99 protein-coding genes, 1 tRNA gene and 3 pseudogenes (1 of these 103 running past the window's edge) are annotated in these 115343 nt (G+C 39.8%); 47 read left to right on the top strand and 56 right to left on the bottom strand.

What is annotated here, in order from left to right:
- The 9 genes in view from N0B29_RS11735 to N0B29_RS11695 are tightly spaced (at most 57 nt apart) and all read right to left on the bottom strand, a layout consistent with a single transcriptional unit that may run on beyond the window.
- Positions 1-549, bottom strand: the 5' portion of a protein-coding gene (locus tag N0B29_RS11735; RefSeq protein ID WP_263833923.1) for a protein-glutamate methylesterase/protein-glutamine glutaminase. 480 nt of this gene lie to the left of the window's left edge; only the first 549 of its 1029 coding nucleotides appear in the window; it begins with the start codon at positions 547-549; the stop codon falls past the left edge of the window.
- Positions 546-1013: a chemotaxis protein CheD gene (locus N0B29_RS11730; protein ID WP_263833922.1), complete on the bottom strand. Its 468-nt coding sequence runs from the start codon at positions 1011-1013 to the stop codon at positions 546-548. Before N0B29_RS11730 ends, N0B29_RS11735 begins: the two co-directional genes overlap by 4 nt.
- Positions 1013-1924 carry a sensor histidine kinase gene (locus N0B29_RS11725; protein ID WP_263833921.1) on the bottom strand — a complete coding sequence of 304 codons (912 nt, stop codon included), beginning with the start codon at positions 1922-1924 and terminating at the stop codon, positions 1013-1015. Before N0B29_RS11725 ends, N0B29_RS11730 begins: the two co-directional genes overlap by 1 nt.
- 1 nt (position 1925) lies before the next feature.
- Positions 1926-2753 (bottom strand): CheR family methyltransferase, encoded by an 828-nt coding sequence (locus tag N0B29_RS11720; RefSeq protein WP_263833920.1) that lies wholly within the window; start codon positions 2751-2753, stop codon positions 1926-1928.
- A complete protein-coding gene (locus N0B29_RS11715) occupies positions 2753-4789 on the bottom strand; it encodes a chemotaxis protein CheA (protein ID WP_263833919.1) in 2037 nt (678 codons plus the stop codon). The genes N0B29_RS11720 and N0B29_RS11715 overlap by 1 nt, the downstream gene beginning before the upstream one ends.
- A complete protein-coding gene (locus N0B29_RS11710) occupies positions 4782-5051 on the bottom strand; it encodes a hypothetical protein (RefSeq protein WP_263833918.1) in 270 nt (89 codons plus the stop codon). Before N0B29_RS11710 ends, N0B29_RS11715 begins: the two co-directional genes overlap by 8 nt.
- Positions 5052-5108: 57 nt before the next feature.
- The gene (locus N0B29_RS11705) at positions 5109-7088 is read right to left on the bottom strand and encodes a methyl-accepting chemotaxis protein (protein ID WP_263833917.1); all 1980 of its coding nucleotides are present in this window, start codon (positions 7086-7088) and stop codon (positions 5109-5111) included.
- Positions 7088-7633 carry a chemotaxis protein CheW gene (locus N0B29_RS11700; protein ID WP_263833916.1) on the bottom strand — a complete coding sequence of 182 codons (546 nt, stop codon included), beginning with the start codon at positions 7631-7633 and terminating at the stop codon, positions 7088-7090. Before N0B29_RS11700 ends, N0B29_RS11705 begins: the two co-directional genes overlap by 1 nt.
- Positions 7599-7985 (bottom strand): response regulator, encoded by a 387-nt coding sequence (locus tag N0B29_RS11695; RefSeq protein ID WP_263833915.1) that lies wholly within the window; start codon positions 7983-7985, stop codon positions 7599-7601. The genes N0B29_RS11700 and N0B29_RS11695 overlap by 35 nt, the downstream gene beginning before the upstream one ends.
- Before the next feature lie 185 nt (positions 7986-8170).
- On the opposite strand from N0B29_RS11695, the gene N0B29_RS11690 reads away from it, so the two are divergent.
- Both N0B29_RS11690 and N0B29_RS11685 read left to right on the top strand, forming a co-directional pair.
- Positions 8171-8698 carry a J domain-containing protein gene (locus N0B29_RS11690; protein ID WP_263833914.1) on the top strand — a complete coding sequence of 176 codons (528 nt, stop codon included), beginning with the start codon at positions 8171-8173 and terminating at the stop codon, positions 8696-8698.
- Between the two features lie 46 nt (positions 8699-8744).
- Positions 8745-8820: transfer RNA gene (locus tag N0B29_RS11685), tRNA-Ala, on the top strand.
- 158 nt (positions 8821-8978) lie between these two features.
- On the opposite strand, the gene N0B29_RS11680 is transcribed toward N0B29_RS11685, so the two are convergent.
- Positions 8979-9896 carry an aspartate/glutamate racemase family protein gene (locus N0B29_RS11680; protein ID WP_263833913.1) on the bottom strand — a complete coding sequence of 306 codons (918 nt, stop codon included), beginning with the start codon at positions 9894-9896 and terminating at the stop codon, positions 8979-8981.
- A gap of 250 nt (positions 9897-10146) precedes the next feature.
- Here N0B29_RS11680 and N0B29_RS11675 point away from each other — a divergent pair, with 250 nt between their 5' ends.
- Complete coding sequence (locus N0B29_RS11675) at positions 10147-10905, top strand: N-acyl amino acid synthase FeeM domain-containing protein (RefSeq protein ID WP_263833912.1); 759 nt, start codon at positions 10147-10149, stop codon at positions 10903-10905.
- Here the strand turns inward: N0B29_RS11675 and N0B29_RS11670 are convergent.
- From N0B29_RS11670 to N0B29_RS11655, 4 genes are all read right to left on the bottom strand, one after another.
- The gene (locus N0B29_RS11670; RefSeq protein WP_263833911.1) at positions 10883-11605 is read right to left on the bottom strand and encodes a response regulator; all 723 of its coding nucleotides are present in this window, start codon (positions 11603-11605) and stop codon (positions 10883-10885) included. The genes N0B29_RS11675 and N0B29_RS11670 overlap by 23 nt on opposite strands.
- Complete coding sequence (locus tag N0B29_RS11665) at positions 11598-13442, bottom strand: 7TM diverse intracellular signaling domain-containing protein (RefSeq protein WP_263833910.1); 1845 nt, start codon at positions 13440-13442, stop codon at positions 11598-11600. Before N0B29_RS11665 ends, N0B29_RS11670 begins: the two co-directional genes overlap by 8 nt.
- 300 nt (positions 13443-13742) lie before the next feature.
- On the bottom strand, positions 13743-14867 hold the full coding sequence (locus N0B29_RS11660; protein ID WP_263833909.1) for an Opr family porin: 1125 nt from the start codon (positions 14865-14867) through the stop codon (positions 13743-13745).
- Between the two features lie 14 nt (positions 14868-14881).
- Positions 14882-15187: a DUF2325 domain-containing protein gene (locus N0B29_RS11655; RefSeq protein ID WP_263833908.1), complete on the bottom strand. Its 306-nt coding sequence runs from the start codon at positions 15185-15187 to the stop codon at positions 14882-14884.
- A gap of 161 nt (positions 15188-15348) precedes the next feature.
- On the opposite strand from N0B29_RS11655, the gene N0B29_RS11650 reads away from it, so the two are divergent.
- The 3 genes from N0B29_RS11650 to N0B29_RS11640 are packed head-to-tail and all read left to right on the top strand — an operon-like array spanning position 15349 to position 18036.
- Positions 15349-16095, top strand: coding sequence for a nickel/cobalt transporter (locus tag N0B29_RS11650; RefSeq protein ID WP_263833907.1), 747 nt, complete (start codon positions 15349-15351; stop codon positions 16093-16095).
- 3 nt (positions 16096-16098) lie between these two features.
- Positions 16099-17511: a nickel/cobalt transporter gene (locus N0B29_RS11645; RefSeq protein ID WP_263833906.1), complete on the top strand. Its 1413-nt coding sequence runs from the start codon at positions 16099-16101 to the stop codon at positions 17509-17511.
- Between the two features lie 9 nt (positions 17512-17520).
- The gene (locus N0B29_RS11640; RefSeq protein WP_263833905.1) at positions 17521-18036 is read left to right on the top strand and encodes a DUF1007 family protein; all 516 of its coding nucleotides are present in this window, start codon (positions 17521-17523) and stop codon (positions 18034-18036) included.
- A 165-nt stretch (positions 18037-18201) separates the two neighbouring features.
- Here N0B29_RS11640 and N0B29_RS11635 read toward each other — a convergent pair whose 3' ends face one another.
- Positions 18202-18708 carry a flavodoxin gene (locus N0B29_RS11635; protein WP_263833904.1) on the bottom strand — a complete coding sequence of 169 codons (507 nt, stop codon included), beginning with the start codon at positions 18706-18708 and terminating at the stop codon, positions 18202-18204.
- Between the two features lie 22 nt (positions 18709-18730).
- A complete protein-coding gene (locus tag N0B29_RS11630; RefSeq protein ID WP_263833903.1) occupies positions 18731-19177 on the bottom strand; it encodes a hypothetical protein in 447 nt (148 codons plus the stop codon).
- A 106-nt stretch (positions 19178-19283) separates the two neighbouring features.
- Between N0B29_RS11630 and N0B29_RS11625 the strand changes: the two genes are divergently transcribed.
- Complete coding sequence (locus tag N0B29_RS11625; protein WP_263833902.1) at positions 19284-19910, top strand: LysE family translocator; 627 nt, start codon at positions 19284-19286, stop codon at positions 19908-19910.
- On the opposite strand, the gene N0B29_RS11620 is transcribed toward N0B29_RS11625, so the two are convergent.
- From N0B29_RS11620 to N0B29_RS11595, 6 genes are read right to left on the bottom strand one after another with little or no spacing between them, the layout of a single operon-like run.
- Positions 19907-20725: a TIGR01777 family oxidoreductase gene (locus tag N0B29_RS11620; RefSeq protein ID WP_263833901.1), complete on the bottom strand. Its 819-nt coding sequence runs from the start codon at positions 20723-20725 to the stop codon at positions 19907-19909. The two genes, N0B29_RS11625 and N0B29_RS11620, sit on opposite strands and share 4 nt — an antisense overlap.
- A 1-nt stretch (position 20726) precedes the next feature.
- On the bottom strand, positions 20727-21233 hold the full coding sequence (locus N0B29_RS11615) for a hypothetical protein (protein WP_263833900.1): 507 nt from the start codon (positions 21231-21233) through the stop codon (positions 20727-20729).
- Positions 21230-22192 (bottom strand): hypothetical protein, encoded by a 963-nt coding sequence (locus N0B29_RS11610; protein ID WP_263833899.1) that lies wholly within the window; start codon positions 22190-22192, stop codon positions 21230-21232. The genes N0B29_RS11615 and N0B29_RS11610 overlap by 4 nt, the downstream gene beginning before the upstream one ends.
- Positions 22189-22857, bottom strand: a complete 669-nt coding sequence (locus tag N0B29_RS11605; protein ID WP_263833898.1) for an ABC transporter ATP-binding protein — start codon at positions 22855-22857, stop codon at positions 22189-22191. The genes N0B29_RS11610 and N0B29_RS11605 overlap by 4 nt, the downstream gene beginning before the upstream one ends.
- Complete coding sequence (locus N0B29_RS11600; RefSeq protein WP_263833897.1) at positions 22854-24041, bottom strand: ABC transporter permease; 1188 nt, start codon at positions 24039-24041, stop codon at positions 22854-22856. The genes N0B29_RS11605 and N0B29_RS11600 overlap by 4 nt, the downstream gene beginning before the upstream one ends.
- Positions 24031-24342 carry a hypothetical protein gene (locus N0B29_RS11595; RefSeq protein WP_263833896.1) on the bottom strand — a complete coding sequence of 104 codons (312 nt, stop codon included), beginning with the start codon at positions 24340-24342 and terminating at the stop codon, positions 24031-24033. Before N0B29_RS11595 ends, N0B29_RS11600 begins: the two co-directional genes overlap by 11 nt.
- 271 nt (positions 24343-24613) lie before the next feature.
- Here N0B29_RS11595 and N0B29_RS11590 point away from each other — a divergent pair, with 271 nt between their 5' ends.
- Positions 24614-25237: a LysE family transporter gene (locus N0B29_RS11590; protein WP_263833895.1), complete on the top strand. Its 624-nt coding sequence runs from the start codon at positions 24614-24616 to the stop codon at positions 25235-25237.
- Here the strand turns inward: N0B29_RS11590 and N0B29_RS11585 are convergent.
- Both N0B29_RS11585 and N0B29_RS11580 read right to left on the bottom strand, forming a co-directional pair.
- A complete protein-coding gene (locus N0B29_RS11585) occupies positions 25234-25575 on the bottom strand; it encodes an arsenate reductase family protein (protein WP_263833894.1) in 342 nt (113 codons plus the stop codon). The two genes, N0B29_RS11590 and N0B29_RS11585, sit on opposite strands and share 4 nt — an antisense overlap.
- Entirely contained in the window at positions 25572-27695 is a 2124-nt protein-coding gene (locus tag N0B29_RS11580) for a diguanylate cyclase domain-containing protein (RefSeq protein WP_263833893.1), read from the bottom strand. The genes N0B29_RS11585 and N0B29_RS11580 overlap by 4 nt, the downstream gene beginning before the upstream one ends.
- A gap of 137 nt (positions 27696-27832) precedes the next feature.
- Here N0B29_RS11580 and rarD point away from each other — a divergent pair, with 137 nt between their 5' ends.
- The 6 genes from rarD (at position 27833) to N0B29_RS11550 (ending at position 34222) form a co-directional block, all read left to right on the top strand.
- Positions 27833-28729 carry an EamA family transporter RarD gene (rarD, locus tag N0B29_RS11575; protein WP_263833892.1) on the top strand — a complete coding sequence of 299 codons (897 nt, stop codon included), beginning with the start codon at positions 27833-27835 and terminating at the stop codon, positions 28727-28729.
- Positions 28730-29404 (top strand): response regulator transcription factor, encoded by a 675-nt coding sequence (locus N0B29_RS11570; RefSeq protein WP_263833891.1) that lies wholly within the window; start codon positions 28730-28732, stop codon positions 29402-29404.
- Entirely contained in the window at positions 29391-30788 is a 1398-nt protein-coding gene (locus N0B29_RS11565; RefSeq protein ID WP_263833890.1) for a sensor histidine kinase, read from the top strand. The genes N0B29_RS11570 and N0B29_RS11565 overlap by 14 nt, the downstream gene beginning before the upstream one ends.
- Positions 30789-30850: 62 nt before the next feature.
- Positions 30851-32407, top strand: coding sequence for a phosphoethanolamine transferase (locus tag N0B29_RS11560; protein ID WP_263833889.1), 1557 nt, complete (start codon positions 30851-30853; stop codon positions 32405-32407).
- A 44-nt stretch (positions 32408-32451) separates the two neighbouring features.
- Positions 32452-32925, top strand: coding sequence for a DNA-deoxyinosine glycosylase (locus tag N0B29_RS11555; RefSeq protein WP_263833888.1), 474 nt, complete (start codon positions 32452-32454; stop codon positions 32923-32925).
- A gap of 109 nt (positions 32926-33034) precedes the next feature.
- Positions 33035-34222, top strand: a complete 1188-nt coding sequence (locus tag N0B29_RS11550; protein ID WP_263833887.1) for an EAL domain-containing protein — start codon at positions 33035-33037, stop codon at positions 34220-34222.
- A gap of 3 nt (positions 34223-34225) precedes the next feature.
- Here N0B29_RS11550 and N0B29_RS11545 read toward each other — a convergent pair whose 3' ends face one another.
- The 8 genes and pseudogenes from N0B29_RS11545 to N0B29_RS11515 form a co-directional block, all read right to left on the bottom strand.
- Positions 34226-35068 (bottom strand): FAD:protein FMN transferase, encoded by an 843-nt coding sequence (locus tag N0B29_RS11545; RefSeq protein WP_263833886.1) that lies wholly within the window; start codon positions 35066-35068, stop codon positions 34226-34228.
- An 11-nt stretch (positions 35069-35079) separates the two neighbouring features.
- Positions 35080-35547, bottom strand: a complete 468-nt coding sequence (locus N0B29_RS11540) for an EF-hand domain-containing protein (RefSeq protein ID WP_263833885.1) — start codon at positions 35545-35547, stop codon at positions 35080-35082.
- An 86-nt stretch (positions 35548-35633) separates the two neighbouring features.
- Complete coding sequence (locus tag N0B29_RS11535) at positions 35634-37160, bottom strand: PAS domain-containing sensor histidine kinase (protein WP_263833884.1); 1527 nt, start codon at positions 37158-37160, stop codon at positions 35634-35636.
- Positions 37150-38841 carry a PAS domain-containing sensor histidine kinase gene (locus N0B29_RS11530; protein ID WP_263833883.1) on the bottom strand — a complete coding sequence of 564 codons (1692 nt, stop codon included), beginning with the start codon at positions 38839-38841 and terminating at the stop codon, positions 37150-37152. The genes N0B29_RS11535 and N0B29_RS11530 overlap by 11 nt, the downstream gene beginning before the upstream one ends.
- Positions 38842-38849: 8 nt before the next feature.
- Positions 38850-39218 (bottom strand): response regulator, encoded by a 369-nt coding sequence (locus N0B29_RS11525; RefSeq protein ID WP_263833882.1) that lies wholly within the window; start codon positions 39216-39218, stop codon positions 38850-38852.
- Between the two features lie 3 nt (positions 39219-39221).
- Positions 39222-39656 carry a CZB domain-containing protein gene (locus N0B29_RS13070; RefSeq protein WP_438874166.1) on the bottom strand — a complete coding sequence of 145 codons (435 nt, stop codon included), beginning with the start codon at positions 39654-39656 and terminating at the stop codon, positions 39222-39224.
- A pseudogene (locus N0B29_RS13065) lies at positions 39648-39974 on the bottom strand (methyl-accepting chemotaxis protein); the annotation flags it as partial. The gene N0B29_RS13070 and the pseudogene N0B29_RS13065, both read right to left, overlap by 9 nt.
- A gap of 708 nt (positions 39975-40682) precedes the next feature.
- Complete coding sequence (locus tag N0B29_RS11515) at positions 40683-41447, bottom strand: undecaprenyl-diphosphate phosphatase (RefSeq protein ID WP_263833880.1); 765 nt, start codon at positions 41445-41447, stop codon at positions 40683-40685.
- A 96-nt stretch (positions 41448-41543) separates the two neighbouring features.
- On the opposite strand from N0B29_RS11515, the gene N0B29_RS11510 reads away from it, so the two are divergent.
- The 3 genes from N0B29_RS11510 (at position 41544) to N0B29_RS11500 (ending at position 44382) form a co-directional block, all read left to right on the top strand.
- On the top strand, positions 41544-42116 hold the full coding sequence (locus N0B29_RS11510; RefSeq protein ID WP_263833879.1) for a flavin reductase family protein: 573 nt from the start codon (positions 41544-41546) through the stop codon (positions 42114-42116).
- A gap of 188 nt (positions 42117-42304) precedes the next feature.
- Positions 42305-43624 carry a double-cubane-cluster-containing anaerobic reductase gene (locus N0B29_RS11505; protein WP_263833878.1) on the top strand — a complete coding sequence of 440 codons (1320 nt, stop codon included), beginning with the start codon at positions 42305-42307 and terminating at the stop codon, positions 43622-43624.
- Positions 43624-44382 carry an acyl-CoA dehydratase activase gene (locus N0B29_RS11500; RefSeq protein WP_263833877.1) on the top strand — a complete coding sequence of 253 codons (759 nt, stop codon included), beginning with the start codon at positions 43624-43626 and terminating at the stop codon, positions 44380-44382. The genes N0B29_RS11505 and N0B29_RS11500 overlap by 1 nt, the downstream gene beginning before the upstream one ends.
- A gap of 52 nt (positions 44383-44434) precedes the next feature.
- Here N0B29_RS11500 and N0B29_RS11495 read toward each other — a convergent pair whose 3' ends face one another.
- The 9 genes from N0B29_RS11495 to N0B29_RS11455 form a co-directional block, all read right to left on the bottom strand.
- Positions 44435-45706: an HlyD family type I secretion periplasmic adaptor subunit gene (locus N0B29_RS11495; protein ID WP_263833876.1), complete on the bottom strand. Its 1272-nt coding sequence runs from the start codon at positions 45704-45706 to the stop codon at positions 44435-44437.
- The gene (locus N0B29_RS11490; protein ID WP_263833875.1) at positions 45703-47817 is read right to left on the bottom strand and encodes an ATP-binding cassette domain-containing protein; all 2115 of its coding nucleotides are present in this window, start codon (positions 47815-47817) and stop codon (positions 45703-45705) included. Before N0B29_RS11490 ends, N0B29_RS11495 begins: the two co-directional genes overlap by 4 nt.
- A 7-nt stretch (positions 47818-47824) precedes the next feature.
- Positions 47825-61189, bottom strand: a complete 13365-nt coding sequence (locus tag N0B29_RS11485) for a beta strand repeat-containing protein (RefSeq protein WP_263833874.1) — start codon at positions 61187-61189, stop codon at positions 47825-47827.
- Positions 61190-61235: 46 nt separating this feature from the next.
- Positions 61236-62201: a hypothetical protein gene (locus N0B29_RS11480; RefSeq protein WP_263833873.1), complete on the bottom strand. Its 966-nt coding sequence runs from the start codon at positions 62199-62201 to the stop codon at positions 61236-61238.
- A gap of 87 nt (positions 62202-62288) precedes the next feature.
- The gene (locus tag N0B29_RS11475; protein WP_263833872.1) at positions 62289-64076 is read right to left on the bottom strand and encodes a tetratricopeptide repeat protein; all 1788 of its coding nucleotides are present in this window, start codon (positions 64074-64076) and stop codon (positions 62289-62291) included.
- Positions 64073-64330 (bottom strand): hypothetical protein, encoded by a 258-nt coding sequence (locus N0B29_RS11470; protein WP_263833871.1) that lies wholly within the window; start codon positions 64328-64330, stop codon positions 64073-64075. The genes N0B29_RS11475 and N0B29_RS11470 overlap by 4 nt, the downstream gene beginning before the upstream one ends.
- A gap of 28 nt (positions 64331-64358) precedes the next feature.
- A complete protein-coding gene (locus tag N0B29_RS11465) occupies positions 64359-65732 on the bottom strand; it encodes a TolC family protein (RefSeq protein ID WP_263833870.1) in 1374 nt (457 codons plus the stop codon).
- Positions 65733-65741: 9 nt separating this feature from the next.
- Positions 65742-66374, bottom strand: a complete 633-nt coding sequence (locus N0B29_RS11460) for a hypothetical protein (RefSeq protein WP_263833869.1) — start codon at positions 66372-66374, stop codon at positions 65742-65744.
- Positions 66375-66391: 17 nt separating this feature from the next.
- Positions 66392-68593, bottom strand: a complete 2202-nt coding sequence (locus N0B29_RS11455; protein WP_263833868.1) for a MotA/TolQ/ExbB proton channel family protein — start codon at positions 68591-68593, stop codon at positions 66392-66394.
- Between the two features lie 245 nt (positions 68594-68838).
- Here N0B29_RS11455 and aspA (N0B29_RS11450) point away from each other — a divergent pair, with 245 nt between their 5' ends.
- The 6 genes from aspA (N0B29_RS11450) to N0B29_RS11425 all read left to right on the top strand — a co-directional run bounded on the left by aspA (N0B29_RS11450) (position 68839) and on the right by N0B29_RS11425 (position 77076).
- Entirely contained in the window at positions 68839-70269 is a 1431-nt protein-coding gene (gene aspA / locus N0B29_RS11450) for an aspartate ammonia-lyase (protein WP_263833867.1), read from the top strand.
- Between the two features lie 172 nt (positions 70270-70441).
- Complete coding sequence (gene aspA / locus N0B29_RS11445; RefSeq protein WP_263833866.1) at positions 70442-71848, top strand: aspartate ammonia-lyase; 1407 nt, start codon at positions 70442-70444, stop codon at positions 71846-71848.
- Between the two features lie 220 nt (positions 71849-72068).
- Positions 72069-73370, top strand: a complete 1302-nt coding sequence (locus N0B29_RS11440; protein WP_263833865.1) for an anaerobic C4-dicarboxylate transporter — start codon at positions 72069-72071, stop codon at positions 73368-73370.
- A gap of 75 nt (positions 73371-73445) precedes the next feature.
- Entirely contained in the window at positions 73446-74498 is a 1053-nt protein-coding gene (locus tag N0B29_RS11435; protein ID WP_263833864.1) for a type II asparaginase, read from the top strand.
- An 83-nt stretch (positions 74499-74581) separates the two neighbouring features.
- On the top strand, positions 74582-76432 hold the full coding sequence (locus tag N0B29_RS11430) for a sensor histidine kinase (protein WP_263833863.1): 1851 nt from the start codon (positions 74582-74584) through the stop codon (positions 76430-76432).
- Entirely contained in the window at positions 76429-77076 is a 648-nt protein-coding gene (locus tag N0B29_RS11425) for a response regulator transcription factor (RefSeq protein WP_263833862.1), read from the top strand. The genes N0B29_RS11430 and N0B29_RS11425 overlap by 4 nt, the downstream gene beginning before the upstream one ends.
- Here N0B29_RS11425 and N0B29_RS11420 read toward each other — a convergent pair.
- Positions 77071-77706: a lytic transglycosylase domain-containing protein gene (locus tag N0B29_RS11420; RefSeq protein ID WP_263833861.1), complete on the bottom strand. Its 636-nt coding sequence runs from the start codon at positions 77704-77706 to the stop codon at positions 77071-77073. The genes N0B29_RS11425 and N0B29_RS11420 overlap by 6 nt on opposite strands.
- 379 nt (positions 77707-78085) lie before the next feature.
- Between N0B29_RS11420 and N0B29_RS11415 the strand changes: the two genes are divergently transcribed.
- The 6 genes from N0B29_RS11415 (at position 78086) to N0B29_RS11390 (ending at position 82184) form a co-directional block, all read left to right on the top strand.
- Positions 78086-79321, top strand: coding sequence for a tyrosine-type recombinase/integrase (locus tag N0B29_RS11415; RefSeq protein ID WP_263833860.1), 1236 nt, complete (start codon positions 78086-78088; stop codon positions 79319-79321).
- A gap of 1 nt (position 79322) precedes the next feature.
- Positions 79323-80144: a hypothetical protein gene (locus tag N0B29_RS11410; protein WP_263833859.1), complete on the top strand. Its 822-nt coding sequence runs from the start codon at positions 79323-79325 to the stop codon at positions 80142-80144.
- A gap of 181 nt (positions 80145-80325) precedes the next feature.
- Positions 80326-80526, top strand: a complete 201-nt coding sequence (locus tag N0B29_RS11405; protein ID WP_263833858.1) for a helix-turn-helix transcriptional regulator — start codon at positions 80326-80328, stop codon at positions 80524-80526.
- Positions 80523-80810 (top strand): hypothetical protein, encoded by a 288-nt coding sequence (locus N0B29_RS11400; protein WP_263833857.1) that lies wholly within the window; start codon positions 80523-80525, stop codon positions 80808-80810. Before N0B29_RS11405 ends, N0B29_RS11400 begins: the two co-directional genes overlap by 4 nt.
- A 174-nt stretch (positions 80811-80984) precedes the next feature.
- Entirely contained in the window at positions 80985-81245 is a 261-nt protein-coding gene (locus N0B29_RS11395) for a hypothetical protein (RefSeq protein ID WP_263833856.1), read from the top strand.
- A gap of 15 nt (positions 81246-81260) precedes the next feature.
- Positions 81261-82184 (top strand): hypothetical protein, encoded by a 924-nt coding sequence (locus N0B29_RS11390; RefSeq protein WP_263833855.1) that lies wholly within the window; start codon positions 81261-81263, stop codon positions 82182-82184.
- Positions 82185-83209: 1025 nt separating this feature from the next.
- Here the strand turns inward: N0B29_RS11390 and N0B29_RS11385 are convergent.
- Complete coding sequence (locus tag N0B29_RS11385; protein WP_263833854.1) at positions 83210-83674, bottom strand: hypothetical protein; 465 nt, start codon at positions 83672-83674, stop codon at positions 83210-83212.
- A 241-nt stretch (positions 83675-83915) separates the two neighbouring features.
- Here N0B29_RS11385 and N0B29_RS13040 point away from each other — a divergent pair.
- The 7 genes and pseudogenes from N0B29_RS13040 to N0B29_RS11355 form a co-directional block, all read left to right on the top strand.
- A pseudogene (locus N0B29_RS13040) lies at positions 83916-84083 on the top strand (DUF6538 domain-containing protein); the annotation flags it as partial.
- Positions 84084-84089: 6 nt separating this feature from the next.
- Positions 84090-85193: a site-specific integrase gene (locus N0B29_RS11380; RefSeq protein ID WP_263833853.1), complete on the top strand. Its 1104-nt coding sequence runs from the start codon at positions 84090-84092 to the stop codon at positions 85191-85193.
- Positions 85194-85306: 113 nt separating this feature from the next.
- On the top strand, positions 85307-85519 hold the full coding sequence (locus tag N0B29_RS11375) for a hypothetical protein (RefSeq protein WP_263833852.1): 213 nt from the start codon (positions 85307-85309) through the stop codon (positions 85517-85519).
- A 116-nt stretch (positions 85520-85635) separates the two neighbouring features.
- Complete coding sequence (locus N0B29_RS11370) at positions 85636-86538, top strand: TIR domain-containing protein (protein WP_263833851.1); 903 nt, start codon at positions 85636-85638, stop codon at positions 86536-86538.
- Between the two features lie 202 nt (positions 86539-86740).
- Positions 86741-87331 (top strand): hypothetical protein, encoded by a 591-nt coding sequence (locus tag N0B29_RS11365; protein WP_263833850.1) that lies wholly within the window; start codon positions 86741-86743, stop codon positions 87329-87331.
- A gap of 402 nt (positions 87332-87733) precedes the next feature.
- On the top strand, positions 87734-88813 hold the full coding sequence (locus N0B29_RS11360) for a Fic family protein (protein ID WP_263833849.1): 1080 nt from the start codon (positions 87734-87736) through the stop codon (positions 88811-88813).
- Positions 88814-88824: 11 nt separating this feature from the next.
- Positions 88825-89415 (top strand): hypothetical protein, encoded by a 591-nt coding sequence (locus N0B29_RS11355; protein ID WP_263833848.1) that lies wholly within the window; start codon positions 88825-88827, stop codon positions 89413-89415.
- A gap of 51 nt (positions 89416-89466) precedes the next feature.
- Here N0B29_RS11355 and N0B29_RS11350 read toward each other — a convergent pair whose 3' ends face one another.
- Positions 89467-90768, bottom strand: a complete 1302-nt coding sequence (locus tag N0B29_RS11350) for a DNA polymerase Y family protein (RefSeq protein WP_263833847.1) — start codon at positions 90766-90768, stop codon at positions 89467-89469.
- 158 nt (positions 90769-90926) lie between these two features.
- On the opposite strand from N0B29_RS11350, the gene mgtA (N0B29_RS11345) reads away from it, so the two are divergent.
- The 7 genes from mgtA (N0B29_RS11345) (at position 90927) to N0B29_RS11315 (ending at position 100463) form a co-directional block, all read left to right on the top strand.
- Positions 90927-93638, top strand: a complete 2712-nt coding sequence (mgtA, locus tag N0B29_RS11345; protein WP_263833846.1) for a magnesium-translocating P-type ATPase — start codon at positions 90927-90929, stop codon at positions 93636-93638.
- 236 nt (positions 93639-93874) lie between these two features.
- A complete protein-coding gene (gene mgtA / locus N0B29_RS11340; protein WP_263833845.1) occupies positions 93875-96568 on the top strand; it encodes a magnesium-translocating P-type ATPase in 2694 nt (897 codons plus the stop codon).
- 25 nt (positions 96569-96593) lie between these two features.
- The gene (locus tag N0B29_RS11335; protein WP_263833844.1) at positions 96594-97508 is read left to right on the top strand and encodes a cation diffusion facilitator family transporter; all 915 of its coding nucleotides are present in this window, start codon (positions 96594-96596) and stop codon (positions 97506-97508) included.
- Positions 97509-97777: 269 nt separating this feature from the next.
- Positions 97778-98239 (top strand): YccF domain-containing protein, encoded by a 462-nt coding sequence (locus N0B29_RS11330; protein WP_263833843.1) that lies wholly within the window; start codon positions 97778-97780, stop codon positions 98237-98239.
- A 9-nt stretch (positions 98240-98248) separates the two neighbouring features.
- Positions 98249-98839: a DedA family protein gene (locus N0B29_RS11325; RefSeq protein ID WP_263833842.1), complete on the top strand. Its 591-nt coding sequence runs from the start codon at positions 98249-98251 to the stop codon at positions 98837-98839.
- 63 nt (positions 98840-98902) lie between these two features.
- Positions 98903-99481 carry a DUF4337 domain-containing protein gene (locus N0B29_RS11320; RefSeq protein ID WP_263833841.1) on the top strand — a complete coding sequence of 193 codons (579 nt, stop codon included), beginning with the start codon at positions 98903-98905 and terminating at the stop codon, positions 99479-99481.
- Complete coding sequence (locus N0B29_RS11315) at positions 99471-100463, top strand: Ppx/GppA phosphatase family protein (protein WP_263833840.1); 993 nt, start codon at positions 99471-99473, stop codon at positions 100461-100463. The genes N0B29_RS11320 and N0B29_RS11315 overlap by 11 nt, the downstream gene beginning before the upstream one ends.
- Before the next feature lie 14 nt (positions 100464-100477).
- Here N0B29_RS11315 and N0B29_RS11310 read toward each other — a convergent pair whose 3' ends face one another.
- Positions 100478-100825, bottom strand: coding sequence for a hypothetical protein (locus N0B29_RS11310; protein WP_263833839.1), 348 nt, complete (start codon positions 100823-100825; stop codon positions 100478-100480).
- Positions 100826-100979: 154 nt separating this feature from the next.
- Between N0B29_RS11310 and N0B29_RS11305 the strand changes: the two genes are divergently transcribed.
- Positions 100980-101168 carry a hypothetical protein gene (locus N0B29_RS11305; RefSeq protein WP_263833838.1) on the top strand — a complete coding sequence of 63 codons (189 nt, stop codon included), beginning with the start codon at positions 100980-100982 and terminating at the stop codon, positions 101166-101168.
- Positions 101169-101207: 39 nt separating this feature from the next.
- Here the strand turns inward: N0B29_RS11305 and selD are convergent, their stop codons facing one another.
- From selD to N0B29_RS11280, 5 genes are all read right to left on the bottom strand, one after another.
- A complete protein-coding gene (selD, locus tag N0B29_RS11300; protein ID WP_263833837.1) occupies positions 101208-102239 on the bottom strand; it encodes a selenide, water dikinase SelD in 1032 nt (343 codons plus the stop codon).
- Between the two features lie 116 nt (positions 102240-102355).
- The gene (gene yedF, locus N0B29_RS11295; protein ID WP_263833836.1) at positions 102356-102946 is read right to left on the bottom strand and encodes a sulfurtransferase-like selenium metabolism protein YedF; all 591 of its coding nucleotides are present in this window, start codon (positions 102944-102946) and stop codon (positions 102356-102358) included.
- A 77-nt stretch (positions 102947-103023) separates the two neighbouring features.
- Positions 103024-103212, bottom strand: coding sequence for a sodium-dependent tyrosine transporter (locus N0B29_RS11290; RefSeq protein WP_263833835.1), 189 nt, complete (start codon positions 103210-103212; stop codon positions 103024-103026).
- Positions 103213-103267: 55 nt separating this feature from the next.
- On the bottom strand, positions 103268-105259 hold the full coding sequence (locus tag N0B29_RS11285) for a putative bifunctional diguanylate cyclase/phosphodiesterase (protein ID WP_263833834.1): 1992 nt from the start codon (positions 105257-105259) through the stop codon (positions 103268-103270).
- On the bottom strand, positions 105256-106743 hold the full coding sequence (locus N0B29_RS11280) for an extracellular solute-binding protein (protein WP_263833833.1): 1488 nt from the start codon (positions 106741-106743) through the stop codon (positions 105256-105258). The genes N0B29_RS11285 and N0B29_RS11280 overlap by 4 nt, the downstream gene beginning before the upstream one ends.
- 133 nt (positions 106744-106876) lie before the next feature.
- Here N0B29_RS11280 and N0B29_RS11275 point away from each other — a divergent pair, with 133 nt between their 5' ends.
- From N0B29_RS11275 to N0B29_RS11265, 3 genes are read left to right on the top strand one after another with little or no spacing between them, the layout of a single operon-like run.
- The gene (locus N0B29_RS11275) at positions 106877-107659 is read left to right on the top strand and encodes a substrate-binding periplasmic protein (protein ID WP_263833832.1); all 783 of its coding nucleotides are present in this window, start codon (positions 106877-106879) and stop codon (positions 107657-107659) included.
- 6 nt (positions 107660-107665) lie between these two features.
- On the top strand, positions 107666-109915 hold the full coding sequence (locus N0B29_RS11270) for a diguanylate cyclase domain-containing protein (RefSeq protein WP_263833831.1): 2250 nt from the start codon (positions 107666-107668) through the stop codon (positions 109913-109915).
- A gap of 25 nt (positions 109916-109940) precedes the next feature.
- Entirely contained in the window at positions 109941-110567 is a 627-nt protein-coding gene (locus N0B29_RS11265) for a hypothetical protein (RefSeq protein WP_263833830.1), read from the top strand.
- Between the two features lie 45 nt (positions 110568-110612).
- Here the strand turns inward: N0B29_RS11265 and N0B29_RS11260 are convergent, their stop codons facing one another.
- The 6 genes and pseudogenes from N0B29_RS11260 to N0B29_RS11235 form a co-directional block, all read right to left on the bottom strand.
- A complete protein-coding gene (locus N0B29_RS11260) occupies positions 110613-111380 on the bottom strand; it encodes an ABC transporter permease (RefSeq protein ID WP_263833829.1) in 768 nt (255 codons plus the stop codon).
- On the bottom strand, positions 111377-112360 hold the full coding sequence (locus tag N0B29_RS11255) for an ABC transporter ATP-binding protein (protein ID WP_263833828.1): 984 nt from the start codon (positions 112358-112360) through the stop codon (positions 111377-111379). The genes N0B29_RS11260 and N0B29_RS11255 overlap by 4 nt, the downstream gene beginning before the upstream one ends.
- Positions 112357-113307, bottom strand: a complete 951-nt coding sequence (wtpA, locus tag N0B29_RS11250; protein WP_263833827.1) for a tungstate ABC transporter substrate-binding protein WtpA — start codon at positions 113305-113307, stop codon at positions 112357-112359. The genes N0B29_RS11255 and wtpA overlap by 4 nt, the downstream gene beginning before the upstream one ends.
- A gap of 122 nt (positions 113308-113429) precedes the next feature.
- Entirely contained in the window at positions 113430-114158 is a 729-nt protein-coding gene (locus tag N0B29_RS11245; protein WP_438874165.1) for a winged helix-turn-helix domain-containing protein, read from the bottom strand.
- A gap of 12 nt (positions 114159-114170) precedes the next feature.
- Entirely contained in the window at positions 114171-114959 is a 789-nt protein-coding gene (gene fdhD / locus N0B29_RS11240) for a formate dehydrogenase accessory sulfurtransferase FdhD (RefSeq protein WP_263833825.1), read from the bottom strand.
- 198 nt (positions 114960-115157) lie between these two features.
- Positions 115158-115343 (bottom strand): annotated as a pseudogene (locus N0B29_RS11235) (formate dehydrogenase subunit gamma); the annotation flags it as partial.

Genomic DNA, 115343 nt, shown 5'->3' with positions numbered 1-115343 from the left:
TATGGCAGGAGCGTTTTTGGGAAGTCCTCCAAGCACAACCTTGAGTGCTTCCGTTCCACCCGTGCTAGAACCGATAGCAATCACTTTATGGGTTGTCTCTGCAAGACTTGTAAAATAGCTCTTCTTCTGAGCCATAGGGATTTTTTTTTGCACTCTCGCATAAGAGGCATTAATCACCTTCTGGATCAACTCATCTTTCAGCATCTCCTTGCCATCGTAAATGTGTGAATGCGGCTTTGCCACATAGTCCACAGCACCTGCTTCAAGTGCATCTAGCGTAATGCGGGCACTGGCGCGTGTCAAAGAAGAAACCATCACAACCGGTGTAGGATAATGCAACATCAACTTCTGCAAAAAAGTGACTCCATCCATACGTGGCATCTCGACATCCAAACAGATAACATCTGGCTTTAGCTCTACAATCATATCACGTGCAATGTAAGCATCAGCCGCCAAACCGATCACTTCAAGTCTTGCATCACTCTCTAAGATTTCTCTTAAAATATGCCGTGCCGTGGCGCTATCATCCACAATTAAAACGCGAATCATTCCATAATCTCGTTCTGAACGTATTTGAGAATGATACGATTGGCATCACTGATCATCATAATGCGTCTACCATTATTGCCACCCGTATCTTCCGCTTTAATGGGAATACTCCACTGTCTTAAAATCTCTTTTGCAATCAAGATATTTTTCTGTCCAATAAGCTGTCCCTCTGAGTTTGATCGATGAATATTGGCACCCCCAAAAATCTTTGCTTCCATATTGCATCTAAGACACCCAATATTTTCCATGTTTTCAATCAATTTTGGAATCGCAATATTGCCATATTTTGGGCTTTCCAACCCATTTCCGTTCCATAATGGCAACAAGTAATGATTCATGCCTCCGATCATTTCCACCTTATCATACAAGCATACACCTACGCAGGAGCCAAGCACAGTGATAATCTCGGTCGGTTTAATGCCAACAAAAATCTCTCCAACATGGATAAATTTGCGAGGCAGCATCAAAACTCTTTCATCTCTTGCGTGTCGTCAAACATAAATTCATTGGCACTCTCACTCATCAGTGCTTCAGCTTTTTTTTGATCTTGAAGTTTCATGCGAAGGGTAAACACAGTCTCGCTCTCGGATGAGTCATAATCCACTTCTCCATCTAACGACTCTACCAAAGAGCCCACAATACTAAGTCCCAATCCTAAACCATCAACACCTTCTCGCGCTTTACTGTATCGTCCTCTTACTTTTTTAAAACGACTAAAGATCTCTTTTTTGTCCTTTTTTTCAATAATATCGCCCACATTGCCAATACTTATCACTAATATTTCATTATATATTCTTGCATGAATCGCAACCTTATTACCTCGGAACGAATACTCACACGCATTGGAAATAAGATTAGAAAAGATAGTATTCAACTTCTTCGCATCACTGACAATCAAATGGTCTAGTGAAATATCGACATCAAAACGAAGCTCTTTCTCTTCAATGAGATAGTTAAATGATTCCTTGACCTCATCGATAAGCAGGCGTAAATCGACTTCACTCCAATAATTAGCAATCTCTCCTGCTTCGATCTCCGCGGCAGTAAAAATATTATTGAGCTGAAAATCTAATTTGCGTAACTCCATATCCAAAAGAATTTTCATTTGCTGCGTTTTGGGAGTATCTTGATTTTTACGCATCATCGAAGAGAGGTTGAGCAAGGAGCTAAGGGGATTATTGAAAACGTTTTTAATCAGCGATAAAAACTCACCCTTGATTGAGTCATGCTCTTTGAGTTTTTCATTGAGAAGATAGAGTTTTTTGGTTAAAAATTCCATCTCTTCAAGCGTACTGTTTTTTTGATCGAATCTACGTTTTACCTCTTCCAGTAAAATAGCATCACTGACATTATCAAAGTTTCTATTCTCGCTCATATTACGCCTTTTGATAGATTGAAGCACTTTTAGATTTAAACTCTTTTTTCATATCGGTGAGTGCTTCTGAACTTCCGATAAAAAGATGCCCTTCTTTTGCCAAGATGGCATGAAACCGATCGACTAATTTGTTTTGAGTTGGTCTATCAAAATAGATCATGACATTGCGACAAAAGATGATGTCAAACGCTTTTTGCGCAAACAGATCATAATCTCCTGTCACAAGGTTAAACTCTCTAAAAATAATCTGTTTTTTAAGCATGTCACTGATTTGATAATATGCCTCATTTTCCACCAGTACAGGTGAAAAATACTTTCGTAAATACTCATCGCTTAAAGACATACACGCTTTTTGACTATACATTCCTGACATTGCAATCTTGAGCACTTTTGGCGAAACATCCGTTGCTAAAATCTTTATATCATATTGCGTCATATTGGGAAGATGTTCAGCTAAAAACATCGCAATGCTATAAGGCTCTTCCCCACTCGAACACGCCGCTGACCAGATGCGTAACCGTCCACCCGAACGCTCTAAAATAGAAGCAAGATGGCTTTTTAAAAACTCCCACTGTTTGTGCTCTCGAAAAAAAGAGGTAACGTTGGTTGAAATAAGTGAAGAGAGGTATTCAAGCTCGCCACCCTTTCTATCTGCCACTAAAAAATCGTAATACTCTCCAAAACTCTCAAGCCCTAATTGTTTAACCCTCTTAGCAAGCCTTGCTTGCACCAGATAGATTTTATGATCGCCTAAAGAAATACCAATATTTTTATAAATAAATGCTTGAAAAAGGGAAAATTCTTTACGCCTTAAGACAAGCCGCTGCATCAGTACAACTCTTCAACGTTTAAGATCAGAGCTATTTCGCCATTGCCCATAACAGCTCCTCCACTTACTCCTTCGGTTTTTGCCAAGAACCCGCCTAATGTCTTTATGACCACCTGTTGCCGTCCAACAAGTTCATCCACAAGAAGCGCAAATTTACCTCTTACATTTTCAATGCAAACGAGTGTGGATTCCCACGGATTTGGCATACATTCATCCAGTTCTAAAACACGTCCAAGTCGCACAATCGGTAAAAGCTCAGAGCGTAACTGCACAAACTCTTCTTGCCCCCTAGCACTATGAACACTCTCTTGTTGTGGTCTAAAAGACTCGGTAATACAAAGTGTTGGAATAATAAAAATCTTCTCATTAGATCGTACAATCATGCCATCAATAATGGCTAAAGTCAGTGGTAACACGATGCAAAATGTTGTGCCTTTGCCTTCTTCGGAACTAATATCAATTTTACCGCGTACGGCTTCAATAGCTGTTTTTACAACATCAAGCCCAACACCTCGTCCTGAGATATCACTTACCACATCAGCCGTCGAGAAACCGGGTTGCATAATAAGTCCATAGACTTGGGATTCACTCAGCTCCTCATCTTTTGCTACAATCCCTTTTTCTAACGCTTTTTGGTAAACTTTTACTTTATCAATTCCACGTCCATCATCTCTTACTTCAATGATAATATTCCCACCACGATGGTAGGCTTTTAGCGTTACTTGCCCTTCTTCACTTTTACCCGCTTTTAGGCGCTCTTCCACGCTGCTCTCAATGCCATGGTCAATCGCATTGCGAATGATATGAACCAAAGGATCAGAGAGTGCTTCGACCATTGTTTTATCGATTTCTGTCTCTTCGCCTTCTAAGGCAAGGTGGATTGGCTTGTTCACTTTTTTAGATGAGTCGCGTGCCACTCTCTTCATTTTCTCAAACGTATCACGAATAGGGATCATACGCAACGACATGACGCGATTTTGAATAAGACGTGTAATTTTGGAGAGATTTTCAATCGTTTTAGTCACTTCTGAATCTTGAATTGCTTTGATTTTGGTATTTTCGCCTAAGTAATTTTGTGCGATTACAAGCTCTCCAATGGAATCAAAGAGTTCGTCTAATTTAAGTGCATCAATTTTGAGAAAGTTTTTAGGCACAACACTGCTTTTCTTGGCATCTTCCTTCTCTTCCACAGTAGCACTTTTTTGCGCCTCGACAATATTTGGTGTTATCTCATCAATAGGGTTGACACCTTTCACTTCATGGATGGAAAACTCTGTTTCATCCAAAAAAGCAAAGACATCAGCAATGCTCTCACGATCTTTACGACTTGCAAGATAAATGTTGACCTCTTTAATGGCATTGCGTTCGACATCAAATGGCTCTTCGTCTAAATGCTCAGGAAAACTCCAAAAGGATGCTAAAATTTTTCCTACATGTAAAAGATTTTTGAAAAATAAGAAGTGGTCAAATCCACGCAGATAAATATCTTCATCAAGCGTTAGCGTAATTTTAAAGAGTGTTTCATCTGTTTGTAACTCATTTAAAAACGCCTCTTCATTACACACAGTCGTTGGTGTTTTGCAAAAAGTATCGTTACCAAACTCCAAAGAGAGATCGTTGGTAGAACTTTCTGCTGGTTCTTTCAAATCGTTTACATGTAAAAGAATTTTTTGGATTTTTTCTAAACATACCGCATAACTGCTAGGTAACTCAGTACTACCCTCTACTTCACAAAAAAGTGTCTCTTTAATGACATTGACACTCTCTAAAAAAAGATCGACATCATGACTATGAGGAATGGCATCACTGCTTCTAAAGTAGTCTAAGACATCTTCAAAATGGTGAACAAACTCACCAAGATGCGAAAAGTTAAAAGCATTAGCACTGCCTTTGAGCGTATGGACACCTCTAAAAATTTCATTGAGCAGGGCTTTATCACTTGGAGATTCTTCATAATTGAAGATATCAATATCCATCTTCTCGATAATCTCATTCGCCTCTTCGATAAAAATTTGTCTTAGTTTTTCTCTACTCATGCGCTATCCAGTTCATCATGCCATACGATTCAAGATTAAGATTCATCGTCTCAATAAAATCAATCTTGATCGTAGGTTTTTTGTGTTTAATCCAAAAAAGCAGTGAAAAGAGTGCTGATGTTGAGGGAGTGCCGTCTTTGGAACGCAATAAAACAATCTCCTCAACATAATCCAAGCGATCTTTAATGAAAACTTGAAGCGCTTTTACCTCTTCTAAGTCCATCTCAATATCGAGTTCGAGCACATCTCCATCTATACACATTGCTTACCCTTAGTCAAAAGATTTTTCACACTACGCTTTACATGTAAAAGCAAATCATTAAAACTCTTTTAAATCATCTTCATCTAAAGGGAATACTTCTTCATTGCTTCGTTTGGTTGCTGTTGAAAAGCTTGGTTTTGCTTTTTTCGGAGCCATGACCAAACGCTTAGGAGGCATACTTAAACTCGAACTTGACACTCGTTTTATTGAAAAGGCTTTAGCACTCTCTTTTCCCATATCATACCCAGCAAGAGCAGCGATCTCAGCAACACTCTCAAGCATAGAAATGGCTTGTGCATTAAGCTCTTCAGCCGCCGCAGCTGTCTCTTCTGAAGCAGACGCATTTTGTTGGGTTATCTGATCAACAGATCCCATTGCCGTAGCAATTTGATTCATGCCCTCAGCTTGTTCTTTGGCTGAAATGGCAATCTCACCAATAAGATCAGAAGTCTTTTTAATACTAAGAAGTATCTCACCAAAAGACTCTTTCGTACGATTGGCAACTTCAGTTCCCATCTTCACTTGATCAATACTTGCTTCAATGATACCCGTAATCTCTTTTGCAGCCCCAGCACTACGTTCTGCAAGATTTTTCACCTCTTCGGCTACAACAGCAAAACCAAGACCATGCTCACCAGCACGCGCTGCTTCCACTGCGGCATTAAGCGCTAAAAGGTTAGTTTGGAATGCAATTTCATCAATCGTTTTAATGATTTTGGCAATTTTTTGAGATGAATCGGTAATTTTTTCCATAGCAATCATAAGGTCGCCGACTTGTTGGTTACCCAGTCTTGCCGCGTCATTTGAGTGTTGCGCTAACAGATTAGCTTCGCGACTATTATCTGCATTTTGATTGTTACTAGCGGTTGCTTGCTCGATGGTCGCACTCACCTCTTCCACGCTGCTCGCTTGAGAACTTGCACCTTCTGCGAGCGAAACAGAAGCAGAGCTGATTTGCTCACTCGCACTGACCACTTGGGCTGTACCTTCAGAGAGTGATTTGACAGAATCAACAACAACTTTGACAATGCTTTTGATCAAGAAGAAAGCGATGACAACGCTGATAACTAATCCTAAAAGAACACCAATAATCATACCCCATGAAGCTCGATCAAGGGTATTGCTCGATTCATTGGAGATTTCACTAATCGTACTAAAGCCATCATCAATAATGGCATCAATAGCACTATTAAGCTCTGTACCGATTTTCATACGTGTTTTTTGCTCATCCGCAGTCTCTTGCATAACGCTTACAAAACCCCTGAGAGAAGTTTCATAGACTTTTGCAGCGGCTTCAATTCCATTGAGCTGTGCCATATTTGTCGTATCATCCGTATGTGTTTTTAGCGTTGCAATGACTTTATAAAGGGCATCAAACTTTTGGATTGCACCATCTAATACCGAAGCATCACGTACGACTTGAGCACGCTGTCCATAAACCCTAGAATAGGTTGCGATATCAAGAATATCACTCAAATTATCTAATTTGTCATAACGTGCTTTTAAAACAGAAGGGGCTGCTTTATCAGTGATCTCTTTTAAAAATTTATCTTCTTGTGACTGACGATACTCACCTGTACTTTTGAGAAAAAGAGCCGCATTGCTTACCATTGCAGCATCAAGCGTTTTCTTTCTAGTCAGTGTTTTTTCACTACGCTCAACCGAAGCCATATAATCAACCAAAGCCTTAGCCGCAATTTTTTCATGCTCTAAGAGCTTTTTGAGTGAGTACTTTTTACCTAACTCTTCGGCTTTTTGTAAGTTCGTTTGCAACTCAGCAAAGTTTTTCTTTGCTTTCACCAAAGCCGTTTCATCATCAAGGTCAGAAAACGCCAAAATATAGTATCTACCTTGACTTACATTTTGTAAAATATCGTTAGCAATGCTTACTTCAGGAACATAAATCTGTGATAAACGTGAAGAATCAGAAGAAGCTGTGCGCATATTAATAATACCTGTAAGCCCTATCATTAAAACGATTGCTATTAAAACCCCAAATCCTAATGAGATTCTAAACCCTAATGTTGCGTGTTTCATCACTTCTCCTTTGCTTTATCACTGACTGTTTTACTGAGATTTTGTACCATGTTCAACTCTTCTTCACCAAAAAGGGCCAAAAGATCTAAGATCATCACCACTTTTTGCTTATGTTGCGCTATGTTTTTGATAAATTTTGTATCGATATGTCCACCAAATTCAGGAGGAAGACTGAGATGATTGTCATCCACATTGATAACCTCTTCAACCTTATCCACGATAAAACCGATGAGTTTCTCATCTAGTTTAATGATAACAATCGCCGTGTACATGTGTTGAGGAAAGGAAGGCATATCAAATTTAAGACGCATATCAACCACAGGGATAATGTTACCTCTTAAATTCATGACACCATTGATAAACTTTGGCGTCTTAGGGACAGGTGTGGTTTTCATCATTGCAATGATCTCTTTAACATCAGAGATATGCACACCATACATTTCGTCTTCTAAATAGAAAGTCAAAAAACGATTATTCGCTTTTTCTGCTCGTTTGGTTGGCTCCATCTGTTTATAACCCCAGTACCATGTTAATCGCTTTGACAAGCTTGTCATCGCTAAAAGGTTTTACCATCCATCCTGTCACACCGATAGCTTTACCGCGTGCTTTCATTTCAGGTGAACTCTCCGTTGTGAGAATTAAAATAGGTCGGTTTTTAAATTTTTCATGTCCCTTGAGTTCAGCAGAAAGATCAAGTCCACTCATCTGCGCCATATTAATGTCGCTAATCAGTAAATCATAATCTTCACTACCGCTTAAAAGAGCGTCACGTAATTCGGCAGGATTAAGGTAAGTAGCAAACTGGATGATCCCTTTGTTGACCATCTCTTCAAGAGCCATTTGTGCTGTTGCGAGAATTGTTTTAGAGTCATCGACTAGAATTACTCGTTTACTCACATCATCTCCTTCATTAAAATTTCTAAAGGCGTCTCCCTATCGTTACAATAGTCACAGTCAGGTCATATTCGCTTTACTTGTAAATATAACTTAAAAAATATTAAAAAAGTGTTAACAACAACGAAAAAAAGGCTTTTCCCCGCAAGGAATCAATTTTGCTTTTACATCTTAAGTAAGGAGAAAACATGAAACTTCATCTCTCGCCTGATTGCATTACCATTTATGTTGCAGAAACCTCTTCACATTATTTACATGTAAGCCATGTTTTGACTCATTTGGTGGGACGTTCATTTTGGGTCAATGAAACGCTGATCAACTTTGACACACCAGAGCATAACCAAAGGCGAAAAGCTTTTTTGAATTCCTTGTATAATACATGTGCTTTTGCTTCCAAAACGCATAACGCCTCTTTTTTGCAAAAGCTTCTTTTATCTTCTCAAAAGCCTATCAAACTGGTGAAAAAAAAGTTCAAGCAACGCTTACATCACATCCCAACAACACATCATGATCCCTACCGCTTACTCAATGCTCATAAAACAGAAAGTTTAGAAAGTATTCGTCAAAAATATCTTATTCTTGCAAAGATGTTTCATCCCGATAGTATCGTATCTAAAGATGAAAGCAGCCTTAAAAATTCTACTACAAAATTTCAGCAAATTCAAGAAGCTTATGCTCTTATCAAAGCAGAAAAAATGAGACAAATTGCTGCTTAAGAACCAATTTTTAAGTTTCTCTTGGTAAAATACTTTTTTTTCAATTGGGGTGTTAGCTCAGCTGGGAGAGCGCAACGCTGGCAGCGTTGAGGTCAGGGGTTCGATCCCCCTACACTCCACCACGTATTTTAGGGCTTTTTAGCCACTTCTAAATCTTTAAAAAATTCATCCCCACTGTTTTCACCACTCAATCATTCTGCTTTTCTAATATTCATCCTATTTTTAAAATTCTAACAAAAGCGTGTCGCCGTTTCATCACACGTTGAGTGCATCTTTGCGCTTATTTTTCTGCCATTTCTTGAAGAGCGAGCATCAAAGGATCAATCAAGGTAACGCTTGATAAGTACTCTTGGATGTCATGAGGAGCCTCTTTTTTTAACGAATCAATAATAATAGGTATCTCCGCACACCCGAGTAAAAGTCTTTTAGCACCATAATCCATAAGTGCATGAAAAACTTTAATGGCATTCAAAAGCGTTGTGTGTTTATCAAAACGTTTGACTCCTTCGATAGCCAATGTTAAATTTTTTTGATAGCTTGATAATGGGGGGATTGTGTCCATGGAATAAATATTCTGTGAGTTTCCATAAATACCTTTTTGAGCAGCAAAGTTACTTTGAAGTGCAATGCACTTTAGCCTTCCAAAGGTTCTACTTTTTTTTTCGACAGATGCTTTGAGTGAATGAAAGCGTATGTCTCGATTTTTATGTGAGCTTTTTTGGTAAAAAAGTTTTAATGCATCTTCAATAAAATGATGCGCACCATTACAAACAACAATCAACTCTATCTTCTTATTTTTGGGACAATTTTGTACTGCTACATGTAGCGCCTCATAAAGGCTCCAAGCGACATCATGATCTGAATCTCGTTTGGGAATAAAACACGCCTGAAAAAGTGTTACAGAATACGCATCTTGTAAAAATGACAAACACTCCTTCATCCCATGTGCCCCTGCTAATGGCCCCATGCCTCCTAACAAAAGGAGATGTGTATCGCTTTTGCCGCCCAATGGAACATAAGTCAATAACCCCGATTTAAAACTTTGATCGCTTAACTCTTTTTTTGACTGTTTGAGATGCTCTGCTTCTTGATGTAATCCATGAATGTAAGTATCTACATGACTTTGTATCTCTTTTGCATTATTGAAAATAGTAGTATTAAATGATAAAGGGGCATAGTTCGCCATTTCTGCATTCATTGTAACCCTCGTTGCATCATTTTAGACATCAAACAGCTCGTCATAATTCCAGCCTTAAAAAGTACATTTCATTCATTATAAACTATTTGTGTCACAGTTTGCGTCACAGTTTTTGTGTTATTAAAAAAAAATGATTTATTTGCGCAATTTTTACATCCAAGCTCATTTTCAAACATAAAACATCTCACGATGTGAACTGTATCACCCCCTTTTTGTAGGATTGTTCTATCAACTTTAAAGGAGATAGAACATGGCTTATCTAAACAAGAATGGTGCAATGATGGAGATTAAAGAGCTTGCGACTAAGCAATCTCATCCATGCAAGGAATGTCAACTCTCTATTTCAGAAACTAGGGGAAAAAGGTTATTAGGGTTCTTTCAAAAAAAAGTCTTTTTAGAGCAAATCATTGATGAGAGCATCGCTTTTAATAAAAAACTCTCATGGGACAATGACCATAAAAATCTCAAACTTACCACGACCGCAGAAGAGCTCATCAATGTCTTTAAATTACGGAGTGCTATCTATGCAACAAAAGGGTATCAGCGTGAATTTCAAGACGAAATTGAAGGGCTTAATTTTGATACTTACGATACCCATTCTGCCATTTTTTACTACCAAAGTGAAAATGAAATGAGTGGGTCTATACGACTTATTTTTGATGATAAGCATTTTTTGCCAACCGAAAAAAATGTTTCATTGGAATATTTACGAGAACATAAGCTGTGTGAGTTATCAAGGCAAGTGGTCAAACAAAGTGACAAAGGACTAGGTTTAGAATTTAAGAACTTTTACAAAGGCATCTATGAGCTTGCTCTTCATAATCCTGATAAGATCAACCTCATTTTAGCCTCTATTACGCACGATCATTATAACTTATATGCTAAATTTGGTGGAATGAAAATTGAAAAAGAGTTAGACGCTTATGGCAATCTTGATAAAGCTATTTTGGTTTTATCGTGGGATATTACGCAAGTGTCCGCTTTTTTTAAAAAATGCTTTTTAAGATAGGTTCCATTGCACTAGAAATGGGTGTTAATTTACAGCCGACAGAGGGGATGGTCTCGATAAATTTATATTCGAGTTTTGCTCTTGTTCGATAAATAAGTGTTCTAAGCGCCCCTTTGCTAATAGGTGTATCAGGCCAGAGGAAATATTCTAACTCTTGAAAAGAGATTGGTTTTCCTTTGGCTTCGATCAGAATTCTTAAAAGTGCGTTCTCTTTAATACCAAGTTTAATGAGCATATCGCCGTAAAAAAGTTGTCCATTGATGTGATCATAACTGTAATTAAGCCCCAAAGACGTATGGCTATGGTCAATGGCTAATTGATCGGTTATCTCTTTTTTATACAAACCTAACTGAATGGTCGATTTTAACTCCTCACGTTTAAAAGGCTTTGTAAGGTAACCTATAGGATTGGTTTTAACGGCTCTATTAATCGTTTCATCATCAGCAAAAGCACTAAGATAGAGTATGGGAATTGCATGGATTTTTTGAATATCTTCTGCCGTTTGTATACCATCTAGGCTATTGTTTAAATATATGTCCATAATAATAATATCGGGTCTATTTTTTTCAACGCTTCTGATAGCATCGTCATGGTTGGTTACCATCGTAATGACGTCATGTCCTAACTGGATTAAAGCTTTTTTAATATCTAGTGCGACAATAGCCTCATCTTCTACAATTAGAATTTTTGTCTTAGTCATGGCTACTCCATACAATTTCTACCCTCACCCCATTATGTGCGTCAATATGAATCTCTCCTTTGAGCTGTTGAATAACCAGCGTATGCACAAGAATGAGTCCTAAGGAATTGGATGCGACATCTTGATCGTAACCCACGCCATTATCGGCTACAAAGAGTTTAAATCTATTATCTATCTTTTCCAAAAGAATCGTAATGTCCCCATGGCCATTGGGGAAGGCGTATTTGAAGGCGTTGGACATCAGTTCATTGAGGATTAACCCACAATAAACAGCATGTTCATTTTCAAGTTCTGCTTTGATGTCAAAATGGATCGAAATATTGCTATGGCAACTCTCTTCAAACTCGTCAATGAGCAGTGTAAAGTATTCATACGCATTAACGTGTGAGATCGTGTCTTGTTTGTATAAAAGCTCATGCAGGTGGCTCATCGCATTGATCCTGTTCTGAATGGTTTGAAACATGTCATCAAGCTTTTCATCTTTAATCTCATCGCGTTGGAGGCGTACAAGTGAAACGATCATCTGCATATTATTTTTAACTCTATGGTTGAGCTCTTTAAGCAGTAGCTCTTTTTCGGCGAGTGCTACATTGAGGTTTTGTGTCTTTTCCATGACTTTACGCTCAAGTCGCTCTTTTTCATTTTTCTGTTGATCTAAAACTTTTTGATTTGCAATCTCTTTATCTTTGCGCAACTGTTTAATGCGATCTGCCAAAGCAATGGAAAAGATCGTCGCCTCACATACCAATGAGAGCTCAACAAAATAGCGTACATACTCATAAATATTAAAAATGCCCGCACTGGAGAGATACATCAGCACAAACGTCACAACAATAAGAACCCAGCCAAAAAGAACAAAATAGGCTTGTCTATTCTTTTTCACTGCGGCATAAATTGTTACTGCAAATAAATAGATTAATAATGAGATAAAAAAGAGATTACGATACTGATGCAGAGCATTGCTCATCATACTTAAGAAAAGAAAAAATACAAAAACAACCAAATAGAGCGACAAAATTTTATTGAGTTTTGGATAGTTACGGGGGATGTTCAAAAAAGATTTGGAGAAAAGCGCTAATGAACCTATAGGAAAGGCTACGATGAGCGGAGAAAATGCAATGAGACGAACCATCCATGCTTGATTGACAAAATAGATACCCGCAAATCCAACATAAATGACATGGTGTACAATAAGTCCAACAATGTAAAGTACATAATAAAAATAGCTTCGATCTCTTGTAAAAAAGAAGAGAAAAAGATTGTACATCGCAAGAACACTCATAGCGCCAAAGAAGAGTGCAAGGCAGAGCTGATGGTTGATCTCTTTTTCATAAAAAGAGCTTTGATTCCATAAATTGAGCTTTACAATAAGTGCGGACGTGTAAGAGTTTGCTTTAAGATAGTAAGTTTTTACTTCATGAGGTTGGAGCGTTATAGGAAAAATAGGGTTGATCGTTTTTCGCTCTTTCGCAATATGAAACAGCCCTTCAAGCACGCCTTCTGACTGGTTTCCATCGAAAAAATAGATTTCAGAAGTGATGGTATTGTCGTATTCCAACACCTTTTCAAGTTTTGTATCCGTTACATTTTCAAGTAAAAACCTTACCCATACCGTAAAATTTGGTGCATACCCAAACCCTACAAGCTTTTTATCATTTTTGCTAAATGCAACAGGGCTTGTTTCTATATCTGCTAGAGTGAGAGACTTGGTATGATCGTTATAGATTTCAGAATGAGAAAGTACATCATAAAAAGATGTTGCAGCGTCAATTTGCAGTGAGCTTGCAGAGACAACAGAGGTGAATAACAACACGAATACTATTTTCAGATATACCATACCCTTGAAAGCTCCCTTTCCTTGATATTATGAACTTTTATAACTTTATTTTTATGAACCCTCTCAATAGCATGAGAAAATTATGAGTATTCTTTACATGTAAACTTGCTATTTTACTTAATATGTCCTATTTTAGCGTATTTTCGATACATTTTATATATCTTAATAAATATTAAAGACAATATACCAAGATATGAATGTAAAGAAAAGACCAAGTTTGTCTAATGAAAAGAATAGTGAGGAAAGGTAAAAATACTTATGAAAGAGAGATTGCTTTCTCTTTCATAAGATTGTATAGTATTAAAATTTATAGAAAATATGTGCTTTAATCGCATCGTAACTTTGTACGATGTCATCATTTTTAACATTGGCATAGAGGAGTGAAGTTTCAATATTTTTAAGAACCTCATAGCTTACTTTGACATTAAACTCTTTTTCTTTAAGTTTATTGGCAAGAAGTGTATCGAGGTATTTCGTTTCTGCATAAATTGCACTTAGTTTTACACCTTCAACTTCATACAAGGCACTGATATAGGGTGTTTTAGCATCTTTATCAAAAGTATGATTGTGCTCTTCAAATGGCAATTGATCGCCAAAAGTACCAAGTTCAGCCATACCCTCTTTATCGACTTTAATATACCCAAGAGCCGCACTAACACCAAAAAGTGAAACGCCTTGTTCTACCTGAGTAAATGAACCATTTGGCGTACCCGAAACAGCACTATCGATAGAAGCATAGTGAAGCATCGTCTTTGTTTTAACCTCTTCATTTAGGGCTAAATTCAATGTTACTTTAAAACCAAGTGTATTTAAAAGATTCTCACCGTAGTAAAAATAAGGATTGAGTTCCAAAGATTCCATAGGCATATATTTTGCTTCAAGCATGTAAATGCCGTCATTGCCATTAATTTTTCCAAATTTATTGGAGACTTCATCAATATCGACTACAGCATATTTACGTGCCCATGCCATATTTAAAACAAGATTTTCGATACTACTGAATTCAAATGTCGCACCTTCAATATAATCGCTCAACCAGTTAAAATCCACCGCTTGACGCCCTAGTACAACTCTCCCCATACCTTCATGTTCAACCTTCACGAAAGCTTGGGAAAGCATATTTGGATCAGCTATAGAAGTTTTATAATCATCGTCATTTTTTTCACTGATTTTCAAACTACCCCAGCCTGAGACTCCAAGACTTACACCATGTATAGGTGCTGTCTCAAATCCAATATTGACATAGCCATTGGAAAAGCCACTGTTTGTACCCTCTTTAGCATCAATATGCTGTCCAAACCAACCAATGGTGCCCTCAATTTTACCATTCGCGAAAGCCTCTTCCAAATTTGTAGCATCACCTGCCACACTTAAACTACTTCCTAAAACTATTGCCGCAATCATACGTGAATAGCGTAACTGCATTGATTAACTCCTTTTTATTTTTCTAAAATACAACCATTTGGATTGTATTTTTTGCAAAGCTCACAAAAAACAGAGCTTTCACTGCGCTTTGCACAGATAAACTCGATCGCTTTTCGCTTGGCTTCATTTTTAAATTTATTCATTGCATTATGATTTAAAAAATTGGTCAACATAATGACCAAATGCACATCTTGTGGAATATCTTTTTTGACGACAGAAGGGTTCCTTGCATCCCAATGCGTAATCTTTTCAAAAGAAAAATCTTGCAATACCGACGCTATCGAATCAATTTTATCTCCACCTATCACTAGTACTGACATCGCTTCTCCTTTTTGATAATTGTTATTGAAATACTAGGATAGTTTTGCTTAATTTCTTTTAAATTTGATAATTGCTATCATTTTATGAACTAAAAAAACTTATTTATCTTTTTGACAATGGCTCTGGGATACAATAACTTTTACTTATTTCGGAGACTCACATGCTTTCATCCCTCGCTATCAGTTTTGCTGAAGCAAATCGTTATTTCAACACAGAACTTTCGTCTCATTTTCGTGCCATTGAAGATGGTAATCTAACGCCTATGCTGCTTATTTTTGCCCTCTCTTTTGGTTATGGTGTGGTTCATGCCATCGGTCCAGGACACGGTAAAGCACTCGTTGCAGGTTATCTTTTAGCCAACCCCACTAAAAAAATGCATGTCTTTCAAATAGGCTTTCTCATCGCCATCGTTCATGCACTTTCTGCCCTTGTGGTCACACTGGCAGCGACGTATCTGATTCAAGTCAGTGCTATGAAACTTTTTCGACAAGTCAATCCACCACTGTTTCAAATTTCAGGCGCATTAATTGTCTTAATGGGATGCTGGCTACTGTATGACGTTTGGCGCTCACGCAAAATAACGAAAGAGAGTGTTCGCCCGCAAAAAAGCCGTTTTGGCGTCGTTCTTTTAGCGGGTATTGTGCCCTGCCCTGGTGTCATTACGCTCTGCTTTTTTGCCATCACGTTAGGACACATCACCATTGGTATGGTTGCGGCTGTATTTATGAGTCTTGGCATGGGGCTTACCATCTCACTTGCAGGTCTATTGGTCAACATCATGCAAAAATCAAAACCTGTGATGACACAGCCTCGTTGGTTCTGGGTATTGCGACTTTTAGGAGTTCTGTTAGTTATAGCACTAGGACTTTTGTTCTTACTAAACCCTATCTCAACACGAGCTTTTTAACCTATGCTTAGAAAATTTCTTTTTACATTTTTGCTTTTTATGCTTCCTTACAACCTTTTTGCGTGTGCCCTGTGTGCCCTTTATACACCCTCAGCTACAGTTACCATCACCCTAAATGGTACACCGTCTAAGATTGAAACCATTACGTTTGAATGGACATTTACGCAAGATTTTATCAATACTTTACTCACACGTTACGATGAAAATCACAATAATAAACTTGACCCCAAAGAGCTTGAGCGCGTTAAAATTATCTTGGAAAATTACATTGAAAAAAGAAATTTCCTAACGACCATTGAGTATCTAAACGCGACTCAACCCAACCAAGAGAATGTGAAAAAACTACCTTTACATGTAAAGACAAAAAACCTCTTTTTAGAAGGGGAGAATCTCATTTTTCGTTTTACAACCAAGATCAATCAAGAAGTGGCAACGGGTGATGAAATCTCCTTTGTGTTTGAAGATAAAGAAGAGTATTTTAAATTTTTGGTGCATAGTGTCACATACACCATTAAAGAGCCTTTCACACTCGAATTCAATCTGGCTAACCACATCGCCTTTACTAAAATTACTAACGGTATCGTGACACAAAAAGACACCTCCTTAGCTCCTCCAAAAAAGGAAGATGTTGAACAACCTAAAGAGCTCCCTCCTTCGATGTCATGGCTTCAAACACGATTAACCCATACACAGCAAACAATTCAAAATGCCATCACCACACTCAAAGAAAAAGGCACAATGACAACTTATGCCCTCTTTTTAGGTATGTCGTTTTTATACGGACTCTTGCATGCCGCAGGACCAGGTCATGGCAAGGCGCTCGTTAGCTCCTATCTTTTTGCTTCACACCATCGCTATAGCAAAGCTCTTGGCATAGCAGCCCTGATTGGCATCGTGCATACCTTTGCCGCCTTTTTACTTACACTCGTCATTTACGGACTCTTTGATCTCTTTTTTAATGCCTTTTTTACCAACGTCACCTACTATGCAACGAAGCTCTCAGCGCTTATTATTATCAGCATTGCAGGTTATTTGGGTTGGCAAAAAATTCAAGCGATGAAAAGCACGCCAAAGATTGTCTCATTTTCAGCGCACCCTTTTACATGTAAATGCTCTTCTTGTTCACCAAAATCCCAAAGTACAGACTGGGGTGTGGTTTTAAGCGCTGGGGTTATTCCTTGTCCGGGAACCATTACCATCTTCATTTTTGCACTTAATACTGGAGCCTATCTTTTAGGTTTTTTAGCAGCACTTAGTATGAGCTTAGGTATGAGTAGCGTTATTGCCCTAACGGCGGTAGCTACGGTGTTTACGAAAAATCGTTTTCAAACCAAAAGCCCAAAAATTTTTATTTACAGTGAAGTGATTAGCCTTGCTATCATGCTGATATTGGGTATTATCTTACTCATTGCGTAAGGAGTCGTTGTGTTTTTTCGTTTAATATTTTTGAGTACTTTGCTCAGTACTTTTTTGTGTGCACATCCACATGTTTTTATTGATACCAAGGTACAAGTCTTGCCGGATAAAATTATTTTGACGTGGAGTTTTGATGAGATGAGTTCTGCCATGCTCATGGACGACTATGATAAAAATAAAGATAAAAAGCTCGATGCCAACGAAGTGGCTTTTATGGAAAAAGATCATTTTAAAACATTAGAGCCTTACAGCTATTTTATGCACATGTCAAATGGCAAAGATGAGTTTGATCTCAAACGCTTTAGTGACTTTAACGCTACCTTTGATGGCAAAAAACTCATTTACACGTTTGCTATTCCAAAGCCAAAGTTTAAAAAATATGAGCTACGTTTTTACGATGCAGAGATGTATGTAGCGCTTATTGTGAAAAAAGAGTGGCTTACATGTAAAGAACCTATCAAATGCAAAGTCGAAGGGTATGATGCGGACTTTTACTATGCCTATAAAGTTGTGGTTCAAGAGTAATGTGAAGAGAAGGAAACCCCTTCTCTTCTTAAATTTAGCAGGTACACTTGCAAAAGAGTAGGCGATCCTTTGCATTTTGTGTACTTTTTATTTCTGTTTTCTCCCCATTTTTAAACTTTGCCAAAGGCTCATCGCATGATTGAATAGACGTCATTGTGTAAGTACTCATGCATTTCCTTTTAAAGAAGCTTCTAATTGATCGCACCATGAAGCAATGCGCCCATCGGTCAGTTCACTTTGATTCTCTTCATCTAAAGCAAGCCCTATAAATTTGCCATCAATAACCGAAGCCGAGCTTTCATACGAATAGCCTATATCATCCCATAACCCAATGACTTTAGCACCCTTGTCAATAACCATATCATAAATAAGACGCATGCCACTTACATAATCACTACCATACCCTTCTTGATCGCCTAGTCCAAAAAGCGCTACGGTTTTACCCTTAAGATCAGCCGCTTTTAAATGACTCATAAAGCTATCCCAATCATCTTGTAAATCGCCATCATACCATGTTGATGTCCCTAAAATGAGCACATCATATTTGGCAAGGTTGTCTCCGTTTTTGAGCTTTCCAACATCATAAATATCCGTATTTAACCGCTTTTGAATTTTAAGAGCGGCCTCCGCCGTATTACCGTTAGTGCTTCCATAAAAAATAGCTATTTTCATAATTCTTTCTCCTTTAGATCGTTTAATAAATGGTATAAGGTACCAATTTTAGAGTGTACTCGATGCCTAAATCATCAAGTTTTTCACTGCGAATAAGCACATGTTTTCTAAAGTTTGCACTTCGTGGAAAAAGTAGATAAATGTGCTTACACTCAAGTGATGCAAGTAAATCTATCGCCTGATTAATCTCTGCAGATGCTTCAAGATCAGCGCGTTGCTCAATGGTTTTCCATGTCGGATATAAGTGTAATGATTCATTACTCTCTTCACTTTGAATGACAATGCGCTTCTCCTCTTGTGAAACCGATTTATCAGGATTTTGGCGCTTAACACGACTAAAAACATGATGTGAAAAAAGTTCATAACTGTTGATGGTAAAACAAAGATCTGGATGTTTTGCCAGTAGTGCCAAATCTTCTTTATCAAAACGACGGCTTATTTCATTGAGCGTGGAATATGCTTCAGACATCTTTAACCTTTTTTATTTTTCAAAATGATAACCGTTTTCAAATAATAAGTCAATATATTTTTATTCTTTTCGCTGTAAAATACTTTTTTACTTTAAAAGGAAGAGTATGCCATTAGATCTTTGGACATTTTTAGTCGCTATCACATTACTGACAATGACACCTGGTGCCGATACAATGATCGTTATTCGTAATACATTGCGTGGGGGCGCTAAAGATGGACTTGTTTCAAGTTTGGGGATTTGTTCAGGGCTTTTTGTGCATGCAACACTTTCAGCAGTAGGTATCTCTGCGGTTTTACTCTATTCGGCCACAGCATTTACAATTTTAAAAATTGCGGGAGCTTTGTATCTTATTTGGCTCGGCATTGGCTCACTAAGGTCTTTTTGGAATGCCAAAGGAACGCATCAAAAAGTGGTTGCGAAAAAACCGTTTAATTTTTGGACATCATTACAAGAGGGATTTTTATCTAATGTCCTTAACCCAAAAGCCGTCATTTTCTATATGGCATTTTTACCACAATTTATCTCTCACGAGAGTTCTGCACTTGCACAATCACTCTTTCTAGCCTTGCTGCATTTTATTGTAGGAACGATCTGGCAGGCATTTTTAGTCTATACCATTGTCTCAGCAAATGGTTTTATCACGAAAAAAAGTGTACGCCAGAGTTTAGATGCGATCTCAGGAATCGTGATGGTTTCTCTTGGCATTACACTCTTTTTAGAAAAGCGTTAGGCTAAAATCTTTATAAGGGATTTTTCTAACTCGCCATACTTAAAAGTAAATCCTTTTTCAAGCAATGCCTTAGGGTAAACCTCTTTGCTATCAAGTAAAACCGTTGAACCTTCGCCAAAAAGCAGTTTGATCATAAAAGAAGGTATAGGTAAAAAAGTGGGGCGATGCAACACTTTTCCTAATATTTTTGTAAAGTCGTAGTTACTCAGTGGCTGCGGAGCAGTAGCATTATAAATGCCCTCGCATTGGTGCTCCAACACAAAAGCATAAATGGCAACAAGATCGTCAATATCAATCCAACTGGTCATCATTCGCCCATCGCCAATAATGCCTCCAAGTCCTAGTTTAAAAGCAGGTAGCATTTTGGAGAGTGCTCCTCCATCAGGACCTAGCACAACACCAAAACGTAAAATGGTGGTGAGTTTCGTACATTTTAAAGCTTCCGCTTCCCAATCCTGCGCAAGCTTTCCTAAAAAATCATCGCCTAAAGGAAGGGTTCGCTCATCGCAAGGTGTGTTATTGGGGTAAATGCCTACCGCAGAGGTGGAGATAAAATGCTCTATTTCACTTTGATTGATCGCTTCGACAAGCTTCTTAGTTGTCTCAATACGACTTGTGTAAAGCACTTTTTTATACGCCTCATTCCATCTCGCAACGATGGGCGCACCCGAGAGATTAAAAACAGCACCTACCCCTTCAAGTTTTTGCTTGATAGCTTCCACGTCATCTTTTCGCTCAATCACGACAAAATTTGGGAATCTTTTTTTGAGTGCATTGGCAACAAAACCGCTCGCTCCGCTGATGGCTACTTTCATCTTAGTGTCCTTGTAAGTGTTGGCGTATTTTAGAGTCGCTCATATTTTCGCCTCTGAGCATGCGAAGACGCATCTCATTAAAGTCTATCATACTCTCTTTCTTCTGCTCATACGCTCCAAAGCCATAATGCATCGGCGTTTCATCGTTGATGGAATAAGCTGCCTTAAAGGCATTTATATAACGGTTCGTATCATTGCTATACACCCACATAGCAACGGTTTGTGGCTCGATTTTTTGCTCTTTCATCCACAAAATAGCACATCCAACATCATCAAAAAAGTGTGTTTTAGAATCTCCTGTGACAATTTGTGCTGTGTGCTTTTTACCCACGATGAACATGTGACACTCTGGGCATTGAATCGTGTTGTCCTTAAATTCTAAGGCGACTTTGGAACTATTGCTTATGTCAGTTGGCAGTTGATGCTTTACATGTAAAAACCAAAAAAGCCCACCAAGCGCTAAGAGAGGAAATACAATCAACACACCGACGAAAACATTTTTTTTCACAACCAAACTCCATTTCGTATAAAATAGACCACAGGATAACTCGTTAAGATCAGGAGATAAAGCGCATTCAACACCAAAGAGGCTCTCATAAAATGTGGTTGTGCCTTGTGTGACACCAACGCTAAAACACCTCCGCCAATGCCATAAAATGTTCCAGCAAAGAGAAGTGTGTAAAGCGCATATCCCACAAAATAATAATCCCTCTGCAACAAACAAAACGGACAGCGATGAGTTGGGAGTTCATAAACATACGGACTAAAAAAGACAATCAATGTGATGATTGAAAAAAGTAAGAACATGCCATTGGCAAAAATCATCAAAGACATATTTTTCAACCAAAAAGCAAGCATAATCATGCCAAAGAAGCCATAGAAAAACCAGACCCACAATGAGGCATCCACCGCAAAAAGTAGTGAAATGTACGAACTGCTTGATGCAGAGAAAAGTGTACCGCAACAACTGACAATCTTACTGATGTTAAGCCCTGCAAAAAAAGCTATCTCAAGCCCAATTTCCACAAAAAGCGGTACTGAAAAAAGGACAAACAAAACAAATTTCAGCTGAGTAAAGGGTAATTTTTCATCGTTTATATCAGCATAGTGAAGCAGCAACCAAAAGCCAAAGAGATAAAGATTTAAAAGTTTAAACAGCGTCAAATAAAGCCCAAAATCAACCGAATTCACCACGCCACTCGCACACATAGCACCGGTGATGATGGTGGAGAGCTTATCGCATGTATAAATAAAAAAGAGAAACAGAGGTAGTTTGAGCATAAAAATGTATTTGATAATGGTCGAAACTAAATAGCTCTGTTTAGAAAGCGTGTATTGAAGGGGTGTGGTTGCATGACTGTCCCACTTGAGCGCTATGCGAAAACCTATGGCAAAAGCAATGATGCCAAAAAAAAGAAAAATGGCATCGAGAATAAGCAGCGAGATAATCTCAGGGGTTAAGCTCATACCACAATCTCACCATTTTTAATCTCAACAACATGGTCAACAAACGCAAGGTCAAAAAAGAGCGGATCGTGTGTTGCAATGAGGAGTGTCACGCCACTTTGTTTGAGTTTCTCAAGAGAGGCTATAAGCTCACGAGAGAGTTTTTCGTCGAGATTGGCGGTTGGCTCATCGGCTAAAATGACTAAAGGATCATTGATCAAGGCACGTGCGATTGCCACACGTTGTTGTTCTCCTCCAGAAAGACGGTTCACACGCATCCCAGCTTTGTGCGCAATGCCACACTGCTCCATCACTGCTTTGGCTTTGCTCTCGAGTACATGTAAAGGAAGGTTCTCAGGAATCAAAGGAGCCATGACATTCTCAAGAACGCTAAGATGTGCTATAAGGTGGTATTTTTGAAAAATAAACCCAATTTTCTGGCGTCTAAGGGCAGCACTAAAATGCTCTGGTAATTTAGAAATTTCTTTACTATCTACACGCACTTCACCGCTCGTTGGCTGAGAGAGCCCTGCTATTAAAGAGAGTAAAGTACTTTTGCCACTACCGCTTGATCCTTTAAGTACCACGCACTCTGCTTTCTTTACATGTAAAGATATACTATGCAACGCATGAACGTTCTCATCGCCTTGAATGAAGCTTTTACTTACCTCTTGAACCCAAATCATCGCATCACCTCATCAGCATCTAAACTTGAAGCTCGCCACGAAGGAATCAAAGTGGCGGCGATGTAAATGGGAACACTTAAGAGAAACAGTAGAAAAAGCATCGCAAAATCTAGATGAAACGGCAATGCAAAAGCAGGTTTAAGCTCGGAGTACCCCATGAATACATTGCGCAAAAGTGGTGCTTGCAAGCCATAGACGTAAAAAAGAGATAACGCAATCCCTACTAAAAAAGCACCTATAGCAATAATGAAACTCTCAAAAAACTTCTCTTTCAAAATATCATCACTGCTCCAACCAATCGCTTTTAAAATGCCGATTTCCTTCTTCTCTTCAGAACTCAAGCCGCTTGTTTTATCGTAAATAATAATAAAAAAAGCAAAGGCACAAATACTAAAAAGGGAGAGGAAAAAGCCGCTTTTATAATCAAAAATATTTTGGTAACTGACTCTAATGTCATCTTGAGTGATAGCGCGCATATCAGGAAAGCGTGTCGTAATTTTCTGCACGATGGTAGGAATCTCTTTCACATTAGCCACTTTAACCATAATGTCGGTGGCCTTGTCTTTTTCCATTCCAAAAATAGCATACGCCAATTTTTTAGGCAAAATAATCAGATCATTGGATTCTAAAGCAAGGTCTGAATTAAAAACACCCGCGATCGAAACGCGTTGCCATTTTCCTTCGCTGGTAACGAAATTAAAAAAGTCGGTGTAATAATTTTCCGCTAAGACTTTTTTCACACCAACACCCACGATCATGGCATTTTCACTCTCAAGCAGTTTCACATCAAAACTCTGTGTGAGTTTAGAAAGCGTAGCAGAGTACTGCTCTTCATAAGCATCCACACCAACAACGGAAAAATTTACGCCTGCAGGTTTGAAGTAATAATATCCCCACACACGAGGCGTTATCGCACTAATGCCTTCAATATCTAAAAGTGCATCGACTCTCTCTATCGGTACATCAGTCTGCTTACCCGCAACAAAGCGTTGAAGTGTAATTTGAGGTAACGTTTTGAGTGTGGTGCTCAGTTCAAGTTTAATAGCGTCTGCTATCATCAAAATTGAAGAGAGTAAAAAAATGAGCAAACTTAAAATAAAAAAGATAAAAAAGCTTTTCCCCGCACGGCGCGTGAGAGAGCGAACCCCGTAATCTAACAATAAAAAATTGAATTTAAAAGACACGTTCTATCCTTGAAGGCTGAGAATTGGGTGCGTAGTGATACACGAAAGTAGAAGGAAAATACTCTAAAAGCTCAGGTGAATCGCCAAAGTAAGAGAAAACATCACTGAGACTTCGGTGGCGAACGTAGTGTGCTTCACTTACCAAAGCAAGATCAGGCAATCCAGAAAGAGCGACCAACTCTTCTTTACATGTAATCTTTGAAGGTGTGAGTGCGCATGCATAAGAATAGTAAAAGATTTGTGCCATAATCGTGATGCAAAGTGTCAAGAATAGTGCAAAAAACGTGATACGAGCAACCATTGCATCTCCTCTAATGTAAGTGAAGATTGTACCACATGAACACGCTTTTATCAATAGAGTTCTTGCAGAACTCTTTACACGTTTTTAAAGCAAAGCTCAAAACGAAGTTTCTGTGAAAAGACTACGTTAACACGTGGTTTTCCTCGGCAGAATGCCCACGCACCTTTGGTGCTTCAAGTTCTTTCAAAATAAATTTTGTAAGAACGCTGTTCCATCTAAGCCATTTTCGATTACAATACGCTATCTTAAATGCTTATGCTAAGGACGTTCTATGCAACTCGATATTTGGCTTACGATGCTCGTCGCCTCCATTCTCATTAGTGTCTCTCCTGGTGCTGGAGCTGTTGTCTCTATGAACTATGGACTCAAATACGGACTTAAGCGCTCTTATGCCGCTATTATGGGGCTTCAGATGGGCCTTTTTGTGCAAACGTTTGTTGTCGTTATCGGGCTTGGATCTCTCATTATGAGTTCATTGCTTCTTTTTAATATCATTAAATGGATTGGCGTGGTGTACTTGGTCTTTTTGGGGGTTATGAAGTTTATTGAAAAACCACATTTACCAAACGATGCAGAGCAGATCAAAGCTTTTTCCGCTTCCAAAGCGTTTATTCAAGCCACATTGATTAACCTGACCAACATCAAAGCAACGGTCTTTTTGGTTGCGTTTATTCCCCAATTTCTCAATCCAAATGAACCACTTTTGGGGCAGTTTGTCATCATCTGCGCAACACTCATTTGTGTGGATATTATTGTCATGACAGGCTATAGTTCTTTAGCTTCACGCCTTAAAAATGTCATTAAGTCTATTCGCGCCATCAAGATTCAAAACCGTCTTACAGGAGCTTTTTTACTCCTTGCAGCCTTTTTTATCTCAACGGCAAAACGCGCTTAAACAAATTTTTTCGTATAAACTTCTTCGTCAAAACCAACCAAAAGCGCTCCATCTTCACACTCAACGATGGGGCGTTTAAAAAGTAGCTGCTCCCTTAAAAGCCAACTTCCTTTTTCTGTATCGTCCATCTCTTTACTAAGCCCCAAAGTTTTAAACTTCGTTCCTTTGGTATTAAAGATAACCGACATGGGTTGCTTACTTAGCCACTCTTTTAGTTTTGCTTCACTGATCTGCGTACTTTTAAGGTCTATGAACGCATAAGGAACAACCTTCGCTTTAAAAAAAGCAATCGCCTTTTTGACACTACCACACGTCGTAATACCATACACTTTGATCATACACTCTCCTTATAAAACTCGATGCGATTTCGCCCTTTTTGTTTGGCTTGGTACATTGCCCTATCTGCCTCACTAAAAATATGCTCTTTGTGCTGTTTATCATAGCCAAAAAGAGTTACGCCTATGCTTGCAGTACACTCATGAGTAATGACTTTATCCTTCTTCTCCTCTTCATCCAATAAGAGGACATAAGGGGCTCTCACATGAAAGAGTATTTTAGAGGCCACCCTCATCGCCTCGACTTTAGCATTTTCTTCATTTTTGCTTAAATCACTAAGAGCTACAATAAACTCATCACCACCAAAACGAGCGACAATATCACTTTGGCGCACACAAGCATTGAGACGTGCTGCTACATCTGTGAGTAAAAGATCACCTGCTTTATGACCGAAAACATCATTGAGTGGCTTGAAATTATCCAGATCAATCACTAAAAATGCACCCCATTTATGATGGCGCCTAGCTTGCGCCAATAGAAACGTAAAACGTTCATCAAACATTCGCCGATTAGGAAGATGCGTTAGAGTGTCATGAAAAGCAAGCTCGCGAACCAGCTCTTCGGTTTTTTTACGCTCAGTTATATCCGTCGAGATACCGCATAATGCGTAAAGCGTTCCATCTTCATTTAGCAAAGGAATTTTTGTAGAAAGATAGGTTGTTGACAGTCCTGTTTGTAAACTCATATTGGTCTCTTCACGCGTCACTTTGCGCCCGTACTCAATCACTTCACTATCAAACTTACGGATATTTTGAGTTGTTTCGATGTCAAAAAAGTCACAATCTTCATGCCCTATAAGCGTCTCCAAAGTAACACCAAACAGATCACACGTTTTTTTATTGGCATAAACATAACGGTACTGCGTATCTTTGATGTAAATAAAAGCCTCTACCGTATCTAAAATCGTATTGAGTTTGGCTTCACTTTGCATAAGCCCTAATGTTCGCTCATGAATTCTATCTTCCAATGCTAGATTATTGGAGCGGACAAAGGCAATCATCTCGTTGAATTGACGTGAAAGCCCAGCAATCTCATCATGCCCACGAGGCAATGAAAGATCCATAGAATAATCGCCATGCTCAATGCGTTTCATCGATGCTTTCAGCTGACTTAGAGGCTTTAAAACCAAATAATTGAGTGTAAATCCAACACATACAAGGGAAACTAAAAAAAGAAGACTAAGCATTGGAAGAATGGTGATATTTTTCATCAATGTTAGTTCAGCTGGATCAATCAACGTTAGATTAAACCATCCAATCTCTTTAAGATACGCAATGCCTAAAAGATGTTTACTCCCTTCAAAATTGACCCACAATGTCTCAACTTTTTCTGGCTCAAGGTAAAGCATATTAATAACTTTTTTGATCTGCTCAACATCATGTTTTGAAAATAATAAATCAATGGTTTTATGCTCCCCATTGGCTTTGGTGAGGCTGTTATAATCGATCAGTGTCGTGTCTCGAGCAAGTTGAACGGCAAAATTTTTGTTGATAAGAAAATTGTGTACACCTTCTTGTTCAATGCCAACAGACTCACGTAAAAAGCGCTCAAAATCAACCCCAGTACCCACAATTCCCACTTTTTGACCATTGCCACTTTCAAGAACAACATCTATCCATACTTTAGTACTGTCTAACCTCATGTTTTTATTGACATTCACCCAAAAAGATTCATTGTCTCCAAGTATTTTAAAAAACCAAGCGTCATTACTTTCAGAAGTGGAGAGTGTATAGCGAAACTCTTTACCTTTAAAATCATTAGTGGCATTGTTGGCATAATTGTGCTGTGTTTTGACAAAAACGGCAAAATAGCTTCGGTCTTGAAATAAAAGACGATACCGTTCTAAGACGTCTAACCCTTTTTGCCTTACAATAGGATCGTCTTCATGCAGTGCCATCGCTTGAAGATCAGGTTCGTTTGCCATCTCTCTTGTGAGTGAAAGCTCCCTTAAAATAGGAAGAAGTGTACGGTTTTTATCGAAAGCAACCTGCTTTTTAATAAACCGCTCCGCCCATTTTTCATTAATACTTTCAAATAAAAAATCAGAATAAAACCATACAAAAGTAGAAAAGAGGAAAAAAAGCGCTGTCATGAAAACAAAAAGTTTTGCTTTAAGATTCATGTTATCACCTTTTTCTAATTTTTATCATTATAACAATTTTTAGTAATGAATAAAAATCAATAAATAGTTTTAATTTATACATGTAAGTATCTTTAGCCTATAATAACGCCATAATCTCCCTTTTAAAAGCTGGTCGCATGAATAATCTCTCAAAAGAGGCACAAGGATACATTTACGCTATTTTAGCGTTTACATTTTGGGGTTTGGTGCCCATCTACTTTAAAATTATCTCAACAGTCACAGCAACCGAAATCCTAGCACACCGCATTATTTGGTCCGTTGTCTTACTCTTTGGTGTGATGCTTTTTGGTCGCCAATTTGGCACATTTAAACTACTGGTAAAAGATATATCCAAGATCAAATATCTTGTCCTCTCCGCGCTATTGGTTTCAACCAATTGGCTCGTTTTTATCTGGGCCGTGGAACATAGTATGATTGCAGAATCAAGCTTGGGTTACTACATCAACCCCTTAGTCAATTTTGCGCTTGGAATACTTGTCTTCAAAGACCGCCCTACTTTTTGGCAAAAAATTGCTATTGCTTTAGCCTTTATCGCCATTTTTTATCAAATCATCACGCTAGGCTCTGTGCCGATTGTTTCGCTTATGCTGGCATTTAGTTTTGCTTTTTACGGGCTTATTCGTAAACAGGTCAATCTTCCTGCCCTAAGTGGACTTTACATAGAAACACTTATTTTATTTCCTTTAGCACTGCTCTACTTTGGTTATTTAGTCTTTACAGCACAAAATGCGTTTGTCTTTCCACCCAATGCCATTTCATGGCTCTTAATGCTTGCAGGTGTCATTACGGTTATTCCTCTGCTTTGGTTTAATGCTGCGGCTACAAGGCTATCACTCATCCATATAGGCTTTTTCCAGTACATCGGACCGACCGTTTCCTTTTTGTTAGCAATTTTTGTTTATGATGAGATTTTACTTCCAGAAAAATTGACCAGTTTTGTGCTCATTTGGATTGCACTTGCCATCTTTAGCATTGATGGTTACCTGAAAAAAAGACGCGTTAAAGAGGTCTAGATGAAAGTTTTGATCGTAGAAGATGATACCAAAATCGCCGCCTTTTTAAAAAAAGGGTTAGAAGAAGAGTACTTTTGCGTTGATGTGTGTGACAATGGCGAAGATGCCATCTACCTAGCGGGCATTAACGCGTACGATGTTATCATTCTTGACATCATGATCAACGGTCTTCAAGGCGATGATGTCTGCAAAAAGCTAAGAGAGCAGAAAATCGCTATTCCTATTATCATGCTCAGTGCCAAAAGCACTATTAGCGACAAAGTGAATTTGCTCAACCTAGGAGCGGATGATTATCTAACCAAGCCATTTAGTTTTGATGAACTTTTGGCGCGTATTCATGTGCAGTTACGTAAAAGTGATCAAAAAGAGCCTCTGCTTCGCGTGAGTGATCTTGAGCTAAATCCACTGACTAAAGCCGTTCGTCGTGCGGGAGAAAGTATTGCTTTGACGGCTAAGGAGTATGTGCTTTTAGAGTATCTTATACGTCATAAAAATGCCATTGTGGAAGAGCACATTTTAGAAGAACAAATTTTCAGTATGGAGCAAAGCATTCAAAGTAATATCATCAATGTTTACATGTACCGCTTGCGTACAAAAATTGATAAAAATTTTGATCTGAAACTGATTAAAACTTACCGCAATCAAGGATACGCTATCAGCGATGCAACACTTTAAAAATCTTAAATTCAGACTGATTGGCACACTCGGAGTTGTTTTATTTACCCTCTTTTATAGCTTTGGATATATCGTTGTGCATACCCTTGAAAGCTCCTATAAACAGTCATTAGAAGCTACGCTTTTTACGGTTTTAAAAGATATTAAACACGATTTTACGCAACGAACAGATAAAGAGACGATCACCCTTGATGACAACAAGGCAGAGTTTGATATACCTGTCTTATATGCGCAAATAGTGGCATACGATAGCCTGTCAAATACCCCACAAATTCTTAATAAATCGAGTGACCTCAAAGGTGAAATTCTCAAAATAGAGCCCACCATTGTTCAACAAATATTTGACAATCCCGAGAAAATCGTTTTTTCAATGATGTCAGATACAAAACTAACACAGCGTAAAATCTATATTGGAACGATTTTTTTAGCCCAAAATGAGTTCCAAATGCTCTTTTTACAATGTGCTATGCCGTATGACAAACATACTCCCCAAATCAAAGAGATGATCTCTACCCTTTGGATGGGGCTCTCGTTATTGCTAGCCATCATTTTAGTAGTCGCTTATATTTTAATTTCAAAATCACTCTCAAACGTTCAAAAAGTTACCAATACAGCCAAAGCAATAACAGCTCACGATGTACACTCTATCATCCCGCAAACGCATATTGCTTACGAGATCGATGATCTGATCGATACATTTAACACACTTTTGAGTGAGCTTCAAAATGCCTACGCTCAAGTCAAACAGTTTGGACAAAACGCTTCACATGAGCTCAAAACACCTCTTACCATCATCAAAGGGGAAGTTGACGTGGGTCTGCGTAAAGAGCGCAGTGCAGAAGAGTACCAACAGATTTTGAAAAAAGTCGCTAAAGAGGTCATCACGCTGCATGAAGTCATCGAAAAAATTCTCTTTTTATCCAGCACTACCAAGAATGAGCTGAAACACCATTTTAGTGAAGTCTATTTGGACGAAATACTTATTGACGCCATCGAAGAAAAGCGCCCTTTAAGTGAGCAGAAAAATCTGCATTTACATGTAAACACTTTAGAAGCTGTCAGTGTCTTAGGCAATGCTGCTCTTTTAAAAATTGTCATTGCCAATCTCATCGACAATGCCATTAAATACTCAACGGCTCCGGCGACCATTGAGATCGCTCTTTTCCCACATGAACTTCACATCAAAGACGAAGGGTTGGGAATCAAGAAAGAAGAGTTAGCACATGTTTTTGAGCAGTTTTACAGAGGCGATGAGAGTAAACAAACGACTCAAGGAAGCGGGCTTGGACTTGCGATCGTCAAAAACATTCTCGACTTGCATGATTTTGGTATTTCACTTCAAAGCCAAGAAGGAGTTGGCACACATATTTTTGTAACATTCTAATTCATCTTACATTCATCTATTTGCACTAAAATAACGACATTAAACCTATAAGGATATTCTGTATGCCTTTTAAATTTTTTGCATCACACAGTCAACGAACCATTTTACTGCTCTCTTTGGGAATGGTTTCGCTCTACAACATTACCTTCTTCTCAAAAATTTTCACTTATGCGATGGAGGAAAAAAACTATTTCATCGCCCTCAGTGCCCCTTTTATTTTGATGCTTATGTTTATTTGCATTCTCAATTTTCTTCTACTGCTGACACATAAAAAGCTTTTTAGAATTTTTGTCTCTATCCTCATTGTCGCAGGAGCAATGTCGAGTTATTTTATCGATACCTTTGGAACGGTTATTGATAAAAATATGTTCATCAATGTCATGCAAACTGACAGTGCCGAAGTGCTTGACCTCTTTACGCCAAAACTCATCATTTATCTTACCTGTGCGAGTGCTCTTTCGTTTTGGGTACTTTTTAAAGCGCCCATCTCTTTTTCAAGCTACGCAAAAGAGTTTGCACAAAAAGCTCTTGTAGGGGTCCTTTCACTGCTACTGATTGTGGGACTTTATATGATGGTCAGTAAATCGTACAGCTCATTTTTTAGAAATCACCATGAACTCAAAATGTACCTTAACCCCGCTTATCCCATCGCTTCTTTTTCTAAATTTGTCTATGCTAAATTCAAACCAAAACCTGAATTTAAAGCGATTGCCACCGATGCAACACGCCAAAGTAGCGAAAAGAAAAAGCTGGTTGTCTTTATTTTAGGTGAAACAGCGCGTGCGCAAAACTTTTCACTGGGTGGCTATGACGTACCAACCAACCCACTTTTGTCAAAACGAGATGACATCGTTTATTTACAAAACTTCGCCTCTTGTGGTACGGCAACCGCTATTTCAGTGCCGTGTATGTTTTCTAAATTTGGCAGAAATGACTGGAGTGACGATAAAGAATACTTTGAAAATGCTGTCGACGTGCTGGCAAAAACAGGTGTTCGTATCATCTGGAGAGACAACAATTCAGGAGGCGACAAAGAGATCGCTAAACGCATGAGCGATGTTGTTCAATACGGTGGTCAAGGCTTCGATGAAGTATTGCTCAAAGATTTTCAAAAAAACATTGACGCACGCTACGAAGACACGTTTATCGTGCTTCATCAAGAAGGAAGTCATGGACCAACCTACTTTAAACGCTATCCCGATTCCTTTAAAAAGTTTACGCCAACCTGTGACACGCAAGAACTTGATAAATGTAGCCACGATCAAATCGTCAACACCTACAACAACACCATTCTCTATACCGATTACATCGTCAATGAGACCATCAACCTACTCAAAGTCAATGAGGACAAATACGACGTTACGCTGGTCTATTTTTCTGACCATGGCGAGTCACTCGGTGAAAATGGTGTTTACCTGCACGGACTGCCTTATATGATTGCTCCAGAAGCCCAAAAACACGTACCTGCACTCTTTTACTTTGGTGATAAAACCAAACGTGAATCTTTACATGTAAAAGCCAATGAGCGTTTTTCACAAGACAATTTCTTTCACACACTCTTGGGACTTTTTGCTGTTAAAACAAGTGAGTACAAGCCAAACTTAGACCTCTTGCACTAGGTTTGTGCTATACTTTTTCATCTTTACATGTAAAGTGAAAACAGATGCAACATCCATTTGAGCCTATCTATAACAAACACTCAAACGTGCTGATTTTAGGCACGTTCCCCTCTGTCAAATCACGTGAGCAGAGCTTTTATTATGGACACCCGCAAAACCGTTTTTGGAAAGTGATCGCCTCTTTAACCCAGACACCTTCGCCTATCACCATTGAAGCTAAGAAAGATATGCTTTTAAAACATGGCATCGCGATATGGGATGTCATTCAAAGCTGTGAAATCACAGGCTCAAGCGATAGCAGCATCAAAAATGTGGTACCAACGGATTTTTCAAATATCCTAGCACAAAGCAACATCACACGCATTTATGCCAACGGTGCAACAGCTTATAAACTGTACCAAACCTATTGCGAAACAAAGACGCATTTGCCGATTATTAAACTACCCTCAACCAGCCCTGCCAATGCTGCTTTTTCACTGGAAAAGCTTATCCAAGAGTGGAGCATTATCAAAGTTTAAAAAATAATCTTTTCTTCTCTTTCAAAAAACCTCATTTGCCTTTTTTTTAATCAATCATACAAATTTGCGCATGTTATAATAGAACACACGCCAAAGTAAGGGAATATCTGTGGTTTCAAAACTAATTCAAAATAATAGTATCTGCATCTATTTTCAACCCATTGTCTCCATCCGTAGTGCTAAAGTCATTGGACTTGAAGCGCTGATGCGAGCATACGATGAAAACAATGAACCCCTCTCCCCTATTTTCGTTTTTGACCAAGCCAAGAAAGAGAATCTCTCTTTTGAACTTGACAAGTACGTACGTATGAAAGCATTAGAGCGTTTTAAAACCATCTTAGAAGAGAACAAAGAGCTTCTTTTATTTCTCAATTTTGAATCACATCTACTCGATAGCAAGATCAGCTTGGCAGACTTTGCTTTTAGCGCACTTGCCAATGAACTAGGCATTCCCCCTTCGCGCATTGTCATTGAGATTAAAGAGTATCAGATTGAGGACAGTGATCGTCTCAAACAGTTTTGTGATTTCTATAAAGAGCGTGGTTTTTTAATCGCACTCGATGATTTTGGAGCAGGAAATGCCAACTTTGATCGTATTTCGACAGTGCGCCCGCATATCGTCAAAGTCGATCGTTCCATTGTCTTCAATGTCCATCAAAATTTTATTCATAAAGAGATCTTAAAATCGATCGCCAATATGTGCTTTAACATCGGCGCCCTTGTTCTTGCTGAAGGCGTTGAAGAGGAGGAGGAAATCCTTCGCTCTTTAAAACTTGACATCGATCTTTTTCAAGGATTTTGGTTTGCAAGACCGAGTGGCTCGGTTTATGAGAAAACATTTTTGGATGAAAAAATTGCTTATATTGGAGCTAAACACACTCAAAATGTCAAAGCCTCTATGCAACTCAAAGAATTTTTAATCGAGAGTGCTAAGACCTATACCCACACCATTATAGAAGCGATTAAAACAACCCATAAAACAGATCTTTCTGATTTTCTAAAAGAGTTTGACATCATCGAAGCGATTTACTGCATTGATGCCAATACCGGTATTCAAGAGGGCGATACGTTTATCAGTGTTGATACCAACGAGTTTTTTCAACCCGCACGAAACGGCGATAACCACGCGCTTAAAGAGTATTTTTACATCACAAAAGAGTCAAAGCGCGGTAACTATCTAAGCCAAAAATACATCTCGCGCGCATCGGGGCGTATGTGTCGTACCTTTGCACAAAAATTTGTGTTAGAAGACAAAGAAAAGATTTTGTGTCTAGACCTTAAAGTACAAACACTCTAAAACCTAGGCAATTTCCAAAATTTTGATAAGATGTTTTGGTAACCGTAATTGAGGATTCACAAGCAGTGCCGTACTCCAAACACCTGCATCAACGGTTGTTGGCGCCATAATGCTGATTTGATTTTGTCGTACTGTGCTGGACTCGTCCAACATGGGCGCAATAATATGCGAGAAGCGTTGTTTTTCGATAGATGTATAACGTTTTGAATGCCCTGACGTACAAAGCGAAGCGTTATGAAGCTCTCGTATTGTGAGATTGACCTCAGAATTTTCAGGGTCTTGAATCCCAATACTCCAAGGCTCATTATGGCATGTTCCATACGCTGCAATATCGCCTCCAAAGTTAACCAAAGCGGAAAAAATTCCCATTTTTTGAAGTGACATCATGGTTTGATCCACGGCATACTCTTTGACAATGCCACCTAAATCTATCTGCGTATAGGGATTGGAAAAACGCAATGTTGTCCCCTCAAGCACTAACGAGTCAAAGGATGCAAAAGGAGTCAATGCATCATAAAACATCTGATATTCACACAAAGAAGTTGACTTTTGCACTTGTTTGAGTGTTCCTGCAAGCGCAATGTCAAAAGCACCTTGCGTCATACGCGCATAAAACAGTGCTAGCTCTAAAATACCTGCAAGCTCTTGGCTCACAGAAAGTGTATCGTTTTGGCGGTGGTTGATGGCATAAATTTCTGAGGTGGATTCAAAAAAACTGTACTGTTTTTGCAGACGCTCTATTTCTGACAGCAAAGAAGCAAGGATGTGATCTCCCTCTTCTTTGGTTGTGACATCAAGTTGAATTTCGCACGGTGTTGTAAAAGCTGTAAAATGAGCAATATACACCGTGTTCAGCTCTACGCTATAAGGCTTGAGCTACTACTTGTTGTTGTATCGGTATTTCCATACGCTGCCAAGATTTTTTGTAACAAGTTAGATTGCAAATCTTCGATTGATTTTTTTGTTGACGTTTGTGTTGCCGACGTATTATCTGACTGAGATTGTTTTAGTGCGCTTAAAAGTTCATCTGAGCTGATGGTTCCATCTTTGTTAGTATCAAGTGCACTAAAGATTTTATCGGTGCTACTAGAGTTGCTGGTGCTATTTGAATTACCAGATAATGCATCAATAGCACTTTGAAATTCAGACTTATCAATACTATTCTCTTTGTTCGTGTCCATTGAAGTCATAAGGGAAGTTGCCATCTGAGTCATGACATTCCCAAAATTTTGAGAAGAAGACATGCCGCTCGCACCGCTTTGGCTGTTAACGCTACTGCTACCATAAGATGAATAAGCCGAGGAAAGGCTGTTGCCGATTGTCATACGAAACTCCTTCTTGCAAAACTAACTTTTAGGATATTATACACTTACAAGAGTAACTAAAAAGTAACAATGTTCTAATAAAGAGCTTAATAATTCGGAAATTCTAAAATAAATCTCGCCCCAATAACGTCATCTTCATAGCTGATATTTTCAACCTTAATCCTGCCTCCAAAGCTCTCTTTCATAATCATTGAACAGATATAAAGTCCAATACCACTCCCTTGCATTTGTCCTTTAGTCGTAAAATAAGGCTCAAAAATACGCTCCAAAAGGGCCTCATCAATTCCACCAGCATTGTCTTCCACGCATAAGCTAATGCCATCATTGCTGCTCCATGCCACAACACATATCTGTTTTGTCTCCAAATCTTTGGAGGCAAAAGCATCTTTGGCATTGGTGATAAGATTGAGAATAACTTGTTGCAGTTCATTAGCCAGCCCATGCAATCTAAGCTTAGAATCAATATTTAAAGAGAGTGAAATAGCTTCATGTTTCAGCTGAGGTGCAATGATATTGGTCGCATAAAGCACCGTCTCGTAAAGTGAAAAATCTTTTTTATCTTTGTTAGGTTTGTAAAAATTCATAAAATCATTGATGGTATTGCTCATCTGCTCAGTTAAGGACTCTATAACACCCAAAGCGCTTTTAAGCTTCTCATCGTTGAGCGAACCGAGTTCTTGTTTAAATTTAAGATCTAAGGTGGTGATATTCATAACATTAAGCGGTTGTCTCCATTGATGAGCGATATGCCCTATCATCTCACCCATGGCTGCAAGTTTATTTTGCTGAATCAGCATCGCTTCTTGCTCTTTTTGTAACTTTCGTGATTCTACCATCTCTGTAATATCAGAAATAGTTGTAATTTTATAAGGTCCCCCGATGATATGATCTAATATACCCTCGGAAGCATACACAAATATCCGTTTGCCGTCTTTTCGTATCGCTTCATACTCATCATTATGAAGTTTCCTTTGCGTCAAAAAGCTATCGTTGTCTACGTGAAGATTGTCATGATTTTCCTCAGGAATGATCATCTGAAAATGTTTTCCAATCAACTCTGCTTCGCTGTACCCATAAATCTTACTGTATGCAGCATTGACTGCTACAAATCGCCCTTCTTTGTCGGTCAAACAGATGCCAAGATTGGCGGTTTCAAAAATCTGCTCATAAAAAGCTTCGCTTTCATCAAAATCACTTTTTTCACACAAAATACTGCTTGCAACCTCATCTAGCATAGCCTCGTTGTCTCGGCGATTTTTTGTTGCGATACTCCAAAAAAGAACCACGTAGCCTTTTTTAACGCCTTTTTCAAAAATAGGATTGGCTCGCATACAAACATTGATCCATCTACCATCTTTGGTTAAAAAAATATCTTCGCCCTCATAAGGTTCGCCTTGTAAAAAGGCTTTGTAGAGCGAGCATTGCAAAAGTCCTTGCTTCTCGTGGTGTGCATGGAAAATAAAGTGCCCTATTTTACCCAGAAGCTCCGCCTCATCATACCCCAAAATTTTTTGAGCAGAGGCATTGAAATGGGTAATTTTTCCATCATTATCAAAGGCATAAAGCCCTTCACGCATTGAGTCATAAAAATTTTTTAAAAAATCAAAACTCATGATCTAGCTCTTTTACCAAAGGAAAATGTACCTCAAACACCGCACCATTATCTTCGTTGTAAGCGAAGATCTCTCCACCATTTTGTCTTACAATTTGCTGTGCGATGTTAAGCCCAATGCCAATGCCAGAACTCTCTTTCGTACTTTCAAAAGGCTCAAAAATACGTGGTAATATTTTCTCATCAATCCCGCCGGCATTGTCTTTAAACTGTACAACAACCTGACCGTCCTCTTTAAAAGTCTTTACATGTAAAGAGCGTTTTTCAAACGATTCAATCTTAATAAGCTCATCAAGGGCATTGTTAAGAATGATGACCCACACCTGCTCAATGCGTTGTTTTTGCACACAACAGATAAAAGAGTACTCACTCTTTTGGTAGTTAAAATCAAACACTTTATCGTTAAGCGTAAGAGCTACAATCTGTTTAGAGCGGTTATAAGAAAGTGCCAACGATGAGAGAAGCAACTCATAAAGATTGACATTTTCTTTTTGTTCACGGCTCTTTTGCGATGCTTCACGCATTGTCTCCACAATACGCTCAATGCGCTCAATGCCATCTTGAATGGTCCTAGCATCTTTTATCATCAAATTTTTACGTGGTGAGTCCATCATATAGGTGGCTATATCTTCAACCAGCATCTCAAAATTACCTTTGACGTAGGTCAGTGGTGTGTTGATCTCATGCGTAATTCCCGCAGCCATCTGTCCAATGGCGCTAAATTTAGCATTGCGAATCATCTCTTCTTGATAGATTGCTTGCATCTGAAGGTTTTTATCGACCTCTTCACGAATACGATTTTGCAGATATTGCTCTTGTTTTTCACTCTGTGTTATGTCGATGAAGACACCCACAAAACCATCAAATTTCCCTCCACGCATCATCTGTTTTTTTTGAATTTCAAGGGTAACTTCTTGTTTAGTTAGAGGTGCAATGGTTGTAACTTTATAAACCTGAAAATTGCGCTCATGCATTTCCAAATCTCTTTCATAAAGCCTATTGGCAATTTCGATAGGATAAAGATCAAATGCCGTTTTCCCCAGCACTTGCTCTTTGCTCAAACCAAAATACTCACAAAAAGCACGGCTACACCCAATGTAGCGAAAATTTTTATCTTTAATGAAAACAGGAACAGGGATGATGTCTAAAACAGCTTCAATGTCACGAAGCTGCTGCTGGTATTTGAGATTGAGTTTAGCGATGGTATTACGCGACTTTACGCGTAGTGAGATGTCACGCACACTCCAAATGCTCAAGCTTCGCTGATTGTCAACTATCTTTTTTCCGAAAAGCTCTGCCCAAAAAGTACGATGGCTCTTTTTACGGAAACAGTACTCTAGATTACTCGCACTTTGAAATGTACCCTCTTTAAAATGTGTATTCCACCATTTTTCATAACGCCTAGATGTCGTAAAAAGTTGGTTTACATGTAAAAATAAAACCTCCTCATTGCTATAACCAAAGAGGGTACAAAAGGTTTTATTGACGTCAACAATACGTTGCTGATGATCAAGCACAAAATACGCCAGATCAGAGCTATTAAAATAGAGCTTGGCTTTATTGACAAGGTACTCAAGCTCTTTTTTCTCATGAACTGCATGCTCTAAAATATGCCTATTTTGGCGCTGAAGCACTTCTATTTCTTGCTCCAACTCCCTAATCTTTGCACGCAAATCTTCCATGGGAGACTCTAACTTACCAGTTCGTTGATCTTCTCTTCTAATGCTTTCATGGATGAAAATGGCTTCATAATGTAATGCGTTGCGCCCTCTCGGTGCGATTTAAGTACTTTATCAAGCGTAGAGTACGCTGTCATCATAATGATTTTGAGTTCTGGTGCTTTTTCAAGAAGCGTTTTAAGCACATCCAAGCCATTCATTTGAGGCATCATGATGTCCAAAAGCACTACATCATAACTTTTGTCAATGCGGGAAATTGCATTTTGAGGATTACTAAATGTCGTTACCTCAAAACCTGCTGTGCGACTGAGATACTTCTCAATCATATCCAAGATTGTTTGCTCATCATCAATCACGGCTACTTTGATCATCTTTTTCATTGCCTATGCCCTCACTTGTTTATCAAAAAGATGTTCTTTGGCTTCAAACATCAGCGTTTTTGCTTTTTCATCGACCATGGCATCAAGTGTTTCAAACACGCCACCACTTGCATTTTCAATCTCTCTTACCATCGCTTCAATCTCTTCTTTTGAGCAAATCGCTTTTTCACCGCCGCACTCTTTGGCTAAACGGTTCGCCACTTCATGCACTTTGGCGTGAGGACTCTCTAGTTTACTATACGAAGCCGTTTTACTAAACTCCTCTTTGCCTACACCTCTTTCATACCAATTACCCAATCGGCACTCATGATGCGTAGTCGTTTTAAATTCGGTGTGTTCACCAAACAAAAGGGCATAAACGTTATTTTTATAGATAACATGGTCTATTTTGGCTAAAGATGCAAAGATTTTATCGCTTAAGTGGCTGACTTCAAACATCGATCTCGTCGCATTTTTTTCAAAAGAGACAATCTTGACTTTTAACTCATCGGTCTGTTCTTTGGTAGCTCGAGCGATTTTACTGACCTCTTCGGTGCTCTGTTCACTTTGAGAAGACTCTTGCTGCATCGTTTGAACTACCATCGCAATCTCTTTGGTCGCTTTTTGCGTACGTTCCGCCAAGTTTCGCACTTCATCGGCAACGACGGCAAAACCACGCCCATGTTCACCTGCACGCGCCGCTTCTATGGCAGCATTGAGTGCTAGTAAATTGGTTTGATCAGCAATATCTTCGATGAGTTGCACGACACTTGAAATCTCTTTACTTCTGGTTAAAAGAGACTTTGCATTGGTCACAACATCGCTGATAAGAAGGCTTAGTTTATCCATCGCTAAAGAGGAATTGCTTGCAAGCGTGAGACCATCTCTGGACTCCTTTGAGATTTGTGCTGACTCTTCCTTCATGACTTTAAGATCATCTAAAATTTCAGAAAAAGTTTTTTGAGAGTTTTTGAGTGCCCCTGAAATGGAGTTTTGATGCAAAGAGAGAATATTGCTGTCTTTTGCATTACGAACATCTGTTTTGATGATACTATAGGCGATTAGCTCAGAATTGAGTCGTTTAGCAGAGACACTGCCCTGACATCCATCCATGCTGATACTTTCCATAGACTCATTCAAAGCACTAGCTAATTTTTGAGGCTCTTTGATGATCTGTTGGGCTAAATCGTTTTGCATCACGATATTTTTAGCCCTATCAACCACCACGATTATTTCTTCTTGAGAAAAACGTGACAAGTTTTGAAGTATTGCATTTTCTGCTTTGAGGTTTTCTACTTCTTGCCTTAAAAGCATAAGCTCTTCAGGCTCTTTTTTGGTAAAAAACATGGCACGACTCTCCTAGTCTAAAAGTTTAGGATATTATAAAGTAATTCTATAGCATTACTATAACATTAATATTACATAATTCGTGACAGAATATGACTGAAATTTAACTTTTCGTCGCCTATCTTGTTACCTTTTTGCTTAATAATACGCTAGAAGCACAACACCAAAAATAATGCGATAAATACCAAAACTGACAAACGTATAACTTTGTAAAAAGCGCAAAAAGAGTTTAATGGTAAAGTACGCGGTAATAAACGCTACTACAAAACCTATTCCTAAAATAAGAAGATTGTCCGCATTAAATTCGTTGTAATTTTTAACGATGCTGTACCCCGTTGCTGCACTCATAACAGGAAACGCCAATAAAAACGAAAACTCCGCGCTCGCTTTTCGCGTTAAGCCCACAAACATAGCACCTAAAATGGTTGAACCAGCCCTACTTGTTCCAGGAATTAAACCTGCCACCTGTGCCAAGCCAATAAGAAAGGCTTGTTTGTAGCTCACTTTTTCAACATCATTGATAAAATGCTCTTTGGGCTTGTAATACTTCTCAGCAATCAAGAACACAACACCACCCACAATAAACATCGTTGCCACAACATCGACGCTGAAAAGTGCTTTGATATGTTTTGCAAACAAGAAGCCAATGATACCAATAGGTAAAAATGCCACCGCAAGTTTCTTCCAAAGCTCAATTTTTTTGAGCGTAAACTTCTCTTTGTATGCCAAAACAACCGCTAAAATAGCTGCAAACTGTATGATAATCTCATACGCCTTCGTCACTGTGTCTTGTTTGATGCCTAAAAAATCTGCCGTAACGATCATGTGCCCTGTTGAAGAAACGGGCAAAAATTCGGTGAAACCCTCTACAATTCCCATAATGATTGACTGTAATATATCCACAAAAAGTCCTAGCTTTAAAGTAAGGCGCAATTGTAACATATTGCATGTTATAATCTTTTTTGACAGCCAAATAAACTTTACATGTAAAGGGAAACTATGCTCTTAGACTTTTCAAAACTTGACGTTAACAGCATCTACAAACTCATCTCCAACACCGTCACGCCTCGTCCTATTGCATGGATTAGTACAGAACATCATGGCATTACCAACCTAGCACCTTTTAGCTATTTTATACCTCTCTCCTCAGAGCCTCCTATGCTCATTGTCTCCATCGGCAAAAAAGACGATGACAGCCCAAAAGATACACTTGCCAACTTTTTAAAAGGCTCCAAAGTTACCATCAGCTTTGTTCACAAGGAGCTTAAAGATGTCATGAGTCAAAGTGCGACATCGCTTTCGTATGAAGAAAGTGAATTTGAAACCTTTGGCATTTCTGGTCAAAAGATATTGCCCGATTATCCCATGATGGTCAAAGCCTCCAAAGCCGCATTTTTTTGCAGTTTTGTAAAAACCATGCCAATCGAAGGAAGCGAGACAACCCCGTGTTTACTTTTAGTTGAACATGCGTATTACTGTGATGATGTCATAGATCCATCCTTACATGTAAAGATGGATAATGTCGGGCGAGTGGGCTCAAAATTTTTAGTAAACGGAGAAATTATCTCTTAATTTGGTAAAGCAAATTTTACTAAATTTTAATCTTTAGTAGATTACAATACATCAAATGCTGTTATACCAACCGCACGGTTGGTATGAGTCTAAGGCTTAGACATACATGAAGTAGCACCTTTTTTTACTGCTTATCTCTTTACATGTAAACCCAAACAGCACTACATTTTTCACAACAAGGAAAAACAATGGGTGTTGAACTCCACAAAGATTTATTAGGAAGTATCGGTGTTGACGTAGAGCGTCATGCAAAAATGATGGGTATGGGACTTGCAGGCTATCAAGCAGGTTTTATGAGCCAACCCAATCGCCCCAAAGCGATGGCGTATTTTGACTGGTTTATGAGCGAAATCCAAGCAGAACGCATTGCTGAGATTAACGCGCTTAAAGCGCAAAAAAAACCTGCGGTGGGAACCTTTTGTATCTTTGTTCCGGAAGAGATTGTTGTAGGAGCAGGCGGAGCGTGTTTTGGACTGTGTGGCGGAGCCAATCCTCCTATCGCCGATGCGGAGAGCGAACTGCCTCGTAACATCTGCCCTCTCATCAAATCAGCCTATGGCTTTAAACTCCAACACACCTGTGCCTATACCCAATCAGCCGATTTTATCTACGGTGAAACCACCTGTGAAGCGAAGAAAAAAACATGGGAACTTTTAGGTAAACATCACCCTGTGCATGTGATGAACATCCCACACATGAAACGCGAGCGTGATCTCAAAATGTGGCAAGAGGAAATCAAAGAGTTTAAAGAGCACATTGAAGAGGTCAGTGAGCGAAAACTCAGCCTTGCGGAGATGTTGAACGGTGTAAAAATCATCAACGCCAAGCGTGACGCGATGAAACGCCTTGATACGCTTCGCGGTATGCACCCAGACATCATGCCTATCAGCGGTAAAGACGCGCTTTTCATCAGCCAAATGAGCTTTTTAGATGACCCAAAACGCTTTACGCAAAAAGTAAATGAACTCTGCGATGAACTTGATGAACGCATTAAAAATAGAGTGAGCGTTTTCCCTGAAAATACGCCTCGCATCATGGTTTTAGGCACACCCATTGCACCGCCAAACTGGAAACTTCACACCGCTGTTGAAGGTTCAGGTGCCTGCATCATCAATGAAGAAGGGTGCATCGGACATCGTTACTTTAAAGACAATGTGGACATTGAAGGCGTTAAAGACGAAGACGAGCTTTACGTGCGCTTGATGCAACGCTACTCAAAAATCGACTGTGCGTGTTTCACTCCAAACACAGGTAGAACAGACAAAATCGTTCAAATGTACAAAGATCGCAAAGCCGATGGCGTCATCTACTACACGCTTTCCTTCTGCCACACGTACAATGTCGAGTCTCACCTTGTGACTGAAGCACTCGCCAAAGAGGGCATTCCGTGTCTTGTCATCGAGTCGGATTATTCCCCTGAAGATGCAGGACAGATCAAAACCCGTGTTGAAGCCTTTTTGGAGAGCATCATGTTTAAACAAAAAGCCGAAGCATTCGCAGCCAAATAATGTTTTGGGGCGTAGATATAGGCTCAACCTATACAAAAATTATCGGAATTGGAAAAGAGAAGGAGATCACCCATCACGTGGTGATCCCAACCATTTTTAACCAAGACGTCATCGTGGGCGAATACCTCAAAGACAAAGAAGTCAAAATGCTCGTCGCCACAGGCTACGGACGGCATATGCTAGGTGACTCGCACGGAGCACCCGTTATCTCCGAGATCAAAGCCCACGCCAAAGGGGCGTACTTTTTTGAGCCCAATGTGGCTACGGTCATCGACCTCGGCGGACAAGACAGCAAAGTGATTCGTATGGCAGAATTTGGGAGTTTCAGCGACTTTCGTATGAACGACAAATGTGCGGCAGGAACGGGGAAATTCTTAGAGATCGCCGCCAACCGTTTAGGTTTAGATATGGAAACATTCTCACAAGTAGGTTTTGATGCGACCAAAGAGCTGACAATTTCTAGCATGTGCGCCGTCTTTGCCGAATCTGAGGTTATTTCGCTCATTGCGAAAAAAGAGAGTTTAGCGAACATCTGTTGGGGCGTCCACGAATCCATCGCATCGCGTTTGGCTTCGATGGCTCGAAAGTTTGTCGTCAAACCTGATGAAACCATCGTCTTCACCGGTGGCGGCGCACTCAACCCTTTCTTACACCATCTTTTAGAGCTAAAACTAGAACGCCCTATCATCATTCCCACCCATCCGCAACTTATCGGTGCTGTGGGTGCTGCATTATCGGGGTTTGAAGCGATTCATTAGAACATCAGAATTATTTCTTTGATGTTCTAAAACCTTTACATGTAAAAGATAATCAAGGCTCTAAGAGAGCATTTTTCCCCATGCGTTTAAGTGGAAGTAGAATATATCCAAGTACAGTTCTCTTCCCCGTGATGATGTTCACCCCTGCTTCCATTCCTGGCATAATAGGCAAGTTTGGACCAAGGCGATCTTTGGAGGCTTTGATTTTAACTGCGTAAAAAATCTCACCTTTTTGATTCGTAAAACTATCGGGGCTGATGGAGACAAGCTCACCCTCGATCATGCCATAACGCGCATAATCATACGCGGTGATTTCGATGTTCGCTTTTTGCCCCATCCAGATACGTCCGCGATCTGACGCTTTGATGTTCGCTTCGATCATCAAACCCTCTTCAAGCGGTGTTATCTCAGCCACTTTATCACCCGGTTTAATCGTTCCGCCCACCGTGTGAAAGTAAAGAACATTCACGATGCCATTGACGGGAGAAGTGATGAGAAGGCGCTTCGTTCTATCAATGCTTGCCTCACTTTGCTGTGAAAGTTGGCTTAGTTTCAAACGTACGTCTTTAAGGTCATTGAGAAGTTTTGATTGAATATCAGAACGAATTGAGCCTAGTTCGTGCATCGCTTCTTTATACTTGCCTTGTGTCACAGGAATAAGATTTTTCACCTCGTCCACTTGCGTAATGAGATTTTGTTTTTTGCTCATCTCAAAAAGATACTCTTTACGCGACCCCGCACCCGATTTCATCAACTGTTCGGTAATGGAGGTGTTTTCCTGTGCCATATTGAGCTCTAACGAGAGGTTTTTTTGCCTGCTTTCTAGCTCTTTAAGCTCATACTGTCTTTGTTCGACTTTTTGCTGAACGCCACTGAGACGTTCTGAGTTATTGAGCTTTTCACTGCGAAAAATTTGCAATTCATTGTTGACAATTTCAGGGTACTGCTCCGTGACATCTTTGTCAAAGACGAGTTCTGTATCGTCAATTAAACTCATCAATCTCTGCTCTTTTGCCTGCAAGGAGACACGATCCAGATCTTTGCCTTTGAGGTCGGCTGTAAAAAAGGCTTGATTCAGCTGATAAATCGGCTGATTGATCGCCACATTATCACCCTCTTTGACCAAGATTTCAGAGACAATTCCCCCTTCCATGTGTTGAAGGATTTTTGTCTGACCAGAGGGGACAATTTTGCCATTTCCCCGTACCACTTCATCAATTTCACTAAACGCTGACCAAAGAAAGAACACCAGAAAAAAGAGCCCAATAGGCACAACGGTAATGTAATAATTCCAGCGCTTTTCAATCATCATTTTGTTGATCATGGCTGTTTACCCTGTAACTGTTTTAAAATCTCATCGCGAGCGCCATCGGCAACGATGCGACCATTGTTAACCACCAATACTCTATCGACCAGCTCAAGGGCTGCAAAACGGTGCGTGATGACGATAAGTGTTTTCTCTTTCACCATCGGTTTCAGATGCTCGACCATCTCTTTTTCTAACCCCACATCCATGCCCGTCGTTGGCTCATCCAACACAAGAATAGCAGGGTCATTAATGAGTGCTCTCGCCAATCCCACTAAATGGCGTTGACCCACAGAAAGCCTGCTACCATTTTCACCGACTTGGAAGTTTTCGCCCTCGCCTGAGCGTTTGACTAGCTCTTCAAGCCCTGTCATCGCAAGAAGTTTGATGAGTTTTTCTTTGCCAATATTCACACCAATTTCAATGTTCTCTTTCAGTGTCCCCGCAAATAAAAATGGCTCTTGCGGCATAATACCAATGTTAGCACGAAGTTCGACTGGATGAATGGTGTTGATCTCATGCCCATCGATATGAATGGTGCCAGATTGCGCGGTATCAAGCCCTGAGAGAAGCCGTAAAATGGTACTTTTCCCCGCACCCGTACGACCAATGAATCCTACTTTTTCACCTGGTTTTATTTTAAATGTTGCGCTCGCCAGCGAAGGTGACTTGGAGCCTGCATAGGTAAAGATCACATTGTTAAACTCAATCTCACCTTGCAAGGCCTGAATACCAATTTCAATCGATTTTTGCGTCTCTAGAGGAAGATGCCAAAAGTTATTGATCGATTCTAGTGACTCTTTGAACTCTTTGTATTTGCTCAAAATGGTTGAGATATTGACAATAGGAACCATCGCTCGCCCAACCAAAATACTGAGTGCCACAAGTGCGCCAATAGTCATGTTTTTATCTTGAATCTCATAAACACCCACAACGAGCGTTAGAACCGTCGCCAACTGCATCACAACGGCGGAGAGATTCATCGCCAAATTAGAGTGCATCTGAATTTTGAGATTGATAAAATTGTAGAAATTAACCAACTGTCGCCATTTAAAAAGTCTTCGGGTAATGGCATTGGTCAGCTTTAACGTCTCGATGCCTTTGATTGTTTCAAAGAGGTAGTTGTGCTTCATTTGCCCATCATGAAAAAGCTTTTTGCTCCAGCTAAAAATAGTCACTTGAAACGCAAGGTTAATACCAACGATAATAAGTCCACACAACAGTGTCACCGCAGCAATGGCAGGAGAAATAATAAAAATAACCAAAAGGGTTAAAAAGACAAACGGTAAATCAAGCGCCAAACCAATGCTTTTTGACATAAAGAAGTCTCGAATTTGAGCAATTTCTCGAAATAAATTGGCTTTTGAACCTGCAAGCAAGTGGTCATGCCCACTTTGAATCAGAAGAAGCCGTTTGAGCATCTCTTCTTCCAAAATGCTACCAATGCGCTTACCCATGCTCTCCAAAATATAGACCCTAGCCATTTTAAAAATCGCATCAAAAATAAAAATAAAGGTTATACCAATCGTTAAAACAAACAGCGTTTCGGTCGCAAAATTAGGAATGACACGGTTGTAAACATTCATCGAGTACATCGGGATGAGAATAATAAAAAGATTGATAAAAACCGTTAAAATACCCACACGAACAATGTCAGCTTTGGAATCCAAAAGATGCTTCCAAAACCACTCTTTCTCCTTTGTTTCATGCGTCAAAACATTTTTATAGGAGACCTCTTTGTAAAAAGAGAGCAGCGTGCAGAAACGCTGTTGAAGCAGAGTAATGTCCATTTCCTCTTTTTGTTCTGTTAATGGATTAAGAAGGGTAATGACCCCGTCTTCAAAAGAGGTGACAATGCCAACATCATCATTCTCGGCAATGACAATACACGGGAAAAGATGCGAATGAACCATATCGGAAGAGAGTTCCATCTCTTCAAATTGAAGTCCAAAATCACAAGAGCCATAACGCAAATCATCCACACTTGTTTGCTTTCTATCGTGCGCTAAAATGGTCTGAATCGTCTCAAATGAAACGTTGCCATAGTAAAAATCAAGAATGTATTTAAAAGCCAGTAGCAATGTATCGTTTTCGTTACTTCTGCTTTGAATAGGTGCTGTTGATTTCATTTATATCCTAAACTGTTTGTACATGTAACGTCAAACCATTATCTAAAACATGATCGCCCGCAGTCAAAGACGTAACACTTTGATAGGTTGTTTCGTTTGAGAGATGAATATAGGAATCTTGTGATGCCGTAGCACTTATCACCAATGTTAAATCGTTGGTACCACCCGTGAAGCTTTTAAGAGCATTGGCATCTATCGTTACCCCTGAGCCACTAAGCCCAAGACTACTGATGTCTAACGTCTCAATATTGCTAAAGGCATTCGTATCAAATGTAGCACCACTCGCTACGGCAGAAGATGTAAAGCTTACCGTATCCGTGCCCGTTGTGCCATCAAAGTGTATTTTGTCCAATTGGCTAAAATCAAGCACCAAATTATCCGCTCCTGCGGTACCGGTAATGCCCAATTTATCGGAGCCCAATCCTGCTACATTTTCACTGTGAATATTCATAGAAGCTTCACCGTTAACCGCAACGCTACCACTACCGCTAAGCGTTGTTATCTTACCTGCACCTAGATCATTATAGTCAAGTGTCGTTGTCGTTCCACTCGCAACACTGAGCGTTTCAATACCTGAAAGAGTGTTACTACTTAAATTCATACTTGCCGTCGTATAAAGGGTATCGACTCCTGCGCTATCATTTACATTCATTGCATAATCAATGGTCGTACTATTCACACCAGCACCTGTATTGAGCTGTGTTATACCGCTTGTACTGGTCAAATCTACGGAGCCTGTGTAACCGCTAAGATCGAGTGTCTCGACATTGTGTATTTTGCCAAAATCTGCCGCTGTTAGTGCTGTATTGCCAGTGACACTTAATGTATCAGATGAACCTCCCGCTAAATCAACACTAGAAGTTACATGTAAAAAGCTACTGTTCAGTGTTAAGGATTCATTGCCACCAGCACCCGCCACAGACGTCGTGGTCGCACCAATCGTTGCACCCGAAATATCAACATTTACACCGCTTTCGAGAGTAATCGCATCGACATTGGTCAATGTTTGAGTATAGGTTGTCCCACTCGTAAAATTGATGGTTTCACTACTTAAAGATGCAGCCATATTTGACCATGTAAAGCCAAGATTGCTATCAACATCAACGATGAGTGATCCTGTGCCTGTGATGGTATGTCCAGAGACAATATCATCGGTAGTATGCATCGTACCACTGGAGATATTTAACGTATCAACATTGCTCAAGTTTCCTGTATACGTGCCTGTTCCACTCCAATCCACATTGAGGGTTGTTGCTCCTGCCACATGCGAAAAATCAGCAGTAAGTGCGGCATCAAGATTGGTTACGCTCAGTGTTCCTGAACCATTAAGCGTGTTACCACTCAGCACAGAAGCGTCTGCACTTAGAGTAACACCTGAAGCCACGGTTGTCGTTGTAGCGGAAAGTACTCCGTTGTTAAAGGTCGCATTTTGGTTTACATTGATCGTTTCAATACTGGTGATATTGCTCATATTGAATGTTAAGCCGCTTTTATTGATATTAAGGACATCACCGCCACCACCACCACCATCAATGCCTCCTGATAAATTGCTATTTAAAGAGGACAAAATGTTAATAGTATCATTACCAAAACTTGCAAAAATAGTAGTAGAGGCATTATCTACATTGTAAACATCATCATTCAAGGTTCCGGTTAATGTCTGAACACCCGTGCCATCGTTCACGGTAAAGGTACCACTGTAACCAGCCAGTGTCTTAATAGAAAGGTCCACATTAGCTACTGTTCCAACCTCAACGGTGATATTCCCCGTTCCGGAGTATTGGTTGATGGCATTTGCTTGCGCACCACTGAGTGTTACTAACGCACTTGTATTGAGCTTATCGAGCACAGTTCCTAGCGTTACAGCACTCAAATCAAGAGTACTAGCGACATTAAGCGTGACATTACCTGTAATCGCGTTGGTAAGCCCTGAAAAATTGTTATTCGCAGCTGTTGCGTCAGCGGTAATATCTAAAGCGCCAGCCCCTGAAATCGTCGCTGTTTTGCCATTAAGTGATGCTGCGCTTATGGTTGCAGTTACGCCGTTATCAACACTAACCGTAGAGAGTGAGCCTAAATTGCCACTAAAGGTTGAATTAGCCGTAAATTCAAGAGTTTTAGCTCCACTCGTTGTAATAGCTGAAAAATTATAAGCTGAATCCGCACTATGAATCACCACAATATTTCCAGCACCCGTAACGGCTTTACCCGTAACATCTGAAGCTTTAATGGTTAATGTCGCCCCACTTGCAACAGCGTAGCTTTCAATATTGCTCAGTGTTGCACCACTTAAATCAACACTATTCGCGGTAATAGAAAGCTGATCGACTCCACCACCTGCATTAATGGATGTATAGGCAGAATCAATTTTGATCGTCTCACTGGTTGTCGTATTGGTCGTCAATGTTGTACCATTGTAGTTGGTCAAATCAACAATTTCCATACCACTGATTTTTGTAAAGTCTATCGCATTGCTACCTGTGACGACAAGGGTATCTGAGGTTCCACTTGAATCACTGATAAGATCACTCGCATTGGTAAATTTTGCACTGTCTATGGTTATGGTTTCATTGCCCGTATTGCCATAAATTTTAAGTAGTCCATTGGTATCTTTACTCATGACACTAGCATCAAATGTACCTCCTGCAGAGAGTGTAAAGTTCGCTGTGCCACCACTGTTTACAGATACATGCGACACATCAGTGCCATTAACACTCGTCGCACTAAGTGTACCGTTGACATTGATTGTTTTGCCAGAAAGTGCTGTTGAAGGCACGGCTGTGGTAAGTGTAGCACCTGAGGAGATCGTTGTTATCGTTGCGCTACTAAGTGTACCACTCATAGCACTTGTGCCACTCGTGATATTAAGATTTTCAACATTGCTTAGATTGCTTGCATTAATGGCAACGCCTCCGCTGACATTGAGCGTATCAGCACCAGCGCCACCCACAACGCTGAGGTTATTGATCGTGCTATTGTTGATGGTATTTGTTCCACCCGCACTCACATTAACCGTTGTAAATCCACTACCTGCATTATTTGCCTCAGTTCCCAATGTCACTGTAGAACCTGCACCTAATTTTAAAATCTCCACATTCGTTACATTGGTTAATTGTGCATCGCTAATGGTTGCGCCCGCATCGGTAATTTCAAGCGTATCCGAACCGCTTGCATCTGAAATAGTATCGGCAGAGGTTAAATAACCACTGTTGATTTGGAAAGTGTCATTACCACTGCCACCTGCTAAAGTATCTGCGAGTGTTCCTGCAATGATGGTATCGTTTCCACTACCACCAGTTATGCTGTTGGAAAGAGTCGATACACCTGTGAGTGTCACGGCAGATGAAGCACTTGAGGCGTCAATGCTCACTTTGGCAATATTGGTATATGTTTTTGCATTGTTCATATTAAGGCTGGTAGTTACTCCCGTAACGCTGAGTGTATCGGTGGCTCCAGCAAAGCCGGTAAAAGTTGCAAGAGAAGTTGCTTGCGCTTGTGAAATGGTTAATGTTTGAGATCCCACACCTTGATAAAATTTAAGCTCTTCAACGCCATTAACTGAAACACTCGCTAGAGAAAAATTGCCACTTGCATCCATAAAAATAAGATCATTTCCACTGCTGCCTGTATCGTTAATGACATCTGCTGCAATATCTGCTGCTGCCGTAAAACGATACACATCGCCATCTTCTCCACCATCCATCCTATCGGTTCCAGCACTTCCGGTTAGCGTGTCGGCTCCAGTACCACCCAAGAGCGTATCATTTTTGCCACTACCGACAATCATATCATCCCCTGCGCCACCACTTAGTGTGATTGTTCCTGTGTATGACGTAAGCGTGGAGTTGAGCGTAATGGTATCATTGCTGCTGGTTCCATTGACTTGTAAAGCGCCCGCACCTGTCAAAGTAAGTCCATTTAATAGCGTTGAACTGCTCGCATTGTTGATCACCAAAGTACCCGCATCGGCAATACTCATTGTATCGCCGCTTAATGCACTGGCATCAAGGTTCAGTGTTTTTGAGCTTGCGACACTCAGATTACTCACACCTGTAATGTCGCCTGTAAAGGTTGTATTGGCATTTACATTAATAGTCTCGATGCCTGTTATATTTGAAGCATCTTGATTGGTTAAAGCATTGTTAATATTTAAAACATCTCCTGCAACAGCACTCCCTTTATAGGTACTTCCATTCGCATTTGTCGCATTAATCGTAACAGCAGAATTCATACCCGAAGCATCAATAGTCAATATTCCAGCATTTCCACTGGCATCAATGTTTAAAAGTCCCATAGTTGTAGCGTTTGCACCAAGGGCAATAGTGCCGGTATAACTGTTTAGATTTAAAGTATTAATGCCTGTGAATCCTGAAAGATTGGCATTCACAACATTGGTACTTCCTGTAATTTGCAAAATATCATTACTACCAGATCCTGCCAATTTTGCATTCGCAGTGGCATCGGTTAATGCTGTTGAGGTATACACAAACGTATCGATACCACTGCCACCAATAAGGCTGACACCGCTGAGTTGTGTTTCATTCGAACCAATGTTAAAAGTATTTGTCCCATTTGCAAGCCTGATCTGATCTATAAAGCTAAGACCACTAAACCTTGTATCGTCTGCGATGGTTCCAGCATTTAAGAATTGCACTATATCCGTAGTACTTGCACCACCACCCACAATATGATCGGCACTTGTAAGATTCGCGAGTGAGTAGTTATAGGTATTGGTGCCACTTGTTCCAGCATAGAGTGTTGCAACGCCTCCACTCACACTGCTCACATCAACGGTGACGGTATTGATTCCATTGGCAAGCTGTATTTTTTCAATACTTGAAACAGAACTGAGCATCGAGTCAGTCAGTGTCCCAGCTGTTGTAAACGACAAAGTGTCATTTCCTACAGCACCATCTATTTTATCAAGGCTATTAAAATTAGTTATGGCATAGTTAAAGATGTCATCGGAAGAACCACCAATGAGTTGTACCCCATTCAGTTGTGTTGTATCAAGGCTGATGGTGTTAGCAACATCAGCAAACTGAACAACCTCTATAGAAGATACATTGGCAAAAGCAGAAGCATTATTGAGTATTCCACCATCTCTAAACAAAATAGTGTCATTACCCGTATTACCATTGATTGTATCTGTACTTGTAAGCTCCGATGCAAACACATAAAGCTTATCGTCTCCAATGCCCATATCGATCGTATCGCTACCCGCACTCGCTGATGATGAAATGGTTGCTAGTGGGCTCATATAGATGACATCATCCCCTGAGCCTGAATTGATACTATTGTCATTGATATTGCCTACAATAGTATCGTTTCCGCTACTTCCATAGACCGTATTAAATCCATAAATGGTATCTATGGTTGCTGGAGTACCTACTAATTGTGCAAAGGATAGTCCAGCCGTTGCGTTAATATCGATATAAACAGCTCCAGCACCCAGTTCACTGTAATCTATTCTATCATTGCCATTAAATGTTGTAGCGTTATCACCGCCATAGAGAGTATCGCCATCAAGCATGCCGTAAAGCACATCATTTCCAGCATTGCCATAGAGTGTATCGGCAGAGCCATCTGCTGTATTAGCACTATTATAAGCAGAACCACCTCCACGAAGAACATCATCACCTGTGCCGCCGGTAATAATATCTGCTCCTACACCACCCGCTAACGTATCGTTGCCTACACCACCATCTATAGAGTCATCGCCTGCGGCACCAAAGAGTGAATCATTGCCTGCATTTCCCAAGATCGTATTGTTAGAAGCATTTCCTGCAATGATATCTGCACCGCTATTGGAGCCTGAAATATTTTCAATGCTATCAAGAAGTGTAACACTGCCTCCTCCTCCAGTTGCTTGGGCGGAAGTGAGCGCTAAATCAATCGTAATAGCGCCAGCATTGTAAAAATTTAATGTGTCTGTACCATTGCCACCTGTGATGGTATTGGTTGCGGTAGTGACATTTAGCTCAAACGTGTCATTGCCTTCATTACCATAAAGAGTATTGATGCCACTTTCACCGTTTAAGTAGTCATCACCCGTTCCACCATAAAGGGTATCATCGTTATTACCACCCCAAAGGCTATCGTTACCAAGCCCTCCATAAAGGGTATCATTTCCATCTTGTCCGTATAAAAAGTCATTACCTGTTTGGCTACCATCAAAATTACCATTTAGAAGGTTATCATCACCATAAATAATATCAGCTCCAGCACCGGCTAAAATTGTATCACCCAGTGCTCGACCTACAAGGGTGTTATTATTGCTATCACCAGTAATGGTATCGTTAAAATTGGAGCCAGAAATATTTTCGATTTCATAAAGGGCATCCGTTCCAATATCAGCTCCACTCGCGCTACTCGTCGCAAGATTGACAACCACACCCGCCGTTGAAGCATTGATAAAATCTACCGTATCTCCATTGGTCTGGGATGTCGTACCACCGTAGATTGTATCATTGCCTGCTGTCATGACAAACCAGTCATCACCACCGCTACCGCGTAACTCATCCGCAATGGCACTACCTGTCAGCGTATCGTTAAAATTTGAACCTAAAACACGTGAAAAACCACTGAGGGTATCCGTTCCACCCAATCCGTCAATGGCTGTTCCAGCGGTTAGATTGACGGTTACGCCTGCACTATCTGCGGAGTAGTCTACGGTATCCCATCCAGCAAGCGTGCCGATCACATCACCACCTACAAGTGTATCATTGCCACCATTACCCGCAATGGTATCATCACCTGCTCCACCGTAAATGGTATCATTGCCAAGCCCGCCGCTTAGGGTGTCATTACCGCCCCAGCCGTAAAACGTATTGGCATTAGCATTACCGATCATGGTGTCGCCATAACCAGAGCTTCCATAGACAACTTCAACGGTATTGGTAATAATATCGGTTCCTTCTGTTCCGCTTGATGTTCCCGTTGTCAAATTGGTAGGATCTACTATATCTGCTGTAATAACAACTTTTGCCGTTGCATTGCGGTAATCTGCTATATCAATTCCACCGCCACCATCTAGGGTGTCATCTCCTGCTCCGCCTTGAAGGACATCGGCTCCTGCGCCACCATAAAGCGTATCATTGCCTGCACTGCCAATAAGTGTATCGCCACTGTCTCCTGCGTAGAGCGTATCATTGCCAACCCCTCCATCAAGGGTATTGTGACCATCGGCTGTCGTGTGTGTATTGCCTACATTATCTCCGTATAAAACATCATTGCCATCATTGCCAAAGATCTGGTCAGCCCCAAGATTTCCGAAGATGGTATTCACCAAGCTATCACCATACAGGGTATCACCGGCATTGCCACCCGAAAGATTTTCTATATTTTGGAGAGATTGTGTTTCACCATTGCCATTGTTAATAATTTGCAATGTTGCAAGATTGACATTCACCGAAGAGTTTCGGCTTGAAAAGTCCATCGTGTCAATGCCAAGTCCACCATCAATCGTATCTGCGCCATTACTAACAAAAAAAGTATCGTTACCAGCAGCGCCTTTTAAGATGTTGGCATTTGCATCGCCCGTGATTTGATCGTCTCCAGAGCCACCGGTTATATTTTCAAATTCAAAGAAAATGCTTGCATTTGTATTGACAGTTCCACCCGTGGTTGACTGCGTACTCATATTGACAACCAGATTGGTTGCTATATCCGAAAAATCCAACGTATCACTTGTTCCTAAAACATTGCCCGTTCCATTATCGCCATAAAGGGTATCGCCGTCAATTGCGCCATAGACCACATCGTTACCAGTGCCGCCATAAAGGGTATCTACACCACCGCCACCGCGCAACGTATCGTTACCCGCTTCACCGTATAGTGTTTCACCTAGTGTCCCACCATTGATAATGTCGTTTCCACCACCCGTGTAAATTGTTTTTAAAATGCCTGTATCCGCACCCGTAATCGTATCGGCACCTGTTCCGGAACGTAAAATTTCAATCGTTGTTGTATCAACTACATCAAGACCATCACCGCTCACCATACCCATATTAAGCAGAGCCGTAATCGCAATATTGTTTGTCGCATAATCAAGCGAGTCAACACCTGCACCACCGACCATGGTGTCATTGCCTGCATCACCACGAAGCGTATCACCCGCATCACCAGCATATAATATATCAATCCCCGCACCACCTGCTAAGGTATTGTGCCCATCACCTGCGCCATGACTGTTGGTTATGTTATCACCATAAAGAATATCGTTACCACTACTACCGGTAATTTTATCTGCACCAAGATTACCATAGATGGTCATCCCCACAGTGCCGCCACTGAGCGTATCATTTCCGCTACCAGAATCAAAAATTTCTATGCCATTTAGGGTATCTGTTCCAATGCTATTGGTACTATCTGTGACGGTCGTTCCCGAAGTTAATGTCATATTAGAAGTAACGGCAGTATAGTCGATTTTGTCTGCTGTTCCAGTATCGGTACTCGCATTTCCTCCATAGTAAGAGTCTGCGACACCGTCTTTAGTGCCGATAATGAAATCGTTACCATCGCCTCCATAAACGAGGTCACTTCCTGCCCCGCCATCGAGTGTATCATTGCCTTCATTTCCGTAAATTTTATTGGCGAGGAGATCGCCAATTATCGTATCGTTTGCTTTAGAGCCGCTGACATCTTCAATATTTTTAATGACTTCATCATTACCACCACCTGACGCGCCAACCGTTACGGTTGCATAGGTGGTACTGTTTAAGGTAACATTGATTGCTTCAGATATTGCACTATAATCGATTATATCGGTACCTGCACCACCATCAAGGGTATAGGCACTTGCATCCAATGCCGTATTGACGCTAAAGGTATCTGCTCCAGCACCCGTCTTTATAGTTTCGATATTGCTAAAAGAGTCTTTAGCCGTAGCACTTCCACTTTGTGCAATAGTCTGAGCACCCATATCGACCGTAATATTAGTCGTAGCTGTATAGGCACTGTAATCTGCTGTATCGCCGCTAGTATGTGTTTGTCCATCTAAAAAATCGCCATCTAAATTTCCACTAAGCGTATCATCCCCTGCACCACCTTGAAGGGTGTTGACAACGCCACTTTTACCAATCAGAATGTCATTTCCCGTGCCAGCAATCACATTTTGAATATTGGTGACAGAATCGTATAGTGATGGTGTCGCATTGAGGTACGCTTTGGCTGTGTTGAGGTTTATGGTAGCATCCGCGGCAAATCCACTGTAATTGATGCTATTTTTCTCTAAAGCACCACTTCCTCCATCGATCAAATCACCGTCATAACCGCCATATATCGTGTCATTTCCCGTTCCGCCACTTATCTGGTCTGCACCGCCGTTACCCGTTAGTGTATCATCTCCAGCGCCTCCGGTTAAAATATTATTAGTGTTATCACCGACGATCGTATCGTTTTGTGCTGTTCCAATAATATTTTCTATGCCATACAATGTGTCGGTACCATCCGTGGTCGCATTGCCTATGACTTGTCCAGAACCACGCGTTAAGTCTGCATCGATGGCAGTGATAGAGGCTGAATAATTCGCGGTATCGTTACCACTATCGTGCGTGGTATCTGTACCACCAATAAACGTATCATTTCCAGCGCCACCGATAAAGGTATCATCACCAGCACCGCCTGTTAAAATATTGTTGCTACTATTTCCTGTTAATGTATCGTTTCCACTGCCTGTGGTTACATTTTGGATATTGCTCAACGTATCAGAATTGGTTGTGGTTGCTGTTGTTCCAGTAATGAAAATATTTTTAGAAGATAAGGAGAGATCGACCGTTAAATTTTGAGTTCTTGCAGAATAATCAGCTAAATTAACTCCATTTCCTCCGTCTAATACATCGCCATCTGTATTTCCCGTTAAGGTATCGTTACCATCTCCACCGGATAAAATATTGACGGAACCACTGCGACCTATCATGGTATCGTTGCCAGTAGTGCCATAGATCTCTTCAATGCTATACAGTGTATCTGTAGAAACAACCGCAGCACCATTTCTTAAATAAACAGCGTTTGCAGACAAATTTGCAAAAATATTATCAACGCTTGCAACAGCGACAGAGTAGTCAACTCTATCTGCATTTGAACTTGCATCTGTACTGCTTAACGTATCATTTCCATAATAAATATCACCCCCAGCACTCGCAAAAAAAGTATCGTTTCCGCCACTTCCTATAAGCGTATCAGATGAGTTTGAGCCCGTCATAACATCCGCTGAATTTGAACCTTTGATGATTTCAATACTTGTCAATGTATCGGTAGAGCCAAGCCCATCAACAACCGTCCCGTTAGCCAGAGTCACCGTAATCGAATTTGATGTCGAGTAATCCGCCATATCCTGCCCCAAACCACCATCAAGAGTATCTGCCCCAGCACCACCCATAAGAGTGTCTGCACCCGCCATTCCTTTGAGTATATTGGCGTTTGCATCACCAACTAATGTATCATTGCCAGTTGCGCCTACTATGTTTTCTATGTTGATGAGAGTATCAATATTGGTACTTCCACCAAGGGTTACATGTAAATTACCAGAAGAGAGCGAATAATCGATGGTATCGATACCATTTCCACCATCAAAGGTATCTGTACCGCCTGTGTTATTATTATGAGAAAAGAAAATATCGTTGCCATTTAGCCCCAATAATGTATTTGCTGTACCGCTCTTATCGGTTATCGTATCGTCGTGACTGGAGCCAAGGACATTCTCGATTGATAGAAGCGTATCTATATCACTACCGCCAGCAGTTGCCAAACCAGTGCTTAAATCAACACTAACACCACTTCCAGCATATCCATAATCAACCCAGTCGCTACCACCGCTACCACCATTTAGGGTATTAGCCAACTCATTTCCCGCTAATGTATCACCATAGCTAGAGCCAATAATATTTTCTATATTGAGTAAGCGATCTGTTCCTTCTCCTGTGGCAGAGCCTACATTGCCAGCCAATCCTAAATTGACAATGACTCTTGCTGATGAGCTACTAAAATCAACGGTATCATAACCGCTTCCGCCATCAATAAGATCATCACCCGTGCCACCTTTTAGGGTATCATTACCACCGACAATCGTTGCGAGGGTAGAACCTCCATCAACAATATATTCTCTACTCTGATCAGCCTCGACAACAAGCGTAGATGTGCTTAAAATAGGCGCAGAATCGCCATAAATCGTATCATTTTCAGATCCACCGCTTAAAACATCATTTCCACCATACATCGTAGTAGCGATAAGCGCGTCTACCATCATGTCGCCCACAATCGTATCGGCACCTGCACCACCACTGATCGTATCATCATTTGCCGTAACGCTCGTTGCTAAATGATTATAACCACCAATTAAAAGGTTGTTAGAGTTGTCGCCGCTTATAATATCTTTATACTGTGTTCCTGCAACATTTTCGACATTTAAAATAACGGTTGTTGCAGCAGATGCTCCAATATCTTTAATGCTACCATTCGAAGAGTTATTGAGTGTAATTTCAATACCAACGGCATTATTTGAAAAATCAATGGTATCAACGCCATCGCCACCATCAATTTTAGCATCGCGAGTACTACCAATTAACCAATCATTTCCTGCTTCACCGTAAAGATAATTTCCCCCACTACTTCCGCCATCAAGAGTATCATTACCCTCTCCACCATGAAGCATATTAGCAACCGTATTGCTACCAATGATTGTGTCATCAAACTTTGAACCAATCACATTTTCAACACTGGTTAATGTATCGTTGATATTAACCAGCGCCTCACCATTATATTCATCATTTGGAGCTGAATCTTCGATGGTCTGACCAGAGGCAAACCCTGTTTGAAGATTGACAATAACGCCTTGTGGGTGAGGATCGTTTGAGAGTCCACTGTGGGCTGATAAAAAAGTATCGCTGTAATTTTTAACAACAAAATCATAGCTAACAGTATCGATTCCATCGCCACCACTAATGACATTCGCCCCAGAACCACCACTAATTGTATCATTGCCCTTATCACCACTTAGCGTATCGTTACCAATATTGCCATAAATCGTATCGTTAGAGAGCCCACCATAAACGGTAGAGTCGTACTTGGATGTATAAATAATATTTTCATTGGGAGTGGTATCGACCACAAATCCAGTCGGATAATGTCCCGTATACGTATAATCAGCCTCTGTTGCAACTGTTTTAACAATGACACCCACATCTTTATAATTTGTTAATGTCACCAACTCTGGAACAACGACTTCTCCTTGCTTTGCAACAGGGACATTTGCCATATCAAACTGCGATGTTAAATTGACTTTCATCAAATAATCATAATTTAACGTCATATTGGCAGCATTTGGCTCATAACGAATGTAAAACTCTATGACTTCACCACCATCGGTTGCAGTTGATGTGAATCCTGTCCCTGAAGCAAGACTCCAGCCACCGCCCGTCGTATTGGCTGACGTAAAATCGGAATTGAGGATTTGAAATGCGTCTGTTAAACCTAAAACTGTAATATTTTTAATGGCAAAACCAATAGGTTGTGAGACACTAAGTCTCACCAATTTTGTAAGATAGGTATCATTAACAAGACTAGGATTATCTGCTGTAATCACCGTTGGGTACGCATCACTGCGATAATCTAACGTTTCAGGTTGAAATTGCGCCGCAGCGCTTTTGCTCACATTACCGAGGGCACTTCCTGTTCCACCTAATACCGTCGTGATTCCACCCGCTACGGCGTCTGAGCTTTTTATTTGATAAAAACCAAGGTCAAATGAGAGTGCAGCAGAAACATCAGCGACGTTGTCTTTGCTCTTGCTTTGCTCATCCATAAATTTATTTTTTTCACTACTATCACTCACAGCAGGGTTATTGCTCGTATATTCCGTTACCGCTTCGTGAAGATATTTTCCGCTATTCTCTTTGGTGTTCGTATTATCAAGCGGTTTGATAAAAGGCTGAGGGTCTACATAATAGGCATTATAGTCATTAACAGGGGATTCTTCTTTTTTAGTGTGTTCATCTTTAGCAGTATTTTGCTGTTCACTTTGAAGCGAGACAGGGCCTGACACAAGAACGGAGTCTTTGGGAGCTTGTCCAATATCTTGGATCTTATTTAAAATCTGCTCCACTTGCATGACCATGCCATTTGGCAATTTCACAACAGGAGCGTTGGTTTCAAAAACCATCATACCCAACGATACAAAGGTGATTTGTCCGCCATTGGGGAGTGTTGCGACAACATCGCCCCCCACAATTTGTAATTTTGCTTTTGAAAGATCAACACCTAAAGAGAGTTCATCCCCAGGACGTAAAAAAAGATTGATATTTTCTCCAGCAGCAGGAGGTGATTTGAGAGTCGTAGTGCTCTTACTGTAATTAACCTCAGATGTAGCAGGCATAACTCTTTCCCTCCTCCTTATACTTTAAACACTCTGTGTGCGTCTTTCAAATCATCAAAATTAAAAGTGCTACGACTAAGCCAAGGGCTGCCGTTGTAAGTCCTGTAGAAATTTTCTTAGTCATTTTAGGGAGACTGTTTTCTTTGGTGATACTTTCACCAACGATAATAACACCCACTTTTTTGCCATCCACATTAAGGAGTGGCTTGGCTAATATAAAATAATCGTCACTCAATAAATATTTATCCGCAATAATCTTCTCAAAATCCAATTCTGCGATTTTACTCAGAAATGCGCTGTCTGCTTTAGCTTGTACACTGATTTCATTTTTTCCAATTTTTTGATGTTTAAACGTTTGCAACTTCTTCATTTCTAAAAGATCTCTATCGAGTAAAATTTGAAAAATTTTTCCGTTGGCTTGATAGACGTCATATAAAAAATCCGCCGAGCGCTTAATCTCTAAAATACCGTTTGTTGTTGGATAGAGCGCTTTTAAAAAAACTTGACCGTCTTGGTATTCAATGCCACTGAGTGGTTGATTCGTCGCGACGACTTTTCGCAAACTATCCAAATCATAAGCTTCTGTCGTTAATACAGGCGTTGCTGAAGAAGAGGCAATTTTGACAAAGTTTTTCGTGTAAAGCTCTATAACAATACTGTTTTTAGCAATAATCTGTAAATTTGCATCAAGCGTGTTGAGTTTTTCCATCATCGCAGAGGTATTATTTTGCAAATTAATAGCAGCAATAAACTCTGGGTTGGACAATAACATGCTACCGATAATTTCAAGATTATAAATCGAATCACCAATTTTTGTATCCAAATCATTAAAATAACTTGTATTGGTCGCTTCATAAAGATTTTTAGTCGCACGGTGCGTCATTGAGTTAAGATAATAAAGCGTCCCTACAATACCGAAAAAAGCTATTGCTGTAATTGTTGTAAACCAAAGTGCTTTGTGTTTTTTAAGTCTTTCAAATAGCGCTTGAAGTTTAAGTATCATACTAAACATTACATCTCTCCATTTTGTATTCAGTTATTAAAATGCATGATTAACATATTGTTATATATCATAGCATTCTCTTGCTAAAATCTCTCTTCATGCGCCTATTATGCCTATTTTATCATTGCGAGAAAAAGATTTCAATCTTGTTTTAACCGCTTCAATCGGCACACTCCAATCACCTTTATTCACTTGTCTAAATAGAATTAAACTTTCATACCATGGGGTTCTATCTCCCTCTTGCATCCAACGCCAATCGGCAGGTTTTGGAACCAAAACCCACGCCTCTTTATGCAATGCTCCACACAAATGGGCTACGGCCGTGTCCATTGTAATGACAAGATCTAATTTTTGAATCATTTGTGCCGTCGCTGCAAAATCAATCAAATGAGGTGATAAATCAACTATTTTATCTTCCAGCCCTTCTTTTTCTATCTCTAGCGCATCCTCGCCTACTTGCAATGAATACCAAGCAGTATTGGGAATCTCAAAAAGGGATTTGTACTGAAAAAGTCCAATATATTTATTGTTAAAATCTTTATTGGTGCGGCTTGAACTCCACACAAGACCAATGTTCAAACGTTGTTTATCAAGGCTTAACGTGACGGTTTGATGCTTTACATGTAAGTACGGAAATGCCTTTGGAATCGTCTCAAGTGTTGTTTTAAAATAAAAGGGTGCGGAAAGCAGCGGTAGATAATAATCATGTAAAGGGATAGCCTCTTCTTCACTGTAAACAGCGTCAATACCTTCAACAAAAGCAAAAAGACTGACAAGTTCAGGTCTTGTTCTAACAATGACTTTTGCGCCCATTGCAACAAAAAAAGATACATAACGAATAAACATAATGTTATCCCCATACCCTTGTTCATTTTGCAAAAGCAACGTTTTCCCTAAAAGCGATTCACCTCGCCACATAGGTGTTTTATAAGGGTGAATTTTAGCGATAAGTTCGCTCATTTTGAGTCTATGCTCATAACGTTTCCATCCACTTTCATAGTTTCCAAACGTAAGTTCTATAAGTGCCATATCAAAATTAGCATTGGTATGTTCAGGCTTTAGAGCCAATGCTTTTTGATAATACGGAATAGCGGCTTGATACTCTTTTGCCTCTTTATACACAGCGCCCACATTGCTATAAGCGTCTGCATAATCAGGGTTGAGTGCAATGGAGTATTTCAAGTGCTCAAGAGCGCCCTTTAAATCGCCCATATTACGCAACAAATTACCTAAATTATTGTAAACAGCGGAATCTTTTGGATTGAGTGCCAACACTTTTTGATACGCTTCCAAAGACTCTTTATTCTGCCCAAGTTCCTTATAGGCAACGCCTAGATTATTATACGCTTGTGTCTTTTCTGGAGCAAGTGAAATAGCATTAAGATAGGGTTCTATAGCTTGATGGTATGCTTTAAATGAGGCAAAAAGATTACCCAGTACCAAGTGTGCTTCGTACTCTTTAGGAAACCGTTTTTGTGCTTCATAAGCCATACTCAGTGCTTCTTGGGGCTTTTTAAGAAATCCCAAAAATTCAACAAGTGTCCTATAGTCATGAAACTGTTGATGAAGGCTTACTGTTTTAATTAAAATGTCTAATGCTTCCTGATACCGTTTTTGTAATCGATACACCACCGATAAATTGGAATAAAATGCTGGATAAGAAGCATCTGTCTCTATTCCTTTTTGAAAAATGGCAATAGCATTTTCAAAAGAGCCTTGACGCTTATAAGCAACACCTAGGTTATTGAGAACTTTTACGGCTATTTGCTTTTCGAGTGGATACGTCAATGCTTTGTGATAACATGTAATCGCGGAGGAGAGTTCACGATCTTTTAAAAAAGTATCGCCGGCCATAACGAAGGCTTGTGTATGAGGTTCCATCATTCTTTAATAGTACGCATTTTAAAAACATCACTGATGTTGTTTTCATTGGAGGGCGTTATCTCTTTTTTTTTCACGTCAACAGAAGAAGATTTCTCATCTATTTTTTGCTTTAAGTGTTTATCATACGCCTCTTTGCCTTGAAATAAAACAGTGGCTTTTATATCTTCTTTTTTTTGCGTCGTATTGCCTTCGTTGGCATATCCTTGAGTTATGCCAAAGCACGCTAATAAATAGACTATAAACCTATGATACATCCTCAATGACCTTATTTCAAAATTAGACCTAAAAACCAAAGAATTCCACGAGTTTTCCTTGTTTTGTAAGCAAGGAAAAATAATCCACTATACGAGCTTTTTCACTGCGTAACTTTTCTAATTCAGCGCTATTGACTTGTCTTTGTGCTTGTAAAAGTGTCACCAAATCTTGGCTAGAGAGCCTAAATTTTTCCCAATACGCTTCAGCCATTTTTTTACTTGCATCAATTTCGGTACTAAGGGTATCAATCGTTTTAGCATTCGTTTGAACAGAGTTAAAAAGTTTTTGCGAATTCCACTTCGTGTCTTGTTTGGTGTATTCGAGATCATAAATCAAAGCAGAAGCTTCACTCATAAGTCTTGCCGCTTTTGCCTCTGTTCGCCCACCATCATAAAGGTTATAGCTAAAGGTCAATTCAGCAATAAAATCACGGTTTTTACCTTCTGAAGGGCTCGATGTTTGAAGGTTGTCATCTTTATAACGTTTCGAGTTTGTCATCGAGAAATCTATTTTGAGACCATCGGTTGCATTATTGATAACCACATCTTTTTGCTTACCCTTAATTTGTGTCTCTAAGATATTAAGATCGGTATTGCGTTTTTTAATATCCTCAAATAGTTCATCAAACGTTGAAAGTTTCGTTTCAAAGCTCATCTCAAAGGGATTAAGATCTTCCACTTTGGAGCCTGTTAAAAATTCATAATAATCCTTGGCATTATTGAAAGAAGATTCAGTGTTAATCAGTGCTGTTTTAGCATTGGAAACACTCGCTAAAATAGAATTTTCATCTCCTGCTGTTGCCGCACCCAATTCTCTTTTTGTTTTAACGATATCAAGAATTTTTAACAATTTATCATAGTTACTTTTATTGACTTCAACCGCCAGTCGTCCATAAGCGACACTAAAATACGCATCGATGACTTTGTTGATCTCTTCTTCCAGCGTACCTCGTAAACGTTCTTCTTGTTCTTTTTTTGTAATGTACGTTCTCTCCACCGTCTCACTGTGCATTCCGGAAGAGTAGACATTGTAAGAAGCCACAAGATCGCCTCTGGCTTGTCCATATTTTTGGGTATCAAAGCCACTGCTATCTTTAGAAGTTCCGGTCGTAGAGACATCTAGCTTAGGCAAGAAGTCTGCATAAGCTTCTTTGGTTGAATGTTCTGCTTGATAAATTCGCTCTTGCGCTTGTTTAATGCGATAATTCGATTTTATAGCTACCTCAACAGCTTTCTTCAAGGTTGCATTATTGGTGTTTAAGGTATCAACATCTTTTTGAGCCAAAAACGCATTGAGTTTAGAGACACTATCTTCTTCACTATCAACCGCGAAAAGAGAAGGTAAAAAAACACCACACCCTAAGATTACGGTCAAAAAAGCATTAAAAAACTTAAAACGCACTCGCATTCCTTACTTTACATCTACTTTAAGATAGCCAAATTCATGATGAATTTGTTCTTGCTGTTTGTAGTTAATTTGAATTTTATTTTTCAATTCGGGTACTGCTTCAAGACTGTTTTTAAAACTTAAAACACGCCCCAAAGAGACCTGTTTTGTTTGCGTTGAGCTGATCAATTTTTTAGAATCCCCCACGCTAATCACAAAGGTAGCCGTAGGCTTAACTTTAAGTATTTTTTCCATTGTTTTAATCAGTTGAGACACCACGCTTTTATTGACAAAATAGTCATTATCTTTAAAAATAATAATGAGGTCAGACTCTTTATAGTCAGCGAGTGTTGATTTGTCAGCCTGTTTCGTCAGTGTGTTCTCACCAACGTCACTACTGCTTTGAGTCGTTGTCACTTTACTCGGATCTTTGGCGGTTACAAAGACCACTTTAGATGATTCTTTACTCTGCGTTTGAGGGCTCACAACTTCTTGTGCCGCAGTGGATGAGACATTTTTTGAGTTAAACTGCATATAGTAGCCCACATTAACAAACATAATCAGTACAAAAAGAAGTAATACAAGAATAACAGATGAAAAAAGATCTACGTACGAGATAAAAGGATTCATCTCTCCTTGATCAGTACCCGCTGCCATACGTTAATTCCTCAATTTTATGAATTTTTATGAAAGAGCGAACTAAAGAAGCCCTTGATTTCATCGGCAACACCCGTACCATGAAGTGCATTATGTTTATCAAGTCGAGCAATAACTTCCTCAATATTTTTAAGTGATTGTGCCATTGTCTCAAGTTGTTCTTGTGTCTGCTCAATCTTTTGACCAAGTTCTGCGACCACATAGGTTTGTTTTTCATCGCTGTGTTTAAAATACGCCTCTTCAAACTCTTTTTTATGTTCCATCGCTGATTGATTAAACGCTTCTATGCGTGCCAACTCATCGCCTAACGCACCCAAAAGTTCCCTCTCTTGTTCAGCATTCATTTTTTGTGTTTGATTGATAAGCGTTGATGCTTGTAAAAGCTCCGTGCTAATGTGATTTTCAGCCGTCACACCTTGGCTGATCTGTTGCAATGTATTTTTGGTTTCATACTGTGCATTGAAATAGCGTGTATGGAAATTCTCATGCGCAACTAAAAGTGATTCGAGTGATGCTTTATTAAGAGCTAAAGCTCTTTGGACTTCCACGACGGCTTGAAGCGATTCTTGGGAGGCTTCTTTGGCTTCAGCTTTAAAGATTTCTTGCACGTCTAAAACCGTTAATAGTGTCTGTTTTGTCGTTTCTATCGTCACGGCTATCGTCTCAAAAACACCTTGCGCTTTTTGCTGATTCTCAACTACCACAGCATGTTCCTGCGCTCTTTGCGTGCCTAAAGATTCGAGTGTTGTGATTTCGAGATTAAGTGCCCTATCTAACATCTTCATTTGCTCTTGCATCGTACTATACGCTTTGAGTGTTTCATCAAAATGATGTGTTTGGGCTGAGGCAATGTTCAGTAAAACGTGACCGCTCGCTTCCAGTTGAGTGTAAATTTCAGAAAGAACACGCGATGTTGTGCCTAAGTCTTGGATCATCACATCCAGTTTATTTTCATGCTGATTTAACACAGTGACAACGCGTTCAGTGCCACGCTCAACACCCACTAAGAGCTGATCGACTGCTTGAAGCGTCTCTTTGTGTAGCGTTGCATCTTGAATGAGCTGTTGCTCGCTCAGTGCTACGACTTTCTCAGATATTTGATGTTGAAGCTCCATTTTGTTATTCACATTGACAATGCCATTATTCAGAGCTAAAAGGGTATTGGCACTTTGCGTAAGCAGCTGACCATGCTCTTCCAATACAGCTTGCATGGCTGCTTTATCGTGATGCTGCTGTTGTGCTTTTATTTCATCTGCTTTTTTAGCATATTCAGAAAAAGCATCAAATTTTTGCACATAATTTTCTTGAGAACCTGCTATTTTTTGAAATGTTGCCTGTTGTTCATCCATAACTGCTTTCATTGACGTTAGTGTCTGCGCCATAGCATGAAAATTTTCATTGGATTTGGTCAGTTTAGAAATTTCACCCGTAAAGTTATTCATCTGTTCAAGAAAAATATCCATAAAGCTTTTGCGTTGCTCAGGAAGATCGGTTGCCATAGAAGCCGTGCTTCGACCAAGCATCTCAGGTGCAATATCAATAATCCTGTCTTTGAGCCAATTTTCAACACCACTAATCAATGTATCTTGCGAACGGAATAAAATATAACCATTGATACCCAAAATAACCGCACAAACAACACCAAAAAGCGACGCGCCAAAACCAATAGCCATACCTGAAAGAGGACCAGAGAAATCTTGCATAATTTGTTTAATGTCAATATCGCCATTGAGCCCTAAAATAATCTGGCCCATATTGTCGATTGCTTCAACCAAGCCTACGAACGTTCCAAGTAAGCCTATAAGCATCGCCGTGTTAATAAAGAAGTTTATGTAGGCTTTTTGTTTACGGAATTTACTATCAAGCCATTCGATAATATTGCGTGACTCTTCTTGCGTGAAAAGCATTTTTTGTTGACTTTTACGCATCTTAAGCATGTGCGCAATATTCGCAGGTAGAAGAGAATCGATACTTTTTATGTAAAATTCATACCCTGTTTTTTTATAGGCAAGTGCCCCAAAGGTACCGCCTAACATCATAATATCGTAGCCACTGACAATTTGATAGAGTGATCCAACAGCGAGCAAGCCAACAATAGCTGTACTAAAAATCACCGTTGCCATAAAAAAGACACCCAGTAGTTCTGCGTTGGTGTACACAACATAAAGAATGAAGAGCCAGATAATCAGATATGCTTTAAGGACCTTAATACGTTTCATGGGCGTGAATCACTTCTTCCTTGTTTTACAATATGTGTTAGATTTTAAGTGTTTTTTTTAATGAGATTCGACTAAAAGCTAATGATTCTATCAATATTTGCGTACAAAAACCCTTAAAGTGCAAGATTTGAAGACTTTTTAACATTTTAAATGGTTTAAAATGTAATTTTTACATGTAAAGATTTTGCAGTCACTGAGTGCTATAATGTGTCACAAAATGAGACTTAAATTCAAGGAGTAAAGGCGTGTTAACCAGAATCGAACATGATCTTATCGGCGATAAAGAGATTTCTAATGAGTGTTATTATGGTGTTCAAACAGCGCGTGCAGTCGAGAACTTTCACATTACAGGTGTGACGCTTGGCAGCTTTCCAACATTCATCGAGTCCATAGCTAAAGTTAAAAAAGCGGCTGCTTTAGCCAACTATGAACTCAATCTCCTTGCTGAAACTAAAAAAAATGCTATTGTTGAAGCCTGCGATGCCATCATTGCAGGCAAATTTCACGATCAATTTGTGGTTGACATGATCCAAGGAGGGGCTGGGACTTCCACGAATATGAATGCTAATGAAGTAATTGCCAACATTGGTTTGGAAATTTTAGGGCACAAAAAAGGCGAATACACATACCTTCATCCTAATAATGACGTTAACCTCTCCCAGTCTACCAATGACGCTTATCCCACAGCCCTTCGCGTGGCACTCTATGAAAAACTGGGCGAGCTTGGGGAGTCTATGAGCATCATCAAAAATTCGTTTGCAAAAAAGTCTAGTGAATTTAAAGATGTCATCAAGATGGGAAGAACCCAACTTCAAGATGCAGTTCCGATGACCTTAGAGCAAGAGTTTCGCACTTACGCCGTGATGATCGGTGAAGACATACAAAGAGTACACGAAGCAAGACAGTTGGTGCGCGAGATCAATATGGGAGCAACGGCGATTGGAACAGGCATTAACGCGCATCCTGATTATGCCAAGACCGTAGAAGCGAAACTGCAAGAGGTGACGGGTCGTCCTTTCATTACTGCGGGCGATCTTATCGAAGCAACGCAAGACACGGGCGCTTATGTGCAAATCTCAGGCGTTCTCAAACGTGTTGCGACCAAAATGTCCAAAATCTGCAATGACCTCCGCCTTTTAAGTTCAGGTCCACGTACAGGCTTTGGTGAGATTAACCTTCCTGCGATGCAACCGGGAAGTTCCATCATGCCAGGCAAAGTCAATCCTGTCATCCCCGAAGTGGTCAATCAAGTCTGTTTTCAAGTCATAGGTACGGACATTGCCGTCACGATGGCATGCGAAGCGGGACAACTCCAACTCAATGTTTTTGAACCCCTCATCGCTTATAACCTTTTTAATTCCATTAATATGATGAAAAATGCCTTTGAAACATTGGCATATACGTGTGTTGATGGTATTACTGCCAATGCCGAGAGATGTAAAGCACTCGTGCTTAATAGCATTGGTCTCGTTACGGCTCTTAATCCTTACCTCGGTTATGAAAACTCAACCATCGTCGCCAAAGAGGCATTAGAGAGCGGTGGTTCTGTCTATGAAATCGTTTTAGCTAAAGGATTATTGGATAAAGAGCAACTTGATGAGATCATTAAGCCAGAAAACATGATACAACCCCACAATTTCGGGCTTTCTGAAAAAAGCAAGTTTAATAAAATTTAAGTTTGAGGGCAATTTGCCCTCTTTACATGTAACGCTTTGTATCACTTAAAAGTTATATCTTCAAATTAATTCTATTCTTTCAATCTTTTTTCAAAAATCTTTTTAAAAAAGTCATTTTCAAGTCTCTTTAGAGGTTTAAACTTCCATCACCTTTAAATCTTAAGGAGACAAAATGTCAACTAGAATGGAACACGATCTAATCGGTGATAAAGAAATATCTAACGAATGTTATTATGGCGTTCAAACAGCACGTGCGGCTGAAAACTTCCACATTACTGGAATTACACTTGCAAAATTCCCAACGTTTATTACTTCCCTAGCAAAAGTTAAAAAAGCGGCTGCTTTAGCAAACTATGAACTTGGCCTTTTAGCTGAAAACAAAAAAAATGTTATCTGTGAAGCATGCGATGAGATCATCGGTGGTCAATACCATGATCAATTTGTTGTTGATATGCTTCAAGGTGGAGCTGGTACATCAACTAATATGAATGCAAACGAAGTTATTGCAAACATCGGACTTGAAAAAATGGGTCACAAAAAAGGTGAATACAAATTCCTTCACCCAAATAATGACGTTAACCTTTCTCAATCAACCAATGATGCTTACCCAACAGCACTTCGTGTCGCTCTTTTTGAAAAACTAGGCGAGCTTACGGTTTCTATGAGTATTATCAAAAATTCATTTGCTAAAAAAGCGCTTGAGTTCAAAGATATTATCAAAATGGGTAGAACTCAACTTCAAGATGCTGTTCCTATGACTTTAGAGCAAGAGTTTAGAACCTATGCTGTTATGATCGGTGAAGACATTCAACGTGTTATCGAAGCACAACAATTGATGCGTGAGATGAACCTTGGTGCTACAGCAATTGGTACAGGTATCAACGCACATCCTAACTACTCAAAAACAGTCGAAGCTAAACTTCAAGAAGTAACAGGTCGCCCTTTTGTAACAGCAGGTGATCTTGTTGAAGCGACCCAAGATACAGGTGCTTATGTACAAATTTCGGGTGTTCTTAAACGTGTTGCGACCAAAATGTCAAAAATTTGTAACGATCTCCGCCTTCTAAGCTCAGGTCCAAGAACAGGTTTTGGCGAAATCAATCTTCCAGCGATGCAACCAGGTAGTTCTATCATGCCAGGTAAAGTTAACCCTGTTATCCCAGAAGTGGTCAACCAAGTTTGTTTCCAAGTTATTGGTACCGATGTTGCCGTTACGATGGCATGTGAAGGCGGACAACTTCAACTTAACGTTTTTGAGCCAGTGATTGCTTACAACCTATTCAACTCTGTAAACATGATGAGAAACGCATTTGAGACATTGGCATATACTTGTGTTGATGGCATTACTGCAAATCCTGAGAGATGTAAAGCACTCGTACTTAACAGTATTGGTCTAGTCACCGCGCTTAATCCATTTATCGGTTATGAAAACTCAACTTCAGTTGCTAAAGAAGCCCTAGAGACAGGTGGTTCAGTTTATGACATCGTTCTAGCTCGTGGTCTTTTAGCTAAAGCTGAGCTTGATGACATCATCAAACCAGAAAACATGATTAAACCTCGTACTTACGATAAAAAATAGTTTCTTTGTCATTGGGGCTTTGCTGAAAAGCCCCAGTGTTACCGTAGGTTTTAAAGCTTTGAAACCTACGGTAAGAGTTCTTTAGCGAACTCTGATAAATAGTTTGACTGTGCCACAAGGAAGACTCAATAACTTCCTTTCCCACTTCCTCCCTTGTGGCACCTGATTTCTTTGATGGTTTCGTGCAAATTATGAAAGAAGTTTATTAAAAGGAGTTTCCATGTTATGGTTAGAAGTTATTGTCGTTCTTGCTGCCATCTTTTTTGGTGCAAGACTGGGTAGTATTGGTATTGGATATGCGGGAGGCTTGGGTGTTTTAGTTTTAACACTTGGTCTTGGGCTAAAATTAGGATCGATTCCTATCGATGTTATTTTGATCATTATGTCTGTTATTGCAGCCATTGGTGCAATGCAAGTGGCAGGCGGACTTGACTACATGGTCAGTATCGCTGAGAAAATCTTGCGTAAAAACCCTAAGCAAATCACTATTCTTGCACCCATTGTAACGTATGTTATGACGTTTTTTGCAGGTACAGGTCATACGGCGTTTTCAACACTTCCTGTTATTGCAGAAGTAGCAAAAGAGCAAGGTATTCGCCCATCTCGTCCTCTAAGTATCGCCGTTGTTGCTTCACAAATTGCCATTACAGCTTCTCCTATTTCTGCTGCTGTTGTCTTTTTAAGTGGTGTTATGGAGAAACAAGGTATTGGTTATTTAGAGCTATTGGCTGTTTTAATTCCTTCTTCTTTCTTTGCATGTATGATCGCTGCAGTTGTGGCTAACTTTTTAGGAAAAGATCTTAAAGATGATGAAGTGTATCAAGACAGATTGGCTAAAGGACTTATTAAAACAAGAGGCAACGCTCAATTGGAAATCAAACCAGGTGCAAAACTTTCCGTCGCTATCTTCCTTCTCTCTATTCTTGCGGTTGTAACATACGCAACACTGATTAGCGATAAAGTAGGTGTGATTAAAAACCCTGTTCTTCCAAGAAATGAAGCCATTATGCTTTTCATGTTTGCAGCAGCAACGTTTATCTCTTTCTTTACCAAAATTGAGACAGCACAAGTTCTTAACTCTGCAACCTTTAAATCAGGTATGAGCGCATGTATTTGTGTCCTTGGTGTTGCATGGCTTGGTGATACATTTGTTGCCAACCACATCAAAGAGATCAAAGCATTTGCAGGCGACTTACTTAATGTTTATCCATGGTTACTTGCTGTTGTTCTTTTCTTTGCAAGCACACTTCTTTACTCACAAGCAGCAACGGCTAAAGCGCTTATTCCAAGTGCCTTGCTTCTAGGTGTTTCACCTTTGACCGTTGTCGCTTCTTTTGCAGCCGTTAGCGCGCTTTTCGTACTTCCAACGTATCCAACACTCATTGCAGCCGTTGAAATGGATGATACAGGCTCAACACGTATTGGTAAATATGTCTTTAACCACCCATTCGTTATTCCTGGTGTTATTGCGATTGCACTTTCTGTTATTTTTGCCTTCGCTCTTGGTGGCATGATTTTATAATCTTTCTCTTCTTTATCGGGTCTATTTTTAGACCCGAATTGTTTACATGTAAAACAACTTTATAAGGAGTATTGTATGAATTTTTTTAACAAATCTATCGTGGCATTAGCACTGATTGGTGCCTCTTCTTGTTTGATGGCAAAACCTACCATTGCCATTTTAGCAACAGGCGGAACCATTGCGGGCGCAGGTACATCTGAGATCAAAAGTAGTTATTCAGCAGGTGCCGTTACTGTTGATAAACTTCTTGCAGCAGTTCCTGCAATCAACGATATCGCAACCATTAAAGGTGAGCAAATCTCTAGCATTGGTTCTCAAGAGATGAACAACAAAGTCTGGTTAAAACTCTCTAAAAGAGTCAATGAGCTTCTTGCGCAATCTGACATTGATGGTGTTGTCATTACTCACGGAACAGATACCATGGAAGAGACAGCCTACTTCCTAGACCTTACTGTTAAAAGCAAAAAACCAGTTGTTCTAGTCGGTGCTATGCGTTCAGGTACGTCTATGAGTGCCGATGGACCTATGAACCTTTTAAACGCTGTTAATGTTGTGACCAACAAAGATACTGCAGGAAAAGGTGTTGTCGTTGTTATGAATGATGAAATTCATAGTGCTAGAGAAGTTACTAAAGTAAATACAAGCTCTGTTAATGCATTTGCTTCTCCAAATGCGGGTAAAATCGGTACTGTTTACTATGGTGATGTGAAGTACTTAATGCAACCAACACGTAAACACACGGTAAACTCTGAATTTGACATTAGTAAACTCGAAGACCTTCCACGTGTTGACATTCTTTTTGCGCACCCAGAAGATACTGATAGTTTAGTCAAAGCTGCAGTTGCTGGCGGTGCTAAAGGTATTATCCATGCAGGTATGGGTAATGGAAATCCATTCCCTACAACCGAAGCAGCTCTTGGTGAAGCGGTTAAAAAAGGTGTTGTTGTAGCAAGAAGTTCACGTGTTCCAACAGGAAGCACAACACTTGAAGGTGAAGTCGATGATAAAAAATTCGGTTTTATCGCTGTTGACAGCCTCAATGCACAAAAAGCAAGAGTACTTTTGATGTTAGGTTTAACTAAAACCAACGATAAAGCAGCTCTTCAAAAGATGTTCTTAGAGTACTAAGAAGTTTCTCCATCTCTCTTGGCGGGGAGATGGAGAACTTTACATGTATGCTATAATATCTATTAAAAAGAGAACACATACCGATGAAAAAATTCATACTATTTTTTTCTGTTCTTCTTTTCCTTAGCCAATCCTCGCTCTATGCTCACGATAAAAAAATTCTTATTATCAACTCTTACCATAAAGGCTTTCAATGGAGCGATGACGTTCTTTCAGGTATGGAAGAGGTCTTTTACAACCACCCTGAAATTACCATCAACATTTTATACATGGACTCTAAACGCGTAAGCTCAGAAGAGTACTACGCCAAACTAAGAGAACTTTATAAACTCCAACTCAAAAATCAAAAGTACGACGTTATCGTAGCCGTCGATAAATTTGCTTATGATTTTTTGATTAAGTACTACCATGAACTTTTTACGACAGAACAAATTATTTTTACAGGGCTAGAGCAATTTTTTGTTGAAGATGTTCAAAAAGAAGGTTTAGAAGATCGGATCTATGGTATTTTGGAAAAACGTGCTATTCCTGAAACTATTCCTATCATCTCACACATGATGCCTGGTCTTAAAAAACTCTATATTATCAACGATGCTAGTGCTAATGGCGATGACAGTGAGCCTTTTATTCAACAGGCTATGAGTGAGCACAATGATCAATTTGAGATCGAATACATTCGCTCCTCCACACTTGAAGAACTTGAAGAGCGCTTCTCTAAACCCAACAAAGAAGAAGCTGTCTTTTTTATTCGCTTTTACAATGACAAATACGGCAATCTTTATAAAAACAGCCAAATCGCTTCCATGATCCATAAGAGCGCTTTACCTGTTTTTATCACCGACACACTTTTTATTGGGAAAGGCGCCCTTGGTGGGAAACTGGTTCCCATTAAAAAATTGGGTGTTGCCACGGGAGAGATGGCGATTGATGTTTTAGATCAAAAAATTCCACCTTTACATGTAATGACAATGGTGGATTACATTTACCAATTTGATGTCCAAAAAATTAAACAATTTGAGGTCTATCCAAACGCGAGTGTTAAAGATTTTGAACTGGTCAATGCCCCTCTAACCTTTTTTGATAAACACCGAAAATTTATCGATGCCGTTTTTTTGATCTCTCCATTTTTGCTCTTTCTCATCCTAGGACTTATTCACAACATCTATATGCGTATACGCAGTGAAAAAGAGCTCAAAGCGATTGAACTCCAAAAAAACAAACATCAACAGTTCATCATTCAGCAGTCAAAACTCGCTGAAATCGGCGAAATTTTCTCTTCCATTGCGCACCAATGGAAAAACCCACTGGTCGAGATTGCAACAATTGCGCAAGAACACGTTTACAGTTGCGAAGAAGAGGGAGATGAGCAAAGCAATCAGTATGTGCATGACATTATGGTGCAAGTACAGTACATGACCGACACCATTAATGACTTTCAAAAATTCATCATGCCTTCGACCACTAAAACGGTCTTTGACGTCAGTGAGGCGATTGAGACGATGATGAAAATCATCAGCCATAACATTAAATACAACTATATTGATGTTACGATTGAAAAACAAGGTGCGACCAATCTTATGGTCAGTGGCTATAAAAATGAGTTTATGCAAACCCTGCTCAACATCGTGAACAACGCCAAAGAGCAGATCAAAGAGGCGAGAGAAAAAAAGCAGATAAAACGTGGGCACATCACCATCAAAATCTACAATCACTCTAAAAAAATCATTATCGAAATTAGCGATAATGCGGGCGGTATCCCCATTGAAGAGATGCCTAACATCTTTGATGCCTACTTTACAACCAAAGAGCAAGGTCATGGCATCGGGCTTTATATGTCAAAACTCATTATTGAAGATAAAATGGGTGGAAAAATCAGAGCATATAATACCGATGAGGGAGCTTGCTTTACAATTACCTTAGGAAATGCAACATGAAAATACTCGTTCTTGAAGATAACGAACGCCTTGCCAATGTCATCAAAAGTGTCCTTATCAAAGAGGGCTATCAAGTTGATCTGTTTATGGACGGTGAAAAAGCACTTGATGCACTCAACCATGGTTATCACTGTTTTATCTTAGATATTAACGTCCCTTCCATCGATGGGCTTTCCATTTTGGAAACCATTCGCATCTACCATAAAGAGATTCCTGCCATCATCATCAGTTCCAACCATGATCTGGAAAAAATCCAAGCTTCGTATGAAATTGGCTGTGATGATTACCTCAAAAAACCTTTCTTCATCTATGAGTTGGTGCAAAAAGTGAAAAAACTCTGTCATAAGCCCTCTTCCACCATTGCTCTTTGGATCGGCTACAGTTATGACTATGTCAACCACCGCTTGTTCGACCCTAATAACGAAGAGATTAAACTGGCTAAAAAAGAGGGAATGTTTTTAGACCTTTTTATTAAAGATCGCCATCGTGTCATTACCTTTAGCGAGCTAGAAGAGTATGTCTGGGAAGGTGAAGAGACGAGCGTTCTTAACATGCGAGCTCTCATCAAACGCCTGCGCAGAAAACTGCCAGAGGGTGCGATTGAGATGATCAAAGAGGTTGGGTATCGCTTGGGCGAGTTATGATGGATCGCGGTAGTAAAGCTTCGTTTTGTCTTTTTGGTAAGAGCTGTAAAGTTTTTTGAACTCGGCAAACACTTTGGCGGAGTAAGGATTGTCATTGATCTTGCCGTTGTAGGCGTTGATGGCGTCTTTGTTGTTCTTATGCTTCGCAAAACAGGTCGCTAGAATGTACGCCCCTACTTGAATGTTGATCTTTGGCTCAAAAAGGTCGTAAAACGAGATGTTCGCCTTGTCTAAAAGAGGCTTGTGAATGGAGTTGATCTGCATGATGCCCATGTCAAAACGTGGGTAGTTGTGCGTGTAGAGAAAATGCACCACATGGCTTGCTTCGTATTTGTTTTTGCTTTTAATCGCAATCACCTGAGAGTACTGCTTGCTTTCAATCCCTTTTTGCCTTAAAAACGTACTCAGCTCTTGTGCTTGCTGGGGCGTCATTTTACTCGCAGTAAAGGCTACAATATAACGGTCAAGGTCGCTTTCCACTTTAGCGATAGAGTACAAAAGACGTGGCTCAATGCCGTAAATCTGCCCCACTTTCACCCAAATATTTTCACCTTGATTTACCTGTGCTGTTGCCTGAGCTGCCCACATCAAAAAAGGAAAAAATAACATAATAGCAAAACGAAATACCATGTAAATCCTCCTTTAATGAACTTGTTCTCATTATAAAGGAAGCTAACTTTATTCTCTATAAAGTATATCTTAGTTAAAATATTTTTCCTTTTGCGGGGGGTATGTGACTCTGGTGTGCGCCACGGGCTTCAAACCCGATTGGGTGGGCGGTTGACCGTCTGCTGGTAGGTTCGATTCCTACACCCTCTCGCCGTACTTCAATTCCAAGCAATCTTAAATACATCAAAAAATGCCTAAAAATAGATATTTAAAGCTAATTCTAATCTCTATCAGTTTAAAATAACCTAAATAAGTTTATGATTTTTATGTACGTTAAAAGGTACGTTTTAAAATAACTGCCAAAAACGGATAAAAAAACGTATCTAAAAGAGGGGCTAAAATGCCACGAAAAGTACCGCCATTAACGGATATGCAAGTTAAGAAGCTCAAACCGCAAGAGAAGCCCTACATCGTAACGGATGGGCAAGGGTTAAGACTGCTTGTTTTAACCGATAAAAAAGTATGGGAATTCATCTATGAAAGCCCCACAGAGCATAAAAGGCGAAAAACCACTTTTGGAACGTACCCTCAAACGTCTCTATTAGAAGCAAGGGAACAAAGAGAAACGTACCTAAAAATGATTCGTAAAGGCATTGACCCTATCGATCAAAAACGTACCCAAAAAATGGAAGATCAAAAAGTACATGAGAGTAACTTCCAAAATGTTGTCAATGGGTGGCTTCAAGCGCAGGAGTATCGTTTAGGTAAAGAGACATTTAAGCGCAAACAAGCCCTCTTTGAAAACTTTGTTATGCCTGTGTTTCAAGGGCGAAATATTGCAGATATTACCCATAAAGAGATTGCTATTCTCTTAGAAGTCAAAGCGCAGCAACATCCCGAAACTGCGCGAAGAATGTACCAATACTTTGATGACCTTTGGCGTTACGCTTGCAGTCGCGAATATTGCGAAGTTAATGTCATTGCAAACATCCACAAAAGAAGCACTTTACCCACTCCAAAGGTCAAACATTACCCCATCATTACAGAGCCAAAGCCACTTAAAGAGCTTATCAATGCCATTTACCGTTATAGTGGGCACGTCAGCATCAAAAATGCGCTCAAATTCGTTTTACATGTACCGTTGCGCGCCTCAAACCTCGTCATGCTCAAATGGGCGCACATCGACTTTGAAAATTGCTCTTTGACCATACCACGCGCCGAAATGAAAAGCAAAAATGCAGACCCAAGAGATTTTACTTTACCGCTTACCGATGAAGCCATAGCCATTTTAAAAGAGCAATATTTATTCACGTCTCACCTTGAATACGTTTTCCACCTCAACGGCTCACACATCAACAAAGAAAGCCCTACAATGGCTTTGAAGCGTTTAGGTTTCAATGATGAGGTAAGCGGACGAAAACAAACCGTTCACAGCTTCAGAGGTACGTTTAGAAGTCTCGCCGACACCTACCAAAGAGAGCATAATTGCAGCTATGAGGCAAAAGAAAAAGCCTTAGATCATGCCGTAGGCGGGAAAACGGAGCGCGCCTACAACCACAAAGCCGATCACTTCAAAGAAATCACTATTCTTTTAAACTGGTGGAGTGGGTACGTTTTGGCGATGGTGGAGAGATAAAATGGAAGAGCTTGAGATTGATCGATTATTTGAAAGCATAAAAGAACTATCACGCTCGATACAAAAATACCTACAATCCGATGAATTACCCAATGTTAAAAAAGAGCTGATTAAAAAAATAGCTTCTTCAATAACTCATAAAAAGATATTTGAAAGTACAAAAGAAGATTTTAACCACATCAAACGCAAAAACCTCGCAAAAGATGAAGAAATGTTTTTAAGAGATTATGTGCTCGACAATAATCCAATCATAGGGGTTATTGAACATACGATAAATCAAATTATTTCATTCAAAGATATTAATTTTTTAGAATTTATCGATGAGCATATAAATCACAGTAAATCACAATATCAAATCATTTCATCCTTGCAACTTTATAACGATTTGGCAGAATTTGCGCATAGTGGTATCGATGAAAAGCATTTTCCTTCTCCTGAAAAATTTAAGAAAAAAGTTGCTGAATTGCAAAAGTTTTCATCTACCATCATAGTCTTAGATAAATTTCCAAAACATCCCTCTCAAGCTATTAGAGAGTTTTTTTTAGGTGCATGTTTTGATTATCCAAGTGAAATTGTCAATAAAACAATTGACAGTACAAAAGCCGTCTTTAAAAGCGAGTATAAAAAAATGCCCCAAATCACCAAAGCACGACAAGAGGAACTTAATCCGTATAATGGAGATGAACGGCAAATGTTAGTGCAAAAATTACATCAAAGTGAAGATAGTTTTTTTAATCTATTACTTGACCGATACCGATCAGAAAATGAAAATAAAAAGACAATTTTTAAAGCCATTGCTGATGGATTAAAACCCGACTCCTAAGAACTAAAAAGTTCGCTTGGTTATCACTTTTATCCGCTTTTTTTGAGACAATAGCCCTATTTGATTGCAACTGAATCTAATACAATACTCTAATGAAATCTCAGGGAGTAGCATTTGTGATTGCTTGTGCAATCGCTAATGTAGCTAAACTACTCCTATAAATCTCAAACGGAGTAACACAATGCCAAAACAAACACTACCACAACGACTTAGAGCCAAACAAGTAGCAGCAGAAAATTCAATAGGTCTTAGTACCGTTTGGCGATACGCAAAACTTGGAAAGCTTACCCCAATCCGTGTAACCGATGGCGTGACTGTCTTTGATCGCGATGAGGTAAACGCTCTCTTTGGTTGTAAAACCTCATCAGGTGAACCAAGATGAATGAGCGACCCAATAGCATTTTCGTCCCAATCGATTATGTCAGAGAGCTAAGAGCATCAGGGCAGATCGACAAGGCGGATGCTTTTTTGACCTACTACGCTGATATGCACGATGACGAGTGGTACGGCTTTCCTTTCTACGCAAAGCGGTGGCACATTGACCCACAAGCAGCGCAACAATGGATTAATGAGTTTTCAAATCAAATCTTCGTCTATTTTTCATCATGTCAAGTCGTAAATGACTTACATTATCAGGCAGTAAATGCAAAAGGAGATAGTCAATGAATAGTACATGAACCCAACCCCTTTAGATGAGGTCGGAGTTGTATTTAAGCACCACAATTCTACCTAAAACCTCATCATAAATCAAACCAGTCAAAAAAGAAAAAGTGCCTCACGGAGGACAATAAAGCTCACTCAAAAAATGGGCTTAAACTAGATGAATCATAAAGGTAAAAAATGGAAAATCAAAACTATAAAGGTCAAGTGCTCAGGCGCTTTTTAAGAGATCTTTTAAGTGGCGAGACCATCGGGGCAAGTGATGGAAAACGCTATGGCGTATCGTGGTTAGCAAACTACGCAACTGAACTACGAGATGGCTATGGTGTAGAAATTGTTTCTATCCCAAAAGGTAAAGGATTGAAGCACTACTACGTCATTAAAAACAAAGAGCACACGCGAAAAATTTTAGCGTTTCTTGACACTCAAGCGAAACAATAAATGACCCAACCCCCGATGAAACTACAAAGCGCATTTATAGCCTTACAAATGGCTAAGAATGACTTTGTAAAAGTATCGGGGCGATTGCCAACTCCTTCACACTTTAGCACATTGCAAGGACTCCATGGGGAGAACGTCATGCTCGTTTATTTGATCAATCAAAATATCAGCACCGCAAAACAGTTTTCATGGCTGAGTACGATTAAACGAGCGTGGCAAGAAAGCCTGGTTGTACCAGTAATTTTTGCCGATGAGGTTTATCTCAATCAACTGACACAAAGTACAGGCATTGTCTATTCACTCCGCGAACTTGCGCAGTTCTTTAAAACTGAATTTGTCACGTTCCCTACGCTTTATTACCCATCAAATAAAAAAGAGCTTTATAGGCGTTTGGTTTGGTATGCCTCACGACTCAACAGCAAGGGATTATTAGAGCGTGATTTGATGAATGCAGCAGCGTTAAAAATGAACGATAAACTCCAAGATAAATACGCATACAAAGAAGCGCTTAAAAAGGCTTCAACGGCTTATCACTACATCAAAGAGAACGCCAAACAAAAGCTCAATAAAAATGAGGTGACAATGAAATTAAAAAAAGGTGGTGAAATAAGAGGATCGCAAAAGAAAGAAGAGCATGCGCACAATATCCAAAGAGTGAAAGAATCATTGCCTTTACATGTAAAAGCAAATGGCACAGTAAACGTGACGGCTTTAGCCGATGCACTTCAACTGAATAGAAAAACTATTCAAAGAATAATGAAAACTCTTTTAGCCGTTTGTTTCTTTGGCTTTATTCATATCAAGCTACTTTTTGGCGTGTACCATAATACCGATAGCTTGAGTCGCACTTTTTTAAAAGTCCATCAATACGAGGTTTTGAGGGGGTTAAATCAGACTAATATTGTCCGAAGTAATGCATTATGTTATACGCATAGCTAAAGTCGCACTTTGAGCTAAATATGATCCGTAAATTTACTCGGTTTCAAATCCGAGTTTTCAAATGTGTAATCTAAACACGCTCTTTTTAGGTAGCCCGATTTTCGTACTTTGCCCAAGCGCAACACATCTATGAGCTTCAATACACTTCAAGGTAACGGCGTAGTGCACTTGTCTATTCTGAAGATAACGACACAGCAATCATAATGGCTTGAAGTTCACAATGTGAACACGGCTCATAAAGAAGCAATAAGGGGTTAAATTTGAACGAACAGGCTTTGAAAACTATCTGAATGCCAAAAGCTCTTAACGTTCAAATTTAAGCGTTTATTGAAAATTCTTTCATTACGATGAGGTGCAATACCATAGGTTCTTCCAACACTTTTCACCGGTAAGGGTAGTGCAAGCCCCAACAGTTGGGCAGTTTGTCGCTTTGCTACTTGCTTAACTTTTACAAACAAATTGTTTGGTAAACATTTTATAAGAGGTAGGGGGCATCAAATCTCTACAGTCTAAAGCCTTCCAACACCGAGTCTGCAGACATCTTTTTACAAAAACCACCATGAAGGGGTGGGCTTATCAGCATAAATCAATACAGTGCTTATTCTTGATAGGCTCTGTGATGGCATGTATGCACAAAATAACAAGAGAAGATGAGAAAAACCTCATCACTTCCAATCAAAAAAATCAAATGTAAAATTATGGGCTTGATGAGCTTTTGGTAGATGCTTCCATTTTTAGAGAGGAAACAGCGGAACGATTCACTGCTCATTGTTTGATCTGATCTCTTAAGCTTCAAATTTAAGTAAATTAACACGACTAAACACTAATTATTGAAAACACAAATTTTCAAGAAAATAAACTATTCAAAACGCCCAAAAATAGGCACTTATAGAATTAAGCTAAAATTATTTAAGGTTATTTGAGATTAAATGAGCTAAAACTAATAAAAAAGTTTAAGAATTGAATTTTTTTGATAGATTTTTGATTTAAGATTACCGTTGAAGCGAGCGGAAAGTCCGCTCCTTTTATTCAGCCATTTTTTGACTTCTATTTTCCCACTTTAAAATTCGTTCTTTATCTCTCACTGCAAACAATCCATCATTAGCAAATTTATCCATGGGAATTGTGAACTCATCTGAAAGCATTATAAGATCATCTTTATATTTTTGCATAGATGGAATAAAGTCATCCACCATCTTTTTATAATGAGATGATACTCTGTGCATTGCCTCTAAAACATTGTTATGATTGATGGTTATTTGTGCGCGCGCTTTTTCGTAGTAAGATACTTTCTCATAAAGTGCCAGTGGTTCTGACATTTCAGCGATTTGCTCAGTTAATGAGGTCACTTGTTTTTTTAATGCCCTATTTTCAAGCTGCAATACTTTTATGTCATCATTTTTTGCCTTACAATTCTCCATCTCTCTTTTGTAGAAAGCAATCTCTTCTTCCATCTGCGATACTAATTTGAGCAACTTACTTTTACCCATGTTTGACCCCTTTTGTCTAAAATGATATAATCAACGTTCAAATAGTCTAAGCTTTTTATGTACGTTTTTGTGTACGTTTACAGTTTGTCAACAAAGCTTAAATACCAATAAATAGTGTTTTTATGGCATTTGTTCGGGAGCTACACCCTCGCCGCTGCAACTATTTTAGGGACTTTGAGACACTTTCTGACAACGAAACTGACAACGATTTGATCACTTTTAGGACACTAAAAGGGTCATTTTGCATCTCTTCAAACGACATAAAATATACTACTTTAAGTGCCTAATTCCTAAAGATTTACACTCAATCATAGGTCTAAATGAGCTTAGATTTTCTCTAAAAACTAAGAGTAAAACTGAAGCCAATCACCTAGCTATTGCTCATACATCCCAATATAACCACCTCTTTTTTCAGTTGAGAAGTTTTATCTATTCAGATGAAGAAAAAGTTACACTCATTAGAGCCGCACTTAAAGGGATACTCAAAGACAAACCTATACAGCCTCTAGTGACTCTTAGAGACCTCTCTGATAAATACTCCAACGATAAAGTCATCACCAACACATGGGCTGACAAGACCCTCAAGGCTTATACATTCGTGTTTAGTGTCTTTTCAATGATCGTAAATGTTGATCGACAGGCTAAAGCCATCACTAGAGATGACCTACAGCACTTCAAAGCTACGCTCGTGCGTTTACCTGTGATGAAGCCTAACTACCTAAGCATGAGTATAAAAAGTATACTAGCTCTAAATCAACCACCACTCAATACCTCAACAGCTCAAAAGTACCTCAGCTATATTGTCTCATTCTTTAAGTGGCTTGAGCTTGAGGGCTACGTTGATAAGTCTGTAGCCACAGGTCTGAGCATCAAAGATGATGAGAATAGTCCATCTAGCAGAGTACCCTACTCTATGGATGACTTAAAGCAACTCTTTCACCATTCTTACATCTACACCACAGGGCTCACTAAAGCCCTCTCAGAGGCTCCTGAGCGTGTCTATATGCCTCTTGTTGCTATGTACCAAGGTATGAGAATAAATGAGATTGCACAACTTTACACAGAAGACATAAGACTCATTGATGGTGTCTATTGTATTGATATTAACAAGAACACTACAGATAAGAAACTCAAGAATAAATCCTCAGCTAGGGTCATCCCTGTGCATCGTAAGCTCATTGAATTAGGCTTCATTGATTATGTTAAGAGTCAAAGGCAACTCAACTGTAAGAGGCTATGGGAACACTTAGAGCTAGGCTTGGAGGGCTATGCTACAAACTACCGCAAGTGGTACGGTGAGTTTAATCGTAAGTATGTCACTAAAGACCCTGACAAAACCTTTCACAGCTTTAGACATCTCCTCACCCACACAATGAAGCAAATATCACTAAGAGGCGACATAGATCACTACGTTATTAAATACCTACTGGGACACTCTGTAGCCAACGACATCACAATGAGTGTCTTATACACATGGGTACAACATGAAGCAACTCTCAGAGGTTCTCAACAAGCTTGAGTATAAAGGGTTAGAGTTAGACATCTTGAGGGAGACTCTAAGCTCTTACAGAGGATAGATTGTCTCTATTTTCTTTAAGGTCTTAGACCAAAATAACACTAAAAGGATAACTTATGGAAATCACACACAATGGAGTAGGCATCACTTTAAACCTTCAAGGCGGTACATCTTTGTATATTGGCAATACTTACGATGAGGCTATCGGTGAGGCGTATATAGAAGACATCTCAAGCCCTGAAGCAGTGAAGGTCATGGAAAAGGTAAAGGAGTTGAATAAAGTCGTCTCAGAGGCTCTCACAGAGCTGTTACCACTAGCGAGGCAGTAAGGCGGTGATAGGGTGAGGTTAAGGGTGTTGCAATATGCGACATCCTTTAAGTTGTTCTGTATCAATCAATATGAGAAGATGTTACAATAGCATAAATAGAGATTATGGGAGGGGTTATGGAATGTCCTATTTGTAAAAATACACACGAACAGACTAAGGTTTACAGTAACTTAAGTGGTCGTGACGCTTACAATGTTGATTGCTATTACTGTTTGTCTTATGAAGTGAGTGGTTCACTATTTCATTCGTTAAAATACTTTGATTTTCCACACACTGCTTCAAGTTGGATAAGAGAAGAAAATTCACAAGGCTCAATTCCAACTTTTATGTCTGATGAGATAGAAAAACTTCGTACAATGCCTGATTTGAAAATATCTCAAAAATACGAAAGATTTATTAAGTATATTTGTGCACATGATGGTGAGCATTATTCCAATGCATCTCAAAGATTAATGGTGATTTGTTGGTGTAAAGATAATCTTGAGTTAGATACTTTATTTCGTAAAGCAGAAGCTAATAAACATCTTTTCATAGAACGAGATAAAGACGGACAGTATTTTCCACCTTTAAGTACATATGATGCTAGAGAATTTGTTGAAAATCTTGGATATAAGACAAACTCAAACAAAATCTTTATGGCTTTTCATTTTACAAGTGAGATGAATAAACAGTTTGAAGCTACAGTCAAAAGAGCTGTATTAGATGCTTCAAATGGAAAACTGGAAGCTGTGAGAGTCAGCTCAAGCACTACTGAACATGACACAAAGATTGATGATGAATTAATCTCTATGATCAAAGCATCTAAAGCAGTAATAGCAGATTTTACAGGACAACGTAATGCTGTATACTATGAAGCAGGTTATGCCATGGGGATGGGTATTCCTGTGATATGGACTTGTAGAGCTTCTGATGTTGGTAAATTAAGTTTTGACACTAGACAGTATCCTCATATTGTTTGGGAAAATGAAGAAGACCTGTACACGCAAGTTAGTAATAGGATAAAAGCTAAAATTCTATGACACGATAGAAGGACATGTAAGAATTAAATAAGGTCGTCTCCACAGGCTCTCACAGAGCTGGTACCACTAGTGAAACAGTATGAGGAAACGTTAGAGTGAATTAAGCGGGCAGGCTTTAGGTGTCTATGCTCTCTTATTTAGTAATCTATAACTCTAAAGGTAATATTATTGCAAATATTAAGACTACAAAGGAGGATATGACATGATGACTTGTTGTATTTGTAAAAGCACGGTAGGGCATGAAATGACAGATGAAACACTTTTTATTAAATGTGATGTATGTGGTCACTATAAAATATCTACTGAGCAATATGAAAAACTTAGTTTGAAGCGTGAAAGTTTTTATACTTTTTCTTCAAGATTACGTGAAATATATAATGAATTACTTTTTATTTCAGCGCACCCCGATGAAGTTAATATGGAAAAACTAAATGACATGATACTACAGCTGATGCCAACATTTTTAGTATCAAAATCAGTCTTATTGGATGAACACCTTATTGAACAACTACTGCTCACTAAAGATAAACTGATTAAAGAAAAATACATTTTATTTCTACAATATTTATACAAAAAGTATAAGTTTGAAGAGTTTATAACACTTAGATCTGATAAAGAGGCAATAGCCGTAAGTTGGTGTGAAAATAATAAAGAATTTGAAACGCTTATAAATAAAGCTATTAAAGAGGATCATATCATGGTTGTAGACAAAAGTAAAACACCTCCATATTATACTTTAACATTTGATGGTATAGCTTTTCTTCAAGAACAGGAAAATACTAAAAATATCTGAAAGGTCACATCTAAACACCGCCACGTGAAGAATCCCCCCCATAGCCCCCTCATTTCTCAGTAGATGTCACCCTGTGTAAGCCTGTTTTATCTCTTCAAGGCGACTCATAGTACCTCTTGAACGCTTCCTACAGCTCACAGGCTAGTGTCATACTTTGACTTCTCATTGATCTCTTAGTATTGCACAGTCTATTAATTCTTAACCATGAAAAATGCTTACATGTAAAGTATCAACTTGAACAGATACAGCAGTTTAAAAAAGCACTCTTGCCATAAATATTTGTGTAAAAAATCAAAAAAATGACTCATTTCCAAAATACTTGGGTAAAATAATGAAAAAATTACCCATATTTATAATACATGGGTAATTTGCTACAAAAATGACGCACATCAAAGGGGTTTCATGGCTGATGAGTACATTCCCGCACCGCTTCCACTTTCCATCGAGCTAGAGACAAAAGAGATTCTTAAAAAAGTCATCAGCGCCAATCGTGCCTTGGCTGAACTCAAAGGCGTGGCGAACTCCATCCCCAATCAGCACATCTTGATCAATGCCCTCTCTTTGCAAGAAGCCAAAGACTCTTCGGAGATTGAAAACATCATCACAACGCACGATGAATTGTACCGTGCGAGTGTGAGCAGTGCCGCTATCTCTCAACAAGCCAAAGAGGTGCAACGCTACCGTGAAGCACTTTATACGGGGTTTTCGTTGATCGGGGAGCATCGTTTATTGCTCAAAAAACATATCATCGAGATTCAAAAAGTGTTAGAGGGCAACGATGCGGGTATGCGTTATCAAAGCGGAACGGTTCTTAAAAATGAACAGAGCGGCGAAGTCGTTTTTATGCCACCGCAAAATCCACAAACCATCCATGAGCTGATGGATAATTTGGAACAGTACATCAACACGCCCAAGCTCGATGAGCTTGATGCGCTCATCAAAATGGCGATTGTGCATTATCAGTTTGAAGCGATTCACCCTTTTTACGATGGCAACGGCAGAACGGGGCGCATCGTCAATATCCTTTTCCTGATGCTCAGTGGGCTTTTAGACATACCCATTTTGTATCTTAGCTCCTACATCATCAAAAACAAGTCAGAGTATTACCGTCTTTTAAGAGCTGTGAGTAGCGAGGGAGCATGGCAAGAGTGGGTGCTTTATATGCTTGAGGGCGTAGAACAAACAGCGCAAAAGAGCATCGTGCTTATCAATGCCATCAATGCAACCATGCAAGAGAGCAAAGAGGTCATTTTAAAAGCCTTGCCAAAACTCTACTCCAAAGAGTTGTTGGAGTTGCTTTTCAAACATCCCTACACCAAAATCAACTTTTTAGTCGAAGAGCTTGGCATCACACGCAAAACTGCCGCAAGCTACCTCAAAGCGTTGGAAGAGATAGGCATATTGGCGAGTGAAAAAAAAGGCAGAGAAGTCTATTTTATCAATAAGCGTTTATTTGAACTGCTTAAAAACAGCCATAGTTAAGGACTAAAGTCATGAACACAAAAGAGCCTCTAACGCGCTACAACATCAAACTTCCGCATGAGCTTGGCAAAGTGGTTTATGTGCAATCATTTGACATCAAAAAGCGCATACGCTCAGAGCTTGGTGTGCGCATTGCGCAACTTCTTTTTTGCGGTTTTGGCTTTGCTATCTCTTTGGTGATGCTCTACAGTGGGTGGCAAAAAGAAGATGTCTGGCATGGGCTTATCGGTGCTTTGTTTTTCCCATTTTTCTTTATGATTGTTCTGCTTTTAAAGGATTTGTTACGCACAACGCTTATCGTTGTATGCGATAAAGGCATCGCTCGCTTTACGTTAAGCTATGCACTTAAAATCTGCCAAAGTGAGTTTTTTTACTTCAAAGACGCAACGCACTGCACGCAAGAAGAAGGGTTTGTTGACCCACACAGCCCTGTCAGTAAAAAAGGCTACCGCTTCACAACAACGTGGTTTAATGAAACACGAAAATGCTTTAGCATCAGCTATCTTAGAGAAAATGAAATAGAGGGTTTTCATCCCGATAAAGAGGCAGCAAAAATAGGACGAGAAGCCTATAGACTCTTTTGCGCTCGAAGCCACGCATAATGTGGCTTGCCTGACTCCTTTATACTTTACATGTAAAGAGTTGACGCACTCTTAATTGACACTATTTTCTTGCTTCTCGACGCCACTTCGTATAATGTCTATGCCGTACTTATCGCGAAGTTTGGTTAGTTTTTCTGACAACCGTTTTGACTTCTCATCAGCTTCTACATGTAAAAGTGAAAACGTCTTGGTTTGTGTGGGTGTGACAAAGTTGGAGAGTGCTAAACCTAGATGTAAAATGCCATAATGTGAATGGGTATCGAGCGTTGCAAACATCTGAATAACCCACTCACGGTAGACACTCTCACTAAAAGAGCGATCAAGCGTTTGGGAGCTTTTAGATGAAACACCATTTTCGTATCGCAGATAAAAATAGTAGGTCGTAGGGTGCAGATCCAGTTTAGCAATGGTGTAGGAGAGATGACGAGAGAGAATGATAGCGCGGCGCAACACCTCATCACGGTTGTTTATGACATGAAAATTACGTGAAATGCCGATGGAACGACGATCTCGTTTGGTGACCACAGGCTCGTTGTCAACCCCACTGATGCGTGCGATCAGGTCTTTGCCGATAGTTCCCCAACCGGATACCAACTTATGATGCTCTAGCACTTCCCCTAACGTTTCGATGCCATAACTGGCAAATTTTTTCTGAAGCACGCGCCCGATGCCTGGAAAACTCTCAATGGGCATGGAAGCAACAAAAGAGGCAATCTCATTTTTAGGAACGAGTGTTAGTCCATAGGGTTTGCGAAAATCTGTCGCAAGCTTTGCGATCCATTTGGAACTTGAAGCCCCAATGGAGATGGGCAGATCAAATTTCTCCAAAATCTCTTTTTGAATAGAAGCCATAAAAGCATGTGTCTCCTCCTCCTTCACCCAGCCCTTCAAGTCACCCCAAAACTCATCAATACTGTACTGCTCCAAGATGGGAATTTTGGTCTGTAAAAAGGCTTTGAGCTGGGTGGAAAGCAGTTGGTAAAAAAGATGATCACTAGGCACAATAAGCAGTTTGGGACACATCGCCAACGCATCACGAAGCGAAGTGCCTGTTTTGATGCCGTACTTTTTAGCTTCGTAACTTTTAGCAATGACGATGCCATGCACCCTGCCTTTTTCATCCAGAAACTCATTTTTCCATGCGTTTTTATCAAACCCGTTGAACTCTTTTTTGTGTTGGATCAGCCCATTGAAACCACCCACCGACTCGGTGATGAGACTCTGTGTATCTTTGATGCTAAAGATTTGAGTGTCGCCGCTTTTGCACACAACAACGGGCTTCCCTTTCAAAAAAGGGGTTCGTGTACGTTCAGCAGAGACAAAAAAACAGTCCAAATCCAGATGAATAATCACATCAAACCTTTTTACATGTAAAGATAAAAACAGTATAGATAAATTTCAAAAAAAGTTTCAAAAGTATTTCACTATGAAATTTGTAAACTAAAATCCCATAAGTAGAGTATAATTATTGATACAAGAAAACCTTCTAATCATGCTGCGAAGGAAGTCCCATGTTTGAATACAGACGTTTTTTTGACACACTTACACTCTCTTTTCTTCCCAAACATCTCAAAGCGATTAAAGAAAATATTTCTGAACCACAAGTCAATACCAATACCCTCAAAGAACTCGCAACGTGCTCCAAAGATACACTCTTTTCACTGCTAAAAAGTTCTGAAAAGGGGCTCAGTCAACACGAAGTCAGAAAAAGAACAGCCGAGTTTGGCAAAAATATTATCTCTGAAAATAAAAAAACCAATCTTTTCCTTCTCTTGTATGACAACCTCAAAAGTCCTTTAACACTTATGCTCATTGTACTTGCCAGCGTCTCATTTTATTTGAATGATCTAAGAACCGCTACGGTTATCAGCAGTATGACCATGCTGAGTGTTGCACTCTCTTCTCTTCAAGAACTTCGCTCAAGCAAGGCGGCTGAGAAGTTAAGCAATATGGTCTCCTCCTCCGTAGCCGTGCTTCGAAGAGATGACGATAACGCTTTAGAGGCAAAAAATATTTTTGATATGAAAATACATGAAGTACTTGCGCAAATGGTGGAACTTCCTATCAAGGACATCGTCCCAGGGGACATTGTGCATCTAAGTGTGGGAGATATTATCCCCGCAGATCTTCGAATTATAAGCTCCAAAGACCTTTTTTTAAACCAAGCCTCTCTCACAGGCGAAGCCATGCCTGTGAAAAAATTTGCCATCAATGAACCTTACACGCTTGATTCCATGCTTGATGCTCACAACATTTGCTTTATGGGATCTAGCATCGAAAGCGGTGCGGCTATCGGCATCGTCTGTACTACGGGGAAACAAACCTATCTTGGCTCCATCGCTAAGACCATAGAAAGTGCGGCAGAGCCTACAAGTTTTGATATAGGCATTCAAAAAATCACATGGCTCATGCTCAAATTTATGTTTGTCATGGTACCTGTTGTGATGCTTCTCAATGGTTTTTTAAAACACGATTGGATGGGAGCGTTTTTATTTGGACTCTCTGTTGCGGTAGGACTCGCACCTGAGATGCTACCAATGATTGTCACGGTCAACCTAGGCAAAGGTGCCCTTGCCCTTGCCAAACAGAAAGTCATTGTTAAAAAACTCAGCGCCATTCAAAATTTTGGGGCAATGGATGTTTTATGCACCGATAAGACAGGAACGCTCACCCAAAACAAAATCATTCTTGCCCACCATGTAGAAGCCAGCGGCAAAGAGAGTTTGCATGTTTTAGAACTCGCTTACCTCAACAGCTTCCACCAAACGGGGCTCAAAAATCTTTTAGATCGCGTTGTGCTTGAACATACAGAGATTGAGTCCCTTGCCAAAAATGAATTTCCACATAAGATAGATGAAATTCCCTTTGATTTCCACCGTAAAAAGATGTCTGTTGTTCTTGAAAAGTCTGACAATACGCATCTACTCATCACGAAAGGTGCTGTTGAAGAAACCCTAAATATCTGTGCGTTTGTTGAGAAAGACGGTGAAGTTTTACCTTTTGATAAAAGTATGCACGATGCCATTTTTACTCTGGTGAATGACTATAACATGGATGGCTTTAGGGTCATCGCCGTTGCCTATAAACCCATACCAAATTCGCAACAAGCCTATACCATAGAAGACGAATCCCAAATGATTCTTGCAGGCTTTATGGCATTTTTAGATCCACCCAAAGAGAGTGCGCAAGAAGCGATCAAAACGCTTAATGAATACGGTATCTGCATCAAAGTCTTAACAGGCGATAATGAAGTTGTCAGCCAAAAAGTGTGCAAAGATGTCGGGCTTACGGTCATGAAAATTTACAAAGGCTCAGATATTGACACGATGGATGACAAAACACTCAAAGTTGCTGTCGAAGAAGCTACGATCTTTGCTAAACTCTCACCAGATCATAAAGCAAGAATTGTTACAGCTCTTCGTAAAAATGGTCATACGGTTGGCTTTTTAGGCGATGGGATCAACGATGCTCCAGCCCTCAAAGTAGCCGATGTGGGTATCTCGGTCAATACCGCTGTGGATATAGCCAAAGAGACTGCGGACATCATCTTGCTAAAACAAAGCCTTCGTGTTTTAGCCCAAGGTGTGATACTGGGAAGAAAAGTGTTTGCCAATATTATCAAATACATCAAAATGGGCGCAAGTTCCAATTACGGCAATATGTTTAGTATGGTAGGAGCCAGTGCGATTTTGCCTTTTATTCCGATGCACCCTATTCAAATTGTAACCAATAACTTTTTATACGACCTCTCCCAATCCACTACGCCAACCGACAATGTGGATGAAGAGCTGATTAAAAGCCCCCGAAAATGGGATATTGCGGATATTAAAAACTTTATGCTCATCGTTGGTCCTACGAGTTCGGTCTTTGACTATATTACATTTGGCGTGATGATTTTTATGTTTGACGCATGGAGTCATGAAGCACTGTTTCAAACAGGCTGGTTTGTGGAGTCTCTCATCTCACAAACGCTTATCATTCACATCATTCGAACGAACAAAATTCCGTTTTTTCAAAGTAGTGCGAGTTTACCTGTTATTTTGATGACAAGCAGCATTATGTGCCTTGGTATTTGGTTGCCATTTTCACCGTTTGCGCCTACTCTTGGGCTGGTTGCTCTACCTGTTGGTTATTGGAGTGTCCTCATCGTGATGATGATTGGTTATCTATTTCTAACACAAAGCGTTAAAATGTACTATATTAAAAAATTTACAAAAGAATAATCTGGATTCTTTAACGCTCTAGAACAAACATGTAACAAATTGTTTAAAAAACTTAGATAGAATTCCGAACATAGAAATAAACCTCATAAAAGAAAGGACGCAGCATGGACGATCATCCCAGCTCTCGTAAAGTCTGCTCATTTCTTGGTGGTTTGTTTGTGCCCTGCAAAAAATTTTAAATCAGCCGACTCAAAACATTAAACCACCTTCTTTAAAATAATAAGAAGGAACTACCCATGTTCAAATATGATTACTTTTTTCATACCTTAGTGCCTGCATTTTTGCCCAAAAATTTCAAGGCTTCAAAGCAAAATATTACAAGCACCCAGTCAAGTACCACCAAACTCAAAGAGTTCGCGACCTGCTCTAAAGAGGAACTATTTGCAAAGCTCAATAGCTCTGAAAAAGGACTAAGCCAGCATGAGGCACACAAACGCATTTCAGAATTTGGTGCCAATATTATTTCTGAAAATAAAAAAGCTAACCCATTTGTCGTTGTCTTTGAAAACATCAAAAATCCATTGACGCTGATGCTCATCGTGCTCGCCACTGTTTCACTCTACATGGATGACATACGAACAGCCATTGTCGTTGGTGGCATGACACTTTTGAGTGTGGCTTTATCCTCCGTGCAAGAACTTCGTTCCAGTAAAGCGGCTGAAAAGTTGAGTGGCATGGTCTCTTCGACCGCTACGGTACTTAGGCAAGATGAAGAGTCTATTTCGAAGGAGAGTACAACTCAGCCTTATTCTCAAACAATTGAAATGCCTATTAAAGACGTAGTGCCAGGAGACATCGTTCATCTTAGTGCTGGAGACATCATTCCAGCAGACCTTAGAATCCTCAGCGCAAAAGACCTTTTCGTCAATCAAGCTTCTTTAACAGGTGAAGCGATGCCAGTCGAAAAAGTTGCGATGAACGAGCATCACGAGATTGAATCTATGCTTGGGGCATACAATATCTGTTTTATGGGCTCTAGTATTGAGAGTGGAACGGCAATTGGTATGGTGTGTACCACAGGAAAAGAGACTTATCTAGGCTCTATTGCTAAGGTGATTGAGAGTGCGGCGGAACCAACAAGCTTCGATATAGGCATCAAAAAATTCACATGGCTCATGCTTCGGTTTATGTTTGTGATGGTTCCTGTCGTTATGCTAGTCAATGGCTTTTTAAAAGGCGACTGGATGGGTGCGTTTTTATTTGGACTCTCCGTTGCCGTAGGACTTGCCCCTGAAATGTTACCCATGATCGTCACGGTCAATCTAAGCAAAGGTGCATTTGCGTTATCAAAACAAAAAGTCATTGTCAAAAAACTGAGCGCTATTCAAAATTTTGGCGCGATGGATGTTTTATGCACCGACAAAACAGGCACGCTCACACAAGATAAAATCATACTCGAACAGCATGTCAATGTTAATGGTGAAGAGTGTGACCACGTTTTGGAACTGGCTTACTTAAATAGCTTTCATCAAACGGGCTTAAAAAATCTTCTTGACGTTGCTGTTCTTGAGCACTCTGAAATCGAAGGATTAGCAAAAAACGAATTTCCTAACAAAATTGATGAAATTCCTTTTGATTTTAACCGCAAAAGAATGTCTGTTGTAGTCGGTAAAACTGATAATTCGCATCTGCTTATCACCAAAGGCGCTGTTGAAGAGATGGTCAAAGTCTGTACCCATGTTGAAAAAAATGGCGAGATTTTACCCTTAGATACCACCATGCACAGTGATATTTTTAACCTCGTCAACGACTACAACAACGATGGGTTTAGGGTTATTGCGGTTGCCTATAAAAACATCCCAAGTTCACAACAAGCCTATGCAATCCAAGATGAATCGGAGATGATCTTAGCAGGGTTTATGTCATTTCTTGACCCTCCAAAAGATAGCGCACGCGAGGCAATAAAAATTTTGAATGAATATGGGGTGTCTGTCAAAGTTCTCACAGGCGACAATGAACTCGTTACCAAAAAAATCTGTAAAGATGTAGGGCTTGATATTACAGCTATCTATAAAGGCTCAGATATTGATGCTATGAATGAAGATGAACTCAAAATTGCCGTTGAAAAAGCCAATGTTTTTGCCAAACTCTCTCCTGATAATAAAGCACGAATTGTCAGTGCGCTAAGACAAAACAACCATACCGTTGGGTTTATGGGTGATGGTATCAATGATGCTCCCGCACTCAAACTCGCCGACGTGGGTATCTCGGTCGATACGGCGGTTGATATTGCTAAAGAGACCGCTGACATCATTTTACTTGAACGAAGTCTGCTTGTTTTAGAGCAAGGGGTATTGCTGGGAAGAAAAGTCTTTGCAAACATCATTAAATACATCAAAATGGGTTCAAGTTCAAACTACGGCAATATGTTTAGCGTCGTGGGAGCAAGTGCCATTTTGCCTTTCATACCGATGCACCCGATTCAAATTGTGACCAATAACTTTTTGTACGATCTCTCTCAGTCCACAACACCAACCGATCATGTCGATGATGAACTTATCAAAAGCCCTAAAAAATGGGATATTGCCGATATTAAAAACTTTATGCTCATCGTTGGACCAACGAGTTCTGTTTTTGATTATATTACCTTTGGTGTGATGATTTATGTGTTTGATGCGTGGCATAATGAGGCACTCTTTCAAACAGGCTGGTTTGTGGAGTCTCTCATTTCCCAAACACTTATTGTGCATATTATTCGAACCAACAAAATTCCATTTTTTCAAAGTACAGCAAGTTTGCCTGTTATTTTGATGACAAGCACCATTATGTGTCTTGGCATTTGGCTACCCTTTTCACCGTTTGCTCCAACGTTAGGACTTGTTGCGTTGCCTGCTGAATACTGGAGTATCTTAGGTGTGATGATGATTGGGTATATCTTTCTAACACAAAGCGTTAAAATGTACTATATTAAAAAATTTGCTAGAATTTGAAAAAATAAACGTAAAGAGGTAAGAATTGGGAAATTTCACACAAGAAATTGAGATGGAAGAAGAGAGTTCATTAAAGTCTAAAAGAGCTGCAAAAAAAAGCATTTGGGTCAGCGCTTTTGTCAATCTCTGGTTATCCATTGCACAAATTGCCATTGGTATACTATCGGGTTCGCAAGGTTTGATTGCCGATGGTGTTCACTCTTTATCCGATCTAGGCGCTGACTTTGTAGCGCTTGTCGCAACATGGAAAAGCCAAAAGAAGGCAGATACAGACTACCATTATGGTTACAAACGTTATGAAAATTTAGCCTCTATGATTTTAGGTGGTTTGCTTTTGGTTGTAGGTATTGGCATGATCTGGTCTGCTGTTCATAAATTGCAAACGCCTGAATCTATTCCAACAGTGCATCTAATAGCACTTTGGACGGCTCTTGGCGCTCTTATGGCTAAAGAGTTACTTTTCCGCTATATGCTCTCTGTTGCGCAAAAAGTAAAATCGAGCATGCTGATTGCCAATGCTTGGCATGCAAGATCAGACGCTGCATCTTCCTTGGTTGTAGCTATAGGTATCGTAGGGAATCTCGCGGGTTATCCTATTCTTGATCCGATTGCTGCTTTAATCGTTGGGTTTGTGGTCAGTAAAATGGGATGGAAATTTTTATGGGACGCAACGCAAGATTTATTGGATCGCTCCGTCAGCGAAGAACAAGTGGCTTCTATTGCTGCTGAAATTTCTGCGACACCTGGTGTGATTGGCTTTCATGAATTAAAAACACGCAAAGCAGGCGATATGATTTTAGCCGATGTTCATTTAGATATAGATGGCTCCATTACCGTTGCAGAAGGTCATGCGATTGCAAAGAGCGTCAAGGCAAATGTAATGTCAAAACATCCTGTACTTTACATCATGATCCACGTGGATCCTGTATTTAATCAATAATCAGTAAAGTTACCAAGTTTTTTGCTCATTGACTTTTTATTTACTAAAGGTTAATAACACGTTTAATCTATTCGTCTATACTTTCATTACCAAGACAATTACCTCCTTTTTGTGTTGAAAACTCAATCACTTTAAAAGATGCACTCAGATTGCCCGGTCTGAGTGCTTATCTTTGCCCTTCCTTTCTTTTTTTCCAAACTTCTTTCATACGTAATCAAAAAAATGCTTATTTCAAGTACAATACGATACTTAAAACTAAGGACACAACTATGCGCTCAATCGGCAACTTTTTATGGTTTATTTTAGGCGGAGTCTTTATGGGTCTTAGCTGGTGGATTGTAGGAGTGTTTGCATTTATAACTATCGTCGGTATTCCTTGGGCAAAAGCCTGTTTTGTGATAGGACAATTTACATTTTTCCCTTTTGGCAAAGAGGCCATCAGCCGCAAAGAACTTTTACATAAAGAAGATGTTGGAACGAGTACCTTTGGTCTTGTCGGTAACATCATTTGGTTTCTCTTCGCAGGTATTTGGTTAGCCCTAGGGCATGTACTCTCAGCCATTGCTTGTTTTGCTTCGATCATTGGGATTCCTTTTGGAATTCAACACCTCAAGCTTGCTGCTATTTCACTTTTTCCTATTGGGCAAACCATTGTCGATAAAGAAGTCGCCGCAGCCGCACGCAAGTACAATGCAGAACAAAATCTAGCCAACATGCGTCAAAACAGCTAAGTTAAACCGATGGAAGAACTTTTTATAACCTGGATGAGGGAGTATGGTTATGCCATACTCTTTTTATGGAGTATTTTAGAAGGAGAAAGCGGTCTTGTCATGGCGGGACTGTTTGCACATACCGGCGACATGCAGCTCTTTACGGCTATTTTTGTAGCAGGGCTCGGCGGTTTTGCGGGCGATCAGCTCTATTTTTACATCGGTAGATTTAACAAAAACTATGTGCATCGCACTTTAAAACAGCAACGACGAAAATTTGCCTTAGCCCATCTTTTGCTCAAAAAGCATGGTTGGCCCATTATCTTTTTACAGCGTTACATGTACGGCCTTCGCACCATCATACCCATTGCCATTGGACTCACAGGTTACGATGCTAAAAAATACGCGCTGATTAACCTCTTTGCTGCATGGTGCTGGAGCAGTGTTGTTATTTTGCCTGTATGGTATTTTGGAAATGAGATTTTAAGTGTGGTGAAATGGGGAAAAGAGCATTGGTACTTCGCACTTCCATTTGTAGGTATTGTGGTAGGAAGCTTCTATTATTATTTTCATACGATCACTGAAAAAACATTCAAACCTAAAATTGACCCAAAAATATAACAGCATTACTCTTTTTTTTGCTAAAATACGCGCGATTTTAGATGATTAAAAAAAGGAGTACCCATGGAAAGCAATGCTATTGAAGAGCACTTAAAACAAGTCGAAGAAGCACTCGAAGAGGTTAAACATAAAGAAGAGGAAGCGGAAGGTTGGCTTTCGTATATTTCACTCAGTACGGCTATCATAGCGATTATAACAGCCCTCGTTGGTTTGTATGAATCACAAATTACCTCTAAAACGATTCTAACCAAAAACGAAGCGGTACTCTACCAAAGTCAAGCATCTGACCAGTGGAATTACTACCAAGCTAAAAGTGTCAAATCGCATATTTATGCGGTTAATGCTGAACTCTTCCCTGAAAAAGCCGAAGATTTTATGAAAAAAGTAGCGGTTTATAAAAAAGAACAAGAAGAGATCAAAGCAGAAGCACAGCGTATAGAAGGGCTGAAAGAATTGCGTAATGAGCAGAGTGATCACTACTATCACATCCACCATATCCTCAGTTTTGCGATTACCTTTTTACAAATTTCCATCGCATTGGCATCGATTTCAGCGTTAACACGCAATAAAAAGTTTTGGTTAGGCTCTTTAGTCCTCAGCAGCATTGGTGCCATGATTGCAGGGTATTGCCTTGTTCTTTAAAAACAGCTCAAAGAGTGCTTTTCGCTCACTTCTTTTTCTCTTTATTCTCGTTTGCTACACAACACTTTTTGGTGTCGAGCGGTACGGAGCGATTGAGATTGGGGGCAAAGGCGTCAAAGGTTATGTGGTCGAAATAGACCACAACCTTGCAACGATTCACTATCGCAATAGCTTTAATACAGCTCCACAAAGTGGCATCAATAGTAACTTTTTTATAAGTCAAGAGATGATCAACCTTGTGAGTGAAGACGTTGCACACCTCAAAACACTCCTAGTGAAAGATCAAAACATATCCGAAAACGAGATATTTATCATCGCCAGTAGTGCTTTAAATAAAATTCACAACAAAGCCGAATTAGAAAAGGGTATCGCCCATAAAACAAACTCCAAACTCTTTTTCATTGATGAGCGAGAAGAGAGTATGTACGCATTTTATGGCTCTGTTCCCAAAGCACAATGGAACAGCTCTTCGATGATAGACATCGGCGGAGGCAACACCAAGGTTGCATGGATCAATGAAAAAAATACCATAGATTTTTTTGAAATTCCCTTAGGTACAGTCTCAACAACACAACAAGCCGATAGACTTGATGCCAACATCTCTTTTGGAGAAAAATGTGCTAATGTCATTAAAAATGAGCTAACCTCTTTTCCCAATGCTGCGACCAAAGAGACGCTTTATGCGAGCGGTGGCATTTTTTGGGCAACGGCTTATTTGAAAACGGGTGGGAAGTTAGAAGCTTTTGTCAGTTTAGAGAAAGAAGATTTTGAGCGCATTATCACAACATTCTCGCACGAACAAGCAGCGTGTACAGATGAGACCTTAGCCCCATGTTTTTTACTGCATTATTATGGTGCTAAAGACCTTATTGCAGGTGCAACGTTGGCAAGAGACACCATCACTAAACTTCATTTTTTTACTCAAAAAATCTATTTTTCAAAAGACGGTGCTTGGGTTATAGGATGGCTGTTACAGCGCTAAAAAACAACCTTTTTTTACACCACTTTTTTTAAAAATGCACTGCCACATTTAGGGCAATTTCCATCCCACTCTAGCAAGTGAGACCCATGGCATTTTTGACATGTAGGTTTATGTAACAGTTTTGGAAGAAGAGAAGTATCATGTTTACGCCCTTTATAAACAAACTGTTTTCCATGTAACCATAGCACTTTTAGTGCTTGGAGCAAAAATCGTTTTGGGTGAGGTTTTTCTTGCAAATGATGGCATCCAAGACAGACCATCCATTTTTTTTGCAAGCTCATGTGGCGGTAGGTACGAGCGAGTGTAATATGTTCTGTTTCATAACTACAAAGAGGACATAAAAGATAATATTTTACTTCCATAAAGTCTCCCTTACAAGCAGTCCCTGCTTCTTGAAGATATTTTATCACTTATTAACTGACCTTATGCACTCAAAGCATTTTAAGTTCCATAGATTAAGTTGCACAAGAAACTAAAATTGGTCGATATAGGTTTAGCTCTAATAAGGAGTAGTACATGGACGCACTAAATAGTAGCATCCCTTCAAGCACAGAAATCTATGCGATGAAGCAAGCAATGAAGGTTCAAGAACAGATGGTTTCAAAAATGTTGGAATCTCTGCCTCAACCAACAGATACTGCATCAACGCAAGTTTCTGGGCTGGCATCGGAAGGCATCGGGTCAAATCTTGATCTGAAAGCGTAACCCAAAGCAGAGATAACCCGTTTGGGTTATCTCAATTTCTTACATGTAAAGCAGTGGCTTGTTTCCAAGAGGTAAAATCTCTGCGATAATAGCACTATAACCTAGCCCTTCATCTTTGAGATTTTGAAGCAGTTTTGGCGCATCTTTTTGAGACACTGCCATCAAAAGACCCCCTGAAGTTTGCGCATCGTACAAGATGATTTCATCCTTATGCGGCACTTTTGCTTCCACTTTAGCACTTAAATAACTTTTGTTATTGTAAGCCCCTGCGGGAATAATACCCATGTCCGCAAGCGCCCTGGCTTCTTCTAAAATCGGAATGTTTTTCATCTCAAAAGCAATGGTAACGCGGTTAAAACTCATCTCATAAGCATGGCCCAAAAGTCCAAAACCTGTCACATCTGTACACGCACTTACATCGTATTTTCTCATGATTTGAGACGCTTTATGGTTCAGTGTTGCTAAGATGGAAGCGACCTTTTCAACCACGGAATTCTCTAGCATATCGGCTTTAATCGCCGTGGTCAAAATGCCCATGCCAAGAGGCTTGGTCAAAATCAGCACATCACCAATGCGAGGCGTATTGTTACGATAAATTTTCTGTGGATGCACAAAGCCTGTCACACTCATGCCATACGTCATTTCAGGTGCTTCGATGGTGTGCCCACCGATGATGATGCCACCGCACTCTTGAACCTTACTTTGTCCACCTGCGAGTATCTCTTTAAGCACTGAACGAGGTTGATGACACCCATCAAAACCTACGATGTTCATCGCCGTAGCGACTTCACCACCCATGGCAAATACATCGCTCAGAGAGTTCGCCGCCGCGATTTGCCCATACACATACGGGTCATCAACCACAGGGGTGATGATGTCTACCGTTTGGACGAGGGCGCGTTCTTCATCAAGATAATAAACACTGGCATCATCACTCGTATCCATGCCGACCAAAACGTTCTCATGCGTGCAAGAAAGCCCACCTATAGCTTCTGTGAGGTCGCCCGGACCCAGCTTGGCAGCGCAACCAGCAGCTTTGACGTATTTGGTCAATTTTGCTTCGTTGTTCATTTAGTACCTTAATTTCAAGCTTCTTGACCATGCAATGCGCAAGAAGCAATATGAGCCTTCCGCTTAGGAAAACCTAGTGTTAGCGTAGCTTGAGAAGCTTTGCTTTGAAAGCGTTATTACAATGAAATAGTGCCTTCTCCACCAAAAAGCATCTCTATGGTGCCAAAAGCATTACCGATTTTGCCCACTTTGAGTTTGTCTGTTACCCCAAAAAATTCCAAACAAACACCGCATGAGTAGATCTCAACGCCTTTAGCTTCAAGGGCTTTAAGCACTTCCATAATAGGCGCACTTTCATCCGCGGTTGTTAAGAGGACGGCTTGATTGACACACACGATACGGTGAGGTAGCTTTGGAAGTTCCAAAGTGGATTTTAAAAAGCCAACAATAAGTTTCGCGCCCAGTTCGCCCTCGCCTACTTTATCGCTTTTCAGAAACAAGGTTTTGTCTAAAAATGGCTCATCTTTAGCATCCACAACCGTTTTACATGTAAAGCCCTTGACAATGGTGATAAGCGTTTTACCCTCATCCAAATCTTGTGCTCTTACATCAAATCCACCGTTTTGAGCAAAACGCATCACATTCTCTTTGGATGCCATAGAATTGACAACAACTTCCAATACAGAATCATTTGGCAATGTTTCTAACGCTTTTTTGGTTTGTAAAACGGGCTCTGGACATGCCAAGCCACTACAATCTATTTTCATGATTTTCTCCAGTAAGTGATTAAGTTAGTCTAAGCCTTAGACCTTAAAAAGAGAGGGAAGAGAGGATAAAACCTCTTTTATTTTGCATTCATTATTTTTTCAACCCATGCACTTGCTTTTTCAACACTGTCAAATTTATGGCTTTTTGCCACTTGATTTTGACCTTCGTAAAAACGAACACGGATGCCATCTTGAACCTCATCAATTTTGATGCGCGTAATACGATCTGCATTGAGGTAAACTCTCTCGTTTAATTTTACAAACATAGTAACTCCTTTATCTTTCTTTATGAGTCCTATTCTAGCACGATTTTGGTAAAATTTAGATACGTGCTTCACGCATAAATTGCTCAAATTCCACAGCAGGAAGTGCTTTGGCAAAAAGATACCCTTGCATTTCAAAGCATCCTGCCTCTTGCAAAAAGCTCTTTTGTTCTTCTGTTTCAACACCTTCTGCAATAACAGTTTTATCCAACCCTTGAGAAAGGCTAATAATCGTTTTAACAATCTGTTTATCTTCATGGCTTGCAGGTATGCCTCGAATAAAAGATTGATCAATCTTTATTTTATCAAGTGGCAATGTTTTCAAGTACGATAAAGAGGAGTAACCTGTACCAAAATCATCAATGGAAATACGCACACCCAATGAACGAAGCGTGTTGAGCACCCTTGTTGTATAATCAGGATTTTCCACGATAATGCGCTCAGTAATTTCAAGCTCAATGGTATTTGGGTCAATCGCATACGTCTCAAGTAAACCTGTTATTATCGCAACTAAATCTGTGTGGTAAATCTGTTTTGCCGCAATATTAATCGCTAAAATATCAGGAGCAACTCCACTTTGTAGCCATTTTGACTGCTGTATAAATGCCTCTTTCAAAACCCAATTGCCCAGTGGTAAAATAAGCCCTGTCTCTTCAGATAAAGGGATAAACTTTGCAGGACTGACGTTGCCTAAAATATTATCGTTCCACCTTAGCAACGCCTCAGCACCTGTAATTTTACCGCTATTAACGTCCACTTGTGGCTGATAATACAAAACCAACTCTTCTTTATCAATGGCTCTTCGCAAATGACTCTCCATCTGAAGCCTCTCAATGGAAGCTTCGGTCATGGACTGATTATAAAATTGAAATGTATTTTTACCTTTATTTTTGGCTATATACATCGCGGTATCAGCATTTCGTAAAAGTGACTCAGCATCTTTGGCATCTTTAGGAAAAAGACTAATGCCAATGCTACACGTCAAATACATCTCTGTTGCATAAATTAAAAGGGGCTTTTGAATGGTAGCAACAATGCTTTGTACCAAATGCTCTATCTCTTCGTTTGTTTTATCTTCCACAATCAGCGTAAACTCATCGCCTCCAAGCCGTGCAATAAGCGCATCATGAGCTGCAATGGTATTGAGTCGCTCGGCAATTTCACATAAGACCATATCTCCCACACTATGCCCATAAGAGTCGTTGATCTCCTTAAAACGATCCAAATCAATAAATAAAAGCCCTACACGTAAGTCTTGCTGTTGCGCTTTTTCCAACGTTTTTTCTAAAATAGTGATAAACTGAGCGCGATTGGCAAGCTTTGTAAGATAGTCATGATACGCTGTATAATCAAGCTTCTCCCTTTGATCTTCAAGCTTTTTCTCGATTTTACCGATGGTGTACCATAGAATGGTTCCCACTGTCAGGGTGAATATAAAGGCTAAAAGAGGAATGGCAACGACCATGTTTTTAGTGTTTTTAAGTTTTACATTACTCTCATTTTGAATCTGTATATCGAGGCCACAGAGCTCATCCAGTAAAAAATCTTCATACTGTTTCAGATAATCAATCGCACTAATCAAATCGCGTACCGCAATATAATAAGGACTGGTTTCGTTGGCATTCAGCCCTTCACCTAAACGACGTAAGAGCGATTTTTCCATAATATTTTTTTCATCAAAAAGGGGACTTTGCAGTTGGGTACTGACACTTAACTTTGCAACATGAATGCTTTGCAACAAATCGTCAATATCATTCGAATGAAAAAGAGCAATCTCTTGCAAAGCATTGAGTCGTTGTGTAAATTTCTCAAAAGAGCTTTCCCACGTAATGACTTCTTTGTGAATTTGGTTTGTAACCAAAAGGTTTTCTGTGTTGTATTTGAGTGTGAAAAGGGCATCGTAGGCATTTTTACTAATCTGCTGATGGTTTTTAATGGTCTCATAATTAAATAATAAACCTACTAAAATAGCCCCGCTCATAATCGTACCGATCAGCAATACAGCAAAGCTATACAAAGCTAATCGTTGAATGCTTAATGGTTGCATCATAGGTTTAATGCCGCTTTATACGACATAATTTGTTTCTCCCTACCTATTCGATCCGTGATTACATCCCACTCTTTGGCAATGGTATCTAGCGCTTCTTTGGGCGACATGTTGCCGATTAACGCCTGATAAATATACTTATCCGCAACTTGATAATAATGAGCAGCCCCTGCAATCGTAATATCATGCTCCACATTGGTATTTTGAAGAGAAATCGCAATCGTTTCCAAATAAGCTTTTGCATCTTCCGTAGAAAAGCCGCTTTGATTCCAATTTTCGGGATTCTTAAAGTGCGAGTAACGAGAAGGATTGACAGCAACACCGCTCATTGCGGTCAGCTTTTTAGTCATTTGGGCCGATGTCATGTGAGAAGCAAACGCAAAAGCAAGTTCTTTATGTTTTGAATTTTTATTGACCAAAAACATCCAATTCCCACTAATGGAAGCCACCTGATTGAAACGCTCATCCCACTGATGTGTGCGGGAATTGTACACTTTGGTACTGGCGGGGATTTGTGCATACCCTACCTTGTCTTTGACAATAGAAACAGGAGAATCAACCGCATGCACACCCATATCCGCCCAATCAAGTGCCATAGCAACTTCGCCAGAGACGAAATTGTCACGAACATCGTGTCCTGCAAAATTGACCATACCAGGAGGTCCAAACTTCGTCAAGGCGATATATTCTTCTAAAGCTTTTAAAAACCCTGGGTTATTAATGCGTGGTTTCATAGTATCTGGGTCAAAATAATAGGCTTTATCATCGGGATGTTTAGCATAAGCGGCGGCGGCGGCAAAGAACTGAAGCATCGCAATATCGCCTTGGACTCTAAGTCCCGCAAATCCATACCTTTTTTTACCACTTCCATCCCAATCCCAACCGTTAAAAAAAGCCGCTATGTCATTAAACTCATCCCACGTTTTTGGAGGGGCTAAGTCATAGCCATGCAAAGCTTTAAACTTCTCTTGATACATGTGGTTTTCAAAAATGTCTTTTCGGTAATAAAGATTGATGCAGTCACCATCATAAGGAAATCCATACGTCACGCCATTCCATGAAAGAACTGTATTGCGATAAATGGGCAAAACATCATTCCAATCAAGCTGTTTTTTAATGGCTTCAGGAATAGGCTCAATCAGATTATTACCCAAAAGTGTACCATTCCACATAGAAATAACCACATAAATGTCAAACTCTTTACTGCCCTGCGCAATTGACTCATCGATTCTGCGAATGGTCTCATCCCAACTCGGGGTCAATACTCGCACTTTTGCACCTGTTTCAGATTCAAACAAAGGTGCTTCATCTTGAATGGGACCGCGAATCAAACGAGCATGAAGTTGAGGAACAATTAGTGTAATCGTCTGATTTTCAAACGGTTTCTTAGAAGTTGTGGTTTTTTCTTTATGGTCACATCCCATAAAGCTGCTTACCAAGACCATGGTTGTGGCTAAAAAAATTATTTTTTTCAAAAAAAAGAGCATGTTACATCTCCTAAAACGAATCAAACTTATTATAACTCAATTTTTCACAAAAATTTTTATAACCTTTTTTTCCAATTAGTTTGTGTTATACTTCAAAAAACCTATTACACACGCTCTATACAAAGGATATCCCATGCGCCGCTTTGGTTGGATTGTTCTTTTTTGTTATACTTTTTTTTCTTTTTCAAACGCAGACACCCTCACTACGATTCTTGAGACAAAAAAAATACGTGTCTGCATTTGGCCAGAATACTATAGCATCTCTTACGTCAATCCTAGAACACAAGAACTGATTGGCATTGATGTGGATTTAGCCAAAGAATTTGCTAAAGAATTAGGTGTAAGCCTTGCCTTTAAAGAGAGCTCATTTGCGACACTTATCCAAGATATTAACTCAAAAAAATGTGACATTGCTATGTTTGCCATCGGACATACCGATGAGCGAAAAGAAAAACTAGCCCTTACCACACCGCACCTTGCGAGCGACATTTACGCCATTACCTCCAAAAGCAATAAACGTATCCAAACATGGGATGACATCGATCAAACGGGTGTCATTGTAGCTGTTGCCAAAGGCACCTATCATGTTGCACTCATGCAAAAGAGTCTTCAAAGAGCCAAACTTTTAGTGGTTGACTCACTGCATGCAAGAGAGCAAGAGGTTGAAGCAGGGCGAGCGGATGTTTTTATGACAGACTATCCTTTTGGTATCCGAATGATTGAAGAGAAAGAGTGGGCAAAACTCATCAAACCAACGAAGCCATTTCATATTACCCCTTATGGTTGGGCAATTGCACAAAACGAACCTGCATTTCAAGGAAAAGTGGAAACTTTTATTCACGCAATCAAACACGATGGTAGGCTCTTAGAAGCTGCTAAACGCCATCATTTAGAACCCATTATTTACGAAAAGTAGGTTCTTATGATCAAAAATATTTTGCCCGAAAAAAAAATCGTACGGTATCTAGCAGTAAGTCTTGCCATCGTTATCATTATTGTCGGAACGGTTTTTGTGGCACTCTCTTCCTTGCGTCAAGAGGCTATTCAAACACACCGCCATATTGCTAATCTTCATGCCAATACGCTCGAAGAACACTTTTCACAAATACTTCAACATGTCAGTTTAACAATGGATCGTATCCCTTTACTCAGCAATGAAGGACCTTCGCAAGAGGGACTCGCCCCTGTTTTTATAGAACTCTTGCACAATGCGCCTGATCTTAGATCCCTATCGCTCTTAAATGATGAGGGTGTGATCATCGCAAGCTCAAATGAGGCAAATATTGGGAAACACATTCCGTTGGACAATTTCATTCCTGTTCCTTTTGGCGATGTTCCATTGTTACGCATTGGTGTTCCCTGGGCAGGAAGAGATTTTGAGAACGCACGTCAAAGCACAATGCAAACGCCTATTCCTTCACAAGAAATTAGTTTTTTACCCTTACTGAAAAAAGTTTTTTTTGAAAAGAAACTCTATTACATCATTGCCAATCTCAACACAGATTATTTGAGCAATCATTACACATCCATTCTTCCTCTTGAGCAAGGTGTCGTCTCTTTATGGAGGCTCGATGGTATTTTGCTCTTTTCTACGGATCCTAAATGCCTATTAGGTGCTTCACATTACACCGTATCTCACCCTATGGATCATGAAGATTTTTTTCTCCATGCTCAGACGCATGAACATCCCGTTTTAAATGTTTTTCGTCTCGCAAAGCTTCTACCTTTTGTCGTCGAGATTCAAACCGATGAAGCTTATGCCCTTGGATATTGGGACAAAGAACGCGCAAAAGTACTTTGGATCACTGCACTTTTGATTGTCCTTTCAGGAGGACTTGCGCTTATTTTGATTGTGCGTTATTATCAAGAGAATGAACGCCAAAAAAGACAGCTCTCTTACGAAAAACAGTTCCGTGTTGCCATGGAGGCGACACAAACAGGACTTTGGACATGGGATCTTCAGATCGACCGTATTACGTGGGATCCACAATGTTTTTTACTTTTAGGTTATCCACCAAATGCGTTTGAGCCTTCGTGGGATAAAATTTGTGACTTGACCCATCCTAATGAATCAAGTACCATGCTCTTATCGATCAAAGAACAACTTCTTGCACGCGACACTTTTTTAATTGAACGTCGAATGAAAACAGCCCAAGGGATATGGGTCTGGATTCAAGTACGCGGTAAAGCCATCGAGTTTTCACCCTCCCATGAACCTCGCTTACTCACAGGTGTATACATCAATATTGATACCCAAAAAAGAGCCGAACAGCTCCATCTCTCCGCTGTTGCTTTTGAGACACAAGAGGCAATTTTGATTACTGATGTGCATGAAAAAATACTCAAAGTCAACGAAGCGTTTACACGTATTACAGGCTACAGTGATACTGAAATCATTGGTAAAACACCTCGCATCTTACACTCAGGGTACCATGACAAAGCTTTTTATGAACTCATGTGGAAAGCGTTGATCGAGCAAGGTTTTTGGCAAGGTGACCTTTGGAACAAACGCAAAAATGGGGAAATTTATGCAGAGTCTTTAACGATTACTGCTATTCGCAACGATAAAGGAAAAACAACGCATTACATCGCCAATTTTAATGATATAACAACGCATAAAGTCGCTCAACAGCAGATTCAAGAACTTGCCTATTACGATCCGCTTACGCGTCTTGCCAATCGCAGATTGCTCGATGAGATGCTTGCCCAAACCATACGTCATAGTATTGATGAAAAACATTTTGGGGCACTCCTTTTTATTGATCTGGATCGCTTTAAAGAGCTTAACGATAAGCATGGACACGATGCAGGCGACATGCTTCTCATTCAAGCCGCTTCGAGACTTAAAGAAACCGTTAGAGAAAGCGATCTTGTTGTTCGACTTGGGGGTGATGAGTTTATTATCTTGCTTAAAAATCTTGGCAACCAAAAAGCCATTGCACGCAATCTAACCCAAAGTATTGCCAAAAAAGTTCTCTTACTTTTATGCGAACCTTACGCACTTGCTCATGGAAACTATCTGTTAGGTGCTAGCATTGGTTGTACCATTTTTGGTAATGATGCTGTAACTAAAGATGCCGCCATACTCATTAAAGAGGCGGATCTTGCGATGTATAAAGCCAAAGAAAAAGGGCGCAACCAGATCTGTTTTTATGAAGCATCCGCGCTTTAAAATCTTTACATGTAAAGGAAAACCATTGATGAAAGTTTATGGCATTTTACTAGCCCTGATCACAACTTCTTTGATAGCCGATCTTGCCTATTTTGAGCATGATGTCAATGTGGCGCAACTTGAGCAATGTAAAGCATTTTTTACAAAAGAGAAAGATGTTAAGACCATTCACCTGATTAACCATCAAACATTGGAATTAAAAGATGAATATTTGGGTAATGACCAAGAATACAAAACCTTACTTTACACACTCAAAGGCTGCTTCTTCAAAGAAAAATATCTCATTTTCAGCGACTTTATGCCCGATAGCGAAGCATACCATGCCCTTGATCTGCGCGATGGAAAAGAGATACCGCTTGATGGCATGACTAACCTTTCTCCCAATAAGCACTACTTCGTCACTGAAGCCGACGAATCTCCACGTATCAGCGTTTATGTGTTAAGCGAAGAGCGCATTGTCAAACTCTTCACACATAAATACCCCGCACATTGTGTCGTACAACATACCTTATGGCTGGATGATCAATCGTTAAGCTTTGAAGTTGAATGTGATGGGTTGTTTGATAGTGATACAAATACGACCAAAGAGGAAACAAAAGAGACGTTCAAGCTGATTCAAAAAGAGCTTAAATGGGAAATTATCAGCCAATAAGAACAATGCATCGTCTCTCGATCAAAACGACGCATTGTTAGAGTCTTAACGAAGTCTATTGTTGATAAATCGTACCGTTAAAAAGACAAGAATGGAGAGAATGATCATCACGCCAGCAACAGGTGCTGAGTAGCTCAACCCAAAACTGGTGAAGCGATCATAAATCAGTACAGGTGCGGTCATTGGATGATAAACCAAAATGACAACAGCACCAAACTCACCAAGTCCTCTTCCCCACATCATCAAACAGCCATTGACAATGTCTTTTTTAGCATTGGGAACAGAGATGGCAAAGAAAACGTGCATGGGACTAGCCCCAAGGGTGCGTGCAACTTTTTCCAATTTGACATCGACTTTTTTAAAGCCCTCTTTCGCGCCATTGATAAGAAACGTTGCGGAGAGAAACATCATGGCGATCATAATGCCCGCTTCCGTACCAATAAATTTAATACCCAAACCACTAAAAAATTCTCCAATATAGCCGCTGCCAAAAGCGACCAAAAGCGCAATGCCCGCTGCCGTATGCGGAATCATAATAGGTATATCTACCAAGGTTTCCAAAAAAGACCTTCCAAAAAATTCATACCGCGCAATGAGGTATGCCAAAGGAAGCCCTGTAAAAAGTGCAAACATGGTTGAGAAAAGCGAAACTTTCATCGTTAAAATGACTGAGGCTGAAACGTCAGCTTCTTGAATGGTTTTAAGCAATGTCCCCACGTCATTTCCAATGAGCATCTTAAACAGAGGTGCGGTTAAAAAGAAGAGCATAATAAGCCCCAAAAGGACTAAAATGATTGTAAACTTGTGTCTCATAGGTAGCACACATCCTTTCGATTAAACCCTATCACGATTTTTTCACCTCGATCAATCGCGCATCCTTCGTGTTCTCGTTTCATGATTTTAACAAAAAATTGATTTTCGCCCACAGAGACAAAAAGTTTAAAATGATCGACAATGCCCATACACTCATCCAATTTACCCTCATACACAAAATCACAGTTGATGTCATGCTCTTTGGAAACAAGAATTTCATTAGGATCAATTGAGAAAAGCCTTGAAGAATCATCCCCCAATAAAGAAGCAGGAAAGATGTTTTTAAAGCCTAAAAATTCTGCTACTTTGAGACTTGCAGGATGAGAGAGCACTTCATTGGTCGAGCCAACTTGCTGAACACATCCGTCCATGACTATCGCAATTCGATCGGCTAAATAAGAGGCTTCACGGAAATTGTGCGTTACATGTAACGTGGTTAAACCATAACGTCTGTGAATGTCTTTGAGAAATTTCATAATGGCATTACGAAACGTCGGATCAATAGCACTGAGTGGCTCATCAAGGAGTAAAATTTTAGGACGGGCAAAGATAGCACGTGCTATAGCGATGCGCTGTTTTTCACCACCCGAGAGATTATCGATGCGGCGATTTAAAAGTTTTTCTAAACCTAAAAAATTGACTAAATCTTCAAAAAGAGACTCCGCCTCTTCGATAGATTTGTAACGACTTGCAAAACGTATATTTTGCTCTACGGTAAGGTTTGGGAAAAGAGCAAAATCTTGATAGACAAAGCCAACGGATCGCTCTTCAGGAACTTTACATGTAATGTCTTCATTGTTGTAAAGCAGTTTTCCACCCACTTTGTGAAGCCCTGCGATGGACTCTAGAATGACCGTTTTGCCAGCACCACTATGCCCTAAAATAACGAAGTATTCGCCCTCACCCACATCAAAGCTAATATCTTGAAGATGAAACGCCCCTACTTTACATGTAAGGGCTTGCAGAGAGAGAAAACTCATTTTTTTCCAAGAATAGAGCTGTCGCCAGTGATAATCGGAGGATTGAGTGCATCTTGTCCATTTTTCTTCATAATCGCTTGACCTTCTGGAGAAAGCACAAAGTTTACAAATGCAACAGCACCTGCTTTATTGGCTGGTGAATTTTTGTTTTCAAAAACACTAATGCCATAAACCATTGGAGCGCCGATTTGTCTTTCAACTTCACCCGGTTTTTTACCATCAATGTCAAAAGAAACTTCAGAATAGACGTTGTCATATTTCGCACTTTTCAGTGAAATCGCCTCTGGAAGGGTGATATATTTAAGATTGTGCTGGTCTGCTACGGATTTGTAAATGAAAAGATAGTCGTATTGACCCGCTTCTAAAAGTCCCAAAAGATCAGTCTCTTTTGGTCTGACCACGACTTTATTTTGATTCTCTTCGCCTACTTCATAGTGACTGCCGTATCCAAAAAGTTTGTTGAAAAAGCCCTCTTTTTGGTAGTATTTTTCAGCAAGCATGGTTACAAGCATTGAACGGTAACCGCATGGGTCAACATTTGGATTGGCATGTCCTACTTTTACGCCCTCTTTAAGGAAAATATCGGGCCAATTCTTATCGTTGATCTCTTTAGCAAATTTTGATTTGTCGGTGTAGGCAATGATCATTTCATTGGTTGCAAATTGCGCGTTGAATTTAGCATGGTTAGGAATAAGCATATTATCAATCACTTGGTAATCCGCACTTCCAATAACATCCGCCGCTTTGCCAAGGTCAGTCACTTTACGCGCTGCTGCAATACTACCACTTGGTTCGCGTTGGACATCATACTGAGGATATTTTTCTTCAAACGCTTTTTCGATCTCCGCAAATGGAACCGAAAGGCTTCCTGCATGTAAAACAATGATAGGCTCTTTTGCCATCAACATACTAAGCGCCAATCCGCTTAACAACAACATTTTTCTCATTTATGCTCCTTATGATATGTGTATTTTTTGCATATTCTTAGTCAAATTTCTGTTAAAAACCAATACTTTATCTTAGAAAAGATTTTACATTAATTCCATAGCACAAAAATAGCCTAGAGCATTTATTCCCCAAACTCTTTTTTATTTCTAGGCTTTAAAAACAACTCTTTGAAACGCTCATTGGCATAAGCTTCAATATCCGCTTGAAGTTTGCGGTAATTGTCCATATATTCACGAGCAACGGGTGTGAGCGTTGTCCCCGCATCTTCTCCACCGCCTTGTCTTGTTTGCACCATCGTATCGTTGATATTTTTTTGTAAAATTTTGATGTGTGTCCACGCTTTTTTATAGTTCATCCCGATTTTTTCAGATGCTTTAGAGATAGATCCTTCTTGCTCGATCAGCTCTAAAATCTCCGTTTTACCTTTTCCAAAAAGAAGTTCACCCTCTGCATTTTCGATCCATGTTTTGGTTTTTACATACAAACGAGGACGTTTTTTTTCGGTAAAACAACCCAAACTACAGTAGGTCACGTCAATGTTTTTTTCTTTGAGTGTACCTCTGATTTTTTTAAGTCCGATGCCTCCTGCTTGGGATCTTGCATCTTTACATGTAACGCGATTTTGATCATCCAAAAGTGGTGTAAGACGGTTCAAGGCTTCAAGATCAAAAACGCCCTCCTCTATCTTCCCAAACTGACCAAGTTCACAACTATCAATGCGAATATCCATAGCTTTTGCAGTATCACCCACTTCACGTATTGGGCATTTTAACTTAGCGGCAATTTTATAAGCATCAGAACAATCCAGCTTGCCTTTATCATTCAAATACTGTTTAATCAACTCTTCCATCTCAGACACGTCCTACTCCTTTACAACGATTCGCCTTGGGTGACGGTAAACATTCATCGTATCTCCACGCACAAAACCAATCAGGGTCAATCCAAATTTTTCAGCGATCATCAAACCCAAACAGGTCGATGCTGTACGTGATGCCAAAATAGGAATTTGGTGCATGACCGCTTTAGCAACCATCTCCGAAGAGAGCCTTCCACTTACCATCAAAAAGGCATTACTCACATCAATGCCTGCCATTTGTGCTTTACCAACAACTTTATCAATCGTATTGTGTTGGGCAATATCTTCGCCGATAAAATAAGTCTTTTCATCGGTAAAAAGTTTTGCAGTATGCACACAACCGGTTTGCTCATACAAAGGACACTCCGTATAAAACTGGCTCATCGCTGTGCTTAAACGATCACTGCTAATGGTAAAATCGCTTTTAATCACTTTAGCCTCAATCGCTTCGGGATCAATGTTTGCCGTCATACTTTTACCACAACCGCTAATAACCACACCCTCAGCATTAAGCTTTTTAATGTTCGCTTCGTTGACTTTCGCTTCGATTTCGACACGCATACCATCGTTTAGAAGCTTGAGGGAAGTGACATCGCTAAAATTCTCAATGATGTTTTCACTCATCAAATACCCAATAGCAAGGGCTTCTTGATCCACAGGTGTTGCCATAACAGCACCCACTTTAGCACCATTGACGTAGAGCTCTAACTTGATCTCACGAACAAGTGTGTCTTCTCGCTCAAACTTCTCTTTACCTTTAATCTTGGTGATCGTCGTTTTAAAAACTGGTTCCATACGATTCCTTTAACGTGCTTCTTTTGCATATTTTAGCATTAAAAAAATAAAGAAAGGTACAAGAAAATTATCTCTCTTGTACCTTTACATGTAAACACTTTTTCTGCCTCGCAAGAGGCAAGCTTTTCAGAGAAACTTCGTTTTGTGACCTAGTGTCTAACGTAGACTCTTGAGCTTTGCCCAAGAGTCGTTGTAAAATCAAAACTTACCCTGATCTTTAAGCTTCTTATACCATGTACTGTGAAGAATCTTCACTTCTTCTTCTTCAACATACCCTGTAATAATACTCTGCACTGCTCCTTTAATAGCGAACATAGACATATACACATGGGTAATAAAGAGTGCTACCACGGCAAATCCCATCACATTATGAATGATTGCTGC

Source organism: Sulfurospirillum oryzae, assembly GCF_025770725.1.
Lineage (GTDB): Bacteria > Campylobacterota > Campylobacteria > Campylobacterales > Sulfurospirillaceae > Sulfurospirillum > Sulfurospirillum oryzae.
Note: the sequence above shows the minus strand (reverse complement) of the source record. Positions and strands in the feature narration are given on the sequence as shown.

What these genes read in the sequence shown, in the direction of transcription:
- N0B29_RS11730 (WP_263833922.1), bottom strand. Translation starts at nt 1,013, where the DNA reads ATGCTGCCTCGCAAATTTATCCATGTTGGAGAGATTTTTGTTGGCATT.
- N0B29_RS11725 (WP_263833921.1), bottom strand. Translation starts at nt 1,924, where the DNA reads ATGAGCGAGAATAGAAACTTTGATAATGTCAGTGATGCTATTTTACTG.
- N0B29_RS11720 (WP_263833920.1), bottom strand. Translation starts at nt 2,753, where the DNA reads ATGCAGCGGCTTGTCTTAAGGCGTAAAGAATTTTCCCTTTTTCAAGCA.
- N0B29_RS11715 (WP_263833919.1), bottom strand. Translation starts at nt 4,789, where the DNA reads ATGAGTAGAGAAAAACTAAGACAAATTTTTATCGAAGAGGCGAATGAG.
- N0B29_RS11710 (WP_263833918.1), bottom strand. Translation starts at nt 5,051, where the DNA reads ATGTGTATAGATGGAGATGTGCTCGAACTCGATATTGAGATGGACTTA.
- N0B29_RS11705 (WP_263833917.1), bottom strand. Translation starts at nt 7,088, where the DNA reads ATGAAACACGCAACATTAGGGTTTAGAATCTCATTAGGATTTGGGGTT.
- N0B29_RS11690 (WP_263833914.1), top strand. Translation starts at nt 8,171, where the DNA reads ATGAAACTTCATCTCTCGCCTGATTGCATTACCATTTATGTTGCAGAA.
- N0B29_RS11680 (WP_263833913.1), bottom strand. Translation starts at nt 9,896, where the DNA reads ATGAATGCAGAAATGGCGAACTATGCCCCTTTATCATTTAATACTACT.
- N0B29_RS11675 (WP_263833912.1), top strand. Translation starts at nt 10,147, where the DNA reads ATGGCTTATCTAAACAAGAATGGTGCAATGATGGAGATTAAAGAGCTT.
- N0B29_RS11670 (WP_263833911.1), bottom strand. Translation starts at nt 11,605, where the DNA reads ATGACTAAGACAAAAATTCTAATTGTAGAAGATGAGGCTATTGTCGCA.
- N0B29_RS11665 (WP_263833910.1), bottom strand. Translation starts at nt 13,442, where the DNA reads ATGGTATATCTGAAAATAGTATTCGTGTTGTTATTCACCTCTGTTGTC.
- N0B29_RS11660 (WP_263833909.1), bottom strand. Translation starts at nt 14,867, where the DNA reads ATGCAGTTACGCTATTCACGTATGATTGCGGCAATAGTTTTAGGAAGT.
- N0B29_RS11655 (WP_263833908.1), bottom strand. Translation starts at nt 15,187, where the DNA reads ATGTCAGTACTAGTGATAGGTGGAGATAAAATTGATTCGATAGCGTCG.
- N0B29_RS11650 (WP_263833907.1), top strand. Translation starts at nt 15,349, where the DNA reads ATGCTTTCATCCCTCGCTATCAGTTTTGCTGAAGCAAATCGTTATTTC.
- N0B29_RS11645 (WP_263833906.1), top strand. Translation starts at nt 16,099, where the DNA reads ATGCTTAGAAAATTTCTTTTTACATTTTTGCTTTTTATGCTTCCTTAC.
- N0B29_RS11635 (WP_263833904.1), bottom strand. Translation starts at nt 18,708, where the DNA reads ATGAAAATAGCTATTTTTTATGGAAGCACTAACGGTAATACGGCGGAG.
- N0B29_RS11630 (WP_263833903.1), bottom strand. Translation starts at nt 19,177, where the DNA reads ATGTCTGAAGCATATTCCACGCTCAATGAAATAAGCCGTCGTTTTGAT.
- N0B29_RS11625 (WP_263833902.1), top strand. Translation starts at nt 19,284, where the DNA reads ATGCCATTAGATCTTTGGACATTTTTAGTCGCTATCACATTACTGACA.
- N0B29_RS11620 (WP_263833901.1), bottom strand. Translation starts at nt 20,725, where the DNA reads ATGAAAGTAGCCATCAGCGGAGCGAGCGGTTTTGTTGCCAATGCACTC.
- N0B29_RS11610 (WP_263833899.1), bottom strand. Translation starts at nt 22,192, where the DNA reads ATGAGCTTAACCCCTGAGATTATCTCGCTGCTTATTCTCGATGCCATT.
- N0B29_RS11605 (WP_263833898.1), bottom strand. Translation starts at nt 22,857, where the DNA reads ATGATTTGGGTTCAAGAGGTAAGTAAAAGCTTCATTCAAGGCGATGAG.
- N0B29_RS11595 (WP_263833896.1), bottom strand. Translation starts at nt 24,342, where the DNA reads ATGGTTGCTCGTATCACGTTTTTTGCACTATTCTTGACACTTTGCATC.
- N0B29_RS11590 (WP_263833895.1), top strand. Translation starts at nt 24,614, where the DNA reads ATGCAACTCGATATTTGGCTTACGATGCTCGTCGCCTCCATTCTCATT.
- N0B29_RS11585 (WP_263833894.1), bottom strand. Translation starts at nt 25,575, where the DNA reads ATGATCAAAGTGTATGGTATTACGACGTGTGGTAGTGTCAAAAAGGCG.
- N0B29_RS11580 (WP_263833893.1), bottom strand. Translation starts at nt 27,695, where the DNA reads ATGAATCTTAAAGCAAAACTTTTTGTTTTCATGACAGCGCTTTTTTTC.
- rarD (WP_263833892.1), top strand. Translation starts at nt 27,833, where the DNA reads ATGAATAATCTCTCAAAAGAGGCACAAGGATACATTTACGCTATTTTA.
- N0B29_RS11570 (WP_263833891.1), top strand. Translation starts at nt 28,730, where the DNA reads ATGAAAGTTTTGATCGTAGAAGATGATACCAAAATCGCCGCCTTTTTA.
- N0B29_RS11565 (WP_263833890.1), top strand. Translation starts at nt 29,391, where the DNA reads ATGCAACACTTTAAAAATCTTAAATTCAGACTGATTGGCACACTCGGA.
- N0B29_RS11560 (WP_263833889.1), top strand. Translation starts at nt 30,851, where the DNA reads ATGCCTTTTAAATTTTTTGCATCACACAGTCAACGAACCATTTTACTG.
- N0B29_RS11555 (WP_263833888.1), top strand. Translation starts at nt 32,452, where the DNA reads ATGCAACATCCATTTGAGCCTATCTATAACAAACACTCAAACGTGCTG.
- N0B29_RS11540 (WP_263833885.1), bottom strand. Translation starts at nt 35,547, where the DNA reads ATGACAATCGGCAACAGCCTTTCCTCGGCTTATTCATCTTATGGTAGC.
- N0B29_RS11535 (WP_263833884.1), bottom strand. Translation starts at nt 37,160, where the DNA reads ATGAGTTTTGATTTTTTAAAAAATTTTTATGACTCAATGCGTGAAGGG.
- N0B29_RS11530 (WP_263833883.1), bottom strand. Translation starts at nt 38,841, where the DNA reads ATGGAAGATTTGCGTGCAAAGATTAGGGAGTTGGAGCAAGAAATAGAA.
- N0B29_RS11525 (WP_263833882.1), bottom strand. Translation starts at nt 39,218, where the DNA reads ATGAAAAAGATGATCAAAGTAGCCGTGATTGATGATGAGCAAACAATC.
- N0B29_RS13070 (WP_438874166.1), bottom strand. Translation starts at nt 39,656, where the DNA reads ATGTTTGAAGTCAGCCACTTAAGCGATAAAATCTTTGCATCTTTAGCC.
- N0B29_RS11510 (WP_263833879.1), top strand. Translation starts at nt 41,544, where the DNA reads ATGCTCTTAGACTTTTCAAAACTTGACGTTAACAGCATCTACAAACTC.
- N0B29_RS11505 (WP_263833878.1), top strand. Translation starts at nt 42,305, where the DNA reads ATGGGTGTTGAACTCCACAAAGATTTATTAGGAAGTATCGGTGTTGAC.
- N0B29_RS11500 (WP_263833877.1), top strand. Translation starts at nt 43,624, where the DNA reads ATGTTTTGGGGCGTAGATATAGGCTCAACCTATACAAAAATTATCGGA.
- N0B29_RS11495 (WP_263833876.1), bottom strand. Translation starts at nt 45,706, where the DNA reads ATGATCAACAAAATGATGATTGAAAAGCGCTGGAATTATTACATTACC.
- N0B29_RS11490 (WP_263833875.1), bottom strand. Translation starts at nt 47,817, where the DNA reads ATGAAATCAACAGCACCTATTCAAAGCAGAAGTAACGAAAACGATACA.
- N0B29_RS11485 (WP_263833874.1), bottom strand. Translation starts at nt 61,189, where the DNA reads ATGCCTGCTACATCTGAGGTTAATTACAGTAAGAGCACTACGACTCTC.
- N0B29_RS11480 (WP_263833873.1), bottom strand. Translation starts at nt 62,201, where the DNA reads ATGTTTAGTATGATACTTAAACTTCAAGCGCTATTTGAAAGACTTAAA.
- N0B29_RS11475 (WP_263833872.1), bottom strand. Translation starts at nt 64,076, where the DNA reads ATGATGGAACCTCATACACAAGCCTTCGTTATGGCCGGCGATACTTTT.
- N0B29_RS11470 (WP_263833871.1), bottom strand. Translation starts at nt 64,330, where the DNA reads ATGTATCATAGGTTTATAGTCTATTTATTAGCGTGCTTTGGCATAACT.
- N0B29_RS11460 (WP_263833869.1), bottom strand. Translation starts at nt 66,374, where the DNA reads ATGGCAGCGGGTACTGATCAAGGAGAGATGAATCCTTTTATCTCGTAC.
- N0B29_RS11455 (WP_263833868.1), bottom strand. Translation starts at nt 68,593, where the DNA reads ATGAAACGTATTAAGGTCCTTAAAGCATATCTGATTATCTGGCTCTTC.
- aspA (WP_263833866.1), top strand. Translation starts at nt 70,442, where the DNA reads ATGTCAACTAGAATGGAACACGATCTAATCGGTGATAAAGAAATATCT.
- N0B29_RS11440 (WP_263833865.1), top strand. Translation starts at nt 72,069, where the DNA reads ATGTTATGGTTAGAAGTTATTGTCGTTCTTGCTGCCATCTTTTTTGGT.
- N0B29_RS11435 (WP_263833864.1), top strand. Translation starts at nt 73,446, where the DNA reads ATGAATTTTTTTAACAAATCTATCGTGGCATTAGCACTGATTGGTGCC.
- N0B29_RS11430 (WP_263833863.1), top strand. Translation starts at nt 74,582, where the DNA reads ATGAAAAAATTCATACTATTTTTTTCTGTTCTTCTTTTCCTTAGCCAA.
- N0B29_RS11425 (WP_263833862.1), top strand. Translation starts at nt 76,429, where the DNA reads ATGAAAATACTCGTTCTTGAAGATAACGAACGCCTTGCCAATGTCATC.
- N0B29_RS11420 (WP_263833861.1), bottom strand. Translation starts at nt 77,706, where the DNA reads ATGGTATTTCGTTTTGCTATTATGTTATTTTTTCCTTTTTTGATGTGG.
- N0B29_RS11415 (WP_263833860.1), top strand. Translation starts at nt 78,086, where the DNA reads ATGCCACGAAAAGTACCGCCATTAACGGATATGCAAGTTAAGAAGCTC.
- N0B29_RS11410 (WP_263833859.1), top strand. Translation starts at nt 79,323, where the DNA reads ATGGAAGAGCTTGAGATTGATCGATTATTTGAAAGCATAAAAGAACTA.
- N0B29_RS11405 (WP_263833858.1), top strand. Translation starts at nt 80,326, where the DNA reads ATGCCAAAACAAACACTACCACAACGACTTAGAGCCAAACAAGTAGCA.
- N0B29_RS11400 (WP_263833857.1), top strand. Translation starts at nt 80,523, where the DNA reads ATGAATGAGCGACCCAATAGCATTTTCGTCCCAATCGATTATGTCAGA.
- N0B29_RS11395 (WP_263833856.1), top strand. Translation starts at nt 80,985, where the DNA reads ATGGAAAATCAAAACTATAAAGGTCAAGTGCTCAGGCGCTTTTTAAGA.
- N0B29_RS11390 (WP_263833855.1), top strand. Translation starts at nt 81,261, where the DNA reads ATGAAACTACAAAGCGCATTTATAGCCTTACAAATGGCTAAGAATGAC.
- N0B29_RS11385 (WP_263833854.1), bottom strand. Translation starts at nt 83,674, where the DNA reads ATGGGTAAAAGTAAGTTGCTCAAATTAGTATCGCAGATGGAAGAAGAG.
- N0B29_RS11375 (WP_263833852.1), top strand. Translation starts at nt 85,307, where the DNA reads ATGGAAATCACACACAATGGAGTAGGCATCACTTTAAACCTTCAAGGC.
- N0B29_RS11370 (WP_263833851.1), top strand. Translation starts at nt 85,636, where the DNA reads ATGGAATGTCCTATTTGTAAAAATACACACGAACAGACTAAGGTTTAC.
- N0B29_RS11365 (WP_263833850.1), top strand. Translation starts at nt 86,741, where the DNA reads ATGATGACTTGTTGTATTTGTAAAAGCACGGTAGGGCATGAAATGACA.
- N0B29_RS11360 (WP_263833849.1), top strand. Translation starts at nt 87,734, where the DNA reads ATGGCTGATGAGTACATTCCCGCACCGCTTCCACTTTCCATCGAGCTA.
- N0B29_RS11355 (WP_263833848.1), top strand. Translation starts at nt 88,825, where the DNA reads ATGAACACAAAAGAGCCTCTAACGCGCTACAACATCAAACTTCCGCAT.
- mgtA (WP_263833846.1), top strand. Translation starts at nt 90,927, where the DNA reads ATGTTTGAATACAGACGTTTTTTTGACACACTTACACTCTCTTTTCTT.
- mgtA (WP_263833845.1), top strand. Translation starts at nt 93,875, where the DNA reads ATGTTCAAATATGATTACTTTTTTCATACCTTAGTGCCTGCATTTTTG.
- N0B29_RS11330 (WP_263833843.1), top strand. Translation starts at nt 97,778, where the DNA reads ATGCGCTCAATCGGCAACTTTTTATGGTTTATTTTAGGCGGAGTCTTT.
- N0B29_RS11325 (WP_263833842.1), top strand. Translation starts at nt 98,249, where the DNA reads ATGGAAGAACTTTTTATAACCTGGATGAGGGAGTATGGTTATGCCATA.
- N0B29_RS11320 (WP_263833841.1), top strand. Translation starts at nt 98,903, where the DNA reads ATGGAAAGCAATGCTATTGAAGAGCACTTAAAACAAGTCGAAGAAGCA.
- N0B29_RS11310 (WP_263833839.1), bottom strand. Translation starts at nt 100,825, where the DNA reads ATGGAAGTAAAATATTATCTTTTATGTCCTCTTTGTAGTTATGAAACA.
- N0B29_RS11305 (WP_263833838.1), top strand. Translation starts at nt 100,980, where the DNA reads ATGGACGCACTAAATAGTAGCATCCCTTCAAGCACAGAAATCTATGCG.
- selD (WP_263833837.1), bottom strand. Translation starts at nt 102,239, where the DNA reads ATGAACAACGAAGCAAAATTGACCAAATACGTCAAAGCTGCTGGTTGC.
- yedF (WP_263833836.1), bottom strand. Translation starts at nt 102,946, where the DNA reads ATGAAAATAGATTGTAGTGGCTTGGCATGTCCAGAGCCCGTTTTACAA.
- N0B29_RS11290 (WP_263833835.1), bottom strand. Translation starts at nt 103,212, where the DNA reads ATGTTTGTAAAATTAAACGAGAGAGTTTACCTCAATGCAGATCGTATT.
- N0B29_RS11285 (WP_263833834.1), bottom strand. Translation starts at nt 105,259, where the DNA reads ATGATGCAACCATTAAGCATTCAACGATTAGCTTTGTATAGCTTTGCT.
- N0B29_RS11280 (WP_263833833.1), bottom strand. Translation starts at nt 106,743, where the DNA reads ATGCTCTTTTTTTTGAAAAAAATAATTTTTTTAGCCACAACCATGGTC.
- N0B29_RS11275 (WP_263833832.1), top strand. Translation starts at nt 106,877, where the DNA reads ATGCGCCGCTTTGGTTGGATTGTTCTTTTTTGTTATACTTTTTTTTCT.
- N0B29_RS11270 (WP_263833831.1), top strand. Translation starts at nt 107,666, where the DNA reads ATGATCAAAAATATTTTGCCCGAAAAAAAAATCGTACGGTATCTAGCA.
- N0B29_RS11260 (WP_263833829.1), bottom strand. Translation starts at nt 111,380, where the DNA reads ATGAGACACAAGTTTACAATCATTTTAGTCCTTTTGGGGCTTATTATG.
- N0B29_RS11255 (WP_263833828.1), bottom strand. Translation starts at nt 112,360, where the DNA reads ATGAGTTTTCTCTCTCTGCAAGCCCTTACATGTAAAGTAGGGGCGTTT.
- wtpA (WP_263833827.1), bottom strand. Translation starts at nt 113,307, where the DNA reads ATGAGAAAAATGTTGTTGTTAAGCGGATTGGCGCTTAGTATGTTGATG.
- N0B29_RS11245 (WP_438874165.1), bottom strand. Translation starts at nt 114,158, where the DNA reads ATGGAAGAGTTGATTAAACAGTATTTGAATGATAAAGGCAAGCTGGAT.
- fdhD (WP_263833825.1), bottom strand. Translation starts at nt 114,959, where the DNA reads ATGGAACCAGTTTTTAAAACGACGATCACCAAGATTAAAGGTAAAGAG.